Origin of the sequence: Providencia sp. PROV252 (assembly GCF_033676005.1) — a bacterium.
GTDB lineage: Bacteria > Pseudomonadota > Gammaproteobacteria > Enterobacterales > Enterobacteriaceae > Providencia > Providencia vermicola.
Window position 1 is genome coordinate 3,913,852 of record NZ_CP096294.1, and the last position, 115,343, is coordinate 4,029,194.

Annotated in this window: 107 protein-coding genes and 1 tRNA gene (2 of these 108 only partly in view); 44 read left to right on the forward strand and 64 right to left on the reverse strand. The window is 41.1% G+C overall.

Annotated features, from left to right (window positions below; translation table 11 throughout):
• From dicD to M1F05_RS18050, 4 genes are all read left to right on the forward strand, one after another.
• Window positions 1-345 carry the 3' portion of a division control transcriptional repressor DicD gene (gene dicD, locus M1F05_RS18035; RefSeq protein WP_412990682.1) on the forward strand. It extends 228 nt beyond the left edge of the window, so only the last 345 of its 573 coding nucleotides appear in the window; its start codon lies off the left edge, out of view; its stop codon occupies window positions 343-345.
• Window positions 346-471: 126 nt separating this feature from the next.
• Window positions 472-547: transfer RNA gene (locus M1F05_RS18040), tRNA-Phe, on the forward strand.
• Between the two features lie 782 nt (window positions 548-1,329).
• Window positions 1,330-1,671 carry a helix-turn-helix domain-containing protein gene (locus M1F05_RS18045; RefSeq protein WP_241016812.1) on the forward strand — a complete coding sequence of 114 codons (342 nt, stop codon included), beginning with the start codon at window positions 1,330-1,332 and terminating at the stop codon, window positions 1,669-1,671.
• 90 nt (window positions 1,672-1,761) lie between these two features.
• A complete protein-coding gene (locus M1F05_RS18050; RefSeq protein WP_241016811.1) occupies window positions 1,762-4,965 on the forward strand; it encodes an ATP-binding protein in 3,204 nt (1,067 codons plus the stop codon).
• Here M1F05_RS18050 and M1F05_RS18055 read toward each other — a convergent pair.
• The 6 genes from M1F05_RS18055 to M1F05_RS18080 all read right to left on the reverse strand — a co-directional run bounded on the left by M1F05_RS18055 (window position 4,943) and on the right by M1F05_RS18080 (window position 11,048).
• A complete protein-coding gene (locus M1F05_RS18055; RefSeq protein ID WP_206083458.1) occupies window positions 4,943-5,596 on the reverse strand; it encodes a response regulator transcription factor in 654 nt (217 codons plus the stop codon). The two genes, M1F05_RS18050 and M1F05_RS18055, sit on opposite strands and share 23 nt — an antisense overlap.
• 69 nt (window positions 5,597-5,665) lie before the next feature.
• On the reverse strand, window positions 5,666-6,649 hold the full coding sequence (locus M1F05_RS18060; protein WP_206083457.1) for a fimbrial protein: 984 nt from the start codon (window positions 6,647-6,649) through the stop codon (window positions 5,666-5,668).
• A 3-nt stretch (window positions 6,650-6,652) separates the two neighbouring features.
• Window positions 6,653-7,378: a molecular chaperone gene (locus M1F05_RS18065; RefSeq protein ID WP_206083456.1), complete on the reverse strand. Its 726-nt coding sequence runs from the start codon at window positions 7,376-7,378 to the stop codon at window positions 6,653-6,655.
• A gap of 6 nt (window positions 7,379-7,384) precedes the next feature.
• The gene (locus M1F05_RS18070) at window positions 7,385-9,865 is read right to left on the reverse strand and encodes a fimbria/pilus outer membrane usher protein (RefSeq protein ID WP_206083455.1); all 2,481 of its coding nucleotides are present in this window, start codon (window positions 9,863-9,865) and stop codon (window positions 7,385-7,387) included.
• Window positions 9,866-9,996: 131 nt separating this feature from the next.
• Window positions 9,997-10,530 carry a fimbrial protein gene (locus tag M1F05_RS18075; RefSeq protein ID WP_136135351.1) on the reverse strand — a complete coding sequence of 178 codons (534 nt, stop codon included), beginning with the start codon at window positions 10,528-10,530 and terminating at the stop codon, window positions 9,997-9,999.
• Between the two features lie 209 nt (window positions 10,531-10,739).
• Window positions 10,740-11,048: a helix-turn-helix domain-containing protein gene (locus M1F05_RS18080; RefSeq protein WP_206083454.1), complete on the reverse strand. Its 309-nt coding sequence runs from the start codon at window positions 11,046-11,048 to the stop codon at window positions 10,740-10,742.
• A 558-nt stretch (window positions 11,049-11,606) separates the two neighbouring features.
• On the opposite strand from M1F05_RS18080, the gene M1F05_RS18085 reads away from it, so the two are divergent.
• Window positions 11,607-12,014, forward strand: a complete 408-nt coding sequence (locus M1F05_RS18085; protein WP_206083453.1) for a DUF2628 domain-containing protein — start codon at window positions 11,607-11,609, stop codon at window positions 12,012-12,014.
• A 118-nt stretch (window positions 12,015-12,132) separates the two neighbouring features.
• Here M1F05_RS18085 and M1F05_RS18090 read toward each other — a convergent pair whose 3' ends face one another.
• Complete coding sequence (locus M1F05_RS18090) at window positions 12,133-13,704, reverse strand: AbgT family transporter (protein ID WP_206083452.1); 1,572 nt, start codon at window positions 13,702-13,704, stop codon at window positions 12,133-12,135.
• 455 nt (window positions 13,705-14,159) lie between these two features.
• Here M1F05_RS18090 and M1F05_RS18095 point away from each other — a divergent pair, with 455 nt between their 5' ends.
• Window positions 14,160-14,528, forward strand: a complete 369-nt coding sequence (locus M1F05_RS18095) for a DUF1992 domain-containing protein (protein WP_206083451.1) — start codon at window positions 14,160-14,162, stop codon at window positions 14,526-14,528.
• A 9-nt stretch (window positions 14,529-14,537) separates the two neighbouring features.
• Here the strand turns inward: M1F05_RS18095 and M1F05_RS18100 are convergent, their stop codons facing one another.
• The 18 genes from M1F05_RS18100 to M1F05_RS18185 all read right to left on the reverse strand — a co-directional run bounded on the left by M1F05_RS18100 (window position 14,538) and on the right by M1F05_RS18185 (window position 29,753).
• Window positions 14,538-15,239, reverse strand: a complete 702-nt coding sequence (locus tag M1F05_RS18100) for an AraC family transcriptional regulator (protein ID WP_206083450.1) — start codon at window positions 15,237-15,239, stop codon at window positions 14,538-14,540.
• A 252-nt stretch (window positions 15,240-15,491) separates the two neighbouring features.
• Window positions 15,492-15,827, reverse strand: a complete 336-nt coding sequence (locus M1F05_RS18105) for a tRNA-binding protein (RefSeq protein ID WP_206083449.1) — start codon at window positions 15,825-15,827, stop codon at window positions 15,492-15,494.
• A gap of 193 nt (window positions 15,828-16,020) precedes the next feature.
• Window positions 16,021-16,347 carry a DMT family transporter gene (locus M1F05_RS18110; protein WP_206083448.1) on the reverse strand — a complete coding sequence of 109 codons (327 nt, stop codon included), beginning with the start codon at window positions 16,345-16,347 and terminating at the stop codon, window positions 16,021-16,023.
• A 21-nt stretch (window positions 16,348-16,368) separates the two neighbouring features.
• Entirely contained in the window at window positions 16,369-16,794 is a 426-nt protein-coding gene (locus tag M1F05_RS18115; protein ID WP_206083447.1) for a DMT family transporter, read from the reverse strand.
• Between the two features lie 53 nt (window positions 16,795-16,847).
• Window positions 16,848-17,546 (reverse strand): hypothetical protein, encoded by a 699-nt coding sequence (locus M1F05_RS18120; protein ID WP_206083446.1) that lies wholly within the window; start codon window positions 17,544-17,546, stop codon window positions 16,848-16,850.
• Window positions 17,547-17,560: 14 nt separating this feature from the next.
• Entirely contained in the window at window positions 17,561-18,205 is a 645-nt protein-coding gene (locus M1F05_RS18125) for a phosphate propanoyltransferase (protein WP_206083445.1), read from the reverse strand.
• Window positions 18,202-18,618 carry a BMC domain-containing protein gene (locus M1F05_RS18130; protein ID WP_206083444.1) on the reverse strand — a complete coding sequence of 139 codons (417 nt, stop codon included), beginning with the start codon at window positions 18,616-18,618 and terminating at the stop codon, window positions 18,202-18,204. The genes M1F05_RS18125 and M1F05_RS18130 overlap by 4 nt, the downstream gene beginning before the upstream one ends.
• A 13-nt stretch (window positions 18,619-18,631) precedes the next feature.
• Window positions 18,632-19,582: a choline TMA-lyase-activating enzyme gene (gene cutD / locus M1F05_RS18135; RefSeq protein WP_206083443.1), complete on the reverse strand. Its 951-nt coding sequence runs from the start codon at window positions 19,580-19,582 to the stop codon at window positions 18,632-18,634.
• Between the two features lie 77 nt (window positions 19,583-19,659).
• Window positions 19,660-23,091 (reverse strand): choline trimethylamine-lyase, encoded by a 3,432-nt coding sequence (gene cutC / locus M1F05_RS18140; protein ID WP_206083442.1) that lies wholly within the window; start codon window positions 23,089-23,091, stop codon window positions 19,660-19,662.
• Between the two features lie 59 nt (window positions 23,092-23,150).
• Window positions 23,151-24,281 (reverse strand): 1-propanol dehydrogenase PduQ, encoded by a 1,131-nt coding sequence (locus M1F05_RS18145; RefSeq protein ID WP_206083441.1) that lies wholly within the window; start codon window positions 24,279-24,281, stop codon window positions 23,151-23,153.
• A gap of 8 nt (window positions 24,282-24,289) precedes the next feature.
• Window positions 24,290-24,547 carry a EutN/CcmL family microcompartment protein gene (locus M1F05_RS18150; RefSeq protein ID WP_206083440.1) on the reverse strand — a complete coding sequence of 86 codons (258 nt, stop codon included), beginning with the start codon at window positions 24,545-24,547 and terminating at the stop codon, window positions 24,290-24,292.
• Between the two features lie 26 nt (window positions 24,548-24,573).
• Window positions 24,574-26,187, reverse strand: a complete 1,614-nt coding sequence (locus M1F05_RS18155) for an acetaldehyde dehydrogenase (acetylating) (RefSeq protein ID WP_206083439.1) — start codon at window positions 26,185-26,187, stop codon at window positions 24,574-24,576.
• A 69-nt stretch (window positions 26,188-26,256) separates the two neighbouring features.
• On the reverse strand, window positions 26,257-26,535 hold the full coding sequence (locus M1F05_RS18160; RefSeq protein ID WP_006658501.1) for a BMC domain-containing protein: 279 nt from the start codon (window positions 26,533-26,535) through the stop codon (window positions 26,257-26,259).
• A 14-nt stretch (window positions 26,536-26,549) separates the two neighbouring features.
• Window positions 26,550-26,834: a BMC domain-containing protein gene (locus M1F05_RS18165; RefSeq protein ID WP_206083438.1), complete on the reverse strand. Its 285-nt coding sequence runs from the start codon at window positions 26,832-26,834 to the stop codon at window positions 26,550-26,552.
• A 20-nt stretch (window positions 26,835-26,854) separates the two neighbouring features.
• Window positions 26,855-27,133: a BMC domain-containing protein gene (locus M1F05_RS18170; RefSeq protein ID WP_004249182.1), complete on the reverse strand. Its 279-nt coding sequence runs from the start codon at window positions 27,131-27,133 to the stop codon at window positions 26,855-26,857.
• 616 nt (window positions 27,134-27,749) lie between these two features.
• Window positions 27,750-28,268, reverse strand: a complete 519-nt coding sequence (locus M1F05_RS18175; RefSeq protein WP_206083437.1) for a FidL-like protein — start codon at window positions 28,266-28,268, stop codon at window positions 27,750-27,752.
• Window positions 28,265-29,122 carry a transcriptional regulator gene (locus M1F05_RS18180; RefSeq protein ID WP_206083436.1) on the reverse strand — a complete coding sequence of 286 codons (858 nt, stop codon included), beginning with the start codon at window positions 29,120-29,122 and terminating at the stop codon, window positions 28,265-28,267. Before M1F05_RS18180 ends, M1F05_RS18175 begins: the two co-directional genes overlap by 4 nt.
• Before the next feature lie 58 nt (window positions 29,123-29,180).
• Window positions 29,181-29,753: a TetR/AcrR family transcriptional regulator gene (locus M1F05_RS18185; protein ID WP_206083798.1), complete on the reverse strand. Its 573-nt coding sequence runs from the start codon at window positions 29,751-29,753 to the stop codon at window positions 29,181-29,183.
• 306 nt (window positions 29,754-30,059) lie between these two features.
• On the opposite strand from M1F05_RS18185, the gene M1F05_RS18190 reads away from it, so the two are divergent.
• On the forward strand, window positions 30,060-30,620 hold the full coding sequence (locus M1F05_RS18190) for an NADPH-dependent FMN reductase (protein WP_206083435.1): 561 nt from the start codon (window positions 30,060-30,062) through the stop codon (window positions 30,618-30,620).
• Between the two features lie 68 nt (window positions 30,621-30,688).
• On the opposite strand, the gene potD is transcribed toward M1F05_RS18190, so the two are convergent.
• The 4 genes from potD to potA form a co-directional block, all read right to left on the reverse strand.
• Window positions 30,689-31,738, reverse strand: coding sequence for a spermidine/putrescine ABC transporter substrate-binding protein PotD (gene potD / locus M1F05_RS18195; protein ID WP_206083434.1), 1,050 nt, complete (start codon window positions 31,736-31,738; stop codon window positions 30,689-30,691).
• Between the two features lie 164 nt (window positions 31,739-31,902).
• Window positions 31,903-32,688: a spermidine/putrescine ABC transporter permease PotC gene (potC, locus tag M1F05_RS18200; protein WP_206083433.1), complete on the reverse strand. Its 786-nt coding sequence runs from the start codon at window positions 32,686-32,688 to the stop codon at window positions 31,903-31,905.
• A complete protein-coding gene (gene potB, locus M1F05_RS18205) occupies window positions 32,685-33,548 on the reverse strand; it encodes a spermidine/putrescine ABC transporter permease PotB (protein ID WP_206083432.1) in 864 nt (287 codons plus the stop codon). Before potB ends, potC begins: the two co-directional genes overlap by 4 nt.
• Entirely contained in the window at window positions 33,535-34,644 is a 1,110-nt protein-coding gene (gene potA, locus M1F05_RS18210) for a spermidine/putrescine ABC transporter ATP-binding protein PotA (RefSeq protein ID WP_206083431.1), read from the reverse strand. The genes potB and potA overlap by 14 nt, the downstream gene beginning before the upstream one ends.
• A gap of 990 nt (window positions 34,645-35,634) precedes the next feature.
• On the opposite strand from potA, the gene M1F05_RS18215 reads away from it, so the two are divergent.
• Complete coding sequence (locus M1F05_RS18215) at window positions 35,635-37,281, forward strand: fumarate hydratase (protein WP_206083430.1); 1,647 nt, start codon at window positions 35,635-35,637, stop codon at window positions 37,279-37,281.
• Between the two features lie 115 nt (window positions 37,282-37,396).
• Here the strand turns inward: M1F05_RS18215 and M1F05_RS18220 are convergent, their stop codons facing one another.
• The 6 genes from M1F05_RS18220 to M1F05_RS18245 form a co-directional block, all read right to left on the reverse strand.
• Window positions 37,397-38,362, reverse strand: coding sequence for a fimbrial protein (locus M1F05_RS18220; protein WP_206083429.1), 966 nt, complete (start codon window positions 38,360-38,362; stop codon window positions 37,397-37,399).
• A 13-nt stretch (window positions 38,363-38,375) separates the two neighbouring features.
• On the reverse strand, window positions 38,376-38,894 hold the full coding sequence (locus M1F05_RS18225; protein ID WP_206083428.1) for a fimbrial protein: 519 nt from the start codon (window positions 38,892-38,894) through the stop codon (window positions 38,376-38,378).
• A gap of 43 nt (window positions 38,895-38,937) precedes the next feature.
• Window positions 38,938-39,666: a molecular chaperone gene (locus tag M1F05_RS18230; RefSeq protein WP_206083427.1), complete on the reverse strand. Its 729-nt coding sequence runs from the start codon at window positions 39,664-39,666 to the stop codon at window positions 38,938-38,940.
• 10 nt (window positions 39,667-39,676) lie between these two features.
• The gene (locus M1F05_RS18235; RefSeq protein ID WP_206083426.1) at window positions 39,677-42,172 is read right to left on the reverse strand and encodes a fimbria/pilus outer membrane usher protein; all 2,496 of its coding nucleotides are present in this window, start codon (window positions 42,170-42,172) and stop codon (window positions 39,677-39,679) included.
• Between the two features lie 83 nt (window positions 42,173-42,255).
• Window positions 42,256-42,813 (reverse strand): fimbrial protein, encoded by a 558-nt coding sequence (locus tag M1F05_RS18240; protein ID WP_206083425.1) that lies wholly within the window; start codon window positions 42,811-42,813, stop codon window positions 42,256-42,258.
• A gap of 199 nt (window positions 42,814-43,012) precedes the next feature.
• Window positions 43,013-43,249, reverse strand: coding sequence for a helix-turn-helix domain-containing protein (locus M1F05_RS18245; RefSeq protein ID WP_206083424.1), 237 nt, complete (start codon window positions 43,247-43,249; stop codon window positions 43,013-43,015).
• Window positions 43,250-44,528: 1,279 nt separating this feature from the next.
• On the opposite strand from M1F05_RS18245, the gene M1F05_RS18250 reads away from it, so the two are divergent.
• The 9 genes from M1F05_RS18250 (at window position 44,529) to M1F05_RS18290 (ending at window position 53,483) form a co-directional block, all read left to right on the forward strand.
• The gene (locus M1F05_RS18250; protein WP_206083423.1) at window positions 44,529-45,518 is read left to right on the forward strand and encodes a nitrilase family protein; all 990 of its coding nucleotides are present in this window, start codon (window positions 44,529-44,531) and stop codon (window positions 45,516-45,518) included.
• 87 nt (window positions 45,519-45,605) lie between these two features.
• Entirely contained in the window at window positions 45,606-46,490 is an 885-nt protein-coding gene (locus tag M1F05_RS18255) for a LysR family transcriptional regulator (RefSeq protein ID WP_206083422.1), read from the forward strand.
• Window positions 46,491-46,587: 97 nt separating this feature from the next.
• On the forward strand, window positions 46,588-47,586 hold the full coding sequence (locus M1F05_RS18260) for a 3-oxoacyl-[acyl-carrier-protein] synthase III C-terminal domain-containing protein (protein WP_206083421.1): 999 nt from the start codon (window positions 46,588-46,590) through the stop codon (window positions 47,584-47,586).
• Window positions 47,583-48,584: an NAD-dependent epimerase/dehydratase family protein gene (locus M1F05_RS18265; RefSeq protein WP_206083420.1), complete on the forward strand. Its 1,002-nt coding sequence runs from the start codon at window positions 47,583-47,585 to the stop codon at window positions 48,582-48,584. The genes M1F05_RS18260 and M1F05_RS18265 overlap by 4 nt, the downstream gene beginning before the upstream one ends.
• Entirely contained in the window at window positions 48,584-49,387 is an 804-nt protein-coding gene (locus M1F05_RS18270) for an MBL fold metallo-hydrolase (RefSeq protein WP_206083419.1), read from the forward strand. The genes M1F05_RS18265 and M1F05_RS18270 overlap by 1 nt, the downstream gene beginning before the upstream one ends.
• Before the next feature lie 8 nt (window positions 49,388-49,395).
• Complete coding sequence (locus M1F05_RS18275) at window positions 49,396-50,661, forward strand: F390 synthetase-related protein (RefSeq protein ID WP_206083797.1); 1,266 nt, start codon at window positions 49,396-49,398, stop codon at window positions 50,659-50,661.
• Window positions 50,658-51,269 (forward strand): phosphatase PAP2 family protein, encoded by a 612-nt coding sequence (locus M1F05_RS18280; protein ID WP_206083418.1) that lies wholly within the window; start codon window positions 50,658-50,660, stop codon window positions 51,267-51,269. The genes M1F05_RS18275 and M1F05_RS18280 overlap by 4 nt, the downstream gene beginning before the upstream one ends.
• The gene (locus tag M1F05_RS18285; RefSeq protein ID WP_206083417.1) at window positions 51,266-52,390 is read left to right on the forward strand and encodes a sterol desaturase family protein; all 1,125 of its coding nucleotides are present in this window, start codon (window positions 51,266-51,268) and stop codon (window positions 52,388-52,390) included. The genes M1F05_RS18280 and M1F05_RS18285 overlap by 4 nt, the downstream gene beginning before the upstream one ends.
• Window positions 52,380-53,483, forward strand: a complete 1,104-nt coding sequence (locus M1F05_RS18290) for a fatty acid desaturase family protein (RefSeq protein WP_206083416.1) — start codon at window positions 52,380-52,382, stop codon at window positions 53,481-53,483. Before M1F05_RS18285 ends, M1F05_RS18290 begins: the two co-directional genes overlap by 11 nt.
• 40 nt (window positions 53,484-53,523) lie before the next feature.
• On the opposite strand, the gene M1F05_RS18295 is transcribed toward M1F05_RS18290, so the two are convergent.
• Window positions 53,524-54,840 carry a polysaccharide deacetylase family protein gene (locus M1F05_RS18295; RefSeq protein ID WP_206083415.1) on the reverse strand — a complete coding sequence of 439 codons (1,317 nt, stop codon included), beginning with the start codon at window positions 54,838-54,840 and terminating at the stop codon, window positions 53,524-53,526.
• Window positions 54,841-55,181: 341 nt separating this feature from the next.
• On the opposite strand from M1F05_RS18295, the gene M1F05_RS18300 reads away from it, so the two are divergent.
• From M1F05_RS18300 to M1F05_RS18310, 3 genes are all read left to right on the forward strand, one after another.
• Entirely contained in the window at window positions 55,182-56,294 is a 1,113-nt protein-coding gene (locus M1F05_RS18300) for a mandelate racemase/muconate lactonizing enzyme family protein (RefSeq protein ID WP_206083414.1), read from the forward strand.
• A 191-nt stretch (window positions 56,295-56,485) separates the two neighbouring features.
• On the forward strand, window positions 56,486-57,796 hold the full coding sequence (locus M1F05_RS18305) for an MFS transporter (protein ID WP_206083413.1): 1,311 nt from the start codon (window positions 56,486-56,488) through the stop codon (window positions 57,794-57,796).
• Window positions 57,797-57,954: 158 nt separating this feature from the next.
• Entirely contained in the window at window positions 57,955-58,689 is a 735-nt protein-coding gene (locus M1F05_RS18310) for a Crp/Fnr family transcriptional regulator (RefSeq protein ID WP_241016810.1), read from the forward strand.
• Here the strand turns inward: M1F05_RS18310 and exuR are convergent, their stop codons facing one another.
• The gene (gene exuR, locus M1F05_RS18315) at window positions 58,690-59,451 is read right to left on the reverse strand and encodes a transcriptional regulator ExuR (RefSeq protein WP_206083411.1); all 762 of its coding nucleotides are present in this window, start codon (window positions 59,449-59,451) and stop codon (window positions 58,690-58,692) included.
• 239 nt (window positions 59,452-59,690) lie between these two features.
• On the opposite strand from exuR, the gene M1F05_RS18320 reads away from it, so the two are divergent.
• The 7 genes from M1F05_RS18320 (at window position 59,691) to M1F05_RS18350 (ending at window position 66,072) form a co-directional block, all read left to right on the forward strand.
• Complete coding sequence (locus M1F05_RS18320) at window positions 59,691-61,184, forward strand: UxaA family hydrolase (protein WP_206083410.1); 1,494 nt, start codon at window positions 59,691-59,693, stop codon at window positions 61,182-61,184.
• A 192-nt stretch (window positions 61,185-61,376) separates the two neighbouring features.
• On the forward strand, window positions 61,377-62,228 hold the full coding sequence (locus M1F05_RS18325; RefSeq protein ID WP_206083409.1) for a MurR/RpiR family transcriptional regulator: 852 nt from the start codon (window positions 61,377-61,379) through the stop codon (window positions 62,226-62,228).
• Window positions 62,229-62,415: 187 nt separating this feature from the next.
• The gene (locus M1F05_RS18330; RefSeq protein ID WP_206083408.1) at window positions 62,416-62,847 is read left to right on the forward strand and encodes a PTS sugar transporter subunit IIA; all 432 of its coding nucleotides are present in this window, start codon (window positions 62,416-62,418) and stop codon (window positions 62,845-62,847) included.
• Between the two features lie 9 nt (window positions 62,848-62,856).
• Entirely contained in the window at window positions 62,857-63,330 is a 474-nt protein-coding gene (locus M1F05_RS18335; protein ID WP_206083407.1) for a PTS system mannose/fructose/N-acetylgalactosamine-transporter subunit IIB, read from the forward strand.
• 45 nt (window positions 63,331-63,375) lie between these two features.
• Window positions 63,376-64,167: a PTS mannose/fructose/sorbose/N-acetylgalactosamine transporter subunit IIC gene (locus M1F05_RS18340; RefSeq protein ID WP_206083406.1), complete on the forward strand. Its 792-nt coding sequence runs from the start codon at window positions 63,376-63,378 to the stop codon at window positions 64,165-64,167.
• A complete protein-coding gene (locus M1F05_RS18345) occupies window positions 64,164-65,015 on the forward strand; it encodes a PTS system mannose/fructose/sorbose family transporter subunit IID (protein ID WP_206083405.1) in 852 nt (283 codons plus the stop codon). Before M1F05_RS18340 ends, M1F05_RS18345 begins: the two co-directional genes overlap by 4 nt.
• 13 nt (window positions 65,016-65,028) lie before the next feature.
• Window positions 65,029-66,072 (forward strand): tyrosine-protein phosphatase, encoded by a 1,044-nt coding sequence (locus M1F05_RS18350; protein ID WP_206083404.1) that lies wholly within the window; start codon window positions 65,029-65,031, stop codon window positions 66,070-66,072.
• 187 nt (window positions 66,073-66,259) lie between these two features.
• Here M1F05_RS18350 and araD read toward each other — a convergent pair whose 3' ends face one another.
• Window positions 66,260-66,958 carry an L-ribulose-5-phosphate 4-epimerase gene (gene araD / locus M1F05_RS18355; protein ID WP_206083403.1) on the reverse strand — a complete coding sequence of 233 codons (699 nt, stop codon included), beginning with the start codon at window positions 66,956-66,958 and terminating at the stop codon, window positions 66,260-66,262.
• A 453-nt stretch (window positions 66,959-67,411) separates the two neighbouring features.
• Between araD and M1F05_RS18360 the strand changes: the two genes are divergently transcribed.
• The 7 genes from M1F05_RS18360 to M1F05_RS18390 all read left to right on the forward strand — a co-directional run bounded on the left by M1F05_RS18360 (window position 67,412) and on the right by M1F05_RS18390 (window position 75,505).
• The gene (locus M1F05_RS18360; RefSeq protein WP_206083402.1) at window positions 67,412-68,224 is read left to right on the forward strand and encodes a DeoR/GlpR family DNA-binding transcription regulator; all 813 of its coding nucleotides are present in this window, start codon (window positions 67,412-67,414) and stop codon (window positions 68,222-68,224) included.
• Between the two features lie 213 nt (window positions 68,225-68,437).
• Window positions 68,438-69,430, forward strand: a complete 993-nt coding sequence (locus tag M1F05_RS18365; protein ID WP_206083796.1) for a substrate-binding domain-containing protein — start codon at window positions 68,438-68,440, stop codon at window positions 69,428-69,430.
• A 157-nt stretch (window positions 69,431-69,587) separates the two neighbouring features.
• Window positions 69,588-71,105, forward strand: a complete 1,518-nt coding sequence (locus tag M1F05_RS18370; protein ID WP_206083401.1) for a sugar ABC transporter ATP-binding protein — start codon at window positions 69,588-69,590, stop codon at window positions 71,103-71,105.
• Entirely contained in the window at window positions 71,098-72,087 is a 990-nt protein-coding gene (locus tag M1F05_RS18375) for an ABC transporter permease (protein WP_206083400.1), read from the forward strand. Before M1F05_RS18370 ends, M1F05_RS18375 begins: the two co-directional genes overlap by 8 nt.
• A 13-nt stretch (window positions 72,088-72,100) precedes the next feature.
• Entirely contained in the window at window positions 72,101-73,135 is a 1,035-nt protein-coding gene (locus tag M1F05_RS18380; RefSeq protein ID WP_206083399.1) for an ABC transporter permease, read from the forward strand.
• A gap of 19 nt (window positions 73,136-73,154) precedes the next feature.
• Window positions 73,155-74,018, forward strand: a complete 864-nt coding sequence (locus tag M1F05_RS18385; RefSeq protein ID WP_206083398.1) for an L-ribulose-5-phosphate 3-epimerase — start codon at window positions 73,155-73,157, stop codon at window positions 74,016-74,018.
• Window positions 74,019-74,029: 11 nt separating this feature from the next.
• A complete protein-coding gene (locus M1F05_RS18390; RefSeq protein WP_206083397.1) occupies window positions 74,030-75,505 on the forward strand; it encodes an FGGY-family carbohydrate kinase in 1,476 nt (491 codons plus the stop codon).
• 58 nt (window positions 75,506-75,563) lie between these two features.
• Here the strand turns inward: M1F05_RS18390 and M1F05_RS18395 are convergent, their stop codons facing one another.
• Complete coding sequence (locus tag M1F05_RS18395) at window positions 75,564-76,907, reverse strand: phosphoethanolamine transferase (protein ID WP_206083396.1); 1,344 nt, start codon at window positions 76,905-76,907, stop codon at window positions 75,564-75,566.
• Window positions 76,908-77,421: 514 nt separating this feature from the next.
• Here M1F05_RS18395 and M1F05_RS18400 point away from each other — a divergent pair.
• From M1F05_RS18400 to M1F05_RS18415, 4 genes are read left to right on the forward strand one after another with little or no spacing between them, the layout of a single operon-like run.
• Window positions 77,422-78,174 (forward strand): sugar phosphate isomerase/epimerase family protein, encoded by a 753-nt coding sequence (locus M1F05_RS18400; protein WP_206083395.1) that lies wholly within the window; start codon window positions 77,422-77,424, stop codon window positions 78,172-78,174.
• A gap of 3 nt (window positions 78,175-78,177) precedes the next feature.
• On the forward strand, window positions 78,178-79,161 hold the full coding sequence (locus tag M1F05_RS18405) for a sugar kinase (protein WP_206083394.1): 984 nt from the start codon (window positions 78,178-78,180) through the stop codon (window positions 79,159-79,161).
• Between the two features lie 13 nt (window positions 79,162-79,174).
• Window positions 79,175-80,455 (forward strand): MFS transporter, encoded by a 1,281-nt coding sequence (locus M1F05_RS18410; RefSeq protein WP_206083393.1) that lies wholly within the window; start codon window positions 79,175-79,177, stop codon window positions 80,453-80,455.
• A 12-nt stretch (window positions 80,456-80,467) separates the two neighbouring features.
• The gene (locus M1F05_RS18415) at window positions 80,468-81,448 is read left to right on the forward strand and encodes an NAD(P)-dependent oxidoreductase (RefSeq protein ID WP_206083392.1); all 981 of its coding nucleotides are present in this window, start codon (window positions 80,468-80,470) and stop codon (window positions 81,446-81,448) included.
• Window positions 81,449-81,497: 49 nt separating this feature from the next.
• Here M1F05_RS18415 and M1F05_RS18420 read toward each other — a convergent pair whose 3' ends face one another.
• Together M1F05_RS18420 and dsdC are read right to left on the reverse strand one after the other, a co-directional pair.
• Entirely contained in the window at window positions 81,498-82,520 is a 1,023-nt protein-coding gene (locus M1F05_RS18420) for a LacI family DNA-binding transcriptional regulator (RefSeq protein ID WP_206083391.1), read from the reverse strand.
• Between the two features lie 80 nt (window positions 82,521-82,600).
• Complete coding sequence (gene dsdC, locus M1F05_RS18425) at window positions 82,601-83,554, reverse strand: DNA-binding transcriptional regulator DsdC (RefSeq protein ID WP_206083390.1); 954 nt, start codon at window positions 83,552-83,554, stop codon at window positions 82,601-82,603.
• A 209-nt stretch (window positions 83,555-83,763) separates the two neighbouring features.
• Here dsdC and dsdX point away from each other — a divergent pair, with 209 nt between their 5' ends.
• Together dsdX and dsdA are read left to right on the forward strand one after the other, a co-directional pair.
• Window positions 83,764-85,101, forward strand: a complete 1,338-nt coding sequence (gene dsdX / locus M1F05_RS18430; protein ID WP_206083389.1) for a D-serine transporter DsdX — start codon at window positions 83,764-83,766, stop codon at window positions 85,099-85,101.
• Between the two features lie 12 nt (window positions 85,102-85,113).
• Window positions 85,114-86,448, forward strand: coding sequence for a D-serine ammonia-lyase (dsdA, locus tag M1F05_RS18435; protein ID WP_206083388.1), 1,335 nt, complete (start codon window positions 85,114-85,116; stop codon window positions 86,446-86,448).
• A 43-nt stretch (window positions 86,449-86,491) separates the two neighbouring features.
• On the opposite strand, the gene M1F05_RS18440 is transcribed toward dsdA, so the two are convergent.
• The 6 genes from M1F05_RS18440 to M1F05_RS18465 are packed head-to-tail and all read right to left on the reverse strand — an operon-like array spanning window position 86,492 to window position 93,466.
• Window positions 86,492-87,541: an osmoprotectant NAGGN system M42 family peptidase gene (locus M1F05_RS18440; protein WP_206083387.1), complete on the reverse strand. Its 1,050-nt coding sequence runs from the start codon at window positions 87,539-87,541 to the stop codon at window positions 86,492-86,494.
• Window positions 87,542-87,546: 5 nt separating this feature from the next.
• Window positions 87,547-88,317: a FadR/GntR family transcriptional regulator gene (locus tag M1F05_RS18445; protein ID WP_206083386.1), complete on the reverse strand. Its 771-nt coding sequence runs from the start codon at window positions 88,315-88,317 to the stop codon at window positions 87,547-87,549.
• Window positions 88,318-88,335: 18 nt separating this feature from the next.
• Window positions 88,336-89,130, reverse strand: a complete 795-nt coding sequence (locus tag M1F05_RS18450; RefSeq protein ID WP_206083385.1) for an ATP-binding cassette domain-containing protein — start codon at window positions 89,128-89,130, stop codon at window positions 88,336-88,338.
• A complete protein-coding gene (locus M1F05_RS18455) occupies window positions 89,127-90,944 on the reverse strand; it encodes a dipeptide/oligopeptide/nickel ABC transporter permease/ATP-binding protein (protein ID WP_206083384.1) in 1,818 nt (605 codons plus the stop codon). Before M1F05_RS18455 ends, M1F05_RS18450 begins: the two co-directional genes overlap by 4 nt.
• Window positions 90,941-91,888 (reverse strand): ABC transporter permease, encoded by a 948-nt coding sequence (locus tag M1F05_RS18460; RefSeq protein WP_206083795.1) that lies wholly within the window; start codon window positions 91,886-91,888, stop codon window positions 90,941-90,943. Before M1F05_RS18460 ends, M1F05_RS18455 begins: the two co-directional genes overlap by 4 nt.
• An 18-nt stretch (window positions 91,889-91,906) precedes the next feature.
• Window positions 91,907-93,466 carry an ABC transporter substrate-binding protein gene (locus tag M1F05_RS18465; RefSeq protein ID WP_206083383.1) on the reverse strand — a complete coding sequence of 520 codons (1,560 nt, stop codon included), beginning with the start codon at window positions 93,464-93,466 and terminating at the stop codon, window positions 91,907-91,909.
• A gap of 161 nt (window positions 93,467-93,627) precedes the next feature.
• On the opposite strand from M1F05_RS18465, the gene M1F05_RS18470 reads away from it, so the two are divergent.
• The 4 genes from M1F05_RS18470 (at window position 93,628) to M1F05_RS18485 (ending at window position 98,892) form a co-directional block, all read left to right on the forward strand.
• Entirely contained in the window at window positions 93,628-94,290 is a 663-nt protein-coding gene (locus M1F05_RS18470; RefSeq protein ID WP_206083382.1) for a DUF1028 domain-containing protein, read from the forward strand.
• An 883-nt stretch (window positions 94,291-95,173) separates the two neighbouring features.
• Window positions 95,174-96,592 carry an NAD(P)/FAD-dependent oxidoreductase gene (locus M1F05_RS18475; RefSeq protein ID WP_206083381.1) on the forward strand — a complete coding sequence of 473 codons (1,419 nt, stop codon included), beginning with the start codon at window positions 95,174-95,176 and terminating at the stop codon, window positions 96,590-96,592.
• A gap of 124 nt (window positions 96,593-96,716) precedes the next feature.
• Window positions 96,717-97,217 (forward strand): RidA family protein, encoded by a 501-nt coding sequence (locus tag M1F05_RS18480; protein ID WP_206083380.1) that lies wholly within the window; start codon window positions 96,717-96,719, stop codon window positions 97,215-97,217.
• Between the two features lie 211 nt (window positions 97,218-97,428).
• Complete coding sequence (locus M1F05_RS18485; RefSeq protein WP_206083379.1) at window positions 97,429-98,892, forward strand: hypothetical protein; 1,464 nt, start codon at window positions 97,429-97,431, stop codon at window positions 98,890-98,892.
• An 89-nt stretch (window positions 98,893-98,981) separates the two neighbouring features.
• On the opposite strand, the gene M1F05_RS18490 is transcribed toward M1F05_RS18485, so the two are convergent.
• From M1F05_RS18490 to M1F05_RS18570, 17 genes are all read right to left on the reverse strand, one after another.
• Window positions 98,982-99,740: an ABC transporter ATP-binding protein gene (locus M1F05_RS18490; protein WP_206083378.1), complete on the reverse strand. Its 759-nt coding sequence runs from the start codon at window positions 99,738-99,740 to the stop codon at window positions 98,982-98,984.
• A 1-nt stretch (window position 99,741) separates the two neighbouring features.
• Window positions 99,742-100,731 carry an iron chelate uptake ABC transporter family permease subunit gene (locus tag M1F05_RS18495; RefSeq protein ID WP_047757179.1) on the reverse strand — a complete coding sequence of 330 codons (990 nt, stop codon included), beginning with the start codon at window positions 100,729-100,731 and terminating at the stop codon, window positions 99,742-99,744.
• Entirely contained in the window at window positions 100,718-101,680 is a 963-nt protein-coding gene (locus M1F05_RS18500) for an ABC transporter permease (RefSeq protein ID WP_206083377.1), read from the reverse strand. Before M1F05_RS18500 ends, M1F05_RS18495 begins: the two co-directional genes overlap by 14 nt.
• 3 nt (window positions 101,681-101,683) lie before the next feature.
• Window positions 101,684-102,652 (reverse strand): siderophore ABC transporter substrate-binding protein, encoded by a 969-nt coding sequence (locus M1F05_RS18505; RefSeq protein ID WP_206083376.1) that lies wholly within the window; start codon window positions 102,650-102,652, stop codon window positions 101,684-101,686.
• Between the two features lie 357 nt (window positions 102,653-103,009).
• Window positions 103,010-103,282 carry a helix-turn-helix domain-containing protein gene (locus M1F05_RS18510; RefSeq protein ID WP_206083375.1) on the reverse strand — a complete coding sequence of 91 codons (273 nt, stop codon included), beginning with the start codon at window positions 103,280-103,282 and terminating at the stop codon, window positions 103,010-103,012.
• A gap of 14 nt (window positions 103,283-103,296) precedes the next feature.
• Window positions 103,297-104,139 (reverse strand): adhesin, encoded by an 843-nt coding sequence (locus M1F05_RS18515; protein ID WP_206083374.1) that lies wholly within the window; start codon window positions 104,137-104,139, stop codon window positions 103,297-103,299.
• 17 nt (window positions 104,140-104,156) lie between these two features.
• Window positions 104,157-104,687, reverse strand: a complete 531-nt coding sequence (locus tag M1F05_RS18520; protein WP_206083373.1) for a fimbrial protein — start codon at window positions 104,685-104,687, stop codon at window positions 104,157-104,159.
• Window positions 104,687-105,172, reverse strand: a complete 486-nt coding sequence (locus M1F05_RS18525) for a fimbrial protein (protein ID WP_241016808.1) — start codon at window positions 105,170-105,172, stop codon at window positions 104,687-104,689. The genes M1F05_RS18520 and M1F05_RS18525 overlap by 1 nt, the downstream gene beginning before the upstream one ends.
• Window positions 105,173-105,183: 11 nt before the next feature.
• Window positions 105,184-105,738 (reverse strand): fimbrial protein, encoded by a 555-nt coding sequence (locus M1F05_RS18530; protein WP_206083372.1) that lies wholly within the window; start codon window positions 105,736-105,738, stop codon window positions 105,184-105,186.
• Window positions 105,731-106,312: a fimbrial protein gene (locus tag M1F05_RS18535; protein WP_206083371.1), complete on the reverse strand. Its 582-nt coding sequence runs from the start codon at window positions 106,310-106,312 to the stop codon at window positions 105,731-105,733. Before M1F05_RS18535 ends, M1F05_RS18530 begins: the two co-directional genes overlap by 8 nt.
• A 13-nt stretch (window positions 106,313-106,325) precedes the next feature.
• Window positions 106,326-107,078, reverse strand: a complete 753-nt coding sequence (locus M1F05_RS18540; protein WP_206083370.1) for a fimbria/pilus periplasmic chaperone — start codon at window positions 107,076-107,078, stop codon at window positions 106,326-106,328.
• Between the two features lie 35 nt (window positions 107,079-107,113).
• Window positions 107,114-109,804 (reverse strand): outer membrane usher protein, encoded by a 2,691-nt coding sequence (locus M1F05_RS18545; protein WP_206083369.1) that lies wholly within the window; start codon window positions 109,802-109,804, stop codon window positions 107,114-107,116.
• Between the two features lie 20 nt (window positions 109,805-109,824).
• Window positions 109,825-110,376, reverse strand: coding sequence for a fimbrial protein (locus M1F05_RS18550; protein WP_318825896.1), 552 nt, complete (start codon window positions 110,374-110,376; stop codon window positions 109,825-109,827).
• A 79-nt stretch (window positions 110,377-110,455) separates the two neighbouring features.
• Complete coding sequence (locus M1F05_RS18555) at window positions 110,456-110,986, reverse strand: fimbrial protein (RefSeq protein ID WP_206083367.1); 531 nt, start codon at window positions 110,984-110,986, stop codon at window positions 110,456-110,458.
• 1,454 nt (window positions 110,987-112,440) lie between these two features.
• The gene (locus tag M1F05_RS18560) at window positions 112,441-113,697 is read right to left on the reverse strand and encodes an amino acid deaminase (protein WP_206083366.1); all 1,257 of its coding nucleotides are present in this window, start codon (window positions 113,695-113,697) and stop codon (window positions 112,441-112,443) included.
• Window positions 113,698-113,719: 22 nt separating this feature from the next.
• Entirely contained in the window at window positions 113,720-115,171 is a 1,452-nt protein-coding gene (locus M1F05_RS18565) for a sodium:solute symporter family protein (protein ID WP_206083365.1), read from the reverse strand.
• 24 nt (window positions 115,172-115,195) lie between these two features.
• A protein-coding gene (locus tag M1F05_RS18570; RefSeq protein WP_206083793.1) for a RidA family protein crosses the window boundary here: on the reverse strand, window positions 115,196-115,343 show its 3' end. It continues 248 nt past the right edge of the window; only the last 148 of its 396 coding nucleotides appear in the window; the start codon falls outside the window, past its right edge; the stop codon is at window positions 115,196-115,198.

Below are 115,343 nucleotides of genomic sequence, written 5' to 3' on the forward strand. Positions count from 1 at the left end.
AAATTAATGGCCCGTTACCAACAATTGTCCGAGAAAGTGAGTGAGGGGCGTTTTCCAGGCTGTTTATTTATCTCTGCTTGTAATTATTACCCCGACTCAGAGCACCCGATTCACCAGCTCAGTCGCCTACAAAAAGACAATTCCTTTAATTTTACCAAAAATTTATTGGATGAACTTGATATCGAAGACTCTGAGCTTGTTGCAAACCAAATGGAACTGGTTCTCGAAGGGTGCTTAAACCGTTTATTAGTCCAACGTGACATTCAAGATGTTGAAACAGCGCAGCACCTTTCTGAAGATATTTTGACGATCGCATTATGCCGTAAAAAAGGGGCGCTAAGCTAAAAAAGCCACATTAGCACGTTAAACAATCACCTTTTGCTGAAAAAGAAAACACTCAGTAAAAAAAAACGTTTTTTTATTAAAAACTCATTGACGCAAACAGCTGAATACGGTTTAATGCGCCCCGTTGCCCGGATAGCTCAGTCGGTAGAGCAGGGGATTGAAAATCCCCGTGTCCTTGGTTCGATTCCGAGTCCGGGCACCACTATTTAAAGAACCCGCCCAAAAGGCGGGTTTTTGCTTTTGTATTTTCAAACACTCATACTTAGCTAACTAGGCTAAAGACACGGAATGGCCTTTACTCTCATCTAAACACCTATTTCTCTATACTCTCTGTTTGCAAGCTATGAGTAATAAGCCTATATACAGAATATAGATATAAAAATAACCATAAACCAAAGTTAATTGGCTTAACTTATACTAAATAATTAGGAGGGAACTAGAAAAAGCCAAACGCTAAGGTTTATAACTAGATTATTATTCTCACCCTTTTCTCATTTCATCCATTAAATGGCGCCCACTCACTCTTATTACGTGTATTTACTGGCTTGTTGTCTCATTTAAAAACCTAAAAATAAGTTTTTATATTAATAGTTATTCAAATAAACCACTAAAAAACTATAATATCATTTTTTATTCCCATCTATTGAGCTAAAAAAATAATCAAATACAATATTAAACAATAAATAATAATAATTTGTAATGAGAATGTAGCCAAGCCTTAATGCAATAAGTCAACTAAACCTTACCAAGCAATTCACAATCAATACTTAACATACTGTTGAGTAACAAAAATAGTTCTCTGAAATAAAAAGAAAATAAATATAATGCTTAAAATAAGTCTCTACATATGAACCTGAAATAAATGACTTAACATTATTTTTAATTAAGGAATACCTTATATTCTAAAATCTTATTTTTGTCATAATTTACTCTTCAAGATAAAAATAGTTTTATGAATCAATGATACTAGGGTCAAGTTTCCACATGAAAAAGAAAAAAGATACAACTTATTATATCAGCCAGCTAGTTGGTAAATGCTTACAAGAATACCGACAAGAGTTAGGTATTAGCGGTGAGAGCATTGCGAAAGAGCTAGGTATTAGCCAACAGCAATTATCTCGTTATGAACGAGGTGAGAATGCATTAACCGTAGATGTATTATTTAAATTTATTCTTATACTCGGTATTAACTTTCCAGATTTTTACCATAGGCTATTCTATATCGTTAGCCATCATCCTAAACTTTCACACCATATCACTAATTTAAATGGTTTTGGTTGGGAATTAGATGATTTGAAAGACTATTACAATTCAGCAATTGTCTAACCTTTGGCATAAAGAAATATTGTTTAATTTGTTTATTTTATATTATTATGAAAATTATGGAGTTTGCCTATAATCGATGAGAACAGCACTATGCCTACCCCTTCTCCGACTGCATTTTCAAGGATAACTCGCACATCAGGACGCACAAACAGCATACTCACTGTTACTTTTCCTTTGTTGTTTATTCTAATAGCAACATTATTTTGGAGCGCAGAACGAATTGTCCAACAAGAAACTAGGCGGTTAGAGGTCGATTTTAGGTCACTAATAGGCTATATCAATGAGCAAGAGAAATTTTTAAGATCGTTAAATAAGCAAAACCAAGATCTATCAGAGCTAGTTGAAAGCCGAACCTATGCAATACAAGAGCAATCACTACCAACCAAGCTATCATTACATTTACTTGAAGGTAAAGAGTCTTTAGTCGCAATGCCATTCACGCTGGCCTGTGATAGAAGTTTAGAATGCTCCCGAGTACCCAGTATATTATTTTCTTTAGGCGCTTACTTAGCTGATTATTATTCCACGTTTTGGGGTGGGTCCTATTTCCCTGCCGCCGCTGTATTTTTTGTCAATGAGCACGACCAAATTAGTATCAGTGTGCCTTCTGTTGGCACTGTATTAGGAAATGAATCGATATCTCCAAACTTATATTATTCCGTTATTGATAACGTCAGGAAAAATTTACCTGCTATCCACGCACAGTTTTCAGAATCACAACCGACTGATTTAAAACAAATTATTTGGTTACGTCCAGTACCTTTTGATAATATTCTTATCGGGATTATTCCCGCAGGTTTTGATGAGCATTTATGGCAGAATGCTCACATTTCCCCTAAAAATATTTATGCGGTCAGTATGTTAAGCCAAGCTAGGTTAAGTGTGCTGGAACGAATGTTAAACCCCACACTCACACATCAATTTTGGCTAATTCATACGAAATATGGTCAGTTACTTGGAACAACCCAAGCGCCTGAGGAAGAAGCATTAGAAGGTATTTTTTATACCAAAGATGGCCTGGTTCTTAAGCTTTCATCTAAAACTGATGAATGGACTGGATATTATAGAATTAGTTATGCTGCTTTTTTTGAAGACAACCTGTGGTTTCCTATCAGTTTAGTTATCGCTCTTTTCTTTAGTTTATTTTGTGGATGGGGATATCACCGCTGGTACCAGCGAAAAATATTACAACCTGCGATAGACTCCCAGCAAGCCATCTTAGAAAATGAAGCATTCAACCAAACGCTTATCGCAACAACCCCTATCGGCCTATGTGTAATAGATAAAGAAACCCAGCAGTTACGCTTCGCGAATGAGTTAGCTCGTTACTGGCTAAAAATAACCAATATATCTACTCCCCACGACTCAAATGAATATAATGAATTACTCGTCAAGGTTCTTTCTGACACAGAACACGTTAAAACGACTTTAAAATCAGGGGAGCATGTCCTCTATGTTGTGAGTACAGCAACTTATTACCAACAGCGCCCTGTTATTTTATGCGCATTTACTGATATCACCATCCAAGCAGAAACTGAAAAACAACTTGATGATGCGAAGCGGCTTGCAGAAGAAGCCAACCGAGCTAAATCGACATTTTTAGCAACAATGAGCCATGAAATAAGAACTCCACTTTATGGCCTAATCGGTACGTTAGAATTACTCGCAAACACCTCTCTTTCACCTCAACAAGCTCATTTTATTGAGAGAATATCAACAACGTCCCAACTACTTATGCAATTAATTGGCGATATTTTAGATATTAGCAAAATAGAAGCTAACCAAATTCAAATCCATAATCATCCATTTGATTTATTAGAATTAGTACAACAAACCGTTCAACTATATCAAGGTATTGCTCAGCAAAAAGGGTTACTCCTATTTGCTGTTATTGACCCAAGCGTACAAGCAAATAGAATTGGTGACTCTGCTCGACTGCAACAAATTTTAGGTAATTTACTCAGTAATGCAATTAAATTTACCCACAGGGGCACGGTTACTATTGAACTCAAAAGAAGTAATAATAATATATTAATACGTGTCAGTGATACCGGTGTTGGAATTAGCCCTGAACAACAAATAAAATTATTTGAGCCATTTTATCAAGCTCATTCAGAAATTCATGCCTATGGCGGTACTGGTTTAGGCCTATTTATTTGCTCTGAGCTCATTAAATTGATGGATGGGCAGATAAGCCTACAGAGTGAAGTTGGGGTTGGTAGCTCGTTTCTCGTGACACTACCTTTAGCACTCGATATACAGCAACCACATTGGCTACCACTAAAAAATACCAATATTTGGTTACAAACCCCAAACCCATTATTGACTGAAAATATAACGCAATGGCTAAAACGTTGGGGGGCTAATGTTTATTTCACAGAAAATAGCCTCCCCATAGATACCTCATCCGTTATTGCTGTCGGCATCTTAATTCCATCGTTTCCTCTGCCAACTCATTGGGATGGACAACAATGGGTAAGTCCTGAGATGAATTTCCGACTATCTGAATTAAATCAGCAGCTATTCTTACTACAAAATAATAAAGAACAGAGATCCCTTATTTGTCCAACATCTCGTATACAAACTCACATGCATAAATACCCGCTTCGCGTTTTAATTGCTGAAGATAACCCCATTAACCAAGTTGTTCTACAAGAGCAGCTTGAATTACTCGGTTGTAAGGTATTTATTGCCAATGATGGTGAAGAAGCGTTGGTGATTTGGGATAACGAAATTGTCGATATCATCCTTACAGACGTTAATATGCCTTATCGTAATGGTTATGAACTTGCACAGCAGCTGCGCAGTGAAGGCGAAACATGTCCGATTATTGGTGTTACTGCAAACGGATTAAAAGAAGAAGAAGAGCGATGCCTAGAATCTGGAATGGATTCATGGCTTGTAAAACCTATAGAGCTAGAAACCTTAATTCAATTATTCAACCGTTTATTCCCGATTTACTCCTCATCAACTTTAGAAATGGCTCCCCTAGAAATGATTAACCCGCTAAATGGAGAAGATAGAGAAAAAATTATTCATCATTTTATTACCGATATTACTCAATTTTGCCAAGCTGTTGAAGATAACAATATTGATGAAATAAAACAGTTATCCCATCGTATCCGTGGCGCATTAATTAGTGTGGAACAACGTGAATTAGCTAATGAGCTTCGTGAGTTTGAGGCAACATTAGACTCACAGGCATCAACACACATTGATATTCAGGTTAACCAGAATATCTGCAATCAATTAGCTAATTGGATAAAAAAAATCAGTCAAATAAATGATGTGTAAGGCAATAACTGATTAACGCTTGATTATTATCAACACCCAATTTACGCATTGCGGCATTTTTCTGTAAGCTGATAGTTTTATCACTGCGGTTTAATTGCTTTGCAATATCAACAATAGGCTTTCCTTGAACAAAAAGGCGCAATACCTCAAGTTCACGAGGTGATAATGTCTTTACCCTATCATTTAATGTTACCGCATTACGGCTTTTTAATGTCGTTGTCATATCTGCAACAGGAACTCGATATTGGCGGCCTTGCCCTGCTAATGTGATAGCCTTCATCAGGTCGCTTAATGGTGCCTCTTTTGACACCACCGCGCTCACCCCTGAATCATATAACATTTGTATAATCATTGGGTTAGAAACCATCGTTAATACAATCACGGCAATATTTGGGTATTGACGACGTAAAAATTGAATATAATTCTGGCCATCGCTAGATTGGGTATTATTAGGCATCATATAATCAGTTACGATCACATCAACCTCATTTTTTTTCAAAAAAGAAAATAGTTCAGCATCCTGAGTGTAGGCACCTAAAATTTCTAAATTCATTGATTGAGAAAGTGTATCTTTCAAACCTGAAAGCACAATGGGATGATCATCAACTAATACTAATTTGAGTTTTTTCATTTAATAATACTCAGCATCAGAATATGTATATTCAATATAACACCATAGAAAAAATGTCAATTAACACTCTTAATATGAAACAACAACTCGAACTGTTTTAGAAAACGGACCTGAAGCGATGGTGCTGCCTGCAATCTTGCTTAATGTCGCAGTAAAAGGGACACTAATCGGTGATTGTGGCATGATTTCACCAATACTGTAACTTTCATTATAGTTAATATCAGTTGAATTACGGGTTAATAGCGTTTGTAATCCATTACCCATATCAAGATATTTTCCGCCTAGCACCGTATTATTATTTGGTTCAAAACGAACTGATATATTCAGCCCTGTTTCGCAGTCTTGTGGCACTGACATGCCTAAATTAAAAGTTCGACTAACTACCTCTCCCGCATTCATTTGTTTTGGTGAAATAGTGCCAAAATTTACGCTTCCCCCATTAGAAGCCGTGATATTCACCGCAGGTGTAGGGCAAAGTAGGGTTAAATCCCCTTTAATTCGCACATAAGTTGGTCCGCCTAAATCCTTACCTAAGTAATCCACATGAGTTCCTAATAAAAATAACCCAGTATCAAAAGGTTTAAGAGCATTAGCCCCCTTGTAAACATAGAAGTTATACATGAAAGCAATATTACGTGTAGTTCCTGTCTCTGGTTGACTCCAATACCCTAAATAAATATTTGGAACAGTTGGGTTGGTTATCGTTACTGGATTAGGAGATGAAATTACATTTTGTTGTGTCACACTGACACCACTATTAATCAACAATGTTTTAATTGCATTCGGCATTGTATTTTTAAAGTAAACTGCATTAGCTGTACTTGATGAGCCAGTAAACTCACATGTCACTGATACATATGAGCTCATTGCTGATGTCAATAAAGTACCATTTGGAATTGAAGTACTATTATTTGTAATATCAAAGGTTAATTCTTGTTCTATAGATGTAGCTCCAGAACTCGGTACACAATTATTAACCGCAGCTACTGACTGAAAACTTAGCAAAAATAAAAATAATATAGTGAATGTATTTATTTTTTTCAAAATTAACATAATTTACCTCTTATCCTTTTCATTTGACAAGGAACAAGTGGTATTACATGTATATTTCAATAAGTTTGGTGTTCCATAATCATCAATATAAGTCACAATCATTTTTGGTGATTTCACTTGTTTATCTGATAGTAAATATGTTGCATTGCTATTTGGCTTCACGACAATTTCTTTAAAATCAGGAACTTTAGATTCATTATCATTAACATTAATCACAACAATGTGATAGGGCGTCGGATTAATTAGTTTTAATGACCCTCCCACTTTCTCCACTTTCAACTCTTTTTGCCAATCATTATTAGGGTATTTTTTCAATTCACTCGGGCGATAAAATAATTTAAAACGTGATTGAATGACAATTTCAACTGCATTTTCTAGCTTTGTTTTTGGTGGAATACCCAATACATTAAAATAAAATAATGACTCTTGGTTACTCGGTATTTTTACATCATTTTTTGACAAACTAATTCTAACCTGCTTTTTTTGATTCGCTTCAACACGTTGTAATAAAGGCAAAGCAATCAGTGGTTCTGAAATTTTTTCGCCATTTTCATTCTCGATCCATGATTGAACTAAATAAGGATCTTTTTTATCAATATTTTCAATCACAACGCTAACACCTTTACTTGCTTCATCATAAATAACGCGAGTACGGTCAACAGAAATTGATGCATGTGTGTATGTGCTAATTAAAATTAAAGCACTCATTATTAATTTAAGTTTTTTCATAATTTTCTATTCTTTATTACAGGTTATGTTTTTACTGGTTAAATGAGTTTGTTTACCTAGCATAATTCGACATGACTGGTCACCACTCCATTTAACTGTTAATTGTTGGTCTGGCTGGAAGCCAGTTAAATAAACTTGCCCTTCCTCTGCAATCATTCCCAATACATTTTTATTATCAGAGCCATAAACTAAAGCACCAAATGGAGGCGTATTGCCGTCAGGGAATTTAATTGTGACTAACGCTTTTTCACCCACTAATGTATTAAGCTTTGAATAACCAACTGCACCATCAGTTAAATTTGATTCAATCACGCTGTCATCAATGCTGACATTGTCTGGTACATTATTAAGATCAACATACTGGGTCGACCTATAATAGGTTGGAACATTACTAATTGCGGCTAAACCAAACCCATTCGTGACTGATTCATTTTTATTAATTGATACCCCTTTCGCTTTATCTGTATCAATAACCATACGAGCTTGGTTATCATAAACTCGTCGGTGTAAGACTGGGCCTTGGCTGGTAATGGTCAAAGAGCCATCTAGTGACCCACTTAATGTATGGTAGTCTTCGCCATAGGAACCCGTTAGTTGTGCAGTACCATATTGCGTATCACGATAAACGGATGCATTCATTGCCGCATTTTCAAAAAAGTCTTTACTTGATAAACCTAAACTAACGTTATTATCATTAATTTTAGAGTTGTAATTAATATTACTATTATATTTCTTATCAATATCATTATAAGAACTAAAGTATTGAATCCGTGAATTTCTTTCACCACCAAATGGGACGCTTAACGAAAGGTATGCTTGCTTAGAGCGTGTACCTTTTACGTAGCTACTTTCACCAATTGATAATGATAAAATCGCATTATTTATAAAACTTGTGTTTATGGTTTTATTAAACGATAAATTAAGAGTATTGTTATTTTTTGATTCTTTCCAATAACTTTCCCGTGAATAACTTAAACTTATATCTGCCTGTAAATCAGGGAGTTGTTGTGTAAAAGAAGTCGTAAATACATTTTTCTGCCGATAATGTGGCGTTAACGGAGTTTCTTTTAAGCTAATATAGTCATTCACTGACATAAAGCCTTCATTAGAAAATTGGTACCCTGTTAAATCCAATCGACTCGAATTTGAAAAACGTTTTGCATAATTAATACGGTAACTTTCACCAGTATGTAAAGCAACATCCTGTAATTGATTTCTCGACTGTGTAATATCAAAAGATACTGCACCAAAGCGTTCCATATTTACCCCAACACCTGCATTATAGGCATGGTATTCATCATTAGTGGTTGCGAAAACACCACCAAAAATAGACAAATTATTGAGGATCCCCCAAGAAGCTTCAGTTGATATAAAATCATCATTAATGTTTTTATATCCCATTGGGTCTAACCGACCTGCATTTAGTTTATATTGCACCATGCCTGGGCGTGTTAAAAATGGAATATTAGTCGAAGAAACTTGGTACTCACGTATAGAGCCGTCTTCCTCTGTAATTTTAACATCAAGAGCCCCCGATAAAGAGGAACTTAAGTTATCAATTGAAAAAGGCCCTGGTGCCACTTTCATTTGATTCAAGATACGTCCATTTTGCGAGATAGTAACCGTCGCATTACTTGTCGCGGTTCCAGTAACACTCGGTGCATACCCTCTTAGAGAAGTCGGTAACATGTTCTCATCAGTAAAGACACTAACACCGTTAAAACGTACAGAATCAAATACATTACTTACTGTATAATATTTACCCGCAAAAAATTTTGCGGATAAACTAGGTAAATCTGTAAATAAATAAGTTTGTACCCATTTAAAATTATCATTTTTATTATCATTAAAGTCTTTTTGGTATTGATAATTACTGCGGACACGCCAACGCCCTACATTCGCACCAACAGAACCGAATGAGCTAAAATTATTAATGTCTCGAGTATTCTTATATTTAATATAGTTTTCAACAAGGTTGTAATCCAAAACGAGCGCATTAACCCCAACTTCCCGCTGCATAGGCGGAACCCAATTTTCATCAGAGTACTGAAAATAAGCTTGAGGTATTGAAAGCATTAACTCTTGCTTTTCATCATCGAATCTAGCCTGAATGTTTTTATCCTGAGATGTAAGGTCATAACACTGACCATTTTCCCATGTAGGCACTTCTTTAATAAACTCTTCTTTTAACCCAATAACTTCTACTAAGTTTCTAGAAATACAAGGTTGTATATTTTCATCTTTTTTTAAAAAATTTATTTGATCAAAATAATTAATTCTTCGACCATTTACCGATACATTAGAAAAATAAGAACCTTCACTAATTTTATTTTTCTCAAATGCACTTAGATCTATATTAGTATTACCCAAAATAGATAATGCGTCTTCATTAAATTGAACAGAATCCGCATTAACATAGTAAGTGTAAAACAATAAACTAGATACTAAACTAGTCACTATGTTTTTATTAAAATTGTTCTTTTTCATTAGCCGCAATATTCTATAATGGATTTATTGAATTAACTCATATAACTGAAAATGCTGTGAAGCAATTGCTATACACAGCATAATCAGCAAATATAAGATTTATTATTTTTTTAATATTTTTATATTAATACTTATTGGTAATCTAAAACGTAAGCGACTGTAGATTTAACAGAACCGGCAGTAGCTGCACCTAATGCCTGCATACGAGCAGATAAATTAATAACATTTGTCCCTGCATTTAAGCTTTGCTCAACAGTATCATTTGTTTTTAAATTTGCTCCACTTGCATTTTGGAATAACACACCAACATTGGTAGCAGTACCAGTACTTGCCCATAAAGTGCCTGCTGCATCCATTTGGCCAGTGAATTTAACTGTTACTTTAGAATAATCAGTACCACTAGCAGTAGGGTCCAAAATACAATCCGTTAATTCTAATGTAAAATCAACATTTGGACCTTGTGAACCAGCTGTTTGTAATGATGCCGCTGGAACAGAACCTAATTGAACTTCTTTGTTAACAGAAGAAGGAGCAATAGTACAAGCACCAGTATTCACTGTACCATTAAATTCAATAGTACCACTTCCTACATCCGCAGCGAATGAAGTTGATGCAGCAGTGAATGTTAATGCGATAATTGAAGATGCTAATAGCGTCTTTTTCATTTTAAACCCTTATTTCATGATATTATTAATATATACTAAGGCAATACCTTAGTTGGTACACAGCCATACCAATAGTATTATTGATATAACTAGAATTCAGTTAACTTTATTCGTATCATTATTTTAATGACTTGAGATGTCCGATAACATGTGAAGTAATATAACTACTAACATGAACCGTAAATATAAGGAGATCCTTAAAACAAATACTAATCTTCATTTTTTTTATTTTTTGAATAAAAACCATGACTTAATAATGAATTATATTCAGAGATCCAATTTTTTGATTGCTCTAAATCTATATCTTCAAGGAAATAATGAACACTGACTTTAAGGAAGTCTGCAATCATAACTAATGAATCGATATCTATTCTATTAATACCTCGTTCATAGCGGGAAAACTGTTGTTGACTAACATTCAAAGCCATTGCCACTTCAGTTCCCGTTAGTCCATACTCCCTTCTAAGCTTCTTTATTCTGCTCCCTACTATTTTGGCAATAGGATATCTAGCTGCCATTTTTATTTCCTTTCTGAAAAATACAAAGTAGATACTGAATAACATAAGAATAACTAACTGCGAGCAATACTAATTAAATAAAATAAAAATAACAAACTCACATACGAGTAATAAATAAAACTAAACATTAATTTTATTTATTAAAATCTCTGATTTTTGACTATTAATATATGATCCACACTTAATATAAGTAAGGTTTATGAAACATTATCTAGCGAACTCGTCATTTTTCGGGTAAACGCCATCATCAAATATGGTTACTTATCTCACATATCATAAAAATACAGTTTTTTTATCTGATAAATCATCAATGCTAAATTTTATTTATTAACTAAATGTTAACATTTACGTTTTAATGAAATTTTATATCACCAAGTTTTGGTGAAACCTATGCTTATAAAATAAGATACCTTAAGACTATAAACTTTCTTAAGGTTTTATTGGGCTCTGAACTAAACATCTTAACTATTGTGATTATTCAGATTATTCATACCTCCATACTCTATATATTTCGTTATCATTTACATAATTTTTATTAGTTAATCACAGAGGGATAAAATGGAGCAAAAACAATATTCTGAGAAATGGCAGAAGCGCTTTAACTTTTTTGACACTCATGGAGCACCCGATACGCCAGAGTTTAAAGCCGCATTGAAAGCGGAGTCTTTCGGTGGACGCCTGCTCATTAGCATGAATTTCTTCGCCTTTTTCTTCGGTATTATTTATTTTTTGATTTTAGGATTATGGAAAAAAGGTTTAGTCCTACTGGGGATTTCTATTGGTTTAGGTCTGGTGCTCAATGTCATTGATTTTATGATTGGTGGTACGATTCCTAATGGAGCTTATACCGGCCTTTCCGTCGGGATTTCAGCTCTCTGGGCGATGATTGCTAATTATGCTTATTATATAAAAGAAACCAAGGGACTTGATGGGTGGAATCCGTTCGAAGGGATCCGCATGGTATAGGTATAGGTAAAATATTACCTGATAATTTATCGAATAAAAAAGTGGTTATAAAAGTGCCCCCAATAGTTGGACAACCAATTATTGGGGGTCTTTTTATGCCATAAAAGTTAAATAGTCATTAACTTCCTGGGGTAAAATAAATTGGTGAACCAGGTCCGACTGGGATACCTAATACAAATACCCAGACAATAAAGAACAATGACCAGCCTATCAGGAAGATAATCGAATATGGCAACATCATTGAAACCAATGTACCAATCCCCGCATCTTTCTTATATTTCACCACAATCGCCATAATCAGACCAAAGTAGCTCATCATCGGCGTAATAATATTGGTGACAGAATCCCCAATACGATATGCAGCTTGAATGGTTTCCGGTGCATAACCCGCTAACATTAGCATAGGAACAAAAATAGGTGCGGTTACTGCCCATTGAGCTGATGCTGAGCCGATCATTAAATTAATAAATGCACAGATAAGAATAAAGCCAATAAACAGTACACCACCATGAAGATCAATACTATTTAAGAAATTGGCACCTTTAACTGCGATAACTTGCCCAATATTGGTCCAGCCAAAGAAGGCAACAAATTGTGCGGCAAAGAAAATAATGACGAGGTATAAACCTAGCGTACTCATCGCGCCCGCCATTGCATCAACAATATCTTTATCCGAACGCATAGTTTTTGCTATATAGCCATACACAATACCGGGAACAGCAAAGAAAACAAAAATAAAGACCACAATACCTTTTAAGAACGGTGAGTTACTGACTAAGCCAGTGTCTTGGTTACGTAATATTCCATTTTCTGGTACTACCATTAACGCTAAAAGTGCAGCCAATCCCCAAAAAGTCACAGATGCCCAAAATAAGGCTTTTTTCTCTAACGGGGTGACGTTTGCAGATGCATAAAGGCTATTTTCATCCTCATCAACAGCACCACCCGTGTATGGGCCTAATTGTGGCTCAACAATTTTTTCAGTAATTAAATAACCTAAAATAGTAATTAAAAACGTACTCGCAAACATAAAATACCAGTTTGCTTCTGCGCCCACGATATAAGTTGGGTCAATGATTTGTGCTGCTTGTTGAGTGATACCCGACAATAATGGGTCAACCGTACCTAATAATAAGTTTGCTGAATAACCACCGGAAACCCCAGCAAATGCGGCCGCAAGGCCTGCTAAAGGGTGGCGACCTAATGAATGAAAAATGATAGCTGCGAGCGGAATAAGTACCACATAACCTAACTCTGCCGCGGTATTTGACATGATCCCAGCAAACACGATCGCCATTGTGGTTAATTTTCGTGGGGCTTTGGTGACAACCAAACGCATGGCAGCGGAAAGTAAACCTGCTCGTTCAGCAATCCCTACCCCTAATAATGCGACTAGTACCGTTCCTAACGGTGCAAAGCCTGTAAAATTGGTGACGACATTCGCAATAATTTTTCGGATCCCTTCGGCATCCAATAAACTCACAATATGAATAATACCATCTTCTGCGCGCCCTTTTGCACCTTCTGGACGAGGGTCCGGCACACTTACACCGAAGTACTGACCAATTGCTGAGGAAACTAATAAAATCGCAATTAAAATAATAAATAAAATAACAGGATGTGGTAGAGCATTGCCTAGCCACTCAACCGTTCGTAAAAAACGGCTTCCCTCTTGCTTTTTTTGTTCCATATTTTCTCCTTATAAACAAGAAAAACGGACATTACACAATGTTTTTGCTTTTTGCTATTTACAAATAGATAATTCTAAATCAACAAAATTCATACAAATCAGACATAAAATTCAACATGATTAGGACTAACTCATTTTTATTAGCTATTAATATTATTAATTTAGCCAAAGAGGATAATTACAACCAAAATAATCTTGGTAAATTAATTTCGATAAGTGTGGTCAACATAACAATTTTCATATTATCTATGGCTTTTTTTCGTCATTTATCACTAATTAAATATCATTTTTTAGTAGTTTTATTTTATATAAATCGTAAAACCCTTATTTATCAATACTCGATAAAACCTTGTTTATAATTCGGAATAACAAGCTTAATAAAGAATAATCTGCCAATGTATTTATATTGATATAGAAGGTTATAATAGTAAAAAACAACTCATGGAGCCTCTATCATGTCAGTTATCGACCTTTGGGCTGAACGCCATATTCAAGAAGCGCTAAGTAGAGGTGAACTTTCAAATTTAGCTGGGGAAGGTAAAGCTTTGCAGCTTGAAGATGACAGCCTGGTTCCGCCTGAGCTAAGGGCTGGATATCGCTTATTAAAGAATTCGGGATATTTACCTGCTGAATTACAGCAAAGAAAAGACGCGCTAACACTGAGCCATCTACTTCAAGGACTGTCGGTTGATGACCCTAATTATGTCAATGTGAGCAAACAACTCGCGCTGCTTGAATTAAAATTAAGGCAAGCGGGGGTAAATACCGATTTTTTACAGGGTGAATATTCACAGTCAATTTCAACACATATTGGCAAAAACTGAGAGGTAGCTCTAACGGGGTATTATCGCTTGAGTTCGATATTCAAGAGGGGTTTTGCCATAGTATTTCTTAAACGCATGGCTAAATGCAGAGTGTGAATCATAACCCACACAAAGGCCTATGGTTTCTATACTGCTATTTGTGAGCAATAAACTCCCCGCAGCTTCCATCCGCTTTTGTTGAATAAATTGCATCACCGTTAAGTGTGTTTCCGCTTTTACTTTTCTTTGTAACGTACTGACTGACATACAAAAAGCGAATGCCATATCTTCACAACTAATGGGCAAATGTAGCCGAGTCTCAATCCACTGAGAAACGGTATCAATCCACTGACTTTCGGGTTTTAATTGCGCCAACAGTAAACGTGCCACCGCAAAATTATTTTCAGGTGCTTGGGGAAAGCTTTGTAACCAATGAAGCAAACCAATTGCTGAAGGTGTCAGAGCAAATTGGGTCATTTTCTCGTCCAATGCCCACTGCGCCGTTGCAGGCATTTCCAAAACATAGTTTTTATTACCTTCTTGACCGCTAAACGCATGGCTCACACTTGGCGGGATCACGATACCCTTCCCTGCATCTAATTGAAAATGCTGCCGATGCATATTGATTTCCATTTGCCCTGACAACGACAATACGACTTGCCACTGCCCATCGTGTTGATGAGAAATGACCTCGTCAGAATATTGTCGAAAATGCAGTTCAGGTAATCGCAAAGGAAACACTCCTACTGATACAGATAATAGCAGTATAACCTTTTTACCTATAAATGGCAGTGATGCCAATATGCCATCACTTGAGAATTAAAATAAATATAACGAAAAGTTATATCAAATTGAATGCTCTATATAATTCGTTTTATCGCTAGGCAGCAAGCAAAAGATCCTAGGTGCATACAAAAGTATGTGACTAGGGCGAGTGAGTGAAGCCAACAACGCGATAAAACGAAGTATGACGAGCATTGGGCATTAAGCGAGTAAAGCGCCGTTTGGGAGTGGTAAATTAAACTCGGCTAACACAATAGCGCCCTTTTCATCAGGAGCCCCTGTTATTAACACTTCAGATTTAATCCCTGCTATACGTTTTACTTCAAAGTTACAGACGCAGAGAATGCGCTTGCCGATTAGGCTTTCAGGGGTGTAATTCACGGTAATTTGTGCGCTAGAGCGTTTGATACCCAGCTCACCAAGATCAACTTCCATCACGTATGCGGGTTTCTTTGCTTTACTATTTAGCTCTGCACTAATAATGGTGCCAACACGCATTTCAACACGGGTAAAATCATCCCACTCAATAATTTGCATACTTCCATTCCTAAACTAAATCACTGTTGGTCACTAAATTAGCATAGGACAAGCCAAAGGCATTATCGTCAAACAATCATTTTATATTGAGAAAAAATCAGTGACCTCAGGTGATTTGCAAAAAAATAACCCTCAACACAAAACAATTGAGGGCAAACAATGAACGAGATAAAGAGCAAAAATAAAACAAGACTTACATTGTTGAGAATGTATTCATAATTATCCCACCAGAGATAATTAACCCCATGGCAAATACCGCAGGAAAGTCTGGTTTTTGTTTATATAAAATCATAGAAACTAATGTCACACCAACAATACCAAATCCACACCATAATGAATAAGCTACACCTACAGGGATATACCCCATTGCACGAGTCAGTGCGAAATAACATAAACAATAGGCAATGATCACTAAAATAGAAGGCCCTAATTTGCTAAAGCTATTGGTTTTTTTAATCATTGAGGTTCCAGTTATTTCAGAACCAATCGAAAGTGCTAGCCATAAAAATCCAGTAAACATAATTTCCCCCTTAAATTTTAATTAATGAACAGCTTTATTATTGGTGGATAATAATGACTCTTTCGTTTCTTTATTTGGCTCTTCTGTGTCTTCTTCATCTGCCCCCATTTTGGAGAACAGATTCATGATCACAATTCCACTTGCAATCACCGCCATACCGATCATTGCTGCAGTATCAGGATGTTGCCCATAGAACAGCATGCCAAGTGTAGATACCATAAGAATCCCAGTGCCTGACCATGTTGCATACGCTAAACCTACAGGGATATATTTAACAGCTCGAGAAAGTGAGTAATAACAAACAACATACAGTATAACAATCAGTGCTAATAATAAGGACTTCGTAGTCCCTTCGCTATTATCAAACATTTTCAATGTAGAGGTTGCTGAGGTTTCTGAAATAATAACCGCCAGCATCCAAAGCCATGATTTTGCTTTAGGGGACATAGATAATACTCCTACAATAAATAGAAAAATTAGATTTAATTAATTTTGATGTTTTATTTCTTTAAAGACTTTAAAGACTTTAAATAATCGACAGCTGAATCAGTTAATTTATTATTACTCGCAATATACCCTCCAGGGTCTTTCATTACTTCCTTTAAAGTAATATAGCGATTTTTTTGATAGTTATTTTTAGGTTTCAACTCTTGGTTAAAATCATTTATCAATAATTTACCTTCAATTTCATTTAGTGTATTAAACTCCACACCTAATGAAATAAGTTTCGACATATTTTCTTTAATAATATTATTGTATTTTTTATTTTTATCTAAACCTAAAATTTGGTTGAGTTCACTCTCTGGGCAGCAATGATGTTTTAATGCCAGCACAGGAATATTTTGTGCAAGCGCATGCAAAATCAGTTGGCTTTCTTCGCTGGTAAATAAGCCGTTTGCGACTTCACCAACCACCTTGGCATCAATAAAAGGTAAAAATACACAGTGGTAGTTTCCTAATGCATTTAGATGCAACGTATTTTTATCTAATATTGTTCCCAATGTTGCCCACTGTGCAAAATAAGGTGTTGCAGGCATTAATTGGGTGGCATAGAGCGAAAAAGAAACCGATAAAAATTGCGTTAACCGTTGGTAAATCGCCTGTTGGTAGCCTTCTACAGGGGATAACACCACAAGAACATGCGGGTTTAGTTGCCTTAATACCTGTTCAACTATCCGTTCAATCTGTTTTTCATTCACCTTGCCACCGTCCCTTAACCAACAATAAATACGCTGTCATTATTGCGCAGACCCGCTGCATTGGCTTCGTCAGTATCAATATGAAACTCAAGAGAAAAGCGCTCATCTACACGCACAACAACTTCATCAAATACTAAACGACGCTCACCTTCCGTACGAATATTGACCTTTTGTCCATTCACCACGTTTAATGCTCTGGCATCTATCGTATTCATATGAATATGTCGTTGTGCACAAATCACTTGAGATTCAAGGTTTGCATAACCAGCTGGGCCGATTAACAATGCACTACCTGAATCGGCTAAATCCCCTGATTCCCTCACGGGGGCTTTAATCCCTAAAGCAAAACAATCGGCCTTCGAAACCTCTAACTGGCTTTTTGGGCGCACAGGGCCTAACACTCTGACTTTGCTGATTGAGCCTTTTGGCCCAACAACCATTACACATTCCTTCGCCGCAAATTGCCCTGGCTGCTTGAGATCTTTAAACGGCGTGAGTTGATAACCTTGACCAAATAAGGCTTCGACATCCTGCTGCGAAAGGTGTACATGGCGATTAGATACCCCCACTGGGATTGCTATAGCAGATTGCATTCCATTCGCTGGGTTGTATGCTGAAAGACGAGACAAAATTTTGCCCATCAATTGCTCATTCATCATGATTTTTTACCTTTGCGCAGGTCATTTTTAGGCTCTTTAATACTATTTTCCGTCACCTCTGGTGCAGATTTTTCCTCAACCACAAGCTTTTCTTGCAGCTTTTCAGCTTGTTCGACACTTTTTTCTAACTCGCCCTTTTTACTTTTTACTGTTAATAATTTTGTAATTACACTTTCTTCAGGGCGTGCAATCACGAGTGAGCCTACGCATAATTGATTATCGCTGATCACCTCAATACCGTGATCAACGGCGGTGCGCACTGCGCTGATTTCCCCCTGAAAACAAACGGATACTAAGCCAGAGCCAATTTTACGATAGCCGACAATTTCTACACTGGCGGCCTTACACGCCGCATCAGCTGCCTGTATCGCGGATGTCAGTCCCCGCGTTTCAATAACACCTAAACTTTTCATCTGTCTCTCCTACTTAGTGACGAACCAGTCGAATATCAAAATCAAACTGTTTAAAGAACGCTTCCAATTGATCGAGTTCTTCTGCGCTATAGGTTGGGTCTTGTTTTACTGGATAAATCATGTCCAGTTTGTCGTATTTACCGCGTCCCAACTGGTGGTAAGGTAGAATATCGATACGTTTTACATTGCCGCGTTTGGATAGCGCCATCGCGTATTCAATGGCCCCAGTGATTGCGTCATACGAATCGTTATACCCACGCACCAACGGCATCCGCACCACCACGTTTGCACCTAATTCAATAAGTCTTTCAAGGTTTTGGCGCACATTTTCGTTACCAATACCAAAGATACTTTTATGCTGTACGCTATCGATGTGTTTGATGTCATACAAAAATAAATCGACGACTTGAGCGAGCTTTTCATAGTTAGCTAATGATGTTGTCCCTTGGGTCTCTACCGCGGTATTGATCATCATTTTTTTGCATTCACGCAGCAGTTCAACGGCGAAATCGGTTTGTAGACTCATTTCCCCACCACCGATCGTGACACCACCACCAGAAGAAATATAAAAATCATAGTCTTGCATGATGATTTCCATCATTTCGGCAACCGTGACATCTTTGCCCATAATGTCCAGCGCACCGCCAATGCACACCTCTTCACACTTACGACAACCAATACAATCAATGCTGCGATTAACACGGTGAATTTGTTCACCTTGCTCATTGGTTGTTTTGTAATGAATACCTGTTGGGCAAACATCGACACACTTACCGCAATTGACGCATTTATCATGGGAAAACATCACTTGAAACTGGCTGCTTAATCCCTCAGGGTTAGCACACCAGGGACAACGAATATTGCACCCTTTAAGAAAGATCAGCGTGCGTATACCATCACCGTCATAAATGGAATATTTTTGGATATTAAATATCCGACCTTTAATATCTGCAGCGCTCATCATCACACCTCAACACATTGAAAAATTTATCGTTTTTATTATGAAGTGGCAGGTATGTTGCCATACCTGCCGATATCGATTTAGAACTTCTCAATCACAGTACGGCTAATAATTTCATCTTGAACTTCTTTGCAGAGTTCGACGAAGTAAGCACTGTAACCTGCGACCCTAACGATTAAATCACGATATTTTTCAGGTTCTTGCTGCGCTTTTTTCAGCATTTCATTATCGACATAACTAAATTGCATTTGGCCATTTCCTAAAATAGAAGCCGTTCTTAGCAAGGTAATTAAGCCGTGGCGGCCTTCAGGCGTATCCAACAAGCCTTTTAAGAACTTAAAGTTATGCACCATGCCAATGTTCATTGTTTCAACATTCATCTTGCTGATGGATTTAATGATGGCGGTTGGGCCTTGTTTATCCGCACCTTGCGTTGGACTGATACCATCTGATAATGGCATCCAAGCTAAACGTCCATTCGCACTCGCTGCGGTTAATTCCCCGATTGGAGTATTATTCGAAATCGATAAGGTTCCGTGGCTAAGTGTGGAATACAACATGTCGTATTTGCGGCACTCGCGCTCTGTCCACTCCGTAATATCCAGCGCATACTGGTCAACATAGTTGTCATCGTTACCAAATTTTGGTGCGTTCAAGCAGTCGCGGCGCAGTTCGTCATAGCCTTCAAAGTTAGCTAATAGGCCATCACGTACTTGTTCAAGGGTATAACGTTTGTCTTCATAAACCAGCTTACGAATGGCTGCCATTGAATCGACGTAGGTTGCAAGACCAGAGAAAATCAAACCTGGACCGTGGTTAATCATCGCACCACCTGCGGCAACGTCTTTCCCTTTTTCCATACAGCCTTCCACCAGCAAAGACATTAATGGTTTTGGTGCAACATCACGGTGTACTCGTTGGCTGATCACCGTACCGACCGCGGATAATCGGACGATATGAGCGATTTGTTGTTTCACTGCGCGGTCAAAATCTTCAAAAGTTCTCAAGTCACGCAGTTCACCTGTATCTAAGCCTTGGTAACTATCAAACAGCACCATGCGCCCACGATTTAAGACAAACTCAATCGCGATTGGCCATTGGGTGTAACCTGTTGAAGTCCATTGATAAATTCGGCCTGATTTTTGAGGTTCAACGCAACCCATCAAGCAATAATCACGCGCATCTTCAAAGTCAAAACCTTTACGTAACATCATTTTGATGTGGGAGTCATCGAAGTGGCAGGCAGGGAAGCCCATACCAGCTTTAACGACATCGACAATTTTTTCCATGTACTTTTGTGGTGATTGGTTATGGATACGGCAAGCCAGTGATGGCTGGTACACCTTAACGAAACGCACCGCATCCATAATTAAATAAGTTAGGTCATTACACGCATCGCCCCCCGAGCGTTTTTGCCCGCCTACTGTTAAGTTGATAAACGGCTGGTAACCCGCAAAATATTTCGCGCCTAACTCACTGGACATCCACATTAATTCAGCACATTTGATGATAAACGCCTGCATCATTTCCAGCGCTTGGTCTTGTGTTAAACGGCCTGTTTTGATGTCGTTTTCATACATTGGCAGGCAATATTGATCGAGGCGCCCTAAAGACAAACCCGTTTGGTTTTCTTCGATTTCAAACAGGGATTCTACTGTCCAAATGCTTTGTAGGGCTTCTTGCAAGGTCACAGGCGGATTTGCTGGCACGTTTTCATTTACTTGTGCGATAGTCAATAACTCTTCACGGCGTTTTGAGTCTGTTTCTTTTGCGGCTAACTCACGAGCATGTTCTGCAATACGGTGCGCGTAAGACACAACACCTTCACAAGTTTCAATAGAGGCTTTGTAGAAATAGATACGGTCGATATCCTCTGGGTTTTCCATGCTAAGCTCAGCCAGTTTCGCCTGTGCATCCGCTTTGATCCCATTCATGCCTTTGGTGAATAACAAGACATCGTAGCCTGGGCATGTATCACCCCCACCGTTGATTTGGTGGTAAGACAAATCACTGACAAACGTTTCGCCACTAAACTCCCACACACCCGCTTCACGGTATTGTGCTTCACAGATTTCATCTAATGAGCGGCCTTCCCAGAACGGTGCAATGTCTTCACGAATGACTTTTTTGTCTTCTTCAGAGATAACAAATGGGTCTTGTGGGCGTGTGCTCATGGTGTCGAGCTCTTCAACCACCCAGCGCCATGCGATATCTGGGGAGAATGCACCAGCACGTGGCTTACCACACGGATGCCCAACAATTAATTCTTCTGGTTGGATTAAGATTGGTGCGGTTTCACATGCGCGACGGAATGCTTTTGCACGCAGTAAAATCGGCGGTAAACCTGGGTTATTTTTGACAACGTCAGTAAAGGCTAAAGCACGGTAGATAGAAACACTTGGGCGCGCTTCTAAATAGCGGTTACGCAGGCGTTGTAAACGCGGGGTCAGCCCTTCCATTACTTTAAATTCTGTCTCAGCTTGTGCAGACGGTGCAACATAGCTGGCATTCGGCGCAGAGTATTGCGGTTGCGTGCTTGCTTGGCCGCAATATAAGCGGACTTTTAACCCATTATTGACGGCCATGATATTTTCATGAGCCGATAACATCATGGCGGATAATTCATTAATGCATACGTGAGGGTCGGTTAAATATACGCCACCTTTTAATGCATCAAACATTGGGTAGCCATCCACCACTTTTGTCGAACGCACTTCAGAAAGCTCAGCCAATTTCAGCCATAAACTTTCAACCACTTCATACGCTTGGGCTGGTGTTAAACGGCCTTGCTCGATGTCCCGTTGGTAGAACGGATAAACCGCTTTGTCGAAGCCCATTGGGTTAACCGCGTAACTGCCATTTTCCAGATGTAAAATAAGCTGCAATAAATAGAATGCTTGGCAAGCTTCTTTAAAGGTTTGTGCAGGTTTGGCAGGAACATTACGTAAAATCGCCGCGCTTTCTTGCAGTTCTAAACGGCGATATTGGTTTGATTCCACCGCTGCCATACTTTCCGCTTTTGACGCGAGGGATTGTGCAAAATGAATTGCTGCATCACATGCATAAATTGCAGCGCGGCAATTATTTGCCTCATCAATACTATTACGACTGACTGCACTACCGATGTTTCTGACTCGGTTTTCCAATTGGGATTTAATTTCTAAAAAACCGATGTTCAGTACCGCTAAATAGTCAGGGGCATCAACGGTGCTATCCCCTGCTAAGAAGGTGTAAATACTGTTGCTGTGAATTTCGTTTTCAGTGAAGAAAATCGCGCCACGCGGTGTGGACGATTGACTACCAATAATCAATTCATCTTGCGCAATAAACGCAGGGAAATGACGGATAAATTCATAAAAACGTTGAGCAGGTTTTATTGCCTGCGGTGCACCCGAAAGTTGGTTTTCCAGTGCTTCTAAAATGTTGGCACGTTCAGTAATAATTGAGCTATTGCGGGCACTTAAGCGTTCAGCCAGCATTTTTACGCGTGGGGTCAGAGCATATTTAGTCATGTTAGCCTATCCTGATGTTCGTTCTAGTTTGTTGTTCATCACCTAACAGCTTGCGGCTGTTAAAAAGATTGCCGATATAGCGTTTCAAGTTGCACTTGGTTCACATCCCGTGGATTGGTCGGAGTGCAACTATCACGCAGTGCTTGCCCCACCATTTCCCCTAAACGGGCGTTAAAATCGGTTTCATTAATGCCTGTGGCTTGAATGCCTTTTGGCATATTCATTTCATCTTTCAATACGTTGATTGCCATAATTAAGCTTTCAACGCCTTCACGTATTGTTGAAGAGGGTAAATTCAAGTTTTTCGCGAGATGAGCGTAACGTTTTGCGGCTTCGCTATCACAACGCCCTTCTAACTCGGCATTAAATGCCACCACATGTGCCATCAATAGCGCATTGGCTCGGCCGTGTGGAATGTGGAATACACCGCCTAATGCGTGGGCTAAACTGTGCGTGATCCCAAGGGAAGCATTGGTAAATGCCATTCCTGCGATGCAAGAGGCGTTATGCATTTTTTCGCGAGCAAGCAAATTGCCACCTTCGCGGTAGCAGTCAATTAAGTGACCGAAAACCAGCTGCACCGCTTTTTCCGCTAGCGCATCAGAAAAATCAGATGCAGTGCGGGAAACATACGCTTCTAATGCATGGCAAAGCACATCCATCCCTGTATCTGCGGTAATCGACGCAGGCACGGATTTCACGAGAACAGGGTCGAGGATCGCCACATCGGGCAACATAAACTCATCCACTAGCACCAGTTTTTCAGAGTGGGACTTAATCACTGAAAATGAGGTAACTTCAGAGCCTGTGCCGCTGGTTGTTGGGATTGCAATAAACTGCGGTTTTGCCCGATTGGCGTCGCTTTTCGTGTGCCATAAGGAGTAAATAATCGCTTTCGCCGCATCAATCACTGAGCCGCCACCCAGTGCAATCACCACATCGGGATATTGCACGTCCATGACTTTCATGCCTTTTACGATGGCTGAAATATCAGGGTCTGGCAGGACATCGTCATACATTGAAAACGCAATGCCTGAGTGTGTTAACCGACGAGTGACTTCCTCTGCTAAGCCAAATTTCACCATGGCTTTATCGGTCACGATAAAAGCCTGCTGAGCTTGCATTTGTGAGATAAAATCCAGTGCATTAGCACCAAATTGAACTCGCGGTTTAATGAGAAACTGGTTCATGCTGTTGTTTACTCCTTGGTATAAACCTTTTCAACAATGGCAACCACTGACATGGCTTTGTATTTGTCTTTGTTCAACGCGAAGTACTCTTCAGCTAACACAATGTCGTTGATACCTGCACCGACGCTGTCTACCGCCACATACGTTCGGTCTTTCAACGGTTCAAGATCATCCCCCAGCGCAGCGACCATCAATAAGTTGCTTCCGCTAAGTTCTTGGCATTTCTGCGTTGCGACAACATGTCCGATTACTTTTGCCAAAATCATGGTTTATACCGCCTTATTTCAATGAATTACTTATTTAGGCGACCGAGAACGGCCTTAATGATTTGCTCAACATTTTCTTCGGTGATATCACCTTGCGAAACAACAGCTTGCGTAATTTCCGCCGTGCTAAAACGGTTGTCTGCTACATGAGAAACAGGTGCAGAAGCCGTCACTGGCTGACGAAAACGGTCATCATCTAAAATACTGATTTGCGATTGATTCACTGTGGTTGAAGCCGCAGGCTGAGCAACTGGGCACGGCTGTGCTGGCTGCCTTAAATCATCAATAGAACGCACGCCATAACCCACTTTACGAATGTTCAGTAAGTTCATTGGCCCGACGTTATCTGAGCTCGAACCGCCACCGATTGCACCGCAACCTAAGGTTAATGCAGGCGTAATATTGGTTGTTGCTCCAATGCCCCCCAGTGCCGCAGGTGTATTAATCAAAATACGGTTAACAGGTTTCTCAAGGGAGAATTGACGAATGACATCTTCGTTTTGGGTGTGGATCACCAATGTGTGGCCTAAGCCTTCATTAGTCAGCAAATCCACCACACGATGGCAAGCAGATTGCCAATCTTCTTCGATATACATCCCTAAGATTGGGCAAAGTTTTTCACGCGAATAGGGGTTTTTCGGTGAAACGGTGTCTTGTAAGGCAATAAGCACACGCGTATTGGCAGGTACGCTAAACCCTGCACGCTGGCTCAAGGTAATGGCATCTTTCCCAACCACTTCAGGGTTGATAGTGCCATTTGCCCGCAATAACATTGACGCCATACGCTTCGCTTCGTCTTCATTCATAAAGTAAGCGCCTTGCGCTAACAGCTCGCGGTGCACTTCGTTATAAATACAACGTTCGACGATAATTGATTGCTCTGACGCACAAATAACCCCGTTATCAAACGTTTTACTGGTGATAATGTCATTCACGGCTTGTTTGATATTGGCGCTGCGCTCAATAAAGGCAGGGCCATTACCCGGACCGCCACTGATTGTTGGCGTACCCGATGCATACGCTGCACGCACCATGCCCTCCCCGCCAGTCGCTAAAATTAAGGAAACATCTTTGCTGTGCATCAGCTCTTTGGTCGCTTCAAGGGTCAACATTGTGACACCATCAACGATCCCTGCGGGTGCGCCAGCCTCTAATGCCGCTTTTTTAACAATGTCTAACGTACGGAAACTACAGGCTTTGGCATTAGGATGCGGGGAGAAGACAATGGCGTTACCTGCTTTTAAGGCAATCAACGTTTTGTAGATGATGGTCGATGTTGGGTTTGTCGATGGCACCAATGCCGTGATCACCCCTAACGGAACGCCTACATCCATGACTTTGTTGATTTTGTCATCATTAATGATGCCAACGGTTTTGAGATCTTTAATGTGTTCATAGACACGCATTGAAGCAAAGGTATTTTTCAAGACTTTGTCTTGCCACTTACCAAAACCTGTCTCTTCATTGGCCATTTTCGCCAGCTCTTCAGCGTGAAGAGCTGATTCAATCGCGATGTGTTTAACGATACTGTCGATTTTTTCCTGCGAAAAAGTCGCGAATACTTTCTGCGCTTGTTTCGCGTTTCTAACTAGCTCTCTTGCCAGTTGTCTGGATTGCAGATCTTTATCTAATGCAACCATGTCTTCCCCCGTATCGGAGCCAAAATTAACTAATTAACTTGTTGTTTTATTTACTTATCAGCCAACAGCTTAGGCTTTATGTTGCTGCGCAATTTTGCCGATATCGTTATGTGGTCTTGCGATAACGCGTGATGTCACTACGGTGCCAACACGTTTTGCGGCTTCAACACCAGATTCCACCGCTGCGTTAACTGCACCGACGTCGCCTTTCACCATGGCAGTCACTAACCCTGAACCGACATTTTCATAACCAATCAGTTCGACGTTGGCTGCTTTACACATGGCATCAGCGGCTTCAATACAGGCCACTAAACCTTTAGTTTCAATTAGTCCAAGTGCTTCTTTCATAAGTAATTTCCTTTTTATTCCGAGACTTTATACTGGGCGACGATTTTCTGAATATCGCTGTGAGGACGAGCAATAACCAGAGATGTCACAACAGTGCCAACGCGAGAAGCCGATTCAACACCTGAATCAACCGCTGCTTTTACCGCACCGACATCCCCCTTCACCATTGCCGTCACTAAACCTGACCCAACATTTTCATAACCAATCAGCACAACATTTGCGGCTTTACACATCGAGTCAGCCGCTTCAATACATGCCACTAACCCTTGAGTTTCGATAAGACCTAATGCGTCACCCATGTTTTTTCCTCCGGAAAAAGTTATGCCTTATGTTTAATCACAATTTTGTTGATATCGTTATGTGGACGCGCAATGACCAGTGATGTCACGACTTCACCAACACGCTGAGCAGATTCAACACCTGAATCAACCGCCGCCTTGACTGCACCAACGTCGCCTTTAACCATTGCGGTGACGAGACCTGAACCCACATTTTCATAACCGATTAGCTCAACGTTTGCGGCTTTACACATTGCATCCGCCGCTTCGATGCAAGCCACCAAACCTTTAGTTTCGATAAGACCTAATGCATCACCCATTGTTGTTTCCTCCGAGAAGCCTTCTTCATTTTTCTTTACCGCGCTCTTTAAGTTGATGTGTCCGAATACATGTTTCTTGAAGAACCGAGGTAATCATTTACGCCAACAGTGTCTGCGCGGTGATTAATTGAACGCAGCCTTTGGCTTCAAATTCACTATAGAGGTGAAAAATAAAAACAAAATATAAATCCACAACATGAAGATACTTAGAATATTTAACTAAAAATTAGATTTATTAGCCCCTAAATTCACATATCAATGCTGAAAAAACGAAAAATTCACGCATCTGTCTGGTGAATAAAAAACACGAAAAATAGATTACGGATTAATCAGGTAGGATTGTTAACAGGATATTATTAAGCTGATACCAAGGGGTAATTTACACAATGATAACTGTGGGGTGGCTCACTGGCTTATAAGCTTTACTCGCAAATAAAGAAGCTCTTTTATATTAAGGTACTCAGGAAAGTGTGCTTATTTGAGGCAAGCAGTTCACACTAAGAAGCCTATGAATAACACTGAAGATGTAAGCCATTTCAAAGACAGTTAAAGACGGTTAGAACGGGAAAACACACAAAATGATAGGCCAACTTGAATGCCCTAGGTCTGTATTTTGTTAGTCAAATTTACTGCCAGGTTTTAATGTGCAGATATAAAGAGGAGAGTTAATTGAACTTAATAACAACGCTTTATCATTCAACTTTTGGGCATTAAGAAATAAGCCATCATGGCTATCTGACATTTCTCGCATAAAGTAGTCAAAAATCACATCGGGGGATTCATCAATGGAAGAGGCGCTCGATTCCCATTGGCTAATATTATAATGGCGTTCCGTTGGGGAAACCCGTTTGGTCGTATAATTAAATTTCACATAGCGCTGTAAATACAGCCACCCTGCTTTAGAGTCTGTATAGCCTTCAACAACAATAGACCCTTTTCCATTCGCACCAAAATTGAAATGAATATTGCCATTAACGTTTTCATCTTTCATATTTTCAAAGCGCATGATGCCTTTGGTAGAACACACCATTAATCCATCTTGTTTATTGGAAAATAAAACCGATTGTGTGTAAATCACCACCATAATAAACAGCAAAGCACTCAGTAAACATAATACTTTCCCAGATATTTTCATGATGGCTTCCAAGAATAATAGAAATAGTTATCGCAATAGCTAAAAGGATTGTCTTCATTTACGGCACAGTGGGCTAAAAACACACGGCCTAATCCATTAGTTTGTAATTTATCCCCATAAAAGAAAACAAATCGCTCTTTTTCTACACAGGCAAGATTTAAGTTATTTCTCACCTTGTCAAAATTTTGCACATAATTTTGTGCGACGGTGCCATTAATCATTTTTTCATTTGAAAGCACATCGCAGTTAGCATGCTCCAGCACCGTCATATTAATCGGTTGAGATGGTTGATTTGATAAATAAGCCATAATTAATAACAAGATAGAGCACAGCAAAAATGCACCACTGGCGAAATACCAACACATTTCTTTTTTTGCCTTTGTTAATGGCTCAGGGCTTTTAACGGGGGATATTGAGATTGTTTCTGGTTCAATTAAAGAGGGGTCAATAATGGGTGATAATACAACTTCAGCGGCATCTATCTCACTCAAGTTTTTAATAAATTCAGCAGGGTGCATTTTAGCATCATTCAAACGTTCTAGCGTCACTTCTGAATTAAATTCCAATCTCCCTCTGGCCACCGTGATAATGATATTTTCAATACCATACTGGCGAAATGCTTTTCTTAATAAACTCAAATATTGGTTTAAATTACTGTTGGATGAAACTAATCCATTATCATCCCACACTGCTTTTAATACATCATCACGGGATACCACACCCCTATTTTGGATAAAATAATAAAGCAGTGCATTGGCGGTAATAGACAATTGCGTATCCACCTCGTCTTCTTTCAAAGACAAAGTGCCATCGACTGCATCATATATAATGAAGGCATTGATTTTATATTTCATTGGCGCCCCATGTTTTTATTATATTAATGACGGTATTTTCGGTGTTTACTTATCCATATTAAGGTAGCTTTTCAAACGATATCGCCGTTAAACGACTCACAATGGCATCACGCTCTTGTTTTGATAACGTTTCACCCTCTGTTAATGATGACAACCACAAGCCGTCTGCGCCATAACGCACTAGCGCCCCTAAATAGCTGTTATCGAACGAGTCACCTTTTGCTAAATGACCCAGCACCCAATTACGCCAACATTTGCGCAATACAGGCTCATTTGGCATGGCCAACGACAATAACGCGAGCTGAAAACTTTCATCTGATTCTTTAAGCTCGCCAATATAGTGCAAATATGCACGGGAAAAACGCCCATAAGTATTGATGTCATTTTCCATAATGAAACTAATACGCTCATCCATAATGCTCAGTAATTGCAAAAATAGCGCATGGATAAGATCTTGCTTACTTGGGAAATGATGCATCAGCCCCCCTTTGCTGACACCCGCTTCCCGTGCAACCGCATTAAGGGATAATGCAGAAATGCCGTCCCTACCCGCAATTATGCGAGCCGCTTTTAATAACTCCACTTGAAGTTTGACGGGATCTTTTTTTCTGTGCTGCGCTGTTTTGTTCATGTAATGGATGATACCGACCAGTCGGTATGTTTCATTTTGACCCAAATCAAGTAACCCTGTTTTGTTCAAGGTTAAATCAAAATAGTGGAATGGGACTCACAATATCCATTTTAGATAGGCTATAACCCCGTAATTAATTGATAATTTAAAATTATTTTGCACCTCTGCTTTGGCTAGTTTCAAATTTAACTTAGTTTTGCGCCAATTCGGGTTATGATGTTTAATAATGGATGTAAAATAAAATTCTGACAAAGTACAAATTATTTGTCACATTCGTCACTAACCGTCGATAGAAGAGGTTTTACCATGTCAAAACAATATAATATTGGTGTTATTGTGGGTAGCTTACGTGCGGATTCTTATAATTTAACCGTCGCTAAAGCCATCATTAAGTTATTCCCTGCAAATTTCTCATTCAAATTTATCAACATTGGCGACCTTCCTCTCTACAATCAAGATGCTGACCAAAATGTGCCTCCTGTTGTCGCCAATTTTAAATCTCAAATTAAAGCCTGTGACGGCATTATTTTTGCCACCCCTGAATATAACCGTTCTATTCCTGGTGTATTAAAAAATGCCATTGACCAAGGCTCTCGCCCTTGGGGAGATAACTCGTGGAATGCAATTCCTGCGGGGGTTTTAGGTGTTTCCATCGGTAATATCAGCACGGCAATTGCCCAACAACACCTGCGCAACAGCCTTGCCTTTTTGAATATGCCAACCATGAACCAACCTGAATGTTACCTGAAATGGTATGACGGTATGGTAGATGAGCAAGGCAATATTTCACCGAAAAGCAAAGATTTCTTACAACCGTGGGCGGATACCTTTGCTCAGTTTGTTGCCCATAACGCTGTGAGCAAATAAGTTATCGCGTACACAACTTATTGAAACAAAAAAGGCGCATAAAATTGCGCCTTTTATTTATTAAACCATTAACGGCCAGCTTTTAGCTTTTGGAAATACTCTTCGTACAGAATATTGGTATTCCCAACATCGCTTTGCCACTCGCCTTTTTTCAATACCTCTTCACTTGGGTAAAGAGATGGGTCGTTAGCAATTTCTGCAGGTAACATCTTTTTAGCGGCTAAATTAGGGGTTGGATAGCCAATTGATTCAGCAACTTGTGCCGCAATTTCAGGGCGTAATAAGAAGTTAATCAGTTTATGAGCCCCTTCAACATTTTTCGCATTGGCAGGAATAGCTAAACTATCCATCCAGAAGATACCGCCTTCTTTTGGCCACACCACCTCAATCGGTAAGCCTGCTTGCCTTGCGACAAATGCGGAACCATTCCATAACATCCCTACATCTACTTCCCCTTCAATAAACGGTGTGGCAGGGTTATCCGAGTTAAAGGCTAAGATATTCGGGCGCAATTTTTGCAGCTCTTGATAGGCTTCTTCAATTTCTTTCGGGTCAGTGGTATTGCCTGAATAACCCAGTTTGTTTAATGCGACTTGGAATACTTCCCGTGCATCATCCATCATCAATAGGCTATTTTTATATTCAGGCTTCCAAAAATCTGCCCATGATGTGACAGAGCTTGGGTCAACGGCTTCACCATTAATGCCAATACCTGTTGCGCCCCAAATATAAGGCACAGAATAGTCATTATTTGGGTCAAATTCTTTGTGGATTAAATTTGGATCGAGGTTTTTAAAGTTGGTTAATTTACTTTGATCAATCTTTTGCAGCATCCCCTCTTTACTCATTTTCGCAATAAAGTAAGTGGATGGTACAACTAAATCATAAGCCCCATCTTTATAGGTCTTCAATTTAGTGTACATGCTTTCGTTGGATTCATAGGTGGAGTAAATCACCTTGATGCCCGTTTCTTTGGTAAATTGCTCTAATAAACCAGGGGGAACATATTCTGTCCAGTTATAGAAATACAGTACGTCTTTGTTATCGTCAGCGGCAGTCGCCGTGCCAATACTTGCAGCCATTAAGCCTGCTGCCAGTAGATAGGACCATTTTTTCATGACTGAGTTTCCCTCAACAACGTGTTTTTATCCCTGCCTGCATCAAGCTGTAACTTGAATGATTTAGGGGTGATATCTTATAGGCTCAATTGGAGCCCACCCTCTCGCCTTATGGCATTTAAAAAGCACGACAAAACAAGAGTGCCGTGCCATCCTGTCATTTGTTACTGCGTTTTTTTACCGTATTTATCCCGCATTACCCATTGGCTTAAGCAAACAAGTACCAGCGACATAATCAGTAGCACCGTTGCCAGCGCATTCACTTCGGGGGAGACGCCCACTTTGACCATTGAGTAGATTTTTAACGGTAAAATTTCATAACTTGGCCCCGTCACAAACGACGACACAACTACATCATCCATCGATAATGTGAAGCTAAGCAGCCAACCCGCAACTATCGCAGGGAGCGCCAATGGCAGAATAATTTTACGTAAAATAGTAAATTCACCCGCTCCGAGATCCCGCGCGGCTTCCAGCATTTTTACATCGAAGTCTTTTAACCTCGCATATACCGTTACCACTACAAAAGGCAGACAGAAGGTAATGTGCGAAAACAGCAACGACCAAAAACCCAATGAAACACCCAAAATCATAAACAGCACTAATAACGATATTGCCATCACGATATCGGGGGACATCATCACCACAAACAACATTCCCCCCACAAAGGGCTTGCCGCGAAAACGGTAACGAAATAGCGCAACCGCCGTTAATGTGCCAATCACAGTGGCAAATGTGGCGGATAACACCGCCATGGTTAATGAGTGCCCCGCCGCTTCTAATAAGCTGTCGTTATTACTTAAAAGTTCATACCATTTTGTTGAGAAACCCTGCCACTGAATACCAAAACGCGATTCATTGAAGGAGTTAACAATCAAAATGATGATTGGAATATAAAGATACGCATAGACGATGGCCATAAAGCCACCCCGCAAAGTACGCCCGATCATTCTTCATACGCCTTTTTATTCAAAAGCTTAGCCGCTCGGTAATACACATACAGCAACAGCCCCATCATCACCGTCAGGAAGATACTGGTTGCGGCACCAAATGGCCAATCACGAATATTGAGGAACTGGCTTTTTATCACGTTACCAATTAGGAGGTTTTTCGCGCCGCCCATTAAATCGGCGACATAAAACAGCCCCATCGCAGGCAATAAAACCAATAAACACCCTGCAATAATACCTGGCATCGTTAATGGAATGATGATTTTCACAAAGGTCTGAAATTTATTAGCGCCGAGGTCCCTAGCTGCTTCTAAATATGACTTATCCAATTTCTCAATACTCGAATACAGCGGCATCACCATAAAAGGTAATAAGATATAAATAAGCCCAAGCACAACCGCTTCTGGGGTGTACATTAAACGAATCGGTTTATCAATAATCCCAATCCACAGCAAAAAATCATTCAGATAGCCTTTGGTGCTCAAAAAAACTTTCAAACCATAAATACGGATCAGCGAATTCGTCCAAAACGGAACAATCAACAAAAACAACATAAGTGGCTGGATGCGTTTGGGTAATTTCGCCAAAATAAATGCAAATGGATAGCCGATCACAAGGCAAAAGAATGTCGCGATCAAGGCCATATTCAGTGAATGCAGCATCACTTCTGCGTACATGGGATCGGATAAACGGATGTAGTTATCCCATGTGAAGATCAGATCCACTAGATTGGTATCACTGCGTGTTAGAAAACTGGCTCCGATGATCATGACATTTGGCAAGAAAACGAACAAGACCAGCCAAGCGACAATCCCAGTGATGATCACATTTTGCAGGATCTTGTGTTTACGAATGATCATCCAGCACGACCTCCCAGCTTTCCACCCAAGTTACAGCAACTTTTTGATTCAAGGAGTGGTCAACATCGGGGTCGTCTTCATTAAAGAATTCGCTCACCATGACAATTTTGCCGTCTTCCATCTCAACCACAGAGTCCAAAGTCATGCCTTTATAATTACGTTCACGCACGTAACCAATCAGCCCTGGATGATTTTCTGCATCATTCACTTCTTCAACACGTAAGTCTTCAGGGCGCAAAAGTACATTAAGATGCTGCCCTTCTTTGACTGAGAGCTCAGTGAAAATATCGCACTCATGGCCTTCAACATTGGCACGAATACGTTTTTCATCAATGCGATACAACACTTTCGCATCAAAAATATTAATTTCACCGATAAACTGAGCAACAAATAGGTTTTTAGGCTCCTCATAAATTTCACGAGGTGTACCATCTTGCTCAATTTTCCCTTCACGCATGACGATGATCCTGTCAGACATTGCTAAGGCTTCTTCTTGGTCGTGGGTAACAAAAATAAAGGTAATTCCCAGTTTCCGCTGAAGGGCTTTTAGCTCATTCTGCATTTGCTTACGCAGTTTGTAATCCAGCGCAGACAATGATTCATCCAGTAATAAGACTTTTGGGCGATTCACCACGGCACGGGCGATTGCCACACGCTGCTGCTGCCCGCCAGAGAGTTGATTCGGCCTTCGCTGCGCAAAATCTTCCAATTGCACCATACGCAGTGCCTGATCAACGCGCTTTTGAATATCGGCTGCAGGCGTTTTTTGCATACGTAAGCCAAAAGCGACGTTGTCATAAACCGTCATATGAGGAAAAAGAGCATAGCTTTGGAACACGGTATTCACGAAACGTTGTTCCGCTGGAATATCCGTAATATCTTGACCATCAAGAATAATTTGACCATCATCGACATCTTCCAGCCCAGCAATAAGACGTAAAACCGTCGTTTTACCGCAACCAGAAGGCCCCAGAATGGTCAAAAACTCACCGTTCTGAATGGTTAAGTCAAGTTCAGATATAATTTGTTTGCCATCAAAACCTTTATTTAAAGATTTTAATTCGACGAGTGGTGTCAGAGAGGTTGTCTCAGTCATTTATAATACACTCTATCCCTAGGAATAATGCAGATAGAACCGCCACCGTTAAAGACTGTATAAGCTTGTCGGAGGTTTACTCTCTTCATACCTCAAGTGATATGGGTGCTCGCTTCACGCTGCCATTCGAACCACATACTTATGTATGCTCATCGAGATGCCATCATTTGCGGCCTACATATCACTGGAATTATTTTGAGTAAATAATTTTCCCCAGCAAAGCCCAAAACCAGTAGCGCCATTTTTCAAATTCATTGAGCCCTGCATGATAAACACAGTTTTTATAAATTGAAAGCCATTTTCGACACTTCGTTTGCCTTTCATTATGAATTCACAATAAATAAAACTGTTTTTTGATAAAAATAAGCAACATAGCGATATATATTGTTACTATGCCGTTATCTATAGGTTTCCCTTATACATCTAAGTTCCTCCCTTAAGCTAAATACCTTACAATTCACAAAGTTAGTCGCTAATAGATGAATAATTAAATTCATTTAAAATTTAATTATTTCTTAAATTAAGATATGAGGAATATATCTTGCTACAAACTCATAAAATATCCCACTGATTAAAATAGAATTATCAAAAACTGAATCGTTTAAACTTACTAAAACAACTGGAAATGTAATTTATCCTAATGAAATACTTAAAAACTAATAATTCATAATTACAATGATAAAGAGAAAAACATCATTAAATATAATTTTATGTGATTTATATCTAATTTTTATCGTGAAGTGGTTTTTATCTCGATAACTTTAACCAACATCATATTATCAACCGCATCCCTTTGAATATAATGGCCAAATTGGTATAATTTCAGCCTAAATTGTTTCTTTTCGTGATTTCTTTTGTGATTTTCGTTTCATAATTACACTTATAAATTTTACTTTGTTCCTTTGTACTGAATTTATTAAAGAATAAGCACAAGCCTACGGGTGATTATTTTTTGGATATTCCACTGAAATTAATATGTGAGTGAGCAAAATGGCTAATAAAGAGTTTTTTTATCAAGAACCTTATCCGCTATCTGAGGATAAAACTGAATATACCCATGTTTCTGATAAATATGTTTCCGTCGAGCAATTCGCAGGGAAACCCATTTTAAAAGTTGACCCCGAAGCATTAACACTGCTTGCTGAACGGGCAATTTATGAATCGCAATTCTTCCTAAGAGCCGCACACCAGAAGCAAGTTGCGGCTATCTTGCATGATCCAGAAGCTAGCGAAAATGACAAATATGTTGCACTGCAGTTGCTACGTAACGCTGAAATTTCCGCAAAAGGTATTTTACCAAACTGCCAAGATACAGGAACCGTTGCGGTGGTTGGGAAAAAAGGCCAGCAAGTTTGGACGGATTGCGATGACGAAGAGTATCTCTCTCGTGGAATTTATAACGTCTTCCAACACGAAAACCTACGTTTTTCTCAAAATGCCCCGCTAGATATGTTTAACGAAGTGAATACTGGCACTAATCTGCCCGCACAGTTTGATATCTTTGCGACCACAGGTGATGAATACCACTTCCTGTTCGTCAATAAAGGTGGCGGTTCTGCTAATAAATCCGCGCTTTATCAAGAAACAAAAGCAACCTTAACCCCAGCTAAGCTAAAAAATTTCTTAATTGAAAAAATGCGCAATCTGGGAACAACGGCTTGCCCGCCTTATCATATTGCTTTTGTTATTGGTGGAACTTCAGCGGAAACAACGCTAAAAACAGCAAAACTGGCCTCTGCAAAATACTATGATAATTTGCCGACAACAGGTAATGAATATGGCCGTGCATTCCGTGATATTGAGCTAGAAAATGAGTTATTAGAAGCCTCTCGTCATCTTGGTTTTGGTGCACAGTTTGGCGGTAAATACTTTGCTCACGATGTCCGCGTTGTACGTTTACCTCGCCATGGTGCATCTTGCCCGATCGGTTTAGCCATTTCTTGCTCAGCAGACCGTAATATCAAGGCAAAAATAACCAAAGACGGCCTATGGCTGGAAAAAATGGAACATAATCCAGCGCAATATATCCCTGAATCAATGCGTACCCAAACTGAAGGAAAAGTGGTTCATATCGACCTTAACCGTCCAATGAAAGATATTTTGGCGGAATTGAGTAAACACCCTGTATCGACCCGTGTTTCTCTCAGTGGCCCACTGATCATCGCGCGTGATATTGCGCACACCAAGCTCAAAGAACGTTTAGATAACGGCGAAGAGTTACCGCAATACTTCAAAGACCATATGGTGTATTACGCAGGACCTGCCAAGAAACCTGAAGACATGGTATCTGGCTCATTAGGCCCAACAACGGGTAACCGTATGGACCCTTACGTTGATCTGTTCCAATCCCATGGTGGTAGTATGTTAATGCTCGCAAAAGGGAACCGTACTCAAGCCGTTACTGACGCGTGTAAAAAACACGGTGGTTTCTATTTAGGTAGCATCGGGGGTTCGGCGGCAATCTTAGCGCAAGAATATGTTAAGAGTTTGAATTGCTTAGAGTATCCAGAATTAGGTATGGAAGCGATTTGGAAAATGGAAGTTGAAGGTTTACCTGCTTTTATCCTTGTTGATGACAAGGGAAATAACTTCTTTGAGCAAGTTCAGAATACAAATTGCCAAAAATGCATAAAATAGCGCCATTGCACTGTACCAACGGAATACGCTAGCTGAAGTTAGTTAGTGTCGCCAATGAGCAATGTAAAATAAAAGAGCTGGCATGTTGCCTGCTCTTTTTTATTCCCTAGTTCTATCAATAATAATTAATACGAACTATCGTAGATGCTTGAAAGCCACCTGTTTTTACTGTGCCCGTTTTCTTTACCGTCGCACTGTAATCACGAGTTACTGATGTACTTCCTTGCGGTAAACTACCGAAAAACTGGAAGTAATTAAACTTAATGTCGCTGTTTTTATCGTCCTTGATCACAAGGTTCATACCATTTTTCAAATCAATTGCATACTCACCATTAAGTGGATCCGTGGTTTCAAAATTGATATTCATGGAGAAATTATCCAAGCACCCTCTTTTTACCGCTTGAACCTGAAAATCCTTTTTAAACTCTTTACCTTGATTAAGCTCTGTGATCATCAATTGGCCAAAGTCAATTTGCTGAGATTCAGGAAAAACCTTGATATCGGCGCCACATTTTAAAAAGCGGATCCCTTGAAGCCCTGAAATAGAATAGCGTAAGTTTTTAGCCCCTGGAGTGGTATTAATCCCCCCACTTCCATCAAATTGGAAAACGGTAAATTGGTTATCACCCAAATAGTTGCCTGATGGTGGAACCACTCCTGTCACTTTGATGTATAAAGTAAACGTCACCGTCACGGTGACATTTTGCTTACCGCTAATCGGTGGTGTGCCTAAACTGACTTTTTGCTGGTCGTGTTCAAGTTGTTCACCTTGATAGTTCGCTCCAAGTAACAAACCTGTCCCTAACTTTTGTGATGTCGGGTTAAAATACATATGAACAACGTCAACCATGTTTCCCAATACGTTATCGCAATATACCGTAACGGTCAGTGGGTCTGATTGCCAAATAATCGTTCCCTCAGGGGTATCCGCTGGTATAGCAAGTTGCCCTACAGGAACAGGTGGTTTAATCACAACCCCCGTCCCTTTTTCAACACAATCCAATGCAAATGTCTTTGGGCTGATAAAAACAAATAAGAATAAAAAGTAGAACCCATACTGCTTAATAAACTTGTGTATCATAATTTATACACCTTTATATATAGGTAATATTTAAGGTAATTTGCGTTTTAATATTACCCACTGTTAATTCACTTCTTGAAAGATAGCTTTCCAACATGGAATAAATCACAATCTGTTGATTATCATCGAAATAAACTGGGTAATTTCGATATTCACCATTTGGGATTGTATTGCCCTGCTTATCCAGCAAACGAATGCCATAACCATTTAAAATTGTTTTACCACCAAATAAATTACGGTCAGTACTCGCTGTGGGTTCTGAAATGAACATGATCCTAACGACAGGATCCCGGTCATCACGATCCCGCTTTGGGAAAATGCAGTCATCAAATTTCAATTTGATCTCATGTTTAGGGCTTCTATCTCCGATCTCATTGAAATAATTAAGAGAAATTGGGCCTAGTTCAATATTTTGATCCATCGAGGAAAGCGTGATTTTACAAGGCAAAGCCACGACATTACCGGTAAAATTGAGGTCGCCTCGCATCATGCTGCTGTCTGCGTATGCATGACTCCCAAACAGGGATAGCATGAAAAAACCTATTGAAAAGCAATAATTTCTCATCTCTAAAATCCTATTGGCTTTCTTTTGACAGCTGGCATATCGATGCCGCACACTGATACGTCAACATTTTCATTCCGCCGTAGTCATCCATATATCCCGCGTAAAGTTGGCTAAAACTTGCACTTGGTACAGAAACACTTTCTTTTGATAATGGCGCTACCATGACACTCTCAAAACCTGGAAAGTTATTCTTATTGTTGTGACTTAAATAACCCAACGTGACGTAGTATTTCGTTGGATTTTCAATGAGCAACTGACTACCAGAATGCGTAAACTTCAGTTCTTTCGCCCACACTTTATCGCTGTTATTTTCAATTTGAGGTGGCCGATAAAACATTTTTAAACGGCTCTGAATCGCAATTTGCACCACATTTTCTTTATCTGAAACAGGAGGGATTTCACGCACATTCAGGTAAAACAGCGATTCCCTATCCTGAGGCAATGTATCAATCCCTTCAGTCTTAATAATTTTAATTTGGTTTTTTGCATTCGGCTCAACACGTTGCATAGGTGGCAAAACAGTAAAAGGCTCTGAGACTTTGTTCCCCTTCGCATCTTCCATCCATGATTGCGCCAAATACGGCATTGTTTTACTTTGGTTATTAATCACTAAGCTAATCGATTTATCTTTGCCTGGAAAAATAATACGGGTGCGATCAATATTAATTGCCGCAGAGGCGACTTGCATGCCAGCAAAGATTAATGAAAACCCAAAAACAACTGCATACTTTTTACTCATACATCATTCCTTATTGGCAAGGGATCAAGACTTTACCTTGATTCTTTTCAGTCATATTCGGTAAGTTCAAGCGACATTGATTTGTACCACTTGCCCACTTAACAATGTAACTTTCATCTGGGTCTATCCCAGTCAAATAAGCGACACCACTGTCTGCGATAATGCCAACTTCCCTAGAGGTATTCACTTCGATGACACTCGTCCCCAGAGGTGGATAATTACCGTTACTCAAACGGATCACAGCTAAAATACGTTTCCCTTGGTTCGCTTTTATTTTTTGATAACCAATTGAGCCTTCAGTTAATGTTTTCCCAATAATGTTGTCATTCACATCAACATCATCGGGTAACGTATTCATATCAATGTACACATCCGAGTTTGAAAAACTGTTCAAACTTGTTGCAACACCGATACCGAAGCGGTTGGTGACGGACTCGCCATTATCAATAGAAATACCCGCAACGTTATCGCTATCAATCATGACGCGCGGTTCATTGTTTGTGCCATTACGGTGCATCGCAGCACCATATTTAGTGGCTGTCATAGAGCCATACCAGCTCCCACCAAAGGCGCGATAAGAATTCACATTTTCCGTTGCGTTAACATTTAATACGCCATATGGGGAAGAGCGTTGATAGCTACCACTAATATTCGGTTCTGCACGCCCGAGTTCATGCTGATCGCCACCTACTCGCATACTCCAGTAATTATTTTGCTCATTTGGGCTGTAATAGGCGACAGATTGCCCAAAGTTATGATCATTATCTGCGTATTGGGCGTCATAGCTCACTGATCCACCATTTTCTAACGGAATTGAAAATGACAGATAAATTTGATTGTCATCGGTTTCTTCGTATTTAATTTTATTGAGAGACAATGTTCCTGAAATATTTTTAAGCTGCCCAACACTAAACAGTTTACTCAGGCTCATTCCAAAGTTTGTTGTCGACTCACTGCTCCAAAACTGATGGTGTGAGGCATTAAAGTAAACCGTTAAATCCAATGGGCTAATGTATTGGTTAAAAGAAGCGGTATACACGTTTTTATCACGCCTAAAATCAAGAACACCATTAGCAGCATCAATATATTGCGGCATGGTTAGGAATTCTTTTTCAGAGAATTTGTAGCCCGCAAAAGTGACTTGTGAGTTGGTGGATTCGAAACGTTTCGAATAATTCAGACGATAACTGTTTCCTGAATAAGAACCAAAATGATCTAAATTTGCATGGGTACGCGTAATATCCAGCGATATTGCCCCAAACACATTCATGTTTTGCCCAATACCCAGGTTGACGGCTTGATAATTATTATTATCGACAGTGGCAATTAACCCGCCAAAAATGGAGGTATTGCCAAATAACCCATAAGATAATTCACCCGCAATAAACCGTGGCTCGACTTTCTGAGAACGCCCAAACGGATCCGACTGCCCCATCGTCAATTTATAAAGAAGCTGCCCTTGGCGCGTTAAAAATGGCAATGATGCCGCCGTCACTTGATAAGTCGTTTTTGAGCCATCCTCTTCCTCAATGGTCACATCTAACGTACCTTGTACTGCTTCCGTAATATCTTGAATATTAAAGGGACCAGGTGCCACTTTAGCTTGTTTAATGACACGCCCATTTTGTGAAATAATCACCATGGCATTGGTTTTAGCAATACCCGTCACCTGTGGTGCATAACCACGCAATGAAGGAGGGAGCATACGATTATCACTAAAGAGAGATGCCCCAATAAAACGGAAACTATCAAACAAATCTGTTTTTAAATAAGACTCCCCAAGTAAAACTTTTGCGCCCATTTCAGGTAATGCACGAAATGCATAAAGCTGAGTCCAATCAAATCGTTCATTCGTTTTTCCTTGAGAACGATTATATTGATACTGATAGTCTGCACGGAAACGCCAAGCACCTAAGTTCACGCCAGCCGTACCATTACTGCTACCGCTAAATGTTTCACTGGTATTTTTAGGGGAGGTGTAATTTAAAAACAGGTTGTAGTCGAGAAATGCGCCTGCGATTCCATTTTCCCATTGGGACGGCGGAACCCAGTACGGATCATCATATTCTAACCAAGCTTGAGGAATAGAAAATAAGATATTCTGGTTCTCTTTATCAAATCGATAGTGAATATCTAGCTTTTTAGATAGTTCAACACACTGGTTATTATTATTTTGCAGAAGTTCTTCCTGAACTTTCTTTTTTAATGCAAAAAGAGTGACCATCTCTGGTGTAACACAGAGTGTTGAATTATCTTTACTCTCTTCAATAAATTTAATTAGATGTTGACCCGCTAATTTCCTACCATTCAGTGTAATATCCGTAAGATATTCACCAGCAGGGATAAAATCAGGATTTGAAAACTGACTTAAATCAATATTGTCTCTGTCCTTTGCATCAATAATATTCATATTAAATTCGACTGCATTGGACATTCCTGAAAAAGAAAATGCCAATACAATAGAAAATAATATTTTATTCATTTTAAACTGAGGCAATAAAGACATGATGTTCCCTGTCAAAAAGATAAAAAATCAAAATAAAAAGGGAAAATAACAGGCAAAAATATGCCTGTTATTTAAGGTATAGATTAGAGGTAATTTAAAGCGTAAGTCGCTTGAGAAATGATGCTACCAGTTTCTACTTTGTTACCATTTGCTTCAACACGTGCACTAAATGCTAATTTGTTAGGGCCGTCAGCTAATGGCAATTCAACACTTGTGTCACCCACTTTCATTGTTGCGCCATCAGCATTAATCAGACGAACACCAACACCTTTAGAAGTACCTGTATTTGCTAACAGTTCTTTTGCCGTTGTATCTGGCGTACCAGTGAAAGTCACTTTAACTTTGCTAACTGCAGGGAAAATAACTGTGTCTGAAGCATCTTTAACTTCACCTAAATCACAGTTTTCTAATTGAATATTATATTGAACGCTTTGGCTAAATTTATTACCAGTTTCTAATACTTTATTAGCAACTTGGCCAAGGTCAACGTTAATTGTACCATCACCTGGGATTGAACAAGGTGCATTGATAACTTTACCAGTGAAGTTGATGATACCACTTCCTTGGTCTACAGGTGCTGCATTAGCAATACCAAACGAAGAAGCGATAATTGTAGCTAATGCAATTTTAGTTAATTTCATTTATATTTTCCTATAAAAAGACGACAGATGTACCAATCACTTAATAATTAAAACAATTATTAAGTTGATATTTTTTTGCTGAGGATATAGTAAAAATAACATTTATCCCTCTAATTAAGGAATAAATTAGTTTTATTTAATTGAATTTATTTTTATATTATTTTTATATTGGATATGAGAATATCCTTAACTTTCTTAGTTAATTACTTTCTTTATTTAAGAACACATCGTCAATAAAAAAACAAATCATCTCTGTTTCTAGAGCACTAGCTAATACATGCAAATTTTCGATATTAATGTTGCACTCCCCTCTTTCATAGCGTGAGATCTGCTGCTGACTTACACCAACAAGATTTGCAAGCTCAATGCCAGAAAGACCTAAATGCTTTCTTCTTTTTCTTATTTCTCTACCTACAATACGATTTACATTTATCATCAACTATAGCCCAACAAACTTAAAATATTAAACGGCTAAACTATATTACAGATCAAAAACCTTTAGAACATAAAAATTTATCTTTTGAAATGCAAATTAAAATATTGCAAATCAATTAAAACACGAAATTTGAGTTAATTATAAATTTGAAGATATAAAAGTAAAACTGTTTATAACGATCAATAAAATAGATTAAAGCCAGAGAAACCTATCAATATTAGAGTATTTCAAATTTAAATAGTGACCAATGAAAAACAACTCAATAAAGTTAAATTTTTTAATATAGAATAATTAGAAAAACAACAACTAACCTTTTGATTTATTTTAAGTAAATATAGATTACCATTAACAATGGTAACTTAGATAAATACAGGTTTATTTTAGATTATTTAACTTAGTGATTAAATATTTACTATTCAAAATAGACATCTTGATTAATAAGCTTTTTTACATAAAAAATAGGTAAATTAATTTTTAATTTACATTATTTTAGTTTATATCAAAAATACCACTCTCAATGGTATTTTAATTTTTATGGTTTTTTAAAATTAAATATACAGGAAATCTCATTAACTCATTAAACGAGTACGAGATATAAGAAAATTGATTTAAGAGAAGGTAACTCATTTTAAATACGTAAATCTAGCAAATTATCGCGCCCTTAAGCAGGAATGTTAACGATATCATTAAATAATGCCATTTTAAGTAAAGTGGTCACACCAAGCGACTAAAATACCTTTTATTTAACATATAGTTACATTTGCTACAAATTGTAACCAAGTGATAAATATTATTAATGAAATTAGACGTTTTTTTTCTAGTAACAAAAATAAAACATAATAATTGAGTAATTAGCTCACGGAAAAAGTGTAAAACAGGTATTTATACTTAGTTAATCACCCTGTTTTAGGTAAAAAAACTTCGATGATCTAGTAACAACAATATTCACCAGCTCAGTCTAGACGGAAATTAAGCGCTTAATCACAAGAATAGAGTACTTTTTTAGTGCTAATTAAGCCCTTTTACGGCTTTTTAGTTAAATAACTAAATGCTAATCAATAAGTTATTTTTTATCCCTGCAGATTATATAAGAATATTCCACCTAATAAGAGATTTTTTTTCGAAGAATATAATGCATTTCAACTTTTTCACTCAATTTAAATCATCGATATTCGACTAGTTTTTCCATTTCGATAACCAATGGTTATTAAAATGAAAAATAACTCATTATTTTTTTTCAAAATAACGTGTTTTTATTTTGCTAATAAAGGAGATATTGATGAATAGACAACCATTACTTCGCGCTGCAACGGTGCAATTCCAACACCAAGCAGGCAATAAAGACTACAACTTAGCCTGTATCCACAACTTCATTACGCAAGCTGCACAAAAAAAGGTCAGAATGCTCATATTCCCTGAAATGTGTATTACTGGGTATTGGCATGTCCCAAAACTGTCTGATGAAGACGTTTATGCACTCAGTGAAATCTTGCATGACAGCCCTTCATTAGCCCCTATTCGCCAACGTGCCATCGAATTAGATATGCTTATTGGCGTTGGATTCATTGAAAAAGGCCTCAATGGTAAATGTTATAATACCTGGGTCGCTTGCATGCCTGACGGGCAGTTATATGCGCACCGAAAACTGCATGCCTTTGAGCATCCAGTTATTCAAAGCGGTGATAACTACACGGTGTTTGACACCCCCTGGGGTGTCAAAGTCGGCATATTGATTTGTTGGGATAATAATCTGATTGAAAACCCGAGAGCTACTGCATTACTTGGCGCTGATATTATCCTTGCACCTCATCAAACGGGTGGAACAAACTCCAGTAGCCCGTATGGTATGAAGCGCATACCACTGCATTTATGGGAAAACAGAGAACAAGACCGACAAGCACTGATCGATGCATTTCAAGGGGAAAATGGTCGAAACTGGTTATTACGCTGGCTACCTTCACGCGCCCATGATAACGGTGTTTTTTACCTGTTTAGTAATGGCGTTGGCCGTGACGACGACGAAGTTCGAACAGGAAATGCGATGATAATCGACCCTTATGGCCGCATTATTCAAGAAACGACTGCCACTGAAAATGACATGGTCATCGCTGATTTAGACCTTAACTTACTCCCCAACTCCAATGGGAGACGTTGGTTAATGGGACGACGTCCCGAACTCTACACAATTCTTAATACTACAATGGGTTACGAAACAGATATTCATCAGGTTCGTTTCGCATCTCAAGCAACACCTTTTATCAAAAAATAAATCAGTCCCTGTAAAATAGCGAATGCTATAGTGGTTTATTCATTATATAGATACTATAGCGTTTATCATTTTCTGTAAGAGGTAAATATGGATACCCGACTTCTTCGCGCCTTTATTACTCTTGCGGATACAAAAAATTTCAAAGAAGCCTCAACACGCTTATGCATAAGCCAGCCTGCATTAACAAAGCAAATTAAGTTATTAGAAGAGCAACTCAATTTACGGCTATTTGAACGAGGCCGCCACGGCGCAATGCTGACAGAGCATGGCCTTACATTGCTACCCCATGCAAAATTAGTCCTGAACCACGTACAAGAATTATTGAATCAAGCATTGACGATCAAGGAAGAGCCCCCTAAAGTTTTGAATGTCGGTTTTGGGATCTCATCTTTTCAAGAGGCCTCTTTATTTGTTGCTCACTTACGGGAGAAACTACCTAGCGTTGCCATTGTGTTGGACGATATGCCATCACATATAATGAGAGAGAATCTTCTTACTCATCAATTAGATATTGCATTCACTCGCCGTGTCTCCCATGGTTCAATAACAAATATTATTAGCCAACCCTTAAAAACGGAAGTTTTAGCCCTCGCTATATCACGCGAATACGCACAACATAATTCGATACGGGATTATTTAACACAATATCCATTGCTTATGTTACGTGCAGAGCGCGGCCTTGGCCTTTACCAACAGATTCAGCGTTACCTGCAATCGGAAGAGTTACATATCTCTCCCTTACAAGAGGCCAGCGATATACAAACGCTTATTGCATTGGTTGCCGCCAAAGTGGGCGTTAGCCTTATTCCTTACAGTGCAAAATATATTGCACAAGAAGATATCCACTTTATTCCTCTTCACCACTGTGAGGCAGCAAATTGGCAAATCGATGTCGTTTGGCAGGCTTCATTACCCAAAGCATGGCAACGCACTTTCCGCACTTTGATTGATGAAATGCATGAAACCCCGTGAGCGATAGGCAATAAGAAGAACTCCGTAATTCCTATATATTAAATAAATGAACTCTGATATTTATTGTTGTTATCTTGGTTAGATAGGCACTTTATATATGTCCGCTAATAGGTCAATTGCTCCACTTAAAATCATCGCGTCTGGCGTTGCTTTGCCTGAAAACAAAATTTACTCCTCTATGCTCGATGAAAAATTCAATAAAACAAAAGGGTTTGTGGAGAAACATTCAGGTATCGAATATCGCTATCATGCAAATAATACTGATTCACAAGCACAGTTGGCTGCACAGGCCATTGCAAATGCATTACAGCATAATCAGTTATCACCACAAAGTATTGATATGCTGATTAACGCCTCAGCGATCCCTGTTCAGGCATTACCTTGCTCTGCTGCCCACATCCTTGAACAATCAAATTTAAATGATGGTATTGCCTGCTTTGATATCAACTCCAGTTGCATTAGCTTTATTACTGCGCTACAAGTGGCTGCGGGCATGTTAGCGACAAGCCAATACCAACGAATAGCCATTGTCTCTGCTGACATAGCCTCACGGGGCATCGACTGGCAAGATAAGGAATCATCGCTCATTTTTGGTGATGGTGCAGCGTGTGTGATTGTTGAAAAAGGGGATGGCACCAGTGGCATTCTTTCTTACACTCACACTACACACACTGACGGGATTGATTTTTGTGAAATTCGCGCAGGTGGAACACGGAAAAACCCACGTTCAGGAATGACTGAGGATGATTTCCTGTTTCATATGCAAGGTAAAAAACTTTTCCGCATGGCATCTGCCTTAATTGAAGAATTTATGCAGCGGGTCTTCACCGAGTCAAACTTACAACTCGAGCAAATTGATACTGTCGTGCCCCACCAAGCGAGCCATTTATCGTTAGAACACATGCGTCAACGTGTTGGCGTGACATCCGATCAGCTCATTGATATCTATCGCCATCGAGGTAACCAAGTTGCAGCATCGATTCCATCGGCACTGCACGAAGCGATTATCACAGACCGTTTTTATGAAAAACAACATGTGATGTTAATTGGTACTGCCGCAGGTTTAGCGCTGTGTGCCATGGTATTAGTGCCATGAAAATCTTAGTCACAGGTGCCACAAGTGGGCTTGGCCGAAATGCTAGTGAGTACTTACTGGGGCGAGGTTTTGACGTTGTCGCTTGCGGGCGAAATCCACAAGCAGGAGAACAGTTAATCACAATGGGTGCTGAGTTTGCCCCTTGTGAACTGGCAAAGCTCTCTTTGCAAGAAGCGAAAGAGATGATGACTGGCTGTGATGCCATTTGGCACTGTGCGGCACTCTCTTCACCATGGGGCAAGCGCCAACATTTTGAAAGTGTTAATTTTCATGCGACTCACACATTAGCCACCGCAGCTGGCGAGCTAGGAATAGCACGTTTTATTCATATTTCGACCCCCGCCATTTATTTCAATTTCACCCATCAACGTGATATTACAGAAACCACCCAGAATACTCATTTCGCCAATCAATATGCGAGAACAAAATATTTAGCGGAAACAGCTATTCAGCAATGTGTTAAGCAGTATCCCAATACCCGCTATACCCTATTGCGGCCTCGTGGGTTGTTTGGCCCTCATGACCGCGTGCTACTGCCGAGGCTATTGGCACAAATCAAATCTCGTCAGGGTAAGTTAGTACTTCCTAACGGGGGAAATAACCATTTTGACTTAACCTATGTGGGGAATGTGGTTCACAGCATGCAACTGGCCACGCATAAAGACGCGTTACAAAGCGGCGCAACCTATAATATTACCAACCAACAGCCGCAAGCACTAAAACACACATTGCAGCAACTTTTCCATGAGCTTCAACTCGAGTGTGAAATTCGTTCCGCACCTTATCCCCTGTTATATAGCATTGCTGTGTTACTTGAGGGCATCAGCCATCTCACTGGAAAAGAGCCGCTTCTCACCCGTTATAGCCTCGGTGCAGCTTATTTCACCATGACGCTTGATAACCAAAAAGCCCAACAAGAACTAGGTTATTACCCGTTATATTCCATGGAGCAAGGAATTCATTTAACCGCTAACTGGCTAAAACAGCAGGAGAATTGATGTTAACCATTCACCAATATGAAGTTGGGTACTGCACACATCCAGGCTGTGTGGCCCTAAAAGGTGCCAGTTTTAAGTCTTGCAAATTCCCTGCCCGTGCATGGTTGATTGAAGACGAAAATCAGCGTTGGTTATTTGATACGGGATATGCCACCCATTTTTATGATCATACACGCAAAGGCATCATGCGGTTCTATCGTACGGTAACTCCTGTTTATTTCGAAAGCAAAGATGCGTTAGTCAATCAACTGGCAAGCGACGGACTTAAACCGAAGGACATTAATGGTGTGATTTTATCCCATTTCCACGGTGACCATATCGCAGGGCTGCGCGATTTTCCCGAGATGCCAATTATTTGTTCTGGTGATGGTTGGGCAAAAACACGTCCATTAACGGGCTTTGCCGCCCTGAAAAGTGCGTTTGTTCGCGGCTTATTACCTGATGACTTTGAACAGCGAACCGTATTTTATGAAGGCTTTGAACGTGTTGCCCTCCCCTGTGAATTACAAATACTCGGTGAAGGCTTTGCTGTGAATAAGTCAAAAACCTTATTAATTGTGCCACTCCCAGGGCACGCAGCAGGCCATATTGGCTTATGCGTGTTAACGGAGGCAGGATGGGTGCTGCTTGCAGGGGATGCGGCATGGTCGCCCACCAATTACCGTGAACTACGGGGCCCGATGGCTATCGCTAATATCATCATGGATGACAAACAAGCGTATTATGAAACACTGAATAAATTGCATGAAATTGATAAGCAAAATATTGTTATTCAGCTCTGCCATGAAGGTGATTTACAGTGATATTGTCGATGCTTTGGCACTATTGGCGAGCACGCCGTTTGTCATTCAAAAACCGCACAGATTTAGAGGCTTACCAGCAAAAGCGTTTGGCTCAATTTAAACACAAAATACTGGCAAAAAGCCCTTATTTTCGTGCCTATATCGACCGCCCTCTACATGAATTTCCTATTATGAACAAATCCATCATGATGGAAAATTTTGACCAAATGAATACCGCTGGCCTCTTAAGCCAAATGCTTCTCGAATGTGCACAGAAAAGTGAGCAATCGCGTGATTTTGCCCCAAAAGTTGGCCGTTATAGCGTTGGGTTATCTTCTGGTACATCAGGGCGGCGCGGCATATTCGTGGTGAGCCCACAGGAACAAAGTATCTGGTCTGGCAGCATGTTAGCTAAAATGTTGCCCAAGGGACTATTCCACGGTGAGCGAGTTGCCCTCTTTTTACGTGCCAACAATAATTTGTATGAAAGCGTGAATAACCGCTGGATATCCTTACGGTTTTACGACCTGTTTGCGGATTTTCAGCAGCAACTGTCCGCCCTTGAAGCCTATCAACCCTCAATTATTGTCGCACCTGCACAAGTGTTGTGTGCCATTGCTGATGCCATTATCCACCAGCAAATCCAGCTAACCACCCACAAAGTGATTTCAGTGGCAGAAGTTCTTGAACAACAAGACAAAGAGAAGCTTAAGCGCTGTTTTCCACAAGTGGGCGAGGTATACCAAGCCACAGAAGGCTTTCTGGGTTGTACCTGCTCACATGGCACGCTGCACTTAAATGAGTCTTTCCTGCATATTGAACCTAATTGGTTAGATGAAACACGGTTTTCGCCGATAATCACCGATTTTACCCGCCAAACACAGCCGATTGTGCGTTATCAGCTTGATGATGTATTGGTGGTCAAACAAGCGCCGTGCCCTTGTGGCTCTCCAGAACTTGCCATTGAACGTATTGAAGGACGTTGTGATGACTTACTGCAACTGACTGATCAACAAGGTAATATGACCACAATTTTTGCCGATCCTTGTGCGAGAGTCATCGTGAATAATTTACCCCTCACTGCGGATTTTCGGCTTACCCAACAAGGTTACCATTTATGCTTGCAAGCCGAGTGCAGTGAAGAAGAACTTGCTCATTGCCATCAACAACTGGAAAATTACTTAGCCAGTCAACGCGTGGATATTCAGCAGTTACATTGGGAATTATTAGCTAAACCTATTGAACAATCACTTTCCATCAAAAAACGCCGCATTACCCGCAAGGAACCGCAATGACAAGCAACGTCTTATTCCAGCGCTTAACCTATTGTTTGATTGGCTGGGGAACCGTTGGCATTGTGTACAACTACACAGGGCAAATTGTTGAGAATGCCAATATCTTAAGCCCAAGTGCCGTTGATAACATCGTGCCATTCTCCCCACATGCAGTTTGGTTTTATCTGTCGTTCTTTTTATTTATTCCACTAGGCTATTTTTGCAGCCCCATTGAGCGCGCCCGTTTATTAATGTTCGCCATGCAATTGTGTGCGTTGGTTTCTGGCGCAGTTTATTTACTGTATCCCACCACGATGCTGTACCATGAATATGATTTAACAACATTTTCTGGTCATGCATTATCGGCATTGATCGATATCGATAGCCCACAAAATTTATTACCTTCTCTACATGTCTCATTGACTCTTGTGGTACTGAATGCATTATGGTCAGTAAAATATAAATTTCGCACATTAACTTATTGTTTATGGGCCGCCGCTATCTGCGTGTCCGTATTGGTGTTAAAACGCCACTTGTTTATTGATGTTGTCACTGGAGCAGTAACGGCTTGTTGCGCGCTGTGGGTTGTCCACGCTGCAAAATACCGCTTAGAGAGAAAACGCTCATGAATGAATTAACCTTTCCCATTATTTTTATGTTAGCGATCGTCGTCGCAGAAGGCTTAGTGATCGCCAAAACACAAAAGGGTACGGTAAGCTGGCAAGAATTGGTGTTCAACCTGAACTCTGGCCATATTATGTTGTGGTTATTTAGAGGGTTAGAGATTTTTTGCTATGGGTTTGTGGTCACTCACTACTCTTTCGACCTTGTTGAAAACTGGCCAACAATTTTAGTTTGGGTTTTTACAATCTTAGCGTGGGACTTCGGCTTCTATTGGCTCCACCGATTGCACCATACTTATAGAATACTCTGGGCAGTACACGTTGTGCATCATCAAGGGGAGCATTATAACTTGTCGTTAGGGGTGAGAAATTCGTGGTATTCATCACTCACATCAATCCCCTTCTTTATGTTATTAGCGTTAATGGGCATTCCGCTTGAGGTTTTCCTTACTGTGTCGATTTTGCACTATACCATTCAGTTCTTTAACCACAGCGCCCTGATCCCGCGCTTGGGTTGGTTAGAGAAATTTATGGTGACGCCGCAGCACCACCGCGTTCATCACGTCAAAGAAGGGCATTATTCCAATCGCAACTTTGCAGGAAGCTTTATTTTTTGGGATAAGCTGTTCGGTACGTTTGCCAAACTCCCTGAAACTGAACATCATTTTGGTATTAAAGGTACTCCAGCCTCTGAAAACCCCTTTATTGACAGTAACTTACCTTTCTGGCGGATGATTAAACGTGCCAGTAAACCCGCACAAAAACCAACGCCGCTATTTCGCGTAAACCAAGTTGCCTTAGTAATGGGAACATTACTCTTATTCTCCCTAGTTATCGGCTATGTCTACCTTTACGGTTATGGCTACCAAGGCACTACGCTGCAACAAGTCGTTTTATTTGTGCTTTTGGCACTAGGAACCGTGGCATTATCAGGGATTTCTGATGGGCGAAAATCAGGGTTAATGAGCTGGTTTTTTATCGCCTGCTTACTACTGATTTGTGTGGTATTTATTTGGAAATGGACGACAGCCTTCTGGGTCATTTTTACCAGTGCGTTGTGGTTGCACAGCTTATTGATGTTAGTTGGGTTTGGCCGAAAACCGATAGTGGTGGCGAATGTCGCTTAAACCGCTTAGGCCACTCAGTTACCAGCACCGCCATGATCAAGACTTCCAAAAAGCCTTGAATAAAGCGGCTAAACAATATTTGCATGATAATGCCGATCATCGATTTGCTGACGGACGTTTTTATGCCAAAAGCGCCGTGTTGCTATTGTGCTGTTTAGGCAGTTATTTCGCGGCACTGTTACTCGATACACCTTGGGCCTTTTTTGTTTTTTACCCCTGTTTTGTCTGCTTCGCTTTATTATTGGCCATTAATTTAGTACACGACGCCTCACACAATGCGATTTTTAAACACGCCAAAGCCAATTATTGGCTCAACTTTTGGATCACCATTCCCCTTGGCTTAGACCCTGAGTGTTGGCGCGTGCGGCATATTATTTTTCATCATGCTCATACCAATATTCGCCATTACGATTTGGATATTGAAGAGAATTTTGTTTTACGCCAAACCCCTTACCAACGTTGGTATCCTTTTATGCGAGCCCAACACCTGTATTGGCCATTGATTGCAGCAATGACATTCCCTGCACTCATTTGGTTTTTTGATTGGATGGACAGGTTTCACTTTACCCGCGTAGCGCCCCATATGCGTCATCAAGGGCAGCAAGGTATATTGGCGTTTATCATGGCAAAATTACTGCATTTGGTGATGGCCATTGTGATCCCCGCAATCGTTTTGCACGATATCAGCCTTGGCACGCTGCTCTTGACCTACGTACTCAGCCAAATGTTTGCATCATTAATATTTGTTGTACTAATACTCGGCACCCATTGGGCAAAAGCCACCTTCTATACCCCGCCTAAAGAAGGAAACATGCCTCATGGTTTTTATACCCACACATTTTCAACCACTTATGACTGGCAAACCACACCACGCTGGCTAACCTATTGGCTAGGCGGGCTAAACCTTCATCTGACTCACCACTTATTTCCCAACTGGAATCATCGCCATTACCCTGCTTTGGCAAAAATTATTGAGCAAACCGCAAAGCAGTTTTCAATGGATTACCACTGTATTAGTGCCAAAGAATTGTTTGTGTATCAGCAGCGTTTCTTAAAAGAGATGGGGTCAGGCAAACAGCTCGATGAGCACTGAGTTTTCAGAGCATAAAACTCAGTGCGTTACGAAGGGCTAGCTACTTATCAACAATAATATTTTGGTTCACAACGTTTTGTTCGCTGTTACCTACCATTTGGGCAAATTTATCCAGTGGATCGGTACGAAACGCATATAAGCGTTTTAAGGCAAATGGGTTATCCCCCAGCTTCACTTTTCCTTGTATCGTCGTCACCGCGAGATGTAACCCAGCCTCTTTCGCCGCTTCCATCGCCGATGCGTTATAGCCACCAAACGGGTAAGCTAAATAACGTTGATCTGGCTCGAAGTGGCTCAAAATCTTCATCGATCGTTTAAAATCCAACATAATCGTATGTTCTTTTCGGCTAAATAAAATGGGAGAGTTGTGATTATCCAAACGGTGCAAAAAATGTGTGTGGGACTGAATGTTAAATACATCTTGGCTATCTTTAATTTCTTGTTTACTCATAAATTGTAATGAGTCAGCCGACCACTTTTGCGGCTGTGTTTTAATCCGTGAAGAAATCACAAATAACGTCGCTTGCTGCTGGTTATGCCTTAAAATAGGCAGCGCATAGCGGTAAACCGACTTCAAACCATCATCAAAGGTGAGTACCACGGCTTTGCCTGGCAGATTGGCCGTTTGATTTAAATAATCTTCCACATCTTCTAGGGACAACGTTTGGTAACCTGCATTTTTCAGGTAATTCATTTGCTCACTGAATGCCTTAGCCGATGTCGTCGTCGAGGTGTGGCGAAAGTGTTTATTTTCGCTATCTTGCAAAATATGGTGATACGTTAAGATAGGAATACCTTTATCCAATGCGACATCCTGTAAACGCACATACCCTAAACGATCTCCAAGGCGAATAGTTAACCATGCCGTCTTCTCACCCGCTTTATCGGTTTTAATCATGCGAGCCAAAATAGGGTAGCGCAAATTATCCCACAAAGAAGCTATTTGTGGGCTATTGCTGTCGGTTGTTCGGTAAACTGGGGTTTTTTGATGCGTAACCAAATAATCATAAATCGGGTTTTGCAAATCATTGAGTCGGTCTGCATCTGGTGCATAACGCGGCTTTTTATTCGCAAAAGAGCTAGTTTTAACAAAGGCATAATCATTGCCGAATTGCAGCGCACAATAGTCCCCTGCAGGGGAATAAGCGTAAAAACCATGGTCTGCATTTAACTCAGCGACTGCTCTCATTTCACCTGCTATGAGCGAAAAAATAATTTCATTTTCTTTCGTTTGTACTAATTTAGGCGGAATATCTGCAAGCTTCCAATCGTCGGTATTGCTTATCTCAACCGCTAACGATTGAGAAATTGAATTTACAAATAACACGCAAAACAGCAAAAAAAATCGTTTACACATTTGTTATCCATCATCCGCTGAATTTTACCGTAATTATTCTAAACCTACTCAATAAGTAACCCTATACTTTGATAAAAATTTTTATTTTTAATTAAAAACAATAAATTAGTGACATTGTTATTCACTTTTCAAACTTTCCTTTTCAAAATTCAGTGTTCCAAATAAAGTTGTTATACCAATTTTAAGTTTTTTTATGAGTTATCATACAAAATAAAGAGATCTAGCTCATATTTATCATTTAAAAACGCGGCATTGGCACAATCTGTAAATCATTTGACAGTTAATTCCAATTCTCACTGCTAGATTGACTTTCAAGTACTTTTCAACACTTGGGAATAGCAATGAAAATAAAAGAAATTAGCACCTTTATCATGCACGTTCCGGTCACTAATGACCTGATTGGCGATTCAACCCACAGCATTACCCACTGGGGGATGCCTGGTGTGATGATTAAAACAGAGTGCGGTTTAGTGGGCTATGGCCACACTGGCACACATGCAGATATTACAACAGACCGTTTAATTACCACCATTATTGAAGATGTTTTTGGCCCAATGTTACTGGGTGAAGACCCGAACGAAGTGCGTTATTTGCACCGTAAACTTACTCGTAGCTCAACCAATATTTGGGTGGGACGTGGTGGTTTAATGCAAATGGCTATCTCCGCCATTGATATCGCACTGTGGGATTTAAAAGCCAAAGCCGCTCAGCAACCTCTGTGGCAATTATTTGGTGGTTCTAAACATAATAAAGTCAATGCATACAATACCGACTGCGGCTGGTTAGTTCGCAGCCAAGACGACCTTGTCGATGACTGTAAAAAAATGATCTTCGAAGAAGGCTTTAAAGCGATAAAAATGAAGATTGGTAAACCTGATCCGCGCGAAGATTTACAACGTATCGAAGCTGTTCGCAACGCAATCGGCGACGATATTGACTTAATGGTTGATGCAAATGGTAAATGGGATATCAGCATCGCCAAACAATATGGCCACCGTTTAAATGATTTCAATATCAAATGGTTTGAAGAACCACTGTGGCACGATGATGTGGCGAGCCATAAGCAATTAGCCGCTTATATGGATACGCCAATCGCTTTAGGTGAATTACTATATCACAATGATTCATTTAAAGAATTTGTACTCGCTGGCGCTGTTGACTACTTACAACCCGATGCAACTCGTTGTGGTGGTTTAACCGCAGTATGGGAAATTGCCGACTTAGGTATGGCATTTAACCTGCCAGTCACTCCGCACCATGGCGATATGATGCAAGCACAGTTGCATCTCGTGATGGCGCACCCTGCCTGTTCATTATTGGAATTTATTCCATGGACACTGGACTGCTTTGTTGATCCCGTGGAAGTGGTTGATGGTGTGTACAGCACCCCAACCGCACCAGGCGCAGGAACAACGTTAAAACCAGAAGCATTAGCAAAATTTAACGTGAAATAATAAAAATCCCTTTCCTGATATTTTAATTATTCACAGCAAAGGAAAGGGAAATATATAACAAGAATTATTCATTTAAATTACCTATTTAATAGCTCTATACTCTACTCTGCTGATTTCTCAGTGGTGGGCTAAACACGTAATAAAAATGAATAGATAACATCATTACCTTATAAAAAATACTGGGGTGAACCATGTCCACCAATATTGACCACTTATCATCAGCGACCAGCAAAGCGATACGAAAAATAATACCAATGGTGGTATTAATGTTCATATTAGCTTACCTAGATCGCTCAAATATTGGCTTTGCTAAACAAGAGTTTCAGCTAACAACAGGGTTAAGCGACGCCGCTTATGCATTCGGCGCAGGGATTTTCTTTATCGGTTACGCATTGTTTGAGGTACCGAGTAATATCTTGTTATACCGCATTGGGGCGCGAGTTTGGTTATCACGCATCATGGTCACGTGGGGATTAATCTCTGCGGCAATGATGTTTGCCCATGATGAAACCACGTTTATTGTTTTGCGTTTTTTACTCGGTGTGAGTGAAGCAGGCTTCTTCCCTGGGGTTATTTTATATTTAACCTTCTGGTTCCCACAAAATATCCGTGCACGAGTCACTGGCTACTTCCTGTTTGGTGCGCCATTAGCATTTATTATTGGTGGCCCATTATCAGGCTCATTGCTTGCTTTGGAGGGCTCATCCTTTGCTTTCGGATTATACGGCTGGCAATTGATGTTTGTTGTGGAAGGTTTATTAGCTTCTCTTGTCGGGATCTGGGTATTCTTCTACCTTGATGACCGCCCAGAAAAAGCAAAATGGCTGACAGATGATGAAAAAAATGCCCTTGCTTCAAAACTTGCACTAGAAGAAGACGCGAAAAAAGGCCACAGCCCGAAAGGTGCGCTGAGTGCCCTGCTAGACATGCGCGTTCTGTACCTGTGCTTGATTTGGTTCACTGTTCAGGTCTGTGGATACGGCATTTACTTCTTCTTACCAACACAAATCGCAACCTTGCTAGGTAGCAAAGTGGGTGTGTTGGTCGGCTTTGTGACAGCAATTCCACCATTATGTGCCGCTATCGCAGTGTATTATGTACCCCGTATTTCTGAGCGTTTAAAAGAACGCCGTAAAGTGGCTGCAATTACCTTTATGTTAGGCGCTGCGGGGATTGCTGTATCTGGCTTGTTCGATAGCATCCCAGTGATTGCCATCATTGCATTGTGTGTGGCTGCTGCGGGTCACTTAGCGATGCAACCGTTGTACTGGAGCTTCCCATCGGCTTATTTAGGCGGAACGGCAGCGGCATCGGGTATCGCTTTAATTAACTCGGTAGGTAACTTAGGCGGTTTTGTGGCACCAAACTTAAGGGTCTGGGCAGAAACCACCTTTGAATCCGCACGAGCTGGCTTATATTTCATTGCCTTAGTCGCCTTTATCGGGGGCCTATTAATCCTCACATTAAAAAAACTCGGCATCGAAAAGAAATTTGAAGATTAATTTCGATTGATGTGAGCTCCCCCGAGTCATCTTTGGTGGCTCGGGATTTTCTATTTTTAGATCAAACCCATTGAATTACCTGTTGCTGTTGTTCATGATTGAACATAACCCCACCCAATGCCATGATAAAGTTCGCGATTCATGCAGGGAGCATTCAAATGAACATTGTTGTACAAAACAGTCAGTTAGTTATGACGCATGATGATGTGCTAGACGTTTTACAAACCAATAGCTGGTTCAGTAACTTACCAAACTATTTGATTAGTGCGCTAATGGAGTGCGCTACACTGCGTTTTTATAATGATAGTGAGATGGTTCATTACCAAGGCGACCCCGCTCGTGGGTTGTATGCGGTCATCCAAGGTTCAGTAAAAGTCAGTTCGATCTCCACCGATGGACGTGAATGTGTGTTTCGCTACCTGTCCCCAGGCAACTGGTTTGGTGAAATTGCGATGTTAGATAAATCGGCGCGTACCCACGATGCAAAAGCCATTAGCCCAACAATCTTGCTGACCATTTCCCCAAAAGATCTTTCTCTGATCTTGGAAAAACATCCTGTTTTCTATCAGTTTTTGAATATTCTGCTCTGTAAAGTAATTCGCAATGCGTTCACCATTATCAATGACAGCGCCCTACTTTCTGTTTCGGCGAGGCTTGCAAAGCGCCTCCTGAGTTTAGCGGAAGGATATGGAGAACCCCATGAAAAAGGCACTCAGTTGAGTCTATACCTTACTCAAGATGACCTTGCGACCATTATTAATACCACTCGCCAAACTATCAATAAGCGCTTGGTAGCATGGGAAAAATTAGGCTGGATTGATGCAAAATACGGGAAAATTGTCTTAGTCAACCTTCCCGCATTAAAGCAAATTTCAGAGGATGATGAAGACTAGCTAGTCGCTTTGGTCAACGGGTGGGCTATCCGCAAAGAAATAGCGATCCATGGTAAATTCAAAGTCATCACTAGTGGCGTTGAATAGCATCTTTTTGGTATTTTCCAAATGCTGCCACATGGCTTGCCTTGCGCCTTTTGGATCTCGACGGGCTAACGCTTGTAAGATTTGGTCGTGCTCATCACACCAACTTTCAATAGAGCGGTTATCGATGTGCTCATGTAGTTTTAACCAATACGGGTTAAGTAACCGCTGGCTCCACATTTGTTCGACAATCACCACCATCGCGCTGTTATGGGTCGAAGCCGCAATTTGCATATGAAATGCCAGATCCCACGCTGAGTCACGAAAACGGTCCTCTTTACGCGCATTCTTTTGAATTTCAAGCAGTTTTAAAATATCTTCTTTGGTGGCTTGAGTCGCTGCAAACTCCGCAATATGGCTTTCGATCAACTGCCTTGCTTGCAATAATTCAAACGGCCCACAGCGGCTAAACTCCAAGCCGCCCTCAGTATTGACAGAGTTATTAGACCGATTGCTGATAACATGTATACCAGAGCCTTTCCTAACATCCACATATCCTTCCACCTCTAACATGATAATAGCTTCGCGGATCACTGTGCGACTGACATTCATTTCGTCTGCCAATAGCCTTTCTGCGGGTAGTTTAGTGCCAACAGGGTACTCATCATTTTCAATACGTTCTTTAACCAGTGCAGCCACTTGCTGGTACAGGCGCGGTTCGCTCTCAGCTGAGCTCATGATTTTCTCCTTTTGCAGTATGGCCTAACTCGGCAATGCTTTTATGGCTTTAGTATAACGAAATAACTCAATGATGGGGAAGCAAGAATATGGCCAAGAAATAATTTCACCACAAAATTGGTATAACACCTTTCAAAGTTATAAACCAGATCGTATAATGCATGAAAATTAGGCAGCAAAATTGAAGATAGTCACCCTACTGATCTTTTCAGTCCGATGTACCGCTCAGGGAGCAAAACATGCAAAAAGAAATAATTAAAATACACACTAATGACAATGTCGCCGTCACACTAATCGATAGGTTCGCTGGGGATACATTCACGATTGAAGATCAATCGATTACATTGAAAGAAGATGTGAGCCGCGGCCATAAAATTGCCTTAACCCCCATTAAAACAGGTAAAAATGTCATGAAATATGGGGCGCCAATAGGCCACGCCACCGTAGACATTAGCACTGGGGAGCATGTGCACACCCATAATACCGCGACCAATCTTAGCGCATTAAATGATTATGAATATCACCCTGAGCATAATGCAATTTCTGCAACCGTGGCTGATCCTGATGTCCGACTCTATCGCCGAGCCAATGGCGAAGTAGCGATTCGCAATGAGATCTGGGTGATCCCAACGGTGGGTTGTGTCAATGCCCTCGCCCGCAAAATGATCGAGCGATTCCAAAAACAAAATGGCAACCCTGATGATATTGATGGAGTGTATTTATACAACCATACCTTAGGCTGCTCCCAATTGGGGGATGACCACTTAACCACTCGTACAATTTTGCAAGATATGGTCAAGCACCCTAACGCAGGGGGCGTATTAGTGATTGGACTTGGTTGCGAAAATAACCAAGTTGCAGCCTTTAAAGAGACCCTCGGTGAATTTGATGCAGGCCGCGTTAAGTTTATGGTGTGCCAACAATTAGAAGATGAAATTGAAGCAGGCGTTGAGCATCTTAATGAGTTATATCAACTTGTTAGGCAAGATAAACGTGTTGCAGGCAAACTCAGTGAAGTGAAATTTGGCCTCGAATGTGGCGGCTCCGATGGGCTATCGGGGATCACTGCAAACCCACTATTAGGCTGTTTTTCTGACTTTTTAGTGAGCCATAATGGGACGACTGTATTGACGGAAGTACCTGAAATGTTTGGCGCAGAACAAATTTTAATGAACCACTGCCATGACGAGAAAACCTTCGAAAAAACGGTCGAAATGATCAACGATTTCAAACAGTATTTTATCGCCCATGACCAACCTATTTACGAAAACCCATCACCAGGTAATAAAGCAGGTGGTATTTCAACCCTTGAAGAAAAATCCCTTGGTTGCACGCAAAAAGCGGGAACCAGCCAAGTAATGGACGTCTTAAAATATGGTGAACGCCTGACAACACCTGGCTTCAACTTATTGAGCGCACCAGGTAACGATGCCATTGCAACCAGTGCATTGGGCGCTGCAGGCTGCCATATGGTGTTATTCACCACTGGTCGTGGAACGCCGTATGGCGGTTTCGTACCAACGTTAAAGATTGCGACAAACAATGAGTTAGCGGCGAAAAAACCCCACTGGATTGACTTTAACGCAGGCGCACTGTTAAACGGTAAATCCATGGATCAATTACTGGCTGATTTTATTCAGCTTGTGGTAAAAATCGTCAATGGCGAACAAACCAAAAATGAAATCAACGATTTTCGTGAATTAGCCATTTTCAAAATGGGTGTCACACTTTAATATCAAGTCCATCCCTATTGTTTTGCTGTTGTGAAGCAATAGGGACCCTTTCATTATTTTTCTCCTAAATGTAAATAATCACCCATTGTTATTCACTTGCGCACAATAAAGAAAAGTCATCATTTCGCTATTTTTAAGATATGGTAGGATCACGCTGAGATAACGATTTTCAATTTATTAGCAAGGTGAACGATGATAGATCTAAAACTTAGGGAAGCCAGAGACAGCCTATCAACCAAGGAAAAGCAGGTCGCTGAATACATTATTGCTAATAAAAAAAACATGCAAAGTATTAGCATTCAATCTTTGGCACAAGAAAACAAAGTCAGCACTACCACTATTTTGCGCCTGTGCCATAAGCTTGGTTACCAAGGCTTTAGCGAGCTAAAAATTGATTTAATTTCATCGATAAACAACAAATCATACGGCACGCTGCTACAAGAAGATATTGATATTAATGATTCGATGGAAACGGTGAATTTTAAAGTCAGCCAAATCGAAAAGTCATCGATAGAAGAAACCTGTGCTTTAGTGAATCTTAATGCATTTGCACAGGCTAATGCGCTGATTAGCAAAAGTAAAAAAATAGTTATTTACGGCGCAGGTAGCAGTGGATTAGTTGCAAAAGAGTTTGAATATCAACTCATTAAAATTAAAAAAGACGTGAATTGCCACCTCGACTACAGTATTCAATTTAGCATCGTGAATACATTAGATAAAAATGACTTGGTGATTGTGATTTCCCATTCAGGTGAAAACCACGAGTGCATTAAGTTACTCACATTAGCCCGTGAATTACAGGTGCCAACTATCGCCATAACTAAGATGGGGCAAAGCTCAGTCTCTTCCTTGGCAGAAACCATTTTACATACCACATCAACCGAAAATATCTCGCGGATTATCCCTATTCGCTCAAAAATTTCACAGCTAACTGTCATTAATATGTTGATTACTAACTTGTTTATTAATCAGTATGATGAGCGTATCCAAAAGCAAATTAGCACCCGTGCAGAGCGTTTCTCACGCTTAAATAGCAACAATTAATTTTTATTTCTCTTCTTCATCTTCTCGAGGTGGCACGATATCGCCACTTCGATCTCGCTCACAAAACTGACCCTTTCTTGCTGGCTAATCCTTTTCATTCCTCTTTTTTGTGATATTGTTACTTAAAAATAAATATATAAAAGTAACTTTATTACTAAAATAAAAAGCAAGATATAAAGGGGAAAAAATGAGCTCTCAACTACCCATCATACTGGCAAGCCATGGCCCTTTTGCACAAGGGCTACTGGAGTGTGCAGAAATGTTAATTGGTACTCAGGAAGATATCAGCGTGATATCCATCCAAAGAGAAAGCAATATTAATGAGGTCAAAAAGCAATTATTCGATACCTATCAGCGAATCAACCAAGGCAATGGTGTGCTCATTTTAGTTGACCTGCTCGGTGGTTCACCGTGCAACTTAGCCAGCGAACTGGTGTTAACACAAAATGATGTTGCGCTGTATTGCGGGATCAACGTCCCTACTTTCCTTGAGATTTTAAGTAATCGCGATTTGCCTTTACATGAAATTCATCAAGTTATCAATGACGTGTTCCCAGACAGCTGCATTAATGTAGGTGAACAACTTAAACCTGTAATTCAAGATGAAACCGAACTTTAGGAGTAAACCATGCCAATTAATGTTGCTCGTATAGATGACCGACTGATCCACGGACAAGTGATTACCACGTGGGTAAAAAACTTCGATATTGAACAAGTCATTATCGTGAATGACAAAGTTGCCAATGATAGCGTACAGCAATCTGTTCTCACCATGGCTGCACCACCTGATTTGAAAGTGGTCGTTTTTGGCGTTGACAAATTTATCGAGGTATTAAAAAAAGCTGAAATCAAACGCCGCACCATGCTGCTTTTCACCAACAGCGTCGATGTGAACAAGCTGGTTGAGAATGGCTTAAAACTTGAAAAACTCAATGTGGGCGGAATGCGAATGCAAGAAGGACGCCGCAATTTATCCCGCGCCGTTGCAGTGACACCTGAAGAAGAACAAGCCTTTAAGTCATTAATCAACAATAACGTGGCCGTTGAAATTCAGATGGTGCCAAAAGACCCGATTGTTGAATTGAAAACATTACTCAATTAATTCATTTAATTATGCTTATTTTGAATAATAAGCAAGGAGCCTATTATGTTGGTTGAGGCCATTTTAATCGCAATTTGGGCGGGGATTTGTTCGCTGGATGATGTTGGTCCACAAATGCTCCGACGCCCACTATTAACGGGTACTGTCGCTGGTATTATTATGGGCGATATGGTTCAAGGGTTAGCGATCAGTGCCACATTAGAGTTAATGTGGATGGGTATTGGTAATGTGGGCGCATATTCTGCACCTGATATTATTGCTGGTTCAATTATTGGTGTTGCGCTGGGTATCGCTTCAAATGGTGGGATTGCAGCAGGTATTGCCCTCGCCGTTCCTGTCTCCATTTTATGTCAGCAATTACTGATCATTTGGCGCTCGTTTGCCAGTTTCTTAAACGTCTGGGCCAGTAAATCGATACTCGATGGTAACTATAGCGGTTTAACGAAAGTCCATTATTTTTCAACACCATTGTGGTTTTTCATTCGGGCAGTTCCATGTTTTATCGCCGTCTACTTCGGTAGTGACTTAGTCAACAGTATCTTAAATGCCGTTCCAGAAAGTATCCTAACGGGTATGGGCGTGGCTTCTAAACTGATCCCAGCCGTCGGTATTTGTATCCTGTTATTGATGTTACTCAAAGGCAGAATGTGGTTCTTTTTCCTACTCGGATTCATGCTCACCACCTATTTAAAACTGCCAATCATTCCAATTACTTTTATCGCCCTGGCTTTCGCCGTCCTGTATGACATGGCGTTCGCTAATGGCATGCGCCAAGCACCAGAAGAAAAAACAACTCAAACCTCCCAGAAAAATGAAGAAGAGGAGTACGACCTATGACCGATATCACTACCGATACTGTTTCAGATACGGCTTCTGAACAGAAAAAACTCACGAAAAAAGAGTTAAATGGGATGTTTTGGCGAATTCAGACCATGTCATTTTCCTATAACTATGAAAAGCTGCAAACCATTGGTTTTGCCCATTGCATGGTGCCAGTACTCGATAAGCTGTATGAAAAAGCCGACCAAGAAACACGTATTAAAGCGATGCAACGCCACTTTGAATTCTTTAATACTCAAATAAACGCGGGGGCACTGATCCTCGGTGTGACCGCGGCATTAGAAGAAAAAACCACTGAAGAAGAAAAAGAGGCCGTTGTTTCCGTGAAGGCTGGTCTTATGGGGCCTTTTGCAGGGCTTGGAGACAGTTTATTAAAATTTACGTGGTTGCCAATCTGCGGAAGTATCGGTGCGGCCTTTGCACTTCAAGGTAATATTATCGGCCCGATACTGATGTTCCTACTGTTTAACATCGTCAACATCGGTACCAAATATTTCTTTATTCATTACGGGTATAACAAAGGGGTTGATTTAATCGAGCAATCGAAAAAATCAAATATTATTCAACGTATTACCAATATAGCGAACGTCGTCGGGGTGATGGTCCTAGGCTCCTTGATAGCGACTACCGTCAAACTCTCCACCCCGCTAACTATTGCCGTGGGTGAGCAATCCATCAAAGTGCAAGAGATGTTTGACAAAGTTATCCCTAACTTACTTACCCTACTGTTTGCACTCGGTATTTTCTTCCTAGTCCGTCGGTTACAGGGGAAACACACAGTTGCATTGATTGTGGCCATTATGGTTCTCGGCGTGGTGTGTTCTATGTTTGGAATTTTAGGATGATTAAGGAAAATATATGGAAATCGCAGTAAATCGAATTAACGCGTCCACGCTGGAAATTAAATTCAGTGAAATACCCAGCTCACCAGCGGCTTTATATTGGACTGATGAGGCGAATACACAAATTCGCCCTGATAATTTTATTACCGATAAACTGGAAAGTGCACTGACTGTGCACGACCCTTTTAATGCCAAACAACGTATTTATTTTATCTTGCAAACCGAAAGTGGGTGCCAACTGTTTGCTGAACGAACCTTACCCATTGAAGGGTTAAATAACTTTCGTGACTTTGGGGGATATACCACAACGGAAGGGAAGCAGGTCAAATGGGGGATGTTATACCGCTCTAATCACCTGTTTAATTTAAGTGAGCAGGCAAAAAACTATATTTCTCACCTCGGCATTAAAAGTATTATTGATTATCGAACCCAGAATGAAATCAATAAATTTCCCAACTGCCATATTGGTGAAGATAAAACTTATCATTTAGATGCAACAGCACAAACCGCAGAACTTGCCGCGCAGTTTGCGGCCTCGCCAGATAATGAAGACAAAGCGTTGATTGAGAGCGTTATCCACCATATTCCCAAAGAAATGGTTAACGGGGATGGGCTGCAAATATTGGAGCAATATCGCCAATTTGTTGTCAGCGAGAAATCCAAAGTTGCTTTCCACCAAATGGTTAAGGTGTTGCTTGATGAGCATAATAGCCCGAGTATTCAACACTGTAGAGGCGGCAAAGACCGAACAGGTTATGGCGCGTTGTTGATCCTTTCAATGTTAGGCGTGCCCAAAGAAACCATTGTGCAAGACTACATGGTGACCCATTTTAATCGGCTTGCGCGCAATGAAATTAAAATGGCAGGTTATCGAAAGATCACACAAGACCAAAATGTTTTGGATTATTTACTTTCATTAATTGATACCAAAGAGGCGTTTATTATTGAAGTCTTTAATGCAATGGAAGAAATCTCAGGCTCAGTTGAAGCTTATATTAAAAATGAGCTTAAATTTACCGATAACGATATCAAAAAATTAAAATCTATTTATTTAGATTAATTTTTATTTTAAAAAATTAGAGTTGATTAATTTAGCTGATTAAACGCTAGGGAATTTCATTTTCAAAAAATGACAAAATAGCCACACTGAATCGTTCTTTGTGGCTATTTTATTTAAAAAATAACGATAATGATTAAATACTCAAGATCATCATTAACTATTCTATTAAATATGAATTATTGAAAATTTACTTTTGACCATAATACGCATTTTTGCCGTGCTTACGTAAATAATGCTTATCTAACAATTCTTGCTGCATTGCCCCTACCGCAGGCTGTAATTGACGAGTAAATAAATTCATATAGGCAATTTCCTCCAGAACGACCGCATTATGCACGGCGTTATCAGGGTTCGTTCCCCATGCAAACGGGCCGTGGCTATTGACTAGTACCGCAGGAACATCTTTTGCTGTAATGCCTTTTTCTCTAAAGGTTTCAATGATGACGTTGCCCGTTTCCCTTTCATAATCACCGGCAATTTCGCTTTCAGTCATTAAACGCGTGCACGGAATTTCACCATAAAAATAGTCAGCGTGTGTGGTGCCTAACGCGCTTAATGGTTGCCCTGCTTGTGCCCAAATAGTTGCGTGGCGCGAGTGAGTATGCACAATGCCACCAATTTCTGGGAATGCCTTATAAAGCGCCAAATGTGTGTCTGTGTCAGAAGAAGGGCGGTATTTCCCTTCAAGCACTTTCCCCGTTTCTAATGAAACGACGACCATGTCTTCAGCCTGCATGGTTTCATAATCCACGCCAGATGGCTTAATCACCATTAACCCTGCGTCACGATCAACGCCACTCACGTTCCCCCATGTGAACGTCACTAAGTTGTGCTTTGGTAAAGCAAGGTTCGCTTCAAAGACTTGTTGTTTGAGTTTCTCTAACATAATGATCCCCTAGCTATAAAATTTGCTTAAATATCAACAACAAAAATTTATTCTCTGGGTGTGTTTTGTGTGTTGATAACCTGTCTCTACCTATTAAGGTAAACAGATTCTGCTGATTTAAAAAGCAGCCACATTTACAAACTCGCAACAAATCAGGCCTACTCGGTCATACTCGGTCGTAATTGGTCGCATTTAGTCAAATTTCATATGTGGAAAAGTGACTGAGTTAGCCCATTTTTTTTTGTTTCTCATGGATTACACCGAAAGATAACGCAAATAATGATATTCAAATCACAAATTGAATGTAACGAAACTCCCTGCATTTCAAATACTGAAATAAAGATCACTTTAAAATGCTTTGTTTTTTTCAAAAAGGGATTACTTGAATCTAGTCACGACAAAAAAAAAGTAACGCAGGCAGAATAAATATCGTGGAAAGAATAGGAGCTAAAAATGTTACAAGCCGAACGCCATAAATTAATTTGTTCCCATGTTGCTCAAAATGGTTCGGCGTTAGTGCGTGAATTAGCTCAGTTATGTCTGGTTTCCCAAGAAACTATTCGCCGTGATTTAACGGTACTGGAGCGCGAGAATCGTATCATTCGTAGCTTCGGTGGTGCTGTCGCCATTGACCAAGAAGAAATACCGATGGTCAATGTGATGCCATCTTCAGTCAAACTCAGTCAAATGGTTGATGGTGCAGAGTCTTTTCGCAAAAGAACTGAAGAGCACCCCGATGCGAAAATGAAGATTTCCAAAGCTGCACTGAAATTTATCCAGCCTGGTGATTGTATTATGTTAGATAACAGCAGTACTTGCTGGTTTCTAGCAAGACAGATCCCTGACATTGATATCACTGTGGTCACGAATTCTGTCAAAATTATCCAAGCCTTAGCGTGCCGCGATCGAGTACGTGTTATTGGGATTGGCGGTGAATATTCAGAACGCCATGATGATTTTCATGGCCCGATTGCAGAAAGCATTATCCGTAGCTTCCAAATTAAAACCTTATTTTTATCGTGCCAAGGTTTTAATATTGAAAATGGTATTCGTGATGGTAGCGAAATAAACTCAAAACTGAAAAATATTATGCTGCAGGTTTCTGAGAATACTGTTTTGCTCGCCGATAACAGTAAGCTTGGAAAATATGCGTTTAGCCAAGTTTGTACATTTGATGATATTAATGTGCTAATTACCAATAAGCTTAATGATACTAATTTTCAAACACAATTTCCGAATTTGAATATTATCGAGTGCGATAAGTAATTTATTAAAATATAAAAAGTCCGTAACCGTAATGTAAGTAAAATAATAATTGTTAATTTATTTTCTGTATTAAAAAAGTGCAGGGATATTATGTACCCATAATTCCTAAGCACTTAATTATAGGCATACCTAAATTCGATAATAACATTGACCCTACGTTGATGAGATAGCCGATTTTAGTATCCATCTACACTAAGGAATACAACTATGAACATGAAGAAGCTAGTTTTACCTTGTTTAATGAGCGTTGCACTGTTTTCAAATGTTGCGATGGCTGAATCTCAAAAAGCACAAAAACCCTTTACCATGGGCGTTGTGGTGAAAGTCGGTGGTATTCCTTGGTTTAACGTGATGGAACAAGGGATCACAGAAGAAGGTAAAAAACTCGGTGTGAATGCATTCCAAGTTGGTCCAACAACCGCTGATCCTGCAGAACAAGTTCGTGCAATCGAAGATTTAATCGCAAAAAAAGTGGATGTTATCGGTGTCGTGCCAAATGATGCAAAAGTGCTTGAGCCTGTACTGAAACGTGCACAAGAAGCGGGTATCAAAGTTATCACCCACGAATCACCAAACCAAACGAACGCAGACTGGGACTTCGAATTACTCGACACCCAAAGTATGGGCGCTAACCATATGAGAGATATGGCTGCCTGTATGGGTGAAGAAGGTAAATACGCCATGTTTGTCGGTAGCTTAACCGTTCCTCTGGTAAATGAGTGGGCAGATGCGGCCATCGCTTACCAAAAAGCCAACTACCCGAAAATGCAAATGGTCGATGACCGTTTCGGCGTAGCTGAATCCGTTGATGACTCAATGCGTACCGCTAATGACCTGTTATCCAAACATAAAGACCTAAAAGGCATCATGTCATTCGGTTCACAAGGCCCTATCGGTGCGGGTCGTGCTATCGATAAACGCCGTAAAAATGCTGAAACATGCGTATTCGGTACTTTCACCCCAGGCCAAGGCATCAAATTACTGGAAAAAGGCGCAATTGATGGCGGTTATATTTCCAATCCAAAAGTGGCAGGGCAAGTTTTCGTTCAAGTTGCGACCGCAATGATGAATGGCGAAGCGATCAAAGATGGCGTTTCAATCGGGGATATGGGTGAAATTAAAGTCAGTGGCAACACAATTTTAAGCGATAACCCAGTTAACCTGAATATTGAGAATACCAAAAAACTGGTTGAAGTCGGCCTGTAATTACCCTCTATAAAATGTCATATAAAACAAAAAAATAAGATTTACCCAGATTTTAAATTTTCTGTTTTCAAATCGTTCGAGTTGCCACCAATAGCGTGGCAGCTTGAATGATGAAGAACAAGCCAACACCAATTTATTTGCAGTAGGAATTGTACTTATGACAACCACCTCAAAAGCTGACAAATCCGATCCACTCATTACCTTGCGCGACCTTTCAAAAAGCTTTGGCGGCCACCGCGCGCTACGCAATATCGATTTGACGCTCAACAAAGGTGAAGTGCACTGCTTAGCGGGCACGAATGGGTGTGGGAAGAGCACACTGATCAAAACCATTAGTGGTGTCTATGCCCCTGATGACGGTAGCAAAATTGAGATAGACGGCAAAAGCTACAACCGTCTTACCCCAGACAAAGCCCGTGAATTGGGCGTGCAAGTTATCTACCAAGATTTATCGTTATTTCCGAACTTAACCGTTGCGGAAAATATTGCATTTGAACTGAATCTCAAAGGCTATTTTGGTTGGTTTCGTCAAAAACAACTGCGCGAAAAAGCATTAGAGATCTTAAACGAACTCGCTTTTACCATTAATCCAGACACGCCCGTGCAGTTTTTACCCATCGCCCAGCGCCAGCAAGTCGCAATTTGCCGTGCATTAGTCGCAGACGCACGTCTGGTGATTATGGATGAGCCAACAGCTTCCTTAACCCGTACCGAAGTCAACCAGCTTTTATCTACAGTTAACTATTTAAAAAATAAAGGTATTACGGTCGTATTTGTTAGCCACCGTTTGGAAGAAGTGAAAGAAATTTCAGACCGCATTACGGTTATCCGTGATGGGCAAAAAATTGGCACATGGCCAGCAGAAGGCCTCACTACCCGTAAAATCACTGAACTCATGACGGGCTTAGACATCGTCCATGAGCGTAAGCCACCAAATAATGCCGAAGACCGCCGTTCCGTGTTAGAGCTGAAAAACTTAAGCCGTGCGGGGCAATATAGCGATGTTTCACTGAACTTAAAACGCGGTGAAGTACTGGGTTTATGTGGTTTGTTAGGTTCTGGCCGTACTGAGCTCGCCTTATCGCTGTTTGGGATCACCCATCCCGATAGTGGTGAAATGAAAATTGAAGGCAAGCCAGTTAAGTTAAAAAACAATACCGATGCGATTAAACACGGCATTGGTTATGTCTCTGAAGACCGCCTGACATTAGGTGCGATTTTGCAACAATCCATCGCGGACAATATGGTGATTTCGATTCTGGATCGCCTTAAAACCCCACTGCATTTAATCGATGAAAAACAGTGCCAAGAAATTGTGCAAGAGTGGATCGCCGACTTAGACATCAAAGTCACTGACCCCAATAACGCCCTTTCGACGTTATCGGGCGGTAACCAACAAAAAGTGGTACTGGCGAAATGGATTTTAACACGCCCTAAAGTGTTAATTTTAGATTCACCAACCGTTGGGGTCGATATTGGTGCAAAAGACAGTATTTACAAGCTAATCCACCGCTTATCAGGTGTGGGAATTTCCATTTTATTAATTACCGATGAAGCCTCCGAAGCTTATTACAACTGTGACCGAATTCTACATATGAAACAAGGTTCTATCGTTAAAGAGATTGTGACGGATTCCATCAATGAGCAGCAATTGGAGGAAATCATCAATGGCTAATTGGCAAAAACTTCGTCCCCAATCTGTCGAAGGTTGGTTAACGTGGGTCATCCTAATTATGGTGATTTTCTTTACCACCATGAGCCCGCAATTTCTGACGATCCAAAACTTACTCGACCTCAGTGAAAGCTATGCGGTTACAGGCATCTTTGCATTAGGATTATTTGTTGTCTTAGTCACCGGCGGGATTGATATTTCCTTCGCTGCCGTGGCTTCTGTGGTGCAGTACGTCATAGCGACATGGCTACTTCAAGGCTTTATTGCCAGCCCAGCATTAAGCATCACGCTGGCGATTATCATCGGGATCACTTTTGGCTTAATCAACGCGATTTTAATCTACTCGCTGAATGTGGTGTCGATCATTATCACCATCAGTATGCAATCACTGCTATTTGGTATGTTGATGTGGCTAACTAACGGGCACAGCATTTATGACCTGCCTGATTGGTGGGTTGATCCTGTGACCATCTTACCTTTCGAGGTAGACGGGGAATATTACCAAATTGGCTTGCCACTCGTTGTTATGTTGGGGATCGCCTGTTTAACCTGGATTTTAATGAACAAAACCCACATTGGTCGCCAACTGTATGCAGTGGGGGGTAGTCAAGAATCAGCATCTCGCATCGGGATTCGGGTATGGGTAATTTACCTGTTTGCATACGGTTATCTTGGTGCAATGGCGGCCATTGGCGGCATGTTGCAGACCTACCGTATGAGCGAAGTCGTGCCAAGTGCTCTCGTGGGAGGTGAGTTAGATGTACTCGCGGCAGCCGTGTTAGGGGGAGCAAGTTTATCTGGTGGGCGCGGAAGCGTTATTGGTACGCTGATGGGGGTATTCCTCATCGGTATCTTGAAAAACGGCCTTAACCTGATTGGTGTCTCAAACTACTTCGTCAATATCGTCATCGGTATGGTTATTCTCATTGCGATTTGTATTACCCACTATAAGAAACGCAAAGAGACGGACGTAGGTTTTGTTTAACAGGAATATCACCATGAAAAAACAAGCTTTTTTTAAAATTGATGGCTCTGTTATCGGACTGCTTTCAATCTTTGTACTGGCTATCGCGGCCTTCAGTATCGCGATGCCAGGGCACTTTTTCACTCAAAATACATTTTTGAGTATTACCTTCCAGCTCCCTGAGTTGGGGTTACTGACATTTGCCATGTTCGTGCCTATGTTAAGCGGCGGCTTGAACCTTGCGATCATCAGTACTGCCAACTTAACTGGGTTGTTTATGGCGTGGGTATTTATCAACTATCTCCCCGTCGATGCAGGTACGGGCACGCAGATTATGTGGCTCGTGATAGCTTTAGTGGGCGCCACAGTGATCGCCGTGATTATCGGTAGCTTAACGGGGTTAATGATTTCCCATATCGGTGCCCACCCTATCCTCGTGACTTTAGGGACAATGACCATCATCAGCGGTATTGGCGTATACCTGACCAAAGGTGCGGCGCTCAGTGGGATGCCACCGATTGTACGCGCTATCGGTTCTGATACCGTCTTTGGTGTACCGATTGCCATGATTATCTTTATTGTCACCGCTGTTTTATTGGCGCTGTTCTTAGGCTGTACCCGCTTGGGTAAAAACATCTACATGAGCGGCAGCAATATTAACGCAACGTGGTTCAGTGGCATTCGAACTGACCGTGTGATGATAGCGATTTACACCATTTCGAGCCTGCTGTGTGTGCTGGCAGGGCTGATTATGATGGCGCGCTTTAACTCGGCGCGTATGGGATACGGTGACTCTTATTTATTACTGACCATCCTTGCTATCGTATTAGGCGGAACCAACCCATTCGGGGGAGTTGGTAAGGTGAGCCGTGTGTTCTGTGCACTCTTGGTTTTGCAGGTGATTGCTACAGGTTTAAGCCTGCTCGGTATCAGCTTGCACTTTAACCTTGCGGTTTGGGGTATCACCTTAATCTTGGCGTTAGCGTTCAAATTCTTTAAAGAAAAATGGAGCGCCAAACGTGCGATGACCCGTAACCAAAAACTCAATAAAGCATCGTCACAAAGTTAAATTTTTCAGGGAGATTATTATGCGCAAGCATCCGATTGGAATTTATGAAAAAGCCTTACCGAAAAACAGCAGCTGGTTAGAAAAGTTAGCCATAGCCAAAGCCGCGGGATTTGATTTTGTTGAAATGTCGGTGGATGAAACTGACGAGCGCCTTGCCCGATTAGACTGGAGCCAAGCAGAGCGCTTAGCACTCGTCAAAGCCATGCAAGACACTGGCGTTCGCATCCCAAGTATGTGTTTATCTGGTCATCGTCGCTTCCCATTTGGTAGCCATGATGAAGCCACGCGCTTGACGGCATATACCTTAATGGAAAAAGCCATCAAACTAGCTCAAGACTTAGGTATCCGCACTATCCAGTTGGCTGGCTACGATGTCTACTATGAAGAGCAAGATGCCCAAACCATTGCAAATTTTGAAAAAGGGATGCAATGGGTCAGTGAAATCGCAGCCGCTTCCCAAGTAATGTGTGCGGTGGAAATCATGGATACACCATTTATGAATTCCATTAGTAAATGGCAAGCATTATCCGACAAAATTCGCTCACCATGGTTCAGCGTTTACCCAGATGTCGGCAACCTGACAGCTTGGGGTAATGATGTAGAGCAAGAATTCACAAAAGGTATTGAACATGTCGCGGCTATTCATTTAAAAGATACTTATGCTGTCACTGACACCTGTAAAGGGCAATTTCGCGATGTGCCATTTGGTGAAGGTTGCGTCGACTTTGTGAGTTTATTCAAGCTGTTAAAACGTCTAAATTACCGTGGTACTTTCTTAATTGAAATGTGGACGGAAAAAGCCGATGAGCCACTAGTCGAAATTATTAAAGCGCGTCAGTGGATGGAAGATAAAATGCAGCAAGCGGGTTGGAACAACGCGTAAAGGAGCCCAAAATGAGCACATTTTTTATGGGTGTTGACCTCGGTGGGACAGTCATTAAAGCGGGGATCTACACGCCTGAAGGCCAAGAAATTACTGTTGCTGAACACCCGTTTCCCACCGAAAGCCCTGAGGCGGGCTTCAGCGAACGGAATATGAACGAACTATGGCAAGCTTCTTGCCATGTTATCCGCGATGCCATCAAAAACAGCCGATTAAATGCATCCCAAATATCTGGCGTCAGTTTTTCCTCACACGGTAAAGGCCTGTACTTATTAGATAAACAGGGTAAACCTGTTCGCAAAGGGATTGTGTCCTCGGACTCACGCGCCCAAGCCATTGTCGATAAATGGCATCAAAATGGCACCGCAGACAACGCTTATCCGCTGAGTTTGCAGCAGCTGTGGGCTTCACACCCTGTCGCATTACTGAGTTGGTTAAAAGAAAACGAGCCCGATAACTACCGCGATACGGGCCATATTTTGATGGTACACGACTATATTCGGTACCGCCTAACTGAACAAATTGCGTGTGAAGAAACCAATATTTCAGGTAGCCAGCTGTTTAACCAAATCCAATCGGGTTATGACCCTAAACTTTGCCAACTTTTCGGCATTGATGAGGTGAATGATAAGCTCGCCCCTGTTATCAATTCCGCAGAGCTTGCGGGGACAGTTACTCGCCAAGCGGCTGAAGAATCAGGCCTTATGGAAGGAACGCCTGTATTTGGCGGCTTCTTTGATGTCGTTGGCGCAGCATTAGCATCGGGTGTCAGTCAAAAAGACAAACTCAGCGCAGTTGCAGGAACATGGACAATTTCCACTCGTGTTTTCGACGAAATTGTTCCCTCAGACTACCCGTATGTTTGGAGCAAATACTGTATTCCAGGCACCTATTTTGTCCATGAGGGCAGCCCAACGTCAGCCAGTAATTTGGCATGGTTTACTCGCCATTTCTTCAACCAACGGTTGCAAGATTATGACGTGCTAAACCATTGCGTTGCCGAAGGGGCAACACGGAAAAACGATATTTTGTTCTTTCCTTGGCTGTACGGTTCGAACTACCACAGTAACCTACATGGCGGCTTATTAGGGTTGAGCTCACACCACACCGACGCGGACATTGTTTACGCTATTTACCAAGGCATCGTGTTCTCGCATTTACTGCACCAAGACCGCATTGTTGGCCTTGATAATGCCACTGAATCCATCCGTTTCACGGGTGGGCCAACACAATCACCACTGTGGATGCAGATGTTCTGTGATGCCAGTAATTTGCCGCTAGATGTTGTGAACGTGCAACAATCTGGCTGCCAAGCTGCGGCATTGTGTGCTGCGGTAGGGAGTGGGTATTATTCAGGTTTTGATGAGGCGATTGCCGCGAGTACGCCCAAAATCACCACTTACCAACCTAATGCGCTAGGTCACCAGCAATTACGTGATAAATTCACGCGTTTTAAAGCGGTCGCGGATGCATTAAGTCGTCATTAAATACACGAAAATCATAAAGGCAGCGCTGATATTAAGCCCTGCCTTTATTTTTGTTCAATTAATCCGCAACAACTTTTGTGTTAACCGTTGCAGGGGAAAGCACGGTATCCTGCGGTAAGCTGTCATATTTCACAAACTCATCTCGTGGGAAAACAAACACATCGATATCTTTTTCTGGTGTGATAGTGTCCGCGACAATACTTTTTGCTGGAGATGTCAGGTTCGTTTCAACCCCTAACCAAGACGCAAAGTAATCAAACAAATTCCACTCACTTAACGTTTCATCACGGAATTCACGTTGTGTATCGTCCGAATTCATCACCACTAGCGGAATTTGATACGCCCCTTTCACCAATTGTCCGTGGCGTAGATACAAGTTGCCCTCTTTAATGAAGCCTTTATATTCTGCCTCCAAAGCCGCAACGTGCTGCTTATTCGCTTTCACTAAACCTTGCCCATGGTCAGCAAAATACAGGATGGAGAATGGGTTTTCACCATTTTTATTGTTTTCTTGCAAAATGTTATACACGTCACCAATAAAATCATCACTGAGTTTTATCCCTGAGACATAACAATTCACCAGACTGCCCCACCCTGTATCAAACTGCTCAGGATTGATGTTGTAGTTCTCTTTGATAAGCCCACATGCGCCTTTTGGCCAGCCATCATGATGTGGCCCCCACATATGCACAAAAATCACTTTTTCTTTGTCTGACGGGTTATTTAATGCAGCTTTAAAGGCGGGCAGCATTTTGAAGTCGTTAGTGAGTTTATTCACACTATCGTCAACCGTAAATTTCTCTTGTACAAACAAGTTTTCAAACCCAGCTTTACTGTCCCTTACGGGTAAAAAATAATTGGCTTTTAAAAAGTAGTTCGTAAAACCGATTTCATCGTCCCCAAAACTACCGTTATTACCAATATAGTAGGTTTCATAGCCCACTTGGTTGGCAAGGTCAACAATGGAATTATTGTTGTAATATGGCTTTTCGTGGTGCTCAGCGATAGTGCTGAGATCATTTTTGGCTAATGCACGAGTCAGCGTTGGTACCGTATTCGACGCAGCGCTGATAAAGTGGTTAAAAAAACGACCATTTACTGAAGACAGAAACGGCGTGTTTTCCAATGGATAGCCATAGGTGTGCATATAGTTTTTATTGGTACTTTCCCCGATGATGACAACCTTTATCTTGTATTTGTCCGCATTTTTCTTGGTAATTTGAATATCTGTTTTGGTATTCACGCCATAACAAAGATCGGCGTTGGATTTTGCTGCTTGTATGAGTTCAGGCGTACATGCTTTGGTATACACTCCTGCATTTTCGGTGGTGTTCGCCTGCGCCCATGAAACTGTAGTCAGTAACAGCGTGCTGTAGAATGCGGTGGTATTGATTAATTTCATCTCCAGATCCTTCATTTTTATCGTTTATTTTTTCTATACTGATGGAGCAAACCGATAAAATTTTTTTGCATGGCTTTTCGCATAACTTTTTCCATAGCTTTTTGTCATAACAGCATGCACCAAAATTTCATCACTCAGTCAATATATTGAAATAATATTTCATTGAAAGCGTTAGGTTAAGAAATTAGGATACAAGTACCAATAAAAAATATCTAAAATGGAGAGAAAAATACCTTGTTTGTGTTATCACGACCTTTACTCAGCTTTTAATTTCTTTATTAAACAAATAATTACTGAGTTATAGCTGCCTTCCTATTCGGCATTTTTTTCACTTGCATTCATTACATTAAGAGTTGTGATGGAGATCGGTAATTCAGCGTTTACCAAGCCTGGATTAGTGATATAGCTCTTATTTTCCATTTTCCTCGCTAGAAACCAAAATGGAACCGATTCCATAATAAGTTATTCGCAATGGCAATGGGGTTTGTCCCCTCCAAGAAGACAGAGGAAAGTCATGAGCAAAGAAATTATTGTCGTTACCGCCGCCTACGGCGCACAAACCGTAAAACAGCTGGGGGGTCAACAGGCTTTATTTGATGTTATTCAAGGGGCAAACGCTGATGGTGTCGAGATCCGTCAAGAGTTATTGCTCCCCAACGATAACCTTGATGATATCGCTAATGGGCTGCAAACAAGGCAGCTCAGCGCGGTCTATTCTGTGCCAGATACCTTGTTTCAGCACCATTTACCGATTGAAATCACAAAACTACAGCGTTATTTCGACGATGCAAAAAAGTTGAATGCCTGTTTCCTTAAACTCTCGTTAGGTGACCTGCCAGAACAATACGATTTAACGGACGTTATCAACCTACTCAAACATTATTCCACCCGGCTAGTTATCGAAAATGACCAAACAGAGGTCGGTGGTCATATTGCCCCACTCCGACGCTTTTTTAAGGATGTCGTGGCACAAAATATGCCAATCAAAATGGCATTCGATATGGCCAATTGGCACTGGCTCGGTGAAAACCCTGTCGTTGCCGCACAACACTTTGCCCCTTTGGTCGCCTACATCCACGTAAAAGCCAGCCAGTTACGTGCAGATAATAAACGCGTTGCTGTTGCCCTTGATGATAGCAACGGATCATGGAAAGCCGTCTTAAAATTACTACCTAACAACGTTCCCCGCGGGATTGAATTCCCTCTTGAGGGTGATGACCTACGCGCGGAAACTGAACACTATGTTTCTCTGTTAAAGGAGATTTAATTCATGAAAAATCAATTAGATGTTGTAACCCTCGGCGAAGCCATGATGATGTTTGTGGCGATAAATACTGGTGAGCTCCATGAAGTTGAAAGCTTTGTTCGCCGTGCTGCGGGAGCAGAACTGAATGTGGCGATAGGTCTTTCTCGTATCGGCTTAAAAAGCGGCTGGGTGAGTCGCCTAGGCAATGATTCTTTTGGGCGCTTTATCCAAAGTACACTAGATAAAGAACATGTTGATCATCAATGTGTTAAATTCGATGAAAATTACCCAACGGGCTTTCAGCTTAAATCTAAAGCTGAAAATGGAACCGATCCCAAAGTGGAGTATTTCCGTAAAGGTTCAGCTGCAAGTCATTTAGACCTCACTGATTTCAATGAAGATTATTTTTCCTCTGCACGCCACTTACATTTAAGCGGCGTCGCCGCAGCGCTTTCTGCCACCAGTTACCAATTATTACTCTATGCTGCGAAATGGATGCGAAATGTAGGAAAAACATTATCTTTTGACCCTAACTTGCGCCCATCGTTATGGCGCAGTGAAAATGAAATGGTGGCGCAATTAAACCAGTTAGCCTTTCACGCCAATTGGGTCTTGCCAGGTTTAAAAGAGGGGAAAATCCTCACAGGTTTTGACCAACCCGAAGCCATTGCCGATTTTTACCTCTCGCAAGGGGTAGAAGCCGTTGTCATCAAAACAGGCGAGCAAGGCGCTTATTATAAAACATCAAATAACCAGCAAGGTATCGTCCCTGCTTACTTAGTCAAAAATGTGGTGGATACCGTTGGCGCTGGCGATGGCTTTGCCGTTGGGGTTATTAGCGCGCTTCTCGAAGGGTTATCTTTACCTCAAGCCGTCGAAAGAGGAAACTTTATCGGTGCAAGGGCTATCCAAGTGATTGGTGATAGTGAAGGCTTACCGACGAAAGCGCAGTTACAGCAAGAAATAATGGCATTTTCCCCCTCAACCACCGCAGATGCTGCGTGCTAAGAAGGAATAGATTATGACAATCAGAGCTCCTGCGATGTCACGTTGGTGGCGCATTATGCCAATCGTGTTTATCACCTACAGCCTTGCCTACCTCGACCGCGCTAACTATAGCTTTGCCGCTGCCGCAGGGATCAACGCCGACCTAGGGATTACCAAAGGGATGTCCTCCCTGCTTGGTTCCCTGTTTTTCTTGGGGTACTTTTTCTTCCAAATCCCCGGGGCTATCTACGCGGAGAAACGCAGCGTCAGAAAACTGATTTTTGCCTGTATTTTCCTGTGGGGTATGTTTGCCAGCTTGACAGGGATGGTCAGCAATATCCCCATGTTGGTGATTATCCGTTTCAGCTTAGGTGTGGTCGAAGCCGCGGTCATGCCAGCCATGCTTATCTACATCAGTAACTGGTTCACTCAATCCGAACGCTCACGAGCGAATACCTTTTTAATTTTAGGTAATCCCGTAACAGTGTTATGGATGTCAGTGTTATCGGGTTACTTAATCCAAGCTTTTGGTTGGCGTGAAATGTTCATCATTGAAGGTGTTCCCGCGGTTTTATGGGCATTTTTCTGGTGGCGAACTGCACGTGATAAACCAAGCCAAGTTAATTGGTTAAGCCAACAAGAAAAAGACGATTTAGACAAAATCCTCAGTGATGAACAAAAAAATATTAAACCTGTACGCAATTACCGCGAGGCGTTCAAATCACGCAATGTTGTGCTGCTGTGCGCACAATATTTCTGCTGGAGTATCGGGGTTTATGGCTTTGTGTTATGGCTACCTTCGATTATTCGTGGTGCATCAAACTTAGGCATGGTAGAAACAGGCTGGCTCTCTGCGGTGCCATATCTTGCCGCCACGTTGGCGATGATTTTGGTATCATGGGCTTCAGACCGTATGCATAACCGTAAATTATTTGTCTGGCCAATGCTCTTAATCGGCGCAGTGTGCTTTCTTGGTTCTTACATGCTAGGCAATTCAAATTTCTGGTTATCTTATACATTACTGGTGATTGCGGGTGCCGCCATGTACGCACCTTATGGCCCATTTTTTGCGATTATCCCTGAAATGTTACCGAAAAACGTGGCTGGAGGCGCAATGGCGCTGATCAACAGCATGGGGGCCTTGGGGTCATTCTTTGGCTCATGGTTTGTCGGTTACCTCAATGGTGCCACAGGAAGCCCAAGTGCTTCCTATATGTTTATGGGTCTAGCATTATTAGCCTCAGTGTTCTTTACGCTAATTGTGAAACCCAACCAAGAACCGAACAACAGTTCCGCTATCGCCAAACACGCTTAATAAGGGGCAACCATGAAAAAGAATGTTATTTTGTATAAAACGATCCCCAATACGCAACTTGCACGCTTACAGCAGCAATTTAATGTTACTGTTTTTGATGAAGTGACAGAAGAAAACAGAGCGAGTTTCCAGCAAGCATTAAGTACCGCAGAGGGCATTATTGGCGCAAGCTACCCGATTACGGCAAAAGAGTTGGCCCTGGCGCCACACTTAAAAGCAGCATCAACCATTTCAGTTGGCGTTGACCAGTTTGACATTGACGCTATGAATGCTCGTAAAATCCCCTTAATGCACACCCCCAATGTGCTCACTGAAACCACCGCAGACACTATTTTCACCTTAGTACTTTGCAGTGCCCGCCGCATTATTGAAATGGCGGAAATGGTGAAAAATGGTCAATGGACAAAAAGCATTGGCGAAAGTGATTACGGCAGTAACGTGAATGGCAAAACCATCGGTATTTTAGGTATGGGTCGTATTGGTTATGCCGTGGCAAAGCGCGCAAATGCAGGCTTTGGCATGCCTGTTCTCTATTACAGCAACCATGCACATGCAGAGGCTGAGACAAAACTGAATGCCCGACGCTGTGATTTAGATACGCTACTGAAAGAGTCTGACTTTGTTTGCGTGGTAGTCCCATTATTGCCATCCACGGAAAAACTGATCGGTAAAACCGAGCTGGCGAAAATGAAACCTAGCGCATTTTTGATCAATGGTTCTCGCGGGAAGATTATTGATGAAGCGGCGCTGATTGCAGCCTTAGAAAATGGCACGATACGCGGTGCGGGCTTGGATGTGTTTGAGGTGGAGCCACTACCAACAGATTCTAAACTGCTCACATTACCGAATGTGGTTGCCCTGCCCCACATCGGTTCTGCCACCCATGAAACGCGCTATGCGATGGTCGAATGTGCAGTCGATAACCTCATTGCCGCACTAAACGGTGACCTTAGCGAAAATTGCGCCAATATAAGCGCGATACAAGCACGCTAGTTTCTATCGATAACACAAAGAGGCGCTCCCCTCTTTGTGTTATCCGGCCTTACAATGTGGTTGAATTCCTCACCACTAACTCACCATGGAACAGATATTGTGTTGGGGCTTTTTCGGGATTTTCCAGCTTTTCTAATAAACACTCAACCGCTTTGTGGCCCATTTCGGCTGTAGGCTGTGAAACAGAGGTGATCCCTTGCCCAGCAAAGGCCGCCCATTCGAGGTTATCAAAACTGAGAAAGCCAATATCTGCCCCCCAACGTAACCCTTGTTGGTTCATCACATAGGCAAGCTGCAAGGTTAACACACCATTTGCCGCCACAATCGCTTTACGCATACCACGGTGCGAAGCGCAAAAGTTGGCAACGATGGAATCTAATTGCGCTGGGTCTGGTAAGGTGATTTGGTGAAACTCGCCTTTTACTTGCCCTTGCTGGTTTAGCAAGCGTTGGAAGGTTTGTAGGCGCTCTTTACGCGCGCTGTTATATTCAATGGGTTCGGTCACAAAGCAAATTGCCTCGAAACCTTGTTCTATCAAGTGGTTAAATGCCATCTCAGCAGATGCAGGGTTATCTAAGCCGACCATATCACATGGGAAATCCTCGATTTTTCTATCGAGTAAAACAAAAGGCAATGTGGTTTGTTTTAGCACATCAATAAATTGTGCGTTCACCCCCGCTGAATTAATAATTAACCCATCAACACGGTAGCCTTTTAATAACTGAATAAATTGGCATTCCAGCTCAATGCTATTGTTTGCATTGCACACCACCGTCATAAACCCTTGCTTGATGGACCCTGACTCGACCCCTTTAAGCACCTCCACCGAGAATGGATTTCCGATATCGGCAATAATCAACCCTATCAACCCTGTACGACCATGCTTTAAGCTACGCGCCATTTGGTTTGGGCGATAATTCAATTCTTGGATTGCTGCTTCAATACGTTGGCGCATGTTATCCGACAGCAAATGTAATTCACCGTTTAAATAACGTGAGATACTGGTTTTCCCTGCCTGTGCTTTGGCAGCCACATCTTTAATTGTTGCTACTTTTTGAATTTTCGGTGCCATCGCGCGCGTTTTTTCCATGTGATGAAAAGAAAGGCTAATGCCTTATCTTACTCTAATTAACAGCAATTTTCTTGCCATATTCATCTAACTTGCTGTTTTAGCCACTGAATAAAAATATCTGCTTTGGGGTTACGTTTTTCATTTAACATCGCAAAATAGTGGCGTTGTTGACACTTGAGTGCAATGTCACCAAAAGGCATCACTAGCTCTTGGCGCTTAATGCGCTTTTCAACCAACTGCTTGCGTCCCATTGCCACGCCCGCATGGTTCATGGCTGCTACAATCGCCAAGTCTGAGCGGTCAAAACACAGGTTCCGACGGTGAGGAAATAACGATAACTGGTAGTGTTCGCTCCACGCTTTCCATTCATCATAATCGGAGTTACTGCTCCAAGCCTGCCTGTCATGCAACAAAGTACAGTTTTTGAGTTGATAAATATTGTCCATCAAATCATGCTGCTTGGCATATTGTGGGCTGCATACAGGCACAATGGATTCAGGCATTAAATCTTCGCAATACAAGTTAGGCCGCGTAATATCATCGTAATAAATCGCCACATCAATACCATAACCACGAAAATTAACGTCATCATTCCCCGTTAATAAATTGAGCTGAATTGACGGGTATTGGTTAGTAAAGTCAGCAATTTTAGGGATAAGCCAACACTGGGCAATAGAAGGCCGTGAATACACGGTCAATTCCCCTGAAATCTCTTGGTTTTTAATATCCAGAATTTCTTGGTTGATATCATCCAAGTTTTTGCGCAGTGCCCAATAAATCCGCTCGCCGTCCGCGGTTAGCTCAATACGCCGATGAAAACGCTCAAATAACTTAAAGCCTAATTCCTCTTCAAGGGTATTAATTCGGTGACTCACTGCACTAGGCGTTAGCGCCAATTCTTGTGATGCAAGGGCAAAAGAACAATGACGAGCCGCCGCTTCAAAAGTGTGTAAACGGGAAAGCTGATGGCTTGACAGCCGCTTATGCCATTGAATAAAACCCGATTGCTCAAAGGGATTAAGATTAGGTGACATCGAACCTCCTCGGTCAGTTCTGCATTTTTCCAGAATAGCGCGTTTAACATGAATTATTATGATGCAAATCGGTAAATCACCCTTTTTTATGACCAATATCACGCCATTGAGTTAATTTAATTCACCTAAGACTTAAGTTTCATCGTTTGTCACTCCTGCATATTTATTATCCAATATAGGCACAACAACAAAATGATTAGGGGTAGGATATGGACTCTACAATGTGGATGCTCGGCACGCTGGTTATTAGTATCTTGCTGATCATCGTTTCAATTATTAAATTTAAGTTTCACCCTTTTTTAGCCCTTTTACTCGCCAGCTTCTTTGTCGGTATCTCCATGAAAATGAACCCGTTAGAAATGGTAAATGCCATTGAAAATGGGATTGGTGGTACACTTGGTTTCCTCGCCGCCATTATCGGGCTGGGGACTATCCTCGGAAAAATGATGGAAATCTCGGGGGCTGCGGAACGCATCGGCGTCACCTTACAAAAAAGCCGCTGGTTAACCCCCGATGTCACCATGGTGTTAATTGGTTTAATCTGTGGTATCACCCTGTTTGTTGAAGTCGGTGTGGTGTTATTGATCCCACTGGCGTTTTCCATTGCCAAAAGAACCAATACCTCGTTATTAAAACTCGCTATTCCACTTTGTACTGCACTGATGGCAGTGCATTGCATCGTGCCACCACACCCTGCCGCGCTATTTGTCACCAATGAATTAGGTGCAGATATTGGTACGGTAATTGTTGCAGGGTTGGCTGTGGGGCTAGTGGCTTCATTAGTGGGTGGGCCACTATTTCTGAAATTCCTAGGTGAGCGTTTACCGTTTAAAACCGTACCAGAGGCATTTTCTGACCTCGAGGTGCGTGACGAAAAAGACTTACCCTCTTTAAGTGCCACATTATTTACCGTTTTACTGCCAATTATTCTCATGTTAATCAAAACAGCCGCTGATTTAAACATGAGTAAAGACAATCAGTTATATACCTTACTACAGTTTATCGGTAACCCCATTACCGCCATGTTTATTGCCGCGTTTGTCGCGTATTACATGTTAGGTATTCGCCGTAATATGGGCATGAGCGTATTACTCAGTAAAACCGAAGAAAGCTTTAGTTCGATCGCCAATATCTTACTGATTATTGGTGCAGGTGGTGCATTTAACGGCATTTTAAAAGGTAGCGGACTGAGTGATTCTCTTGCGTTAGTGCTTTCTGGTATCGACATGCACCCAATTTTGCTGGCATGGTTAGTGGCGATTATTCTGCACGCTGCTGTCGGCTCCGCCACTGTTGCCATGATGGGCGCCACCGCCATTGTGGCACCGTTAATGCCAATGTACCCACACATCAGCCCAGAAATTATGACATTAGCCATTGGTTCTGGTGCGATTGGTTGTACTATCGTCACAGACTCCCTGTTCTGGCTGGTTAAACAATATTGTAATGCCACCTTGGCTGAAACATTCCGTTTTTATAGTGTCGCCACCCTTATCGCATCCCTTGTTGCGCTGGCAGGCACCTTTGCACTTTCATTTGTGATTTAAAAGAGAGTAATTATGACTCAGATAAACGTGAATAAGTTAATTGCTGACTACCCTTTAGTTCAGGACTTAATCAATTTAAAACACGTGGCATGGTTCAACCCTAACGCCACCACCACAGAAGCGGGTTTACCTTATGTGGGGCTGACCATTAGTGATGTTCAAGATGCCGAAGCGCGTTTAAACCGTTTTGCACCGTATTTGATGAAAGCGTTCCCAGAAACACAAGCTACTCAAGGGATTATCGAATCTGATGTAGTTGCAATCGCCAATATGCAAACCGCGCTCGAAGCGCGTTACCAAACGCCAATCACCGGGGAAATTTTATTAAAGAAAGATAGCCACTTGCCTATTTCTGGCTCTATCAAAGCGCGCGGGGGGATTTATGAAGTACTCACTCACGCCGAAAAACTAGCACTTGGGGCAGGGTTGTTATCCATTGATGATAATTATGAAGTTCTATTTTCTGATAAATTCCGCCAGTTCTTTAGCCAATATAGTATCGCGGTTGGCTCAACAGGTAACTTAGGGATGTCTATCGGCATCATGAGTGCCAAATTAGGCTTTAGCGTCAGTGTGCATATGTCTGCGGATGCGCGCCAGTGGAAGAAAGACAAACTACGCTCACATGGCGTTAATGTCGTTGAATATGAACAAGATTACAGCATTGCCGTTGAACAAGGTCGTAAAGAAGCAGAACAAGACCCAAATTGTTTCTTTATTGATGACGAAAACTCCACAACCCTATTTTTAGGTTATGCCGTCGCGGGGCTGCGTCTGAAAAAACAATTTGCGGAACAAGGTGTTATTGTTGATAAAGACCACCCACTGTTTGTCTACCTGCCTTGCGGTGTCGGCGGTGGCCCTGGCGGGGTTGCCTTTGGGTTGAAACTGGCATTTGGTGACGACGCACACTGCCTGTTCGCGGAACCAACGCATTCACCGTGCATGCTTTTGGGCGTCCACACTGGATTACACGATGGTATTTCTGTACAAGAAATTGGTATTGATAATATCACTGCCGCAGATGGCCTTGCTGTAGGGCGTGCCTCTGGCTTTGTAGGCCGTGCGATGGAGCGGTTAATCGACGGGTATTACACCCTTGATGACCAAGACATGTATAACTTGTTAGGGTTACTCAACAAAACAGAAGACATCAAACTAGAACCCTCTGCTCTTGCGGGTATGACAGGCTGCGTGCATGTCACACAGAATACTAATTACTGGCAGTCTAAAGGCCTTAGTGCACAGCAAATGGCGAATGCCACTCACCTTGTTTGGGCAACAGGTGGCGGCATGGTACCGAGTGACGAAATGCAAAAATATTTAGCACAAGCCAAACTGAGTTAATCATCCTACCCCCTTCAATACTGTGGAGGGGGTTTCTCATCGATTACTGCCCAGGCAGTGGAACTAAATCACTTTCAATATAACGCCTGACTAGCGTGGCTAATGCCACCAATGAATCCATGTGTGTTCTTTCCCAACCATGGGAACTGTCGAGTGCAAAACACGCCAATGCCGCACGAATATCCCACCCTGCATCAATCGCCGCGGCACTGTCTGAGCGGTAATGTTTGAACGTATCGCGAACATGGGGAATATCGTATTGCTGGCACAGTTGCAATAAATGGCGGGTGATTGCCAAATCAAATGGCCCTGTTCTATCGCGAAACGCTAGCGTCAGTGAATCATCCCGCGTTGCTTGGTCTGGCCCTGATACTGAGTTGTCTATCGCCAATAACTCTTGCACTTGTGAGCCAAAACCATGGGTTCCACCAATACCAACTTCCTCAGAAATCGTGAACATCATTTGGCAAGAAACCGCAGGCACAACGCCATCATCCACCAGCGATTTCAGAGCAGCTAACATGACGGCACAGCCTGCTTTGTCATCCAAATGACGAGAAACAATAAAACCGTTATCAATGAATTCAGGTTGAGCATCTACCGCAACAATGTCTCCCACGTTCAAACCGTGAGATTGCAGATCAGCAAGGTTATAACAAGGAGCATCTAAGCGGATTTCGAGGTTATCCCAATCCGCCACTTGAGTGTCAACCTCTGTATTGAAGCGATGCCCTGATGCTTTTAAAGGCAAAATTGTGCCGCGGTACTGGTGGTTATCACTAAATACTGTCACCCTTGCACCTTCTGCAAAACGCGCAGCCCATGTCCCCGTGTTACGTAACGCTAAGCGGCCGTTAGACTTTAACTGGGTGACCATGGCTCCCAAGGTATCTAAGTGAGCAGCCAGTGCACGTTTGGGTTCATCCCACCCTAATGTAATGTGCAGTACCCCACGGCGCGTATACTGTGGCTTGAAGCCCAATTCAGTCAGCCATTGGTGAGTCTGCGCAACCGCTTTATCAGTCATCCCAACAGGACTCGGCGTTTGTAACAATGTGCGTAATACATTTGCTAGATATGCTGTGTCGATCATGATGATTACCTATCTTCACTTAAAAAACGTTCTTGTAAGGTGGCTTGTAGAGCCAACATGGCGTGTTCTGCATAATCCATGTGCGCTTCCATGACCGCTTGTACTTTTTGTGCATCTTTGCGGCGCAAGGCTTCTATCAATTGGTATTGGTATTCAATACCTTGGCGTCTATCAACGGGTTCAGGTTTCAAATAAATATCTTTACAGACGGCTAAATCTTTCAGTAACCGCTGAAGAAAATGACAAATAAATACTAAAAGCACATTATCCGAATAGCTCGCGACAACCGTGTGGAAATCGAGCTCCGCCATCCGCTGTTGCCAACGCTCTTCTTCGTCAGCAGGTTCATGGTCGTAAATAGCGATGATTTCGTACAGTTTTTGAATGCCTGCATTATCGATTTTTTCCATCGCACTCACTGCCACAACAGGCTCCAACAATTTTCGCAATGTATAGATATCCTTGATGGAAATATCCCGCGTAAATAAATAGTTAGATAACAAGCTCATGGCCCGTGATTCCGTCATTGAATCAATAAATGCACCGCCTCCTGGGCCCGTTTTGGTCTTTATCAGCCCTTGAACTTCGAGGGATTTTAACGCCTCCCTGACCGTGCTTTTACTCGCGCTATAACGCTCAATCAGGTCTTTTTCTTGGGGTAACCGATCACCGGGGCTGAGATTGTCCGCCATAATGGTTTCTTTAATGGCATTCACAATTTCATCTGTCCGTTTAATGCGAACCGGCTCAATTGCCGATGGCTTATCGATACTCATAGTTGCTCTCAACAAGTTTTAATAGGTCCGAATACGTGGCGCACTCGATAATAGGTTTTGAGTATACGCATGTTCAGGAGCCGCAAATAGCTGACGGGTTTCACTGCACTCAAGCAAATCCCCTAAATACAGCACGGCAACTCTGTCAGCGATTGATTCCACGACGGCTAAATCATGGCTAATAAATAAATAGGAGAGTGAAAATTGCGCTTTTAACTCTTCCAGAAGCAGTAAAACTTGGGCTTGCACGGATACATCCAAAGCACTTACGGGCTCATCAAGCACCAATACCCGCGCATCAGCAGCAAGTGCCCTTGCTATCGCCAAGCGCTGAGCCTGCCCACCTGAAAACTCATGGGGGTAGCAAGCTAATGAATCCATTGGCATATTGACGGCTTCAAGTAATTCTACCAATCGATTAGTACGCTGTGAGGGAGCCATGTGCTTTAAATATTTCAATGGAACCGATAAAGTTTCCCCAATGGTTTTTCGTGGATTTAACGATGCAACAGGGTCTTGAAAAACGTACTGAATCGCTTGTCCAAAGGCCTTAGCACCTTGCTTTTGCCACTGTGCCTTGCTTTGACCCAAAACCTGAATGTCCCCTGAGGTGGCATTTTCCAGCCCCACTAAAATGCGGGCGAGCGTACTTTTCCCTGAGCCACTTTCGCCAACAACCGCCAATGTTTCCCCTTCATACAATGACAGTGAAATATTTTTCAGAGCATGGACTTCCCGCCCTTTGGGATGAAATAGGCTACGAGGCTGCCCAAATGTTTTCACTAGCTGATTCACTTCAATCACAGTATTCATGGTGCCTCCTGCGCTGCGTTTAGACTTTTGTCATCGGTTTCATTGCGATAAAGCGCGGCCACTTGCGTTAAAAATTGACGGCCTTCCCCCAGTTTTGGAACACTAGCAATTAGCCGTTGCGTGTAAGGGTGTTGCGGGTGCTGCAATACCGTTTGAGTCACGCCCGTTTCCACTATTTCCCCTTGTTGCATCACAGCAACCCGGTCGCAAATTTGGTTAATCACGGCGAAATCATGGGTAATAAACAACAGTGCTACACCCCGTTCGCGGCGCAGTTTATTCAGTAATTCTAAAATTCTTGCTTGAACAGTCACATCCAGCGCCGTTGTCGGTTCATCCGCTATGATAAGCACGGGGTCGTTTGCCAGCGCCATGGCAATCCCCACCCGCTGGCGTTGCCCGCCTGATAACTCATGAGGATAAGCACTGAATCTGTCAGCCGCATCAGGGATCCCCACGCTATCAAGAAGTTCGATGGCTTTCACTTTCGCCACTTGGTTGGATAACGCTTGGTGAGCGGTGATAGCCTCCTGAAGCTGTACGCCAATCGTAAACTGCGGATGCAGTGTCGTCAGTGGGTCTTGGAAAATATACGACACCCGTGCGCCACGCCGCCGTTGCATAATAGAAAGCGGCAAGGACAACATCTCTTCATGTTCCACATACACCCCACCCGCTGTAATCACCGCGGGCGGCGAAGCCAACAACCCCATAATGGACAGCGCGGTCACGCTCTTACCCGAGCCACTTTCCCCTATGAGACCAAGGCACTCACCAGCACCAACGGTAAAACTAATCCCTTTGACGGTTGGACGTAGCTGGTGGCCTTGGCGAAATGCCACCGCAAGGTTTTTCACTTCCAGCACGGCCTGAGTGCCTGCCGTTTTAGCTGGGATATTCACGCGATCTGTTTGGGTCATTGGCTGTGATCGGTGTAAAGCCCCTGATTTTAAACGTGGATCGAGAATATCACGCACGCCATCACCCAATAAGTTAAAACTGATAACAATTAGGAAAATCATAATACCTGGCACTAAAGCGACATGAGGCGCCACAAACATTTGTGCGCGCCCTTGCCCTAACATCGAACCGAGATCAGCATTCGGCGGTTGTGTGCCTAAACCTAAAAACGAAAGCCCTGCGGTTTCTAAAATCATCCAACCAATAGTCGTCGACATAGTGACCACGATAATTGGCAGTACATTAGGTAAAACCTCAGTTAATAACACCTGTAAATGATTCTTACCTGACAATCTTGCTGCCTGAATGAAATCTCTATCACGCAGCCCGACCGTTAACCCACGGATATTTCGTGCAAAAAAGGGAATATTGACTAAAGCAATCGCATATAACGCATTTAATAAGCCTGGCCCTAATACCGCGACAATGGCCAGTGCCAATAAAATATAAGGAAATGCCATAAGCATATCGATACAACGCATCAATATAGTGTCTGTACGGTGACCAACATAGCCTGCAATTAAGCCTATTAACGTTCCAAAAACGGCAGCAATAAGCGTGGCAGAGATCCCCACCATCAGTGATACTCTTGTCCCCCATAATAAACGCGATAAAATATCACGCCCCAAATGGTCGGTACCTAAAACATGCCCCGATGAAAAAACAGGTAATAAGCGGTTCACTAGATTGGTTTCATCTGGGTTATCCAATGGTAGCCAAGGCGCCAATAATGCCAGTAGTATGATGACCATTAAAATTACCAACCCAATCGTCGCAAGACGGTTCGCTAGCAATAGCGAGCCAATAGATTGTCGATGGCGATGTTGAATAATCGGTGTTGTCGTTTGGCTCATGATTTCAACCTCGGATCTAACATGGCTTGCAGGACATCAGCAAACAAATTGATAAACACGTAAGACGCCGCTGCAATCAAGACGCCCCCTTGAACTAAGAATAAGTCTCGGGTTGCCACGGCTTTGACCAACATTGCACCTAGCCCTGGCCACTGAAAAACAGTTTCGATATACACCGCGCCACCAAACACAAAACCCGCTTGAATCCCAATGACGGGGATAACGGAAACCAGTGCCATACGAAAGGCATGACGGAAAATGACTTTACGCTCACTGAGCCCTTTGGCTCTCGCGGTTCGAATGAAATCGAGGCGTAAAACTTCTAGCATGGCCGTTCGTGTTAATCGGGCAATGACGCCAGTAGCAACAAGTGATAGCGTAATGACAGGTAATACAAGGTGATGCAATAAATCCCCTAAGCCGCCACCTTGCCAAATATCATACATCCCTGATGCAGGGAACCATTGCAGTTGAACGGAAAAAACCATAATCATCAATAACCCAATCCAGAAGGATGGCATTGAAATCCCTAATAAAACCGCTAAAGTAATGAATCTATCACTCCAACTAAACTGGCGAATAGCAGAAATGATCCCTGCCAATAAGCCCAACACGGAGCTCAATAATAAAGCGCTACCCCCCAGGACTAAGGTCGCCGAAAAACGTTCTAATACTTCATCAACGACGGGGCGGTTCAGTACAAACGAGCGGCCAAAGTCCCCCGATATTAAATTCTGCATCCAAATAAAATACTGTTGGTATAACGGTTTATCTAAACCAAGCTCCGCTTTTACACGCGAAACATTCTCAGGTGTCGCCCAAGGCCCAAGGAGCGCTTGAGCTGGGTCACCAGGGATCATCGCCATGATCAAAAAGACAATCAGCGTCAAACCAATCAATATGGGAATGGTCGCTAAAATGCGCTTTAAACAGTATAACCACATCATTTTTTCCCCATAAAATTAGTTTTTACGAACATCTTTAAGTAATAAATTAAAGTTCGGTTGTAATTTGAAGTGCTGAACATGCTCACTTGCCACGGCATTTTGCTTCCAGTTAGCGACAAATAACCAAGGCGCATCTTGATGAACAATTTTTTGCACTTGTTGATACAGTGCAGCACGCTCTTTAAGGCTATTGGTGACCCGCGCCTTATCCAACAATGCATCAAGTTGTTTATTACTGTAATAACCTGAATTGAACCCGCCTTTATCAGGCCAAGAGGCGGAATGTAAGGTCAAGAAGGGCAATGTATCAGGATCATTGGTCATCCATGCCATCTCCGCCATGTGCGCCTCTTTTAGCCCCGCATTGACTTTCGACAGATAGGTATTCCATTCAAAAGTTTGAATTTCCACCGATAACCCAACCGCTTTTAAATCCGCTTGGATTGCTGTTGCCATCGGAATAGGGTCTAACATGCCTGAGCCCCCTTCTGTCACGTAAAACACAATTTTCTGCCCTTCGGCTCCAGCCTCTTTAATAAGCTCGCGGGCTTTTTTCGGATCATAAGGATATGCTGAGGTTTCTTTATCAAATGCCCAATCGAACGCGGAAGGGATCGGACCTTCCGCGACATCCGCAGAGTCTTGAAGAATATATTTAACAATATTTTGCTTATTCACTGCATAGTTCACCGCTTGGCGAACACGCACATCATCAAACGGTGGTAATGAAGCATTTAACATGCTGTACCACACATGAGGGCCTGTAGCTTCGTATACCCGAAAGCGACTATCCCTTGCAAAAAGGGGAACATTATCAGCAGGGACTTCAACCATTGCATCAATGCCCCCAGACAACATCTCTGCTACGCGCGTATTGGCATCAGTAATTGGACGAAAAACCACGTGTTTTAGGGCTGGTTTACCCTCCCAATAGTTGTCATTAGCTGACACAACCACTCGTTGGTTGGCAGTCCACTCATCGAATTTAAAAGGCCCTGTACCACTTGGGTGGCGACTAAAATCTTTACCGTATTGCTTAACCGCAGCAGGTGACACAATCAGGCCTGCGGGTGTCGCTAAATTCGACAAAAAAGGTGCAAAAGGTTCTTTTAACGTAAAAACCACAGTTAAATCATTGGGGGTATTAATCTTGTCGATAGCAGAAAAGAAAAACGACAGCGGAAATGGCCCAGTAAAATAGTAAGGGTGCTGATTATCCAACATACGTTCAAATGTAAACTTCACGGCTTGCGCATTAAATGGGCTACCATCATGAAACCGAATATTGTCACGTAACTGGAAAGTATAAGTTAGCCCATCATCACTGACGTTCCATGACTTTGCGAGAGCAGGTTCAAGCGTCAACGTGCCATCCGTATTGCGTACCAGCCCTTCATAGATATTGACTAAAATCCGTGAGTCATTCGCTGCCGTTGCCACTTGAGGGTCTAGAGATTGCGGTTCTGCAACCTGCCCTAACAGCAGCACATCATTATATTTTGACGCCTGAGTCGGTAATGAAAACAAAGAGAGCAGCAAAACAGCTGCAATCCACCTACCTAAACGTATTCTCATACAACCCCCCAGTGTTAACCGTGCTATGTGGTATTTGAAATGTGATTTGTGTCAATTTTGTTAATTATTTTATCTTTTTCTTTATTTATGATGATAAATTATATTTCACGCAACAATTTATAATGATAAATTTGATCGATGTCTAATTTATGAGGTGTAAAATGACATTTTCAATTGTGGCGCGTTGTCCACAAACAGGGAAAATTGGTGCAGCAACGGCAACTGGCGGCCCTGCTGTAGGGGCGTTAGTCCTGCATGGTGCAAGTTATGCTGGTGCAATCGCCACACAAGCCATGACAAATCCCATTGCAGGTTTAAGGGGAATTGAGCACTTACAGCATGGTCTATTTGCAAGTTCATGCCTCAACAGATTGTTAACGGAAGATGAAACTCCTGAACGACGGCAGTGGGTTATTATCGACCATGCTGGCAATAGTGCAGATTGGACTGGGCAAGCTTGTTTGCCTTGGTGCGGGAGCTTGTCAGAAAAAAATGTTGCAATAGCGGGAAATATGTTAGTGGGTGAACAAGTCATTGATGCCATGCACCAGTGCTACCAGAAAAATAGGGGTCTTGAACTCGCCGATAGGCTATTACTCGCTATGCAAGCAGGCGCAAAATCAGGTGGGGATTATCGTGGCATACGTTCAGCCGCGCTAAAAATATGGAGTAACCGCCAATATGCCGATATTGATATACGTTGTGACTGGTCAGAAGCCCCCTTAACTAAGCTAGAGATCATCCTTCAACAGGTTCGTGCCGAGGATTATGCTGATTTTTTCGCTCAGATCCCCACAGGAAATGAATATATTACTAATAATTAACCTCTATGTGGTGTATATCGACCAATAAAGTAAAATAACTGAATGATATACACCCCATTATTAGATGGTTATTTTTCCATCTAACTGATAGGTGCTTAATATTTTTGTATTTTTATCACAAGAAATTTTATAAATATATTATTAATTAATAGATTTATTAATAATATTTAATTAAACAATTCGATCTTTAATCCCACTATATTTATCTCACCTATTTCACATTCTGATATATCTGAGTATTCGCTCAAATAAACAACGCGTTGGTTATATTTATTTTTCATCGTGAAATAAATCATTTTAAATCCCCCAAGTTATTACCCTCATCAACACTAGGTCATTCATCAATTAAAAATAAATTTAAAAACTATTATTTTTCATAATGATAGATTCATGAGCAAATCAAAAAGTAAAGTTAATACACCAAACCAGAGTATTACCATTCAGAAGATGAAATCTGTCGTTTAATTAACCAAAAGTTGAATGAAATTAGCGCAAGCATTTAATTAAAAAATTATTTTTATATTATATGATTAGCTACATGACTTAACCTATATTTAGCATTTTGTTCTGTCATTCATTATTTTAATTTTTCACTGCATTAATACCAAAAAGCACAACTTAAGTACAATAATTAACTTTACACCCGTACACTTTTAATTACATTAATATTTCAAAATCATTAATTAGCTAATACATAAATTTGAATGATCTCCGACAAACCCTTTACAGCACTGAGCACACCAATTTACGTTCATATTCATTTAATCGACTTTTATTAACAAATGCTACCCCCACTTAACAATTTCAAAATATATGATAAGATCATTATCTCAATTTGAAATTATTTACTATATAAAAAACAAGATTGTTATTGAGGTTATAGATGAAAATCTCGAGAAGAAAGCTATTATTAGGGGTTGGTGCTGCTGGTGTTCTGGCAGGGGGTGCAACAGTTGTTCCGATGATCCGTCGTGAAGGCCGTTTCGAATCTACACCATCGCGCGTACCAGCTGTTGCTGGCACTGAAGGCAAATTACCTGAGTCTGCAGATGCAGTCATCATCGGTGCTGGCCTTCAAGGGATCATGACAGCCATTAACCTTGCTGAAAAAGGTTTGAATGTTGTTATTTGTGAAAAAGGCGTTGTCGGCGGTGAGCAATCAGGCCGTGCATATAGCCAAATCATCAGCTATAAAACCTCACCAGCGATTTTCCCTTTACACCACTACGGAAAAATCCAATGGCTCGGTATGAACGAAAAAATCGGTGCTGATACTAGCTACCGTGTTCAAGGCCGTGTTGAAGTTCCTTCAAGCGAAGAAGATTTAGAAGTTTCAAGAGCTTGGATCAAAGCTGCTTCTGAAAACCCAGGTTTCGATACCCCATTACGTACCCGTATGATCGAAGGTACTGAACTGGCAAATCGCTTGGTTGATGCTCAAACTCCATGGAAAATCGGTGGATTTGAAGAAGATTCAGGTAGCCTTGACCCAGAAACCGTCACCCCAGCAATGGCAAACTACGCAAAATCAATCGGTATCCGTATCTATACCAATTGTGCAGTACGCGGCATTGAAACAGCGGGTGGTAAAATTTCTGATGTTGTGACTGAAAAAGGCGCTATCAAAACCTCTCGCGTCGTTCTGACTGGTGGTATTTGGTCTCGCCTGTTTATGGGTAACTTAGGTGTTGATGTTCCAACACTCAACGTTTATCTGTCACAACAACGTATTTCAGGCGTTCCTGGTGCACCGAAAGGCAACGTCCACTTACCTAACGGTATTCACTTCCGTGAACAAGCAGATGGTACCTACGCGGTTGCACCACGTATCTTTACCAGCTCTATCGTTAAAGACAGCTTCCTGTTAGGCCCAAGATTCCTACACGTATTAGGCGGCGGAGAATTACCATTAGAATTCTCTATTGGTAAAGACTTATTTAACTCCTTCATGATGTCGACATCTTGGAATTTAGATGAGAAAACACCATTTGAAGAATTCCGTACTGCAACCAATACACCAAACAATGAACACTTAGATGGCGTTCTGGAAAGACTGAGAAAAGAATTCCCAGTATTTAAAGAGTCTAAAGTAGTTGAACGTTGGGGTGGTACCGTTGCACCAACAGATGATGAAATTCCAATTATTTCAACAGTCGAACAGTATCCAGGTTTAGTCATCAATACCGCAACAGGTTGGGGTATGACTGAAAGTCCTGCATCTGGTCGCTTAACGGCTGAATTGTTAATGGGTGAAACACCATTTATCGATCCAACGCCGTACAAACTTTCTCGTTTTAACTAATAAGCGAAAAAGTCGCGTTTTTTTTTACTGGGATCTATCAGTCAATGGAATTAGGCTAAACTAAAAACTGGCCTTAAGTGAAACTGATAGTTCCCGTTTACTTTGATAATGTTAAGGAGTTTACATGCGCTATAAAACTTTATTGCTTTCTCTGCCTTTGATTTTAGGTGTAGCGAGTGCAAATGCAGCTGAAGATGTTAAACGCGTTCCTGTGAAAGGATTCCCTATCTCTGAATCAGTAGAAATCAGCGCGGGCAACCTTATTTTCCTAAGCGGAAAAGTTCCTTCTAAAATCTCTGCAGATGCCAAAGAAGGCGTTTTAGAGTCTTACGGTAATACCGAAGCACAAACTATCAACGTGTTAAAACAAATCCAAGCTAACCTTGAAGGTATGGGTTTGACTATGAACGACGTTGTTAAAATGCAAGTATTCTTAGTTGGTGGTGAAGAAACTCAAGGGACTATGGACTTTGCTGGCTTTATGGCTGGTTACAACAAGTTCTATGAGTCTGAGAAAGTGACTAACCTACCAGCTCGTTCAACTTTCCAAGTCGCTAAACTGGCTAACCCAGCTTGGAGAGTGGAAATTGAAGTAACAGCGGTTCGTCCTGCTGCGAAAAAATAAGTTATTCTAACGAATAGCGAATCGATAATGGGGCATAGCAATATGCCTCGTTATATTTTCTCTCTTTCCCCTTCCCTCGCAATACTTTTTCATTGTCTTTCACAGACTGTCACCGTGATTTCCGCTATTTTATGGTTTTTATAAAACCATGTTATGCTTCATTGATTGATAAAGAAGCAAAAAAGATAAAAGTTCCCAATAAAGGCGCAATATGATTAAAGAATCTCTCAAGATCCATGGAAAAAAACAGTTTGAGATTAAACAAAAAGTGTCAATTCCACGTAAGTCTAAAGAGATCCGCTACCAAGTAGAGACCTTTTTCTTTTTGCCTTCTTCGCTGCAAATCAATCCTGACTTATACACAGCCTCTAGCCTGCAGCGCAGCCTTAAAAATTACATTCGGCTCAGCCCTCCTACGGTAAAACTGTCTGCTTTACCGGAAGAAAACGGGGAGTTAGACGATTTAAAACGTTGGTTGGAGCAGTGTGATCCACTCAATCCCCCCTCGCTAGATGAGTATGAAAATAGGCTTAAGCGCTATACCTTAACCTTTAAGCGAACCGTACGAATTAATATCAAAATGGTGAGCCAAAACCCACAACGGAAGACTGCGGAATATTTAACGGAATTAATGGCAAATATTGCAAAATGCCTATCTGTTTATCGTGAGCTCGCCACTCAGGCCACCCTGATTGAAAAACATATTCATTCCAACGCGTTTTCATACTGTGACGAGTTTATGACTTACTACACCATAAATTATTTACGTGATTTGTTAGCCGATAAACACATGCCATTACGGGAAGAAATACGTCATTTTTGGTATCAAGAAATGCGTTACCTGAAAAAACAATACCCTGATTGTTTCCCCAGTGATGAAACCGATGCTGAGTTGGTGACTTATCGTCGTAATTTATTGAAAAAATATATCAATCGATATCTCTATTTAGAAATTCGTCATAAACGGGGACTTCCCCTGCTATTACACTCTATTTATGGTATTGCTGCTGCAATTTCAATGCTTTTCGCTACTGTTATCGCCTTTTTCTGGCAGGGAAAATATGGAGCCTTAAGTGCAAATTTATTTTTGGCGATGGTCATCGGTTATATCTTCAAAGATAGGCTGAAAGAAGTAGGTCGAGAGCAGTTGTATCGCCTATTCCAAAAATGGATCCCTGACCGCCAATTACGTATTTATCGTGAGGGTGTAAAAGCACCTGTGGGTATTTGTAAAGAGTCTTTTCGCTTTATTAGTGAAAACTCACTCTCCCCAGATATCCGTGAGATGAGGCAAAAATCCCATTGGGTCAATTTAGTTAATGTCCAGCGAATGGAAGATATCCTGTATTATCGCAAAGATGTGCTACTGCATAACCGCCATTCAGTGTTTGAAAAAAACCAGTCATCAATCGCTGATATTACGCGTTTTAATATTTCGGATTTCCTGAAATATATTGATATCAGTTATGAAGAATTAACTGTCAATGATGATGAACCTGCAATTATTGGTGAAAAGGTGTATCACATTTACCTTTGCCGCCGCGTCACTATTAATAAAAAAACCTACAATGAACTGGCGCGCTTAGTAGTCAATGCCGATGGGATAAAACGTTTAGAAGTGTTGCAGTCACTAGACTTACTGACAACCGATGAAGATATTGAGATTTCACCGTAGGCGTTTTATTTTCCTATCCTATTATTTTGACTAATTTAGGTTGTAGCCGCCACGGCTACAACCTAAAGGATGACGAAAATTTAAAAGAGTTAATAGTACAAAGCAATATACTGGTCATCCACCTGCTTAATATCAACCGGCGTGTCAAAGATATCCTCAATAATTTCTGATTTCATGATGTCTTCAGGCTTGCCATGATAAGACAAACGGCCATTTCTTAGTGCAACAATGTAGTCTGAATACACGGATGCGAAGTTGATATCGTGGATCACTAAAATAATCGTTTTACCCAGCTCATCTGCGGCGCGGCGCAATAACTTCATCATGATCACTGCGTGTTTCATGTCGAGGTTATTTAAGGGCTCATCCAGTAGAACGTATTCGGTATCTTGACACAGAACCATTGCCACATAAGCACGCTGGCGTTGTCCACCAGAAAGCTCATCTAAATAGCGGTGGCGTAAATCAGATAAATTCAGAAATGACAGTGATTCATCAATTTTCTGTTTATCTTCAAGGTTTAAACGCCCTTTAGTGTAGGGATAGCGCCCGAACCCCACAAGCTCTTCTACTGTTAAACGGCTCGCAAACTGGTTTTCTTGGCGCAAGACAGATAAACATTTGGCTAACTTATCGCTTGGTGTTGTCGAAACATCTAATTCATTGACCTTAACATGACCGCCTTCATCGGGTGTTAACAAACGGCCTATAATCGACAGTAAGGTGGATTTACCTGCCCCATTGGGCCCAATAATCGAAGTGATACCGCTATTTTTAATGGTTGTTGTGACGTTATCTAAGACCTTAGTATCCTGATAACTTTTCGATATCTGACTAATCTCAATCATACTAAAACCTTCTTAACACCATATAAATAAAGAATATTCCGCCAACAAACTCAATAACAACGGACAAGGTTCCCGCCATATTTAAACCATATTCAAGAACGAGCTGTCCGCCAATCAGCGCTATCACACCTAACAAGAAAGACACGGGTAATAAATAGCGGTGCTGGCTACTCCCACTGATAAAGTAAGCCAAGTTTGCCACCATCAGTCCTAAGAAGGTTAAAGGCCCAACCAAGGCGGTTGAGATAGCGACTAAGATGGAAATCAGCAGTAAAATAACCGTGACTTGTTGGCGATAATTAATCCCTAAATTAACGGCATTGGCCTGCCCTAATGCCAAGACATCAAAGCAATAACGCATCCGCCACAAGAGAACGCCAACGACAACAGTAATAAGCAAGGTAAAGAAAATAAGCTCTGGCGTACCTCGAGTGAACGTTGCAAACATGCGGCTTTGTAAAATGGAAAACTCATTTGGATCCATTAGACGCTGGAGTAATGTGGCCACACTGCGAAATAACGTGCCTAAAATGATACCTACCATCAATACCAGGTTGATATTCATTTTCACAGAGACAAATAACCAGCGATAAAGCAGAACCGAAAACAGCACAAGCAAAGTCGATTCCAACAGGAACTTACCGATATTTAGTAACCATGAAGCAGGGAAGCTGTCAGTATAAAAAATAAAGACGGTTTGCAACAAGACAAACAAAGCCTCAAGCCCCATGATTGATGGCGTCAATATTTTATTATTTGCAATGGTTTGGAACAATACTGTCGATACCCCCGCTGCAAACGCCACAACAATCATGGTCAACACGATATAACCACGATGCGGTAGAATATACGCAAGGTTATTGCCTAAGTTGATTGTCATATAAAGCACAATGGATAGCAGCGATAAAGCCAACAATATCCATATTCTTTGCAGTGGCGTTAACCCTTTTTTAGGTTTTGCTAACGCAATTGCGGAGTTAACTTTTTGCATAACGTTGTTGCTTCAACAATAAATATAAGAAAATAACAGCGCCAACCACACCTAGAATCACACTCGCAGGGATTTCAAATGGATAGCGGATCAAACGCCCAATAATGTCGCACAGTAAAACTAAACCACCACCCGCAATACATATCCACGGAATGGTTTTGCGAATGTTATCCCCCATCACTAAGCTCACAAGATTTGGAATAATTAAGCCTAGGAAAGGTAACGCACCAACCACAACGACCACGACACCGCTAATCAGCGCGATAATGGATAAGCCGATGGTCATGACTTTACGATAATTGAGCCCCACATTAATGGAAAATTCACGGCCCATACCAGCAACAGTAAAACTATCTGCAATCCAGCAGGCGATTAACGTGAGAATGCCCACCAGCCAAAGCAATTCATAGCGACCCTGAATGATGCTAGAAAAGTCGCCGCTCATCCATGCCCCAAGGGACTGAAGTAAATCAAAATAATAGGCTGTAAAGATAGTTAACGCGCTAATCACCGCACCTAACATGATACCCACTAATGGTACTATCAACGCTGATTTTAAAATGACACGGCGTAATAACAGCATAAACAGCATCGTGCCAATCAGGGCAAAGCCACTTGCAACGACCATTTTGGTCATAATACTTGCCGCTGGGAATAGAATCATCACGACCAGTAAGCCTAAACTGGCAGACTGTGTTGTACCCGCAAGCGAGGGCTCAACGAAGCGGTTTTGTGTGAGTAATTGCATGATAAGCCCTGCAACACTCATGGCACTGCCGGCTAAAATTAGGGAGACGGTTCGAGGAATTCGGCTAATAAAAAAGATGTCTTGCATCTCTGGGTCGGTGAAAAGCGAAACGGGTGACACGTCACCCGCTCCAACAAACAAGCTTAATACCGCTAAAACCAATAACGTGATAATTCCACAAAAAAGATAAAGCGTTTTCATTGGTTATTTTGCTTGGCTCTTCTCTAATGCGTTATTGATATCATCCATTAATTTGGAATAGGTCTGGATACCGCCTGAGATGTATACCGCTGTTGGGTCAAGGTAAGTAATCTGGCCTTTTTCCCATGCAGCTGTTTTTCTCACTAATGCGTTATCAAGTACTTCCGCTGCAGGTTGTGCGTCTGCTTTACCAATCGCGCTATCACGGTCAATCACAAACAGCCAATCTGGGTTTAATTTTACCAGTAATTCAGCATTGACGATGTTACCGTGACGACCCGTGTTTTCTTCAAAGACATATGCAGGCTCGAAACCTAACACATCAAAAATAAAGCCAAAACGTGAACCTGGGCCATAAGCAGAAATTTTACCGCCACTGACTAAAATCACCATCGCTTTACCCGCAGTTGGGGCTTTAGTTTTAATACCGTCAATTTTGGTATTGAAATCGGCAATCAGTTTTTTTGCTTCTTCTTCTTTACCAAACAGGGCGCCAAGCTCATTAGTACGCTCAGTTAAGCTACCGATAAAGTTTTTGTTGTCGATATCTAAAGAAATCGTTGGAGCAACGCCGCTCAATTTATCATATGCATCACGAGCACGACTACCACCTAAAATCAGGTCAGGTTTTGCGTTACTTAATGTTTCATAAGCAGGTTCAAACAGCGTTCCGCCATTCACATACTCAGAGCCACTGTATTTCGTTAAGAATTCAGGAAAACGTACGTTGGTTTGTGGAACCCCTGCGACGGGTGCACCTAATGCATCCATGATGTCCAGCGTTTCCATGTTCATGACAATCACTTTTTGTGGATGGCGAGGAATTTCAGTTTTGCCTTGTACATGTTCAATTGTAATGGTTTGTTTCTCTGCCGCTTGGGTTGTTTCTGGCGTTTCTTTTGCGTTATCGCAACCCGCCAAAACTAAAGCGGATAATAAGGCAAGACCTGAAACTAATGATTTTGCAAACATCTTATTTCCTCCATCCATCTATAAAAGTACTGACGATAAAATGTCAACGTCTCGAAGAGGGGGTATCTTACACGTTATTAAGCGCTAATGATATTAGTTTGCATTTGCATTTGCTAAAAAGATGTTAGAACGCACAAAATCACCAATTCTATAAATGGATATCAATCAAAATAAAGCGTAGGAAAGAAATATTAGAAAGGAACTCATTGCAATGATGGATAATCAACGCCCTAAATACAGGGCAAAAACAAATAGGCTGAGTCTTCAACTACATTTGCATTCTGGCAGCTCAATTATAACGAACGACAGAAATTATAATCCCAGCCTATTTATCATTAATACCAATTTAAACGCTCATCAATGAATGTCATCTAGCCGCCCATTTTCAATGAGTTGGGAGCTGATATCTTCCAGAAACCAATCAATTGGTGTTTCCATCAAAAATGAAAGTTTAAATAAATGAAACAGGTCAATTTTGATCTTCCCTCTTTCATAACGAGAGATTTGTTGCTGGCTTACACCTAGCAGTTGAGCCAGTTGAAAACCCGTATAACCGAGCTCTCTGCGTTTCTCTAAGATCCTTTGACCGACCATATAATGGATTTTTTCACTACCGTTTTCTGAATACATATTTTCACCATTTATTAAGGTACAGTTAGAATAAGGGCTGCCGCGCCTTCAAATGTGCCAGGTTGAACACGACCATTCGTCCCTAATACGGCTTTCAGGTTGACGGTATTTGTTCCCCCAGCAGGTACATAAAATTTATAACCCGCCTCTCCTGGCGTGTTATTCGCCCCTAAAAATAAGTTGGCATATAAACTACCATCTGGCTTTAAGTTAACCCGACCATTTGTAACGTTAACCCCTGTTGCGACAACCAGCACATCCATCGCTAGATTACATGTTACAGTGATGGGGACTTCTTTTGCTTGCCCTGCGAGATCAGCTTCACTAATTGCACCAAAGTTAATATCTGGGATACTGTTATTGATCTTACAGGCGCCAATTGGTGGAGGTGCAATACCACATAATGAACCAGGGATTAACCCTCCATTATTTGTCACGCCTGTCGTCTCTTGATAAAATAATCCCACACATTCTTGGTTATTCTGTAACCTGACACCTGTGTGTACAGCCCATTGTGTTGCAGGAGCCAGTGCTTTAGTCATCACTCCAGGGATGTTCTGAACCTCTCTCATCGTCCGGTACTTAGAAATTTCAGCAATATTTACTGTTGCCGCACCAGGCGTTCCATTCGCTGTATGTTTATGGCTAATGGTGAGGTAACATTGAGGCCAACCATAGCAAGGGTTCATCACACTGGGTGATTCAGGATCCCAACGGGCTATAACATATTTATAGTCTGCATCCCCTCTAGCTGGATTGGCTCCTGGCTTTGACTCTGTGATATAAGAGAATATGGATGCCGATGCAGAAGATGAAAACATGACTGCACCAATTAATAGAGATAAGAAAACTTTCATATTAGTTCACAGCCTTATTATTCATAATCTAATTTAAATGTGGCCACGGCACTGTATGGCCCCACTTTAATTGTCTTGTTCTTAATCGCTTCAGGCTCACCTTTTAAATAGGCATAAAAGCGCAGTTGGTTAGCCCCATTTTGTAATGTAATCTTCGCGCCTTTTTTTTCGATATCGAGCGCTGTTTTATCACTGTTTTGCAGTCCCACAGCAAAACCTGATGCCACACTGCTTGTTGAAAGCGCTAAAAAACCAGGTAATGCGAGGTTTGGTGTTCCTGAGAAAGTCACCTCAACAGATTTACCAATTGTGGTATCACAGTCTGCTAATTTAATCGCAAACTCCCTCGGTACCGTTTCGCCATAGGCATAAAAGTTCTTTTCTGGCGTATCAAAAAAATCCATCGGGATATTTTCATCACCAGGCAAAATTGTGCAGGGTTCTTCCACTAAGTTACCGATAATTTTTAAGTTATCTGGTACAGCAAAAGCCGCATTCACATTTATGAATAAAGCACCAGCAACTGCACATTGAATTAATTTGTTCATTATTGGTACTCCGCGAGCAATGTCCCTGTTGCGGTAAAGCTTCCTTCTGGCAACGTAATGCCTGGTTTCTTCACAGGCACCACCGCGAGAACAGGCGCTTGCCCATAAACAATTTTCATTGGCTTATTAATTTCAAAACCAAGGCCATTTTGTGTAATGCGCATTCCAAGGTCTTGAATATTGGTTTGCAGAGCGGCTTTGTCAAAATCAGTTGCCGTCCCCTTAATAGTGAGTATTAAATCCCAACCTTTTAAATTCGCATCACATTTCAACGCATAATTAATCGGTTTTGTGAAGTTAGTACCATCAATTTTATGTAAGCCAATATCTTTATAATCAATAACTTCCACTTTATCTTCAAATACAGTACACGGAGGTGGTATTAATAAAGTGCCTGTAAATTCCACGTCATCAGCAATAGCTATACCCGTAGGTATAACTAACAAACTCATTACCAGAGGAAGTTTTTTTATGAATTTTTGCATTGTTCTTCCCCTTATTGATAATCAAGTTTGATAGTGACACCTGCACGAAAAGCACCACCTTGTGTCAGTGTTTTCGATAAATCGCGAACAGGTATCGCTTCAAATTGAGGTGCATTGGGATAAACAAACTTAATTTCTTGATTTAAGCGAAGTTTGTTTCCGTTATAACGAAACGCAATACCTAAGCCAGGAATATCCGTTTCAACTGCCCCTGAATCAAAAGATATTGGGATCCCAACCAGGGTCATTTTCATTTGTTCAGTGGGTCTTTTATCGCACTTTATATTGTAATTAACTGGCTTAGCGTAAGCAGAGCCATCAATCCGCGTGCTCATGATTTCTTGAAAGTCCACCTTGACAATATTACCGTTATTAATGACGCAAGGTGGTGGTGCTAAAACAACGCCTTTAATCGGAACGGTCACCATACCAGGAGTTATCGTTGCCCTTGTTCCCGCTGAAGGGCTAATACGTGAGTCTGGTAGCCCTGCATATGAAGCTGACGTTGAAAATATTCCAGCAAGGCAGAATGCCAGCAGGTACCTCTGCTTATTTAAATCACTCATAATCCACCTTAAAGTCCATTACAGCGCTGAAACTTCCTTCCGTTAGTTTTTCGGGGGTCCTCACTGGCGTGACAAAATATTGAAGAGTACCCTGTGGTGCATCAAGAAACTGAGGACGCCCTTGGCTTCCAAGCCGAATATCACCTCTTTGCGCATCAGTGACTTCTAATGCCAAACCAGAGACACCTTTAACACTCAACATTTCAGGGAAATATTTATCTGATACCGCAACAAAAGAGACGGTTATCACAGGTTGCATCGCATCCCAAATTGGCGTATCGGTTCGAATGTCTCTCATTCGGCTTGCCGTGCGAATGCAATGCCTAAATTCTAATTCGAATGAGACAGGCTCAGCTCTATCACCTGGTTTACGGAGTGAAGATGAAGGGATCTCCCCTAGAGACACTTCTTGGCGCATTGAATTAGTCACATCCATAGTACAAGCTGCTTCTGTCATCATGCCATTTACTGTCAATGTTCCATGTAAACCCTCTATATCCCAACTATCTGCGCTGCTGGTAAACACAGGCGCGACGCTGAATATAATAGCGCTAAACAGGAGAGTCCTTTTCATACATTATTCTCCGTTATCTGTCCGTCGAAGATTCAACTTTACATGTTGTGCCTGCACAGCCGAACGTTAATTTTGGCCTTCCGCCATAGTCATTGATATACGTTAGAACTGGTTTTGCACCCATTGAACTTGCACTGCCTTTTAGCATTCCATTACTTTTTGGCGAAATCATCACTGGTTCAAATTGTTTAACCGTATCACCACCCACTTTTGAACTGGCATCCACAATGGTGACAAAATAAGCCGTTGGATTACTGACTTCATAAGCATCACCTTTGCGCGTTAACGTAATTTTTTCCTGCCATGGGTTTTCGAGGTCAGTACGTGTGGCATATAGCGCTTTTGGTCGATAAAACAACTTAATGCGTGTCTGCAGTGCAATTTGCAATACGTTAGCTTCTTTACTACGTGGTGGAATTTCACGTAAGTTAAAGTAGTAAACACTTTCTCTATCTTGTGGCAATGCGGATACATCAGGGAGCGATTGAATCTTAACTTGGCTACTTTCACCTGCTTCTACGCGTTGAACTGGCGGTAAAACCGTTAATGGACTTTCAATTTTGTTACCATTCTCATCTTCAATCCAACCTTGCGCAAGATAAGGTAATTCAGTGTTTTCGTTTTTAATATTTAAGCTGATAGTCTTATCAGCGCCATTATAAATGACACGGGTTCTATCCAGTGCAATGGCAGCTAACGCCTGGCCGCACAGCACAGTCGATAACGTAATTGTTGTCGTAAAAAACGCAATTTTTTTAATATTCATAAGTACCAACTCTTTTTAAACTCTAATAACCCGGTTTACTCGGTATAATCGATAATTTGAGCGAGATCCGGTGGCTTCAATAACCAACGCTGACTCGGTGCGACTCCCTGCTGAATTGGCGCTGGCTTATAAGCTGGCGCTGGTTTCCCCACGGGTACCGCTTTTGCTGGTATATAACCAGGCTTGGCATTCGGGCTGTTAGTACAGGGTAATAACAGGGAATTAAACTCTGCCGTGCTAATATTTTCAGGAATCTGAATCTTGCATTGCACGCTACCATCCCAATAAACATCCAACACTTCATTTGGATTCACACCTGAGATATACACAGAACCATTATCCGTAACGATACCTAACTCTCTGTTTTTCTCATTTCGTACTGTTGCACCAAATGGTGGATAGCTACCATCAGCAAGCGCAAGCCTAACCATCGTTTTTATCCCTGATAACACTTCAAACTCACGGTAAGCGACGGCACCTTCTGTCAGTGTAATTGGCTGAGATGTTCGAACTGCTTCCACATTGTCAGGCAAGTTAGTCACATCAATTCGCGTACTGGTACGGTAATAGTCACTGATATCTGCAACGACAGCTTTACCGAACATATTAGTTTCTGTATTTGGCCCAAAACCTTGAATAGGCACGTTCCCCACACCTTCTGTACTGACCATGACTCGGCTTCCGCCTGGTGTATTGATACGGTGTAATGCAGCACCGTGGCCTGTTACAGTTGCACCACCCTGTAATGAGAATGCTGCTGAAGATGTATCACCATTGATATAGCTCGTACTCGCTGTCATCGTTGCCAAATCAGCATAACGCGTGTAGAAGCCATCGATAGTTCCACGACCTCGACTACTCAACCCAGTTCCAACACGATAATTTGTCTTATCATCAATGGCGTCAAAATAGCTGACAGTGTGTGAGTTACCGTCTTTTGTGATCATGTTGTTGTAGCTTATGGACGCTCTATCCGCCCAAGGCACAGACAGGTTCATGTATAACCCATCATCATTGTTTTTATTATCAAATTTGTTACGAAATGCCGTGAGACTTAAGTTAATATTTTTAAAGCGACCAAGATCAAAATATTTAGCAACGGAAAGGTTGTAACGTTTTGCTGCTGGTTTATTCCAATACGTTTCATGGTTATAGTTCAGATATGCCGTCAGATCTGCAGTTGTAAAGTATTTATTAAACGTAATGGTGTATAACTCTTTACTGTTATCAAACTCCACGCCTCTGTAGCGACGATCTAAGTATTGATTCATACTCATAAAGTCACGCTCAGAGAATCGGTAACCTGCGAACGTCACTTGGCTATCATAATCTTCGAAACGTTTTGAATAACTTAAACGATACGATGCACCTGTATAAATTTTGTTATCCGTTTTTAGTTTTGCGCGTGATTCAGTCACATCGAATGAGATAGCACCGAAGGCTAGCAAATCTCGACCAACACCGAGTGATAATGCGTTATAGTCACCTGCTGCAAGCCCACCACCGAATAATGACCAACCGTTAGAGATACCCCAACTGAATTCGCCCATGACGAACCCTTGCCCTTCGGTTTTATGATCCATATTATTTGGGCGACCACCCGCAACTTTGAAAAGCACTGAACCAGGTCGAGTCAAATACGGTATTGATGCAGTATTCATCTGGAATTCTTGTACTGAGCCGTCTTGTTCTTCAACCCGTACATCTAACTTACCATTAACAGCATCACTTAAATCTTGGATACGAAAAGGCCCTGGTGCGACTTGGGTTTCGTAAATCACTCGCCCTTGCTGAGTTACAATGACTTTTGCATTTGTTCTTGCAACACCTGTAACTTCAGGTGCGTAACCACGTAAGTTTGGCGGCAGCATTCTCTCATCAGAGATCAAACTTGCCCCCATATAACGGAATGAATCAAACAGCCCTGAACGCAAAAACTGTTCACCCATTGTCAGCTTTGCATTTAGCTCTTTTACAGCTCGGTAAGCGTAATATTGGCTCCAATCCCAACGACGGTCTGTGGATTGCCCATTAGTGCGATTATAACTTGCTTGCCAATCTGCTCTAAAGCGCCATGCACCTAAGTTAAAGCCAGTTGTTCCATTCCCTGTTAATGATTGGGTATTGGCTGAATCTGCAGGTCTTGTGATGTTAGCATTCAAGTTATAGTCAAAAAGTAAGGCAGGTACACCTTCGTCCCAGCGGGATGGCGGATCCCAATTATCAGAAGTAAACTCAATATAAGCCTGTGGTACAGTCAACGTGACAGTTTCTTTAGCCAACGAGCCAGCTATTGTCATTCCTGGAATACTTTCAGGAATTAAACATTGCCCTTTGCTATCAAACTGAACCTTTTTTTTCCATTCGTCTCGTAAAGCAATGCTATCGACAATATTTGCCGTCAAGCATGGCGTAGTGATACTAGGATCATTGGGATCAGCAATATATTCAATATCAAAGCTATCAGCGAGGTCTCGGTTATTTAAATTAACCTTAAATGGATATTTCCCTGGCATCACATAGCCAGCACGAGAGAACTCATTTAAAGAAATATTGCTTTTATCCTGAAGATCTAAAACATCGGTATTAAACTCAATACTATCATTATTCGCATTAGCTAAATTTATATGAGCAATTGCAATGAACACCATAGCCGCTACAGGTGTTAAAAAATAACTTACTGAGTTATTAGATACTTTATTTTTACTTTTTAATAACAGAGCCATAATAGTCCCTTAGTAATAACTCAGTAATAATCCATCTTAAAACGGATAGTGGTCTGATAGTTTCCTGGCTTTAAACGTTTATTATTAGGCACAACACGCACGTTATAGTGAAGTGTTGTTTCACCTGCTTTGATAGGCAAATCAGGCATCGCCTTACCAGGGATTGCAACATTTCCATCAGCATCAGAAATTTTTACTGACAATCCATTTGCGTGACCGAAAACATCAAAATTGCGACCATCTGTCGGACCATAAAATGTAATATTGAAAGTTTGCCAATTAGGAGTTCCAGGCGTTACCGGTGTTAGAACACAATTAATAAGACGTATCGAGAAATTACGAACTGGACTTTCTCTGTCATGAATTATTTGACTAACAGGCACAGTAGTTATGCTTACTGATTGATCTCGGCTATCTGCATCAATTGCACAGGGGGTTTCGATAATTGAACCACCCATTGTGACGGTTCCTTCGAATGGACCTTTTGCCCGAGAAATTTGATTTTGTGCACTAACTATTGGGGCAAACATTATTCCTGAAAGCACCATGACAATTGTGCCAAAGTGATTCATAACGACTCCATTTCAACTTAATGAGCAATTTCAATTCATTAAAATTAGTGCCCATACATCCTTGTACGGGCGGTACCAATTACTGGTAGCTCAGAGCAAATGTTGCGATTGCATCAAATTCACCCGGAACAGCAGGTTTGTTTGTCGCGTCTGCATCACCTTGTAAGAATGCAGTGAAGCGCAGTGTGTTAGCACCAGTAAACAGAGTTTGAGATGGAGATTTAGCGCCTAAATCAATTTTGTCGCCATTAACGTCAGTGATAACGATACCCGCATTTTTAGCTGTACCAGCGATAGCTAAACCACCATTAACAGAAGTACTTGGCGTACCTGTGAATGTAGTTTGTACAGTTTTCAGAGTAGTGATATCACACTGTTCTAACTCAATATTGAAAGGACGAGCAACACTTTTACCGCCGCCGTTTAATGCTGAAGTTGCGATAGCACCCATCTTAACTTCAAATGCTTCAGAACCTGGTGGGATTGAGCAAGGAGCATCAATGATTGAACCTTTAAAAGTTACAGTACCAGAACCTTGGTTTGCAGAAGCAGAACCAGCAACAACAGCCAGACCTAAACCTAATACTAAAGCAAGTTTATTTAATTTCATTTTATACATTTCCATTAGATAAAAAAGACGACACAAATTAAAATAACGAGTTATTATTAATCTGATTATTTTAATTTTTTCTTAAAATATGTTTGGTTAGTAAACATTAAAAATTGACATGCTAACTATCCCTAATTTATTAGGCTCCGCTAATAAACCAGATAATTAAACAATGTATCAATGCGAAGCCATTATTATATCTCATTTTAATTATGTCAAATTATAGAGTTAATAAACAACCCAGAGAGGTAAGTTTGTGAAATATATAAAATAATTCAAAAATTACAGCCATTAAATACTCTAATATAGGATAATTAAGTAACCACACTTCAATTTAAATAGACTTTTTTTAATAAAAAACCACAAAATAACTCCATTCTTCAATAATAAAGTTTTTTATACTCATAAAACGGGTGCTTATTAGTGAAAAAAAATGACTAAAAATAAAATATAACTAAAAATCAGAAATAAATAACAAAAAAAACATTTAACCATGTTTTTATTTTAATAAGAAACATCTTAATTTTAAATATTAAATAATTTCATAATGTTTCCAATATTACCTTCTGTTACACATTTAATGTGTTAGTTTAAATGAAAATAAAAAATAAAACATTAAATTACAAATAGTTACCATAAAATAGCCATATAACAAAAAACGAGTAGAAATATGTGTGATTAACAATTACTAATGATTAATCACACTCACATATATATAGCAAAAATAAAACAACACAACAGAAAATCATTAAATAAAAAATAGTAAAAAAATATCAAGTCGTATTAAAACACTAAGAAAAGCATTACAAAAATATTCAAAGTGTGTTTTTTTGTAACTTTCAATATTAATTACGGAATAAAACAACCATAAAATCCATTTATAAAAGACAAAATCAAAGTCAACAACACTAATGAATGAAGGTATTAAGACACCTTACATAAGCCAATAAACTCATCTACTCTCGATACCCCCCAAAATGCTAGGAATTATACTGATTAAATAGTACTGAATAGTTTCATCATTTAAATATTATTCATAATTATTAATTTATACCTTACACTAGCGATGATTACGTAATAATGAAGATGCTACCATCTATTATTATCCTCATTTTATCTAATATTAACTTAACATCATCTTTTTAAGATCTCCTTAAATACCGTTTGATTTATGTCAAGGGAATCCTTTATCTGCACTAGAAAAATTGAATATACCTGACACCTATCGTTTAATTTATAGTGATAAAACATCAATTCCTGCCACTGTCTTGTCAGTAAAAACTGAAATACCTCTGATATCGTAAAATCACTTTATGAGGTAAGACTCTAAAGCTGGCAATTCAAACGTTGTACGCTAATATCCAATAACACAGCCAGTTGGCATTACAAAAATAAATAAAAAAACCAGCTACTTAACAAAGAAGCTGGTTTTAATTAACAAACAAGAATGCGGTTTAGAAAAATGTTGGCATATCTTCTAGCACGTTATATTCATCATCCGTCAGATAAATAACTTTCCACTTATCAAACGTAATGCACGGGTGCGATGTACCAAAAACGAGGATGTCCCCTACTTGAAAATAACAACTTTCATCAAAAGATAAAATGGCATGTTGGTCCATTAAGCCAAACGTTTTTGCACTTCCTCGTTGGAAGGAAAGCCGCTGACCATCTCGATATTGTGCTAAAGGTTGAGGTAACCCAGCATCAAATGCGACATCTCTTTTACCAAAATTAACAATTGCCCGCCCTTTTTCAGGAACCGACTGTACTAATGCCACAATTTCCATTGCGGGCATCAAGTCCCCTTCTAACTGACAAGCGATACTATCCCGCGCTTTTAGGGCTTGTTGAGCCTCATCATAAATACCATGGTCATGTGTAATATAACAACCAGGGCGAATGACAAAGCGAAAAGCCTTTGAAAAGGTAAACTCTGCCACCTTCTTACTCACAAGGTCATACCAAACTGAACCTGCTCCTGTGAGTAATACCTCTCCCTGATATCTATCAAACACCCCCAATCTATCGAGTTTTTGGCTCGTCGCTAAGACTCGCTGTAAGAATTGCTGCACCTCATTAATGTCTTTTTCTGCATCATCGCTATGAATAACACCCTCATAAAATTCAATTCCAGCAATGACTAGAGAGGGTAATGCTTTTAATTCTTCGGCTAACAACAGCGCTTCATCCTCTGTACGACAACCACAACGCCCTCCATTAACACCCAGTTCAATCAAAACATTCAATGTTTGGTTTTCGCGTGAAAAAACCTCGGCAAGTTGTTTCGCATTTTGAATACTATCAACACAACAATACAAGTTGGCTTGATTGAGTTTAACCAGTTCGCCAAGTAACCGAATATTCGTTTTACCAACAACCTGATTAGCAATCACAATGTGCTTAATACCCGATTCAATTGCCACCTTTGCCTGATAAACAGTTCCAACACTCAACCCCCACGCACCTTGTGCGATTTGGCGTTTGAAAATTGCGGGAGTCATCGTCGTTTTACCATGAGGTGATAACGACACATTTACGGTGTTCGCATAATGTTGCATCCATGCAATATTATTTTCTAATTCACGCTGTTTTACGACCACCGCAGGTAAACACACGTCCTCGTGAAGAATGTTTATCTGCACACTCTCTGAGTTAGGCAACCTCGCCGACTTATGCTTTATCTCTTCGAGAAAATTATATTTCGTCATTTGCATCTCTCAATTTGGACATTTATTTACTTTTCGCCGTATTTTCTCTTTCGTGGGTAATGTTTTCTAAAACTTCCTCACGGCTGAGTTTATTTTTTGGTGTCACTAAAGTGACAACCACAGCACAAACCAAGCTGATCAATAATGCAGGGATCACGGGGTTACCTAATTTTGCAGACCACTCTGGCGTTAAAATAATCGTTAACGATGTTGAGCTTCCCGCCACCAGCGCGGCTATACAACCTTGCCAGTTAAAGCGATGCCAAAATTTACCTAATAACACGGTGACACAAAGCCCTGACATAATCATTGAAATCATTTTAGTGATATAACCAATGATGTCATTTGAGGTCAATGCGAATACCAGTGCAAGCAAGATAACGCCAAGTAAGAAGATCCGAGATAAATTAATGGCTTTCTCTGGTGGTGGCATTTTCCCTGTTACCATCGTATAGATATCACGTAGGATTATCGAAACCCCTGCGATGGCGTCAGAGCTACCTGATGACATGTTAGCTGACATACCTGCGATCAATACCACCATTGCCAGTACATGCGGTAATGCATTGGTTGCATATAAGAAAGCAAAACTGCTGTTTTCTAAATTAGGCTCCATTACATGGGTTGCCATGCCGATAATTGCAGGTAAGAACGAGAACCCCATATATAAGACGCCAGTAATAATGAATGATTGGCGAATGGCTTTTGTTGACGCTGCTGAATAAATACGCTGACGATAGGAAGGTGTCGCTAGAACACCAATACCAATCACAATTGCAAGTGAAATAGCAGGTAGCATACCAAGTTTACCAATCCCAAATAACGTGAACGCCTTCGGATCCGTATTTTGTACAACGACATCCCATCCGCCGACGTAGCTCACTGAGGCGACGGCAAGAATAATAAACCCGAGGAATAAGACGATGGATTGTAATGTATCGATCCATGAAACAGCTTTATAACCACCGATACCCACATAGAATACAAACCCGACAGCAATGATGATCTTCGCTACTGTGATATCAATGTCTGCAGCCCATGCCAAGTATAAGCCGCCCCCAAGGATGTGCGCACCTAACCAACCAATTGATGCTAAGAAAATTAATATCGCAACCAGGTTTTTGACTAAGCGGCTGCCACCTGTGTAGTAACAAATTTCCTCACTCATTGTCATAAAGCGATAGTTTCTTACTGGCGCAAATAACCAAGCGGTGAGTAAGATCCCCGTTGCGCCGCCGATGCCATATAACATACCAGCCCAACCATTCGAATAACCGAAACTCACCGCACCAATACTTGACCCTGTTCCCACCATCGTTCCGACAGTAGACCCTAAGGTGAGTAACATCGGTAATTTTCTGCCGCCAAGAATGAAATCTTCACCTGTCTTTTGATGCCTTGTTACATACCAGCCAATGAACATCATGACGAACGCATACAGCAAAAACCACATTAAGAAATTATTATGTTCCATAATAGCCCCTCATCGTCTCAGCGATTAAGATTTGAACTTGCTGTTAAAGCAGGTGATGTCCACTTCAACCATGCAATCAACCACAAGATCCGCAACAAAACAGACTCTTGCTGGTGGATGCTCAGCAAAGAATTGCTGAAACACTTTATTAAAGGACTGAAAGTATCGAGCA

Bases quoted from the DNA above. Each gene is read 5' to 3' on its own strand.
- M1F05_RS18045 (WP_241016812.1), top strand. From the start codon at position 1,330: ATGAAAAAGAAAAAAGATACAACTTATTATATCAGCCAGCTAGTTGGT.
- M1F05_RS18050 (WP_241016811.1), top strand. From the start codon at position 1,762: ATGCCTACCCCTTCTCCGACTGCATTTTCAAGGATAACTCGCACATCA.
- M1F05_RS18055 (WP_206083458.1), bottom strand. From the start codon at position 5,596: ATGAAAAAACTCAAATTAGTATTAGTTGATGATCATCCCATTGTGCTT.
- M1F05_RS18060 (WP_206083457.1), bottom strand. From the start codon at position 6,649: ATGTTAATTTTGAAAAAAATAAATACATTCACTATATTATTTTTATTT.
- M1F05_RS18065 (WP_206083456.1), bottom strand. From the start codon at position 7,378: ATGAAAAAACTTAAATTAATAATGAGTGCTTTAATTTTAATTAGCACA.
- M1F05_RS18070 (WP_206083455.1), bottom strand. From the start codon at position 9,865: ATGAAAAAGAACAATTTTAATAAAAACATAGTGACTAGTTTAGTATCT.
- M1F05_RS18075 (WP_136135351.1), bottom strand. From the start codon at position 10,530: ATGAAAAAGACGCTATTAGCATCTTCAATTATCGCATTAACATTCACT.
- M1F05_RS18080 (WP_206083454.1), bottom strand. From the start codon at position 11,048: ATGGCAGCTAGATATCCTATTGCCAAAATAGTAGGGAGCAGAATAAAG.
- M1F05_RS18085 (WP_206083453.1), top strand. From the start codon at position 11,607: ATGGAGCAAAAACAATATTCTGAGAAATGGCAGAAGCGCTTTAACTTT.
- M1F05_RS18090 (WP_206083452.1), bottom strand. From the start codon at position 13,704: ATGGAACAAAAAAAGCAAGAGGGAAGCCGTTTTTTACGAACGGTTGAG.
- M1F05_RS18095 (WP_206083451.1), top strand. From the start codon at position 14,160: ATGTCAGTTATCGACCTTTGGGCTGAACGCCATATTCAAGAAGCGCTA.
- M1F05_RS18105 (WP_206083449.1), bottom strand. From the start codon at position 15,827: ATGCAAATTATTGAGTGGGATGATTTTACCCGTGTTGAAATGCGTGTT.
- M1F05_RS18110 (WP_206083448.1), bottom strand. From the start codon at position 16,347: ATGTTTACTGGATTTTTATGGCTAGCACTTTCGATTGGTTCTGAAATA.
- M1F05_RS18115 (WP_206083447.1), bottom strand. From the start codon at position 16,794: ATGTCCCCTAAAGCAAAATCATGGCTTTGGATGCTGGCGGTTATTATT.
- M1F05_RS18125 (WP_206083445.1), bottom strand. From the start codon at position 18,205: ATGATGAATGAGCAATTGATGGGCAAAATTTTGTCTCGTCTTTCAGCA.
- M1F05_RS18130 (WP_206083444.1), bottom strand. From the start codon at position 18,618: ATGAAAAGTTTAGGTGTTATTGAAACGCGGGGACTGACATCCGCGATA.
- cutD (WP_206083443.1), bottom strand. From the start codon at position 19,582: ATGATGAGCGCTGCAGATATTAAAGGTCGGATATTTAATATCCAAAAA.
- cutC (WP_206083442.1), bottom strand. From the start codon at position 23,091: ATGACTAAATATGCTCTGACCCCACGCGTAAAAATGCTGGCTGAACGC.
- M1F05_RS18145 (WP_206083441.1), bottom strand. From the start codon at position 24,281: ATGAACCAGTTTCTCATTAAACCGCGAGTTCAATTTGGTGCTAATGCA.
- M1F05_RS18150 (WP_206083440.1), bottom strand. From the start codon at position 24,547: ATGATTTTGGCAAAAGTAATCGGACATGTTGTCGCAACGCAGAAATGC.
- M1F05_RS18155 (WP_206083439.1), bottom strand. From the start codon at position 26,187: ATGGTTGCATTAGATAAAGATCTGCAATCCAGACAACTGGCAAGAGAG.
- M1F05_RS18160 (WP_006658501.1), bottom strand. From the start codon at position 26,535: ATGAAAGAAGCACTTGGACTAATTGAAACTAAAGGTTTAGTGGCCTGT.
- M1F05_RS18165 (WP_206083438.1), bottom strand. From the start codon at position 26,834: ATGGGTGACGCATTAGGTCTTATCGAAACTCAAGGGTTAGTGGCATGT.
- M1F05_RS18170 (WP_004249182.1), bottom strand. From the start codon at position 27,133: ATGGGTGATGCATTAGGTCTTATCGAAACTAAAGGTTTGGTGGCTTGC.
- M1F05_RS18175 (WP_206083437.1), bottom strand. From the start codon at position 28,268: ATGAAAATATCTGGGAAAGTATTATGTTTACTGAGTGCTTTGCTGTTT.
- M1F05_RS18180 (WP_206083436.1), bottom strand. From the start codon at position 29,122: ATGAAATATAAAATCAATGCCTTCATTATATATGATGCAGTCGATGGC.
- M1F05_RS18185 (WP_206083798.1), bottom strand. From the start codon at position 29,753: ATGAACAAAACAGCGCAGCACAGAAAAAAAGATCCCGTCAAACTTCAA.
- M1F05_RS18190 (WP_206083435.1), top strand. From the start codon at position 30,060: ATGTCAAAACAATATAATATTGGTGTTATTGTGGGTAGCTTACGTGCG.
- potD (WP_206083434.1), bottom strand. From the start codon at position 31,738: ATGAAAAAATGGTCCTATCTACTGGCAGCAGGCTTAATGGCTGCAAGT.
- potC (WP_206083433.1), bottom strand. From the start codon at position 32,688: ATGATCGGGCGTACTTTGCGGGGTGGCTTTATGGCCATCGTCTATGCG.
- potB (WP_206083432.1), bottom strand. From the start codon at position 33,548: ATGATCATTCGTAAACACAAGATCCTGCAAAATGTGATCATCACTGGG.
- potA (WP_206083431.1), bottom strand. From the start codon at position 34,644: ATGACTGAGACAACCTCTCTGACACCACTCGTCGAATTAAAATCTTTA.
- M1F05_RS18215 (WP_206083430.1), top strand. From the start codon at position 35,635: ATGGCTAATAAAGAGTTTTTTTATCAAGAACCTTATCCGCTATCTGAG.
- M1F05_RS18220 (WP_206083429.1), bottom strand. From the start codon at position 38,362: ATGATACACAAGTTTATTAAGCAGTATGGGTTCTACTTTTTATTCTTA.
- M1F05_RS18225 (WP_206083428.1), bottom strand. From the start codon at position 38,894: ATGCTATCCCTGTTTGGGAGTCATGCATACGCAGACAGCAGCATGATG.
- M1F05_RS18230 (WP_206083427.1), bottom strand. From the start codon at position 39,666: ATGAGTAAAAAGTATGCAGTTGTTTTTGGGTTTTCATTAATCTTTGCT.
- M1F05_RS18235 (WP_206083426.1), bottom strand. From the start codon at position 42,172: ATGTCTTTATTGCCTCAGTTTAAAATGAATAAAATATTATTTTCTATT.
- M1F05_RS18240 (WP_206083425.1), bottom strand. From the start codon at position 42,813: ATGAAATTAACTAAAATTGCATTAGCTACAATTATCGCTTCTTCGTTT.
- M1F05_RS18245 (WP_206083424.1), bottom strand. From the start codon at position 43,249: ATGATAAATGTAAATCGTATTGTAGGTAGAGAAATAAGAAAAAGAAGA.
- M1F05_RS18250 (WP_206083423.1), top strand. From the start codon at position 44,529: ATGAATAGACAACCATTACTTCGCGCTGCAACGGTGCAATTCCAACAC.
- M1F05_RS18255 (WP_206083422.1), top strand. From the start codon at position 45,606: ATGGATACCCGACTTCTTCGCGCCTTTATTACTCTTGCGGATACAAAA.
- M1F05_RS18260 (WP_206083421.1), top strand. From the start codon at position 46,588: ATGTCCGCTAATAGGTCAATTGCTCCACTTAAAATCATCGCGTCTGGC.
- M1F05_RS18265 (WP_206083420.1), top strand. From the start codon at position 47,583: ATGAAAATCTTAGTCACAGGTGCCACAAGTGGGCTTGGCCGAAATGCT.
- M1F05_RS18270 (WP_206083419.1), top strand. From the start codon at position 48,584: ATGTTAACCATTCACCAATATGAAGTTGGGTACTGCACACATCCAGGC.
- M1F05_RS18275 (WP_206083797.1), top strand. From the start codon at position 49,396: ATGCTTTGGCACTATTGGCGAGCACGCCGTTTGTCATTCAAAAACCGC.
- M1F05_RS18280 (WP_206083418.1), top strand. From the start codon at position 50,658: ATGACAAGCAACGTCTTATTCCAGCGCTTAACCTATTGTTTGATTGGC.
- M1F05_RS18285 (WP_206083417.1), top strand. From the start codon at position 51,266: ATGAATGAATTAACCTTTCCCATTATTTTTATGTTAGCGATCGTCGTC.
- M1F05_RS18290 (WP_206083416.1), top strand. From the start codon at position 52,380: ATGTCGCTTAAACCGCTTAGGCCACTCAGTTACCAGCACCGCCATGAT.
- M1F05_RS18295 (WP_206083415.1), bottom strand. From the start codon at position 54,840: ATGTGTAAACGATTTTTTTTGCTGTTTTGCGTGTTATTTGTAAATTCA.
- M1F05_RS18300 (WP_206083414.1), top strand. From the start codon at position 55,182: ATGAAAATAAAAGAAATTAGCACCTTTATCATGCACGTTCCGGTCACT.
- M1F05_RS18305 (WP_206083413.1), top strand. From the start codon at position 56,486: ATGTCCACCAATATTGACCACTTATCATCAGCGACCAGCAAAGCGATA.
- M1F05_RS18310 (WP_241016810.1), top strand. From the start codon at position 57,955: ATGAACATTGTTGTACAAAACAGTCAGTTAGTTATGACGCATGATGAT.
- exuR (WP_206083411.1), bottom strand. From the start codon at position 59,451: ATGAGCTCAGCTGAGAGCGAACCGCGCCTGTACCAGCAAGTGGCTGCA.
- M1F05_RS18320 (WP_206083410.1), top strand. From the start codon at position 59,691: ATGCAAAAAGAAATAATTAAAATACACACTAATGACAATGTCGCCGTC.
- M1F05_RS18325 (WP_206083409.1), top strand. From the start codon at position 61,377: ATGATAGATCTAAAACTTAGGGAAGCCAGAGACAGCCTATCAACCAAG.
- M1F05_RS18330 (WP_206083408.1), top strand. From the start codon at position 62,416: ATGAGCTCTCAACTACCCATCATACTGGCAAGCCATGGCCCTTTTGCA.
- M1F05_RS18335 (WP_206083407.1), top strand. From the start codon at position 62,857: ATGCCAATTAATGTTGCTCGTATAGATGACCGACTGATCCACGGACAA.
- M1F05_RS18340 (WP_206083406.1), top strand. From the start codon at position 63,376: ATGTTGGTTGAGGCCATTTTAATCGCAATTTGGGCGGGGATTTGTTCG.
- M1F05_RS18345 (WP_206083405.1), top strand. From the start codon at position 64,164: ATGACCGATATCACTACCGATACTGTTTCAGATACGGCTTCTGAACAG.
- M1F05_RS18350 (WP_206083404.1), top strand. From the start codon at position 65,029: ATGGAAATCGCAGTAAATCGAATTAACGCGTCCACGCTGGAAATTAAA.
- araD (WP_206083403.1), bottom strand. From the start codon at position 66,958: ATGTTAGAGAAACTCAAACAACAAGTCTTTGAAGCGAACCTTGCTTTA.
- M1F05_RS18360 (WP_206083402.1), top strand. From the start codon at position 67,412: ATGTTACAAGCCGAACGCCATAAATTAATTTGTTCCCATGTTGCTCAA.
- M1F05_RS18365 (WP_206083796.1), top strand. From the start codon at position 68,438: ATGAAGAAGCTAGTTTTACCTTGTTTAATGAGCGTTGCACTGTTTTCA.
- M1F05_RS18370 (WP_206083401.1), top strand. From the start codon at position 69,588: ATGACAACCACCTCAAAAGCTGACAAATCCGATCCACTCATTACCTTG.
- M1F05_RS18375 (WP_206083400.1), top strand. From the start codon at position 71,098: ATGGCTAATTGGCAAAAACTTCGTCCCCAATCTGTCGAAGGTTGGTTA.
- M1F05_RS18380 (WP_206083399.1), top strand. From the start codon at position 72,101: ATGAAAAAACAAGCTTTTTTTAAAATTGATGGCTCTGTTATCGGACTG.
- M1F05_RS18385 (WP_206083398.1), top strand. From the start codon at position 73,155: ATGCGCAAGCATCCGATTGGAATTTATGAAAAAGCCTTACCGAAAAAC.
- M1F05_RS18390 (WP_206083397.1), top strand. From the start codon at position 74,030: ATGAGCACATTTTTTATGGGTGTTGACCTCGGTGGGACAGTCATTAAA.
- M1F05_RS18395 (WP_206083396.1), bottom strand. From the start codon at position 76,907: ATGAAATTAATCAATACCACCGCATTCTACAGCACGCTGTTACTGACT.
- M1F05_RS18400 (WP_206083395.1), top strand. From the start codon at position 77,422: ATGAGCAAAGAAATTATTGTCGTTACCGCCGCCTACGGCGCACAAACC.
- M1F05_RS18405 (WP_206083394.1), top strand. From the start codon at position 78,178: ATGAAAAATCAATTAGATGTTGTAACCCTCGGCGAAGCCATGATGATG.
- M1F05_RS18410 (WP_206083393.1), top strand. From the start codon at position 79,175: ATGACAATCAGAGCTCCTGCGATGTCACGTTGGTGGCGCATTATGCCA.
- M1F05_RS18415 (WP_206083392.1), top strand. From the start codon at position 80,468: ATGAAAAAGAATGTTATTTTGTATAAAACGATCCCCAATACGCAACTT.
- M1F05_RS18420 (WP_206083391.1), bottom strand. From the start codon at position 82,520: ATGGCACCGAAAATTCAAAAAGTAGCAACAATTAAAGATGTGGCTGCC.
- dsdC (WP_206083390.1), bottom strand. From the start codon at position 83,554: ATGTCACCTAATCTTAATCCCTTTGAGCAATCGGGTTTTATTCAATGG.
- dsdX (WP_206083389.1), top strand. From the start codon at position 83,764: ATGGACTCTACAATGTGGATGCTCGGCACGCTGGTTATTAGTATCTTG.
- dsdA (WP_206083388.1), top strand. From the start codon at position 85,114: ATGACTCAGATAAACGTGAATAAGTTAATTGCTGACTACCCTTTAGTT.
- M1F05_RS18440 (WP_206083387.1), bottom strand. From the start codon at position 87,541: ATGATCGACACAGCATATCTAGCAAATGTATTACGCACATTGTTACAA.
- M1F05_RS18445 (WP_206083386.1), bottom strand. From the start codon at position 88,317: ATGAGTATCGATAAGCCATCGGCAATTGAGCCGGTTCGCATTAAACGG.
- M1F05_RS18450 (WP_206083385.1), bottom strand. From the start codon at position 89,130: ATGAATACTGTGATTGAAGTGAATCAGCTAGTGAAAACATTTGGGCAG.
- M1F05_RS18455 (WP_206083384.1), bottom strand. From the start codon at position 90,944: ATGAGCCAAACGACAACACCGATTATTCAACATCGCCATCGACAATCT.
- M1F05_RS18460 (WP_206083795.1), bottom strand. From the start codon at position 91,888: ATGTGGTTATACTGTTTAAAGCGCATTTTAGCGACCATTCCCATATTG.
- M1F05_RS18465 (WP_206083383.1), bottom strand. From the start codon at position 93,466: ATGAGAATACGTTTAGGTAGGTGGATTGCAGCTGTTTTGCTGCTCTCT.
- M1F05_RS18470 (WP_206083382.1), top strand. From the start codon at position 93,628: ATGACATTTTCAATTGTGGCGCGTTGTCCACAAACAGGGAAAATTGGT.
- M1F05_RS18475 (WP_206083381.1), top strand. From the start codon at position 95,174: ATGAAAATCTCGAGAAGAAAGCTATTATTAGGGGTTGGTGCTGCTGGT.
- M1F05_RS18480 (WP_206083380.1), top strand. From the start codon at position 96,717: ATGCGCTATAAAACTTTATTGCTTTCTCTGCCTTTGATTTTAGGTGTA.
- M1F05_RS18485 (WP_206083379.1), top strand. From the start codon at position 97,429: ATGATTAAAGAATCTCTCAAGATCCATGGAAAAAAACAGTTTGAGATT.
- M1F05_RS18490 (WP_206083378.1), bottom strand. From the start codon at position 99,740: ATGATTGAGATTAGTCAGATATCGAAAAGTTATCAGGATACTAAGGTC.
- M1F05_RS18495 (WP_047757179.1), bottom strand. From the start codon at position 100,731: ATGCAAAAAGTTAACTCCGCAATTGCGTTAGCAAAACCTAAAAAAGGG.
- M1F05_RS18500 (WP_206083377.1), bottom strand. From the start codon at position 101,680: ATGAAAACGCTTTATCTTTTTTGTGGAATTATCACGTTATTGGTTTTA.
- M1F05_RS18505 (WP_206083376.1), bottom strand. From the start codon at position 102,652: ATGTTTGCAAAATCATTAGTTTCAGGTCTTGCCTTATTATCCGCTTTA.
- M1F05_RS18510 (WP_206083375.1), bottom strand. From the start codon at position 103,282: ATGTATTCAGAAAACGGTAGTGAAAAAATCCATTATATGGTCGGTCAA.
- M1F05_RS18515 (WP_206083374.1), bottom strand. From the start codon at position 104,139: ATGAAAGTTTTCTTATCTCTATTAATTGGTGCAGTCATGTTTTCATCT.
- M1F05_RS18520 (WP_206083373.1), bottom strand. From the start codon at position 104,687: ATGAACAAATTAATTCAATGTGCAGTTGCTGGTGCTTTATTCATAAAT.
- M1F05_RS18525 (WP_241016808.1), bottom strand. From the start codon at position 105,172: ATGCAAAAATTCATAAAAAAACTTCCTCTGGTAATGAGTTTGTTAGTT.
- M1F05_RS18530 (WP_206083372.1), bottom strand. From the start codon at position 105,738: ATGAGTGATTTAAATAAGCAGAGGTACCTGCTGGCATTCTGCCTTGCT.
- M1F05_RS18535 (WP_206083371.1), bottom strand. From the start codon at position 106,312: ATGAAAAGGACTCTCCTGTTTAGCGCTATTATATTCAGCGTCGCGCCT.
- M1F05_RS18540 (WP_206083370.1), bottom strand. From the start codon at position 107,078: ATGAATATTAAAAAAATTGCGTTTTTTACGACAACAATTACGTTATCG.
- M1F05_RS18545 (WP_206083369.1), bottom strand. From the start codon at position 109,804: ATGGCTCTGTTATTAAAAAGTAAAAATAAAGTATCTAATAACTCAGTA.
- M1F05_RS18550 (WP_318825896.1), bottom strand. From the start codon at position 110,376: ATGAATCACTTTGGCACAATTGTCATGGTGCTTTCAGGAATAATGTTT.
- M1F05_RS18555 (WP_206083367.1), bottom strand. From the start codon at position 110,986: ATGAAATTAAATAAACTTGCTTTAGTATTAGGTTTAGGTCTGGCTGTT.
- M1F05_RS18560 (WP_206083366.1), bottom strand. From the start codon at position 113,697: ATGACGAAATATAATTTTCTCGAAGAGATAAAGCATAAGTCGGCGAGG.
- M1F05_RS18565 (WP_206083365.1), bottom strand. From the start codon at position 115,171: ATGGAACATAATAATTTCTTAATGTGGTTTTTGCTGTATGCGTTCGTC.